This is a genomic window from Stenotrophomonas sp. TWI1149, assembly GCF_039673155.1.
GTDB classification, from domain to species: Bacteria; Pseudomonadota; Gammaproteobacteria; order Xanthomonadales; family Xanthomonadaceae; genus Stenotrophomonas; species Stenotrophomonas maltophilia_AA.
The window spans coordinates 57672-155454 of sequence record NZ_JBDJLB010000013.1; the positions used below are offsets into that span (position 1 = coordinate 57672).

The 97783-nt window shown below is 68.3% G+C and carries 94 protein-coding genes, 1 other RNA gene, 1 pseudogene and 2 riboswitches (1 of these 98 running past the window's edge); of the genes and pseudogenes, 57 read left to right on the forward strand and 39 right to left on the reverse strand.

Annotated elements, in window-relative coordinates:
- The 8 genes from ABE424_RS15115 to thiL form a co-directional block, all read left to right on the forward strand.
- Positions 1–7, forward strand: partial view of a hypothetical protein gene (locus ABE424_RS15115; protein WP_346491364.1) — the final stretch only. Its footprint begins 437 nt before the window's first position; only the last 7 of its 444 coding nucleotides appear in the window; the start codon falls outside the window, past its left edge; the stop codon is at positions 5–7.
- Positions 8–115: 108 nt separating this feature from the next.
- Positions 116–637 carry a transcriptional regulator NrdR gene (gene nrdR / locus ABE424_RS15120; protein ID WP_019182518.1) on the forward strand — a complete coding sequence of 174 codons (522 nt, stop codon included), beginning with the start codon at positions 116–118 and terminating at the stop codon, positions 635–637.
- A gap of 69 nt (positions 638–706) precedes the next feature.
- Positions 707–1789 carry a bifunctional diaminohydroxyphosphoribosylaminopyrimidine deaminase/5-amino-6-(5-phosphoribosylamino)uracil reductase RibD gene (gene ribD, locus ABE424_RS15125; protein WP_346491363.1) on the forward strand — a complete coding sequence of 361 codons (1083 nt, stop codon included), beginning with the start codon at positions 707–709 and terminating at the stop codon, positions 1787–1789.
- Between the two features lie 188 nt (positions 1790–1977).
- A riboswitch (FMN riboswitch) is annotated at positions 1978–2122 on the forward strand.
- Between the two features lie 75 nt (positions 2123–2197).
- Entirely contained in the window at positions 2198–2800 is a 603-nt protein-coding gene (locus tag ABE424_RS15130) for a riboflavin synthase (RefSeq protein WP_346491362.1), read from the forward strand.
- Positions 2797–3912: a 3,4-dihydroxy-2-butanone-4-phosphate synthase gene (gene ribB / locus ABE424_RS15135; protein ID WP_346491361.1), complete on the forward strand. Its 1116-nt coding sequence runs from the start codon at positions 2797–2799 to the stop codon at positions 3910–3912. Before ABE424_RS15130 ends, ribB begins: the two co-directional genes overlap by 4 nt.
- A gap of 133 nt (positions 3913–4045) precedes the next feature.
- Positions 4046–4513 (forward strand): 6,7-dimethyl-8-ribityllumazine synthase, encoded by a 468-nt coding sequence (gene ribH, locus ABE424_RS15140; protein ID WP_019182514.1) that lies wholly within the window; start codon positions 4046–4048, stop codon positions 4511–4513.
- Positions 4510–4989: a transcription antitermination factor NusB gene (nusB, locus tag ABE424_RS15145; RefSeq protein ID WP_176990411.1), complete on the forward strand. Its 480-nt coding sequence runs from the start codon at positions 4510–4512 to the stop codon at positions 4987–4989. The genes ribH and nusB overlap by 4 nt, the downstream gene beginning before the upstream one ends.
- A gap of 8 nt (positions 4990–4997) precedes the next feature.
- Entirely contained in the window at positions 4998–5972 is a 975-nt protein-coding gene (gene thiL / locus ABE424_RS15150) for a thiamine-phosphate kinase (RefSeq protein ID WP_346491360.1), read from the forward strand.
- 6 nt (positions 5973–5978) lie between these two features.
- On the opposite strand, the gene ABE424_RS15155 is transcribed toward thiL, so the two are convergent.
- From ABE424_RS15155 to ABE424_RS15170, 4 genes are read right to left on the reverse strand one after another with little or no spacing between them, the layout of a single operon-like run.
- Positions 5979–7364: an FAD-linked oxidase C-terminal domain-containing protein gene (locus tag ABE424_RS15155; protein WP_346491359.1), complete on the reverse strand. Its 1386-nt coding sequence runs from the start codon at positions 7362–7364 to the stop codon at positions 5979–5981.
- Between the two features lie 2 nt (positions 7365–7366).
- On the reverse strand, positions 7367–7903 hold the full coding sequence (locus ABE424_RS15160) for a metal-dependent hydrolase (RefSeq protein ID WP_346491358.1): 537 nt from the start codon (positions 7901–7903) through the stop codon (positions 7367–7369).
- Positions 7903–8271 carry a YraN family protein gene (locus tag ABE424_RS15165; protein ID WP_176990454.1) on the reverse strand — a complete coding sequence of 123 codons (369 nt, stop codon included), beginning with the start codon at positions 8269–8271 and terminating at the stop codon, positions 7903–7905. Before ABE424_RS15165 ends, ABE424_RS15160 begins: the two co-directional genes overlap by 1 nt.
- A gap of 5 nt (positions 8272–8276) precedes the next feature.
- On the reverse strand, positions 8277–9998 hold the full coding sequence (locus tag ABE424_RS15170) for a penicillin-binding protein activator (protein WP_346491357.1): 1722 nt from the start codon (positions 9996–9998) through the stop codon (positions 8277–8279).
- Positions 9999–10077: 79 nt separating this feature from the next.
- On the opposite strand from ABE424_RS15170, the gene rsmI reads away from it, so the two are divergent.
- Positions 10078–10899, forward strand: a complete 822-nt coding sequence (gene rsmI, locus ABE424_RS15175; RefSeq protein ID WP_121042690.1) for a 16S rRNA (cytidine(1402)-2'-O)-methyltransferase — start codon at positions 10078–10080, stop codon at positions 10897–10899.
- Positions 10900–11192: 293 nt separating this feature from the next.
- Here rsmI and rnpB read toward each other — a convergent pair.
- Both rnpB and ABE424_RS15185 read right to left on the reverse strand, forming a co-directional pair.
- Positions 11193–11543, reverse strand: an RNA gene (gene rnpB, locus ABE424_RS15180) — RNase P RNA component class A.
- A 26-nt stretch (positions 11544–11569) separates the two neighbouring features.
- Positions 11570–12346, reverse strand: a complete 777-nt coding sequence (locus ABE424_RS15185; protein ID WP_346491389.1) for an NRDE family protein — start codon at positions 12344–12346, stop codon at positions 11570–11572.
- Positions 12347–12670: 324 nt separating this feature from the next.
- Between ABE424_RS15185 and mraZ the strand changes: the two genes are divergently transcribed.
- The 15 genes from mraZ (at position 12671) to lpxC (ending at position 29629) form a co-directional block, all read left to right on the forward strand.
- The gene (gene mraZ / locus ABE424_RS15190) at positions 12671–13117 is read left to right on the forward strand and encodes a division/cell wall cluster transcriptional repressor MraZ (protein WP_176990404.1); all 447 of its coding nucleotides are present in this window, start codon (positions 12671–12673) and stop codon (positions 13115–13117) included.
- 14 nt (positions 13118–13131) lie between these two features.
- Positions 13132–14100: a 16S rRNA (cytosine(1402)-N(4))-methyltransferase RsmH gene (gene rsmH / locus ABE424_RS15195; protein WP_346491356.1), complete on the forward strand. Its 969-nt coding sequence runs from the start codon at positions 13132–13134 to the stop codon at positions 14098–14100.
- Entirely contained in the window at positions 14097–14360 is a 264-nt protein-coding gene (ftsL, locus tag ABE424_RS15200; RefSeq protein WP_123728341.1) for a cell division protein FtsL, read from the forward strand. Before rsmH ends, ftsL begins: the two co-directional genes overlap by 4 nt.
- Complete coding sequence (locus ABE424_RS15205) at positions 14357–16201, forward strand: penicillin-binding transpeptidase domain-containing protein (RefSeq protein ID WP_346478299.1); 1845 nt, start codon at positions 14357–14359, stop codon at positions 16199–16201. The genes ftsL and ABE424_RS15205 overlap by 4 nt, the downstream gene beginning before the upstream one ends.
- Positions 16198–17679, forward strand: a complete 1482-nt coding sequence (locus ABE424_RS15210) for a UDP-N-acetylmuramoyl-L-alanyl-D-glutamate--2,6-diaminopimelate ligase (protein WP_346491355.1) — start codon at positions 16198–16200, stop codon at positions 17677–17679. Before ABE424_RS15205 ends, ABE424_RS15210 begins: the two co-directional genes overlap by 4 nt.
- Positions 17676–19070 carry a UDP-N-acetylmuramoyl-tripeptide--D-alanyl-D-alanine ligase gene (murF, locus tag ABE424_RS15215; RefSeq protein ID WP_346491354.1) on the forward strand — a complete coding sequence of 465 codons (1395 nt, stop codon included), beginning with the start codon at positions 17676–17678 and terminating at the stop codon, positions 19068–19070. Before ABE424_RS15210 ends, murF begins: the two co-directional genes overlap by 4 nt.
- Complete coding sequence (gene mraY, locus ABE424_RS15220; protein WP_088433957.1) at positions 19060–20145, forward strand: phospho-N-acetylmuramoyl-pentapeptide-transferase; 1086 nt, start codon at positions 19060–19062, stop codon at positions 20143–20145. Before murF ends, mraY begins: the two co-directional genes overlap by 11 nt.
- Positions 20145–21473, forward strand: a complete 1329-nt coding sequence (gene ftsW, locus ABE424_RS15225; RefSeq protein WP_346491353.1) for a putative lipid II flippase FtsW — start codon at positions 20145–20147, stop codon at positions 21471–21473. The genes mraY and ftsW overlap by 1 nt, the downstream gene beginning before the upstream one ends.
- Positions 21470–22564, forward strand: a complete 1095-nt coding sequence (gene murG, locus ABE424_RS15230) for an undecaprenyldiphospho-muramoylpentapeptide beta-N-acetylglucosaminyltransferase (RefSeq protein ID WP_346491352.1) — start codon at positions 21470–21472, stop codon at positions 22562–22564. Before ftsW ends, murG begins: the two co-directional genes overlap by 4 nt.
- Positions 22565–22601: 37 nt before the next feature.
- Complete coding sequence (gene murC, locus ABE424_RS15235) at positions 22602–24038, forward strand: UDP-N-acetylmuramate--L-alanine ligase (protein ID WP_176990397.1); 1437 nt, start codon at positions 22602–22604, stop codon at positions 24036–24038.
- On the forward strand, positions 24035–25018 hold the full coding sequence (locus ABE424_RS15240) for a D-alanine--D-alanine ligase (RefSeq protein WP_346491351.1): 984 nt from the start codon (positions 24035–24037) through the stop codon (positions 25016–25018). The genes murC and ABE424_RS15240 overlap by 4 nt, the downstream gene beginning before the upstream one ends.
- Positions 25015–25767, forward strand: coding sequence for a cell division protein FtsQ/DivIB (locus ABE424_RS15245; RefSeq protein WP_293984920.1), 753 nt, complete (start codon positions 25015–25017; stop codon positions 25765–25767). The genes ABE424_RS15240 and ABE424_RS15245 overlap by 4 nt, the downstream gene beginning before the upstream one ends.
- Complete coding sequence (ftsA, locus tag ABE424_RS15250; protein WP_017355446.1) at positions 25764–26999, forward strand: cell division protein FtsA; 1236 nt, start codon at positions 25764–25766, stop codon at positions 26997–26999. Before ABE424_RS15245 ends, ftsA begins: the two co-directional genes overlap by 4 nt.
- 269 nt (positions 27000–27268) lie before the next feature.
- The gene (gene ftsZ, locus ABE424_RS15255) at positions 27269–28501 is read left to right on the forward strand and encodes a cell division protein FtsZ (RefSeq protein ID WP_176990394.1); all 1233 of its coding nucleotides are present in this window, start codon (positions 27269–27271) and stop codon (positions 28499–28501) included.
- A 216-nt stretch (positions 28502–28717) separates the two neighbouring features.
- Complete coding sequence (gene lpxC, locus ABE424_RS15260) at positions 28718–29629, forward strand: UDP-3-O-acyl-N-acetylglucosamine deacetylase (RefSeq protein WP_176990393.1); 912 nt, start codon at positions 28718–28720, stop codon at positions 29627–29629.
- A gap of 297 nt (positions 29630–29926) precedes the next feature.
- On the opposite strand, the gene ABE424_RS15265 is transcribed toward lpxC, so the two are convergent.
- Positions 29927–30367, reverse strand: a complete 441-nt coding sequence (locus tag ABE424_RS15265) for a DUF721 domain-containing protein (protein ID WP_026069663.1) — start codon at positions 30365–30367, stop codon at positions 29927–29929.
- A gap of 12 nt (positions 30368–30379) precedes the next feature.
- Here ABE424_RS15265 and ABE424_RS15270 point away from each other — a divergent pair, with 12 nt between their 5' ends.
- From ABE424_RS15270 to ABE424_RS15280, 3 genes are all read left to right on the forward strand, one after another.
- Positions 30380–31330, forward strand: a complete 951-nt coding sequence (locus tag ABE424_RS15270; RefSeq protein WP_019182479.1) for a M23 family metallopeptidase — start codon at positions 30380–30382, stop codon at positions 31328–31330.
- A 168-nt stretch (positions 31331–31498) separates the two neighbouring features.
- On the forward strand, positions 31499–34231 hold the full coding sequence (gene secA / locus ABE424_RS15275) for a preprotein translocase subunit SecA (RefSeq protein ID WP_346491350.1): 2733 nt from the start codon (positions 31499–31501) through the stop codon (positions 34229–34231).
- A gap of 503 nt (positions 34232–34734) precedes the next feature.
- Positions 34735–35694, forward strand: coding sequence for a Nudix family hydrolase (locus tag ABE424_RS15280; RefSeq protein WP_346478291.1), 960 nt, complete (start codon positions 34735–34737; stop codon positions 35692–35694).
- On the opposite strand, the gene ABE424_RS15285 is transcribed toward ABE424_RS15280, so the two are convergent.
- Both ABE424_RS15285 and metF read right to left on the reverse strand, forming a co-directional pair.
- Positions 35684–36250 carry a hypothetical protein gene (locus tag ABE424_RS15285; protein WP_346491349.1) on the reverse strand — a complete coding sequence of 189 codons (567 nt, stop codon included), beginning with the start codon at positions 36248–36250 and terminating at the stop codon, positions 35684–35686. The two genes, ABE424_RS15280 and ABE424_RS15285, sit on opposite strands and share 11 nt — an antisense overlap.
- A 50-nt stretch (positions 36251–36300) precedes the next feature.
- Positions 36301–37128 (reverse strand): methylenetetrahydrofolate reductase [NAD(P)H], encoded by an 828-nt coding sequence (gene metF, locus ABE424_RS15290; protein WP_346491348.1) that lies wholly within the window; start codon positions 37126–37128, stop codon positions 36301–36303.
- A 125-nt stretch (positions 37129–37253) separates the two neighbouring features.
- Between metF and ABE424_RS15295 the strand changes: the two genes are divergently transcribed.
- The 5 genes from ABE424_RS15295 to ABE424_RS15315 all read left to right on the forward strand — a co-directional run bounded on the left by ABE424_RS15295 (position 37254) and on the right by ABE424_RS15315 (position 41626).
- Complete coding sequence (locus tag ABE424_RS15295) at positions 37254–38144, forward strand: TIGR01777 family oxidoreductase (protein WP_346491347.1); 891 nt, start codon at positions 37254–37256, stop codon at positions 38142–38144.
- 121 nt (positions 38145–38265) lie between these two features.
- Positions 38266–39186: an alpha/beta hydrolase gene (locus ABE424_RS15300; RefSeq protein ID WP_346491346.1), complete on the forward strand. Its 921-nt coding sequence runs from the start codon at positions 38266–38268 to the stop codon at positions 39184–39186.
- 20 nt (positions 39187–39206) lie between these two features.
- Positions 39207–40277: a histidine kinase gene (locus ABE424_RS15305; RefSeq protein WP_346491345.1), complete on the forward strand. Its 1071-nt coding sequence runs from the start codon at positions 39207–39209 to the stop codon at positions 40275–40277.
- Positions 40274–41014, forward strand: a complete 741-nt coding sequence (locus tag ABE424_RS15310) for a LytTR family DNA-binding domain-containing protein (RefSeq protein ID WP_346478286.1) — start codon at positions 40274–40276, stop codon at positions 41012–41014. The genes ABE424_RS15305 and ABE424_RS15310 overlap by 4 nt, the downstream gene beginning before the upstream one ends.
- A gap of 54 nt (positions 41015–41068) precedes the next feature.
- On the forward strand, positions 41069–41626 hold the full coding sequence (locus tag ABE424_RS15315) for a DUF3228 family protein (protein ID WP_176990384.1): 558 nt from the start codon (positions 41069–41071) through the stop codon (positions 41624–41626).
- A gap of 188 nt (positions 41627–41814) precedes the next feature.
- Here ABE424_RS15315 and ABE424_RS15320 read toward each other — a convergent pair whose 3' ends face one another.
- The 3 genes from ABE424_RS15320 to ahcY all read right to left on the reverse strand — a co-directional run bounded on the left by ABE424_RS15320 (position 41815) and on the right by ahcY (position 44471).
- Entirely contained in the window at positions 41815–42330 is a 516-nt protein-coding gene (locus ABE424_RS15320; protein ID WP_346491344.1) for a hypothetical protein, read from the reverse strand.
- A complete protein-coding gene (ybaK, locus tag ABE424_RS15325; protein ID WP_346491343.1) occupies positions 42330–42803 on the reverse strand; it encodes a Cys-tRNA(Pro) deacylase in 474 nt (157 codons plus the stop codon). The genes ABE424_RS15320 and ybaK overlap by 1 nt, the downstream gene beginning before the upstream one ends.
- Positions 42804–43025: 222 nt before the next feature.
- The gene (ahcY, locus tag ABE424_RS15330) at positions 43026–44471 is read right to left on the reverse strand and encodes an adenosylhomocysteinase (protein WP_176990380.1); all 1446 of its coding nucleotides are present in this window, start codon (positions 44469–44471) and stop codon (positions 43026–43028) included.
- 35 nt (positions 44472–44506) lie between these two features.
- Positions 44507–44596, reverse strand: a riboswitch (S-adenosyl-L-homocysteine riboswitch).
- Positions 44597–44722: 126 nt separating this feature from the next.
- On the opposite strand from ahcY, the gene ABE424_RS15335 reads away from it, so the two are divergent.
- Complete coding sequence (locus ABE424_RS15335) at positions 44723–47254, forward strand: prolyl oligopeptidase family serine peptidase (protein ID WP_346491342.1); 2532 nt, start codon at positions 44723–44725, stop codon at positions 47252–47254.
- A 249-nt stretch (positions 47255–47503) separates the two neighbouring features.
- Positions 47504–50215 carry a phosphoenolpyruvate carboxylase gene (gene ppc / locus ABE424_RS15340; RefSeq protein WP_346491341.1) on the forward strand — a complete coding sequence of 904 codons (2712 nt, stop codon included), beginning with the start codon at positions 47504–47506 and terminating at the stop codon, positions 50213–50215.
- Between the two features lie 28 nt (positions 50216–50243).
- Here ppc and ABE424_RS15345 read toward each other — a convergent pair whose 3' ends face one another.
- Both ABE424_RS15345 and metK read right to left on the reverse strand, forming a co-directional pair.
- Positions 50244–50753 (reverse strand): acyl-CoA thioesterase, encoded by a 510-nt coding sequence (locus ABE424_RS15345; RefSeq protein ID WP_346491340.1) that lies wholly within the window; start codon positions 50751–50753, stop codon positions 50244–50246.
- A 148-nt stretch (positions 50754–50901) separates the two neighbouring features.
- On the reverse strand, positions 50902–52113 hold the full coding sequence (metK, locus tag ABE424_RS15350) for a methionine adenosyltransferase (protein WP_019182462.1): 1212 nt from the start codon (positions 52111–52113) through the stop codon (positions 50902–50904).
- A 345-nt stretch (positions 52114–52458) separates the two neighbouring features.
- Here metK and ABE424_RS15355 point away from each other — a divergent pair, with 345 nt between their 5' ends.
- From ABE424_RS15355 to ABE424_RS15365, 3 genes are read left to right on the forward strand one after another with little or no spacing between them, the layout of a single operon-like run.
- The gene (locus tag ABE424_RS15355; RefSeq protein WP_346491339.1) at positions 52459–53301 is read left to right on the forward strand and encodes a UDP-2,3-diacylglucosamine diphosphatase; all 843 of its coding nucleotides are present in this window, start codon (positions 52459–52461) and stop codon (positions 53299–53301) included.
- A 48-nt stretch (positions 53302–53349) separates the two neighbouring features.
- Positions 53350–54426, forward strand: a complete 1077-nt coding sequence (locus ABE424_RS15360) for a metal-dependent hydrolase (protein WP_346491338.1) — start codon at positions 53350–53352, stop codon at positions 54424–54426.
- The gene (locus tag ABE424_RS15365; RefSeq protein WP_346491337.1) at positions 54423–54863 is read left to right on the forward strand and encodes a hypothetical protein; all 441 of its coding nucleotides are present in this window, start codon (positions 54423–54425) and stop codon (positions 54861–54863) included. The genes ABE424_RS15360 and ABE424_RS15365 overlap by 4 nt, the downstream gene beginning before the upstream one ends.
- Positions 54864–54876: 13 nt before the next feature.
- Here the strand turns inward: ABE424_RS15365 and ABE424_RS15370 are convergent, their stop codons facing one another.
- From ABE424_RS15370 to ABE424_RS15395, 6 genes are all read right to left on the reverse strand, one after another.
- Positions 54877–55704 (reverse strand): methyltransferase domain-containing protein, encoded by an 828-nt coding sequence (locus tag ABE424_RS15370; protein ID WP_346491336.1) that lies wholly within the window; start codon positions 55702–55704, stop codon positions 54877–54879.
- Positions 55705–55714: 10 nt separating this feature from the next.
- Entirely contained in the window at positions 55715–56707 is a 993-nt protein-coding gene (dusB, locus tag ABE424_RS15375) for a tRNA dihydrouridine synthase DusB (protein ID WP_179460784.1), read from the reverse strand.
- Between the two features lie 209 nt (positions 56708–56916).
- Complete coding sequence (locus ABE424_RS15380) at positions 56917–57663, reverse strand: SagB/ThcOx family dehydrogenase (protein WP_346491335.1); 747 nt, start codon at positions 57661–57663, stop codon at positions 56917–56919.
- Between the two features lie 14 nt (positions 57664–57677).
- Entirely contained in the window at positions 57678–59015 is a 1338-nt protein-coding gene (locus ABE424_RS15385; protein ID WP_346491334.1) for a YcaO-like family protein, read from the reverse strand.
- Complete coding sequence (locus tag ABE424_RS15390) at positions 59012–59602, reverse strand: hypothetical protein (RefSeq protein ID WP_346491333.1); 591 nt, start codon at positions 59600–59602, stop codon at positions 59012–59014. Before ABE424_RS15390 ends, ABE424_RS15385 begins: the two co-directional genes overlap by 4 nt.
- A 51-nt stretch (positions 59603–59653) precedes the next feature.
- Positions 59654–60433: a hypothetical protein gene (locus ABE424_RS15395; protein ID WP_346491332.1), complete on the reverse strand. Its 780-nt coding sequence runs from the start codon at positions 60431–60433 to the stop codon at positions 59654–59656.
- A 154-nt stretch (positions 60434–60587) separates the two neighbouring features.
- On the opposite strand from ABE424_RS15395, the gene ABE424_RS15400 reads away from it, so the two are divergent.
- Positions 60588–61244 carry a phosphatase PAP2 family protein gene (locus tag ABE424_RS15400; RefSeq protein WP_346501970.1) on the forward strand — a complete coding sequence of 219 codons (657 nt, stop codon included), beginning with the start codon at positions 60588–60590 and terminating at the stop codon, positions 61242–61244.
- A gap of 340 nt (positions 61245–61584) precedes the next feature.
- Here the strand turns inward: ABE424_RS15400 and ABE424_RS15405 are convergent, their stop codons facing one another.
- Together ABE424_RS15405 and ABE424_RS15410 are read right to left on the reverse strand one after the other, a co-directional pair.
- A complete protein-coding gene (locus tag ABE424_RS15405) occupies positions 61585–62550 on the reverse strand; it encodes a ribokinase (protein ID WP_346491330.1) in 966 nt (321 codons plus the stop codon).
- A 26-nt stretch (positions 62551–62576) separates the two neighbouring features.
- Positions 62577–63875 carry a nucleoside transporter C-terminal domain-containing protein gene (locus tag ABE424_RS15410; RefSeq protein ID WP_176990364.1) on the reverse strand — a complete coding sequence of 433 codons (1299 nt, stop codon included), beginning with the start codon at positions 63873–63875 and terminating at the stop codon, positions 62577–62579.
- Between the two features lie 248 nt (positions 63876–64123).
- Here ABE424_RS15410 and ABE424_RS15415 point away from each other — a divergent pair, with 248 nt between their 5' ends.
- From ABE424_RS15415 to ABE424_RS15430, 4 genes are all read left to right on the forward strand, one after another.
- Positions 64124–65092, forward strand: a complete 969-nt coding sequence (locus ABE424_RS15415) for an aldo/keto reductase (protein WP_346491329.1) — start codon at positions 64124–64126, stop codon at positions 65090–65092.
- 276 nt (positions 65093–65368) lie between these two features.
- On the forward strand, positions 65369–65566 hold the full coding sequence (locus tag ABE424_RS15420; protein WP_019182448.1) for a hemin uptake protein HemP: 198 nt from the start codon (positions 65369–65371) through the stop codon (positions 65564–65566).
- 100 nt (positions 65567–65666) lie between these two features.
- On the forward strand, positions 65667–66257 hold the full coding sequence (locus ABE424_RS15425) for a Hemin transport protein (RefSeq protein ID WP_346491328.1): 591 nt from the start codon (positions 65667–65669) through the stop codon (positions 66255–66257).
- Complete coding sequence (locus ABE424_RS15430; RefSeq protein ID WP_346491327.1) at positions 66257–67198, forward strand: DUF6607 family protein; 942 nt, start codon at positions 66257–66259, stop codon at positions 67196–67198. The genes ABE424_RS15425 and ABE424_RS15430 overlap by 1 nt, the downstream gene beginning before the upstream one ends.
- A gap of 239 nt (positions 67199–67437) precedes the next feature.
- On the opposite strand, the gene ABE424_RS15435 is transcribed toward ABE424_RS15430, so the two are convergent.
- Both ABE424_RS15435 and ABE424_RS15440 read right to left on the reverse strand, forming a co-directional pair.
- Positions 67438–69924: an FtsX-like permease family protein gene (locus tag ABE424_RS15435; RefSeq protein ID WP_346491326.1), complete on the reverse strand. Its 2487-nt coding sequence runs from the start codon at positions 69922–69924 to the stop codon at positions 67438–67440.
- Positions 69921–70523 (reverse strand): ATP-binding cassette domain-containing protein, encoded by a 603-nt coding sequence (locus tag ABE424_RS15440; protein ID WP_179460794.1) that lies wholly within the window; start codon positions 70521–70523, stop codon positions 69921–69923. Before ABE424_RS15440 ends, ABE424_RS15435 begins: the two co-directional genes overlap by 4 nt.
- Before the next feature lie 120 nt (positions 70524–70643).
- On the opposite strand from ABE424_RS15440, the gene ABE424_RS15445 reads away from it, so the two are divergent.
- From ABE424_RS15445 to ABE424_RS15455, 3 genes are all read left to right on the forward strand, one after another.
- Positions 70644–71294, forward strand: a complete 651-nt coding sequence (locus tag ABE424_RS15445) for an arylesterase (protein ID WP_346491325.1) — start codon at positions 70644–70646, stop codon at positions 71292–71294.
- A 77-nt stretch (positions 71295–71371) separates the two neighbouring features.
- Complete coding sequence (locus ABE424_RS15450) at positions 71372–72085, forward strand: response regulator transcription factor (RefSeq protein WP_019182442.1); 714 nt, start codon at positions 71372–71374, stop codon at positions 72083–72085.
- A 168-nt stretch (positions 72086–72253) separates the two neighbouring features.
- Positions 72254–73525 carry a HAMP domain-containing sensor histidine kinase gene (locus ABE424_RS15455; RefSeq protein ID WP_346478267.1) on the forward strand — a complete coding sequence of 424 codons (1272 nt, stop codon included), beginning with the start codon at positions 72254–72256 and terminating at the stop codon, positions 73523–73525.
- A 7-nt stretch (positions 73526–73532) separates the two neighbouring features.
- Here ABE424_RS15455 and ABE424_RS15460 read toward each other — a convergent pair whose 3' ends face one another.
- On the reverse strand, positions 73533–74240 hold the full coding sequence (locus tag ABE424_RS15460; RefSeq protein ID WP_346491324.1) for an SGNH/GDSL hydrolase family protein: 708 nt from the start codon (positions 74238–74240) through the stop codon (positions 73533–73535).
- A 232-nt stretch (positions 74241–74472) separates the two neighbouring features.
- On the opposite strand from ABE424_RS15460, the gene ABE424_RS15465 reads away from it, so the two are divergent.
- The 8 genes from ABE424_RS15465 (at position 74473) to ABE424_RS15500 (ending at position 80091) form a co-directional block, all read left to right on the forward strand.
- A complete protein-coding gene (locus tag ABE424_RS15465; RefSeq protein WP_179460797.1) occupies positions 74473–74853 on the forward strand; it encodes a diacylglycerol kinase in 381 nt (126 codons plus the stop codon).
- A gap of 54 nt (positions 74854–74907) precedes the next feature.
- Entirely contained in the window at positions 74908–75657 is a 750-nt protein-coding gene (locus ABE424_RS15470) for a TerC family protein (RefSeq protein ID WP_123728386.1), read from the forward strand.
- Between the two features lie 113 nt (positions 75658–75770).
- Positions 75771–76433 carry a LemA family protein gene (locus ABE424_RS15475; protein WP_346491323.1) on the forward strand — a complete coding sequence of 221 codons (663 nt, stop codon included), beginning with the start codon at positions 75771–75773 and terminating at the stop codon, positions 76431–76433.
- Positions 76434–76437: 4 nt separating this feature from the next.
- Complete coding sequence (locus ABE424_RS15480; protein WP_346491322.1) at positions 76438–77334, forward strand: TPM domain-containing protein; 897 nt, start codon at positions 76438–76440, stop codon at positions 77332–77334.
- Positions 77334–77822, forward strand: coding sequence for a TPM domain-containing protein (locus tag ABE424_RS15485; protein WP_346491321.1), 489 nt, complete (start codon positions 77334–77336; stop codon positions 77820–77822). Before ABE424_RS15480 ends, ABE424_RS15485 begins: the two co-directional genes overlap by 1 nt.
- Before the next feature lie 84 nt (positions 77823–77906).
- Positions 77907–78797: a prolipoprotein diacylglyceryl transferase gene (gene lgt, locus ABE424_RS15490; protein WP_346491320.1), complete on the forward strand. Its 891-nt coding sequence runs from the start codon at positions 77907–77909 to the stop codon at positions 78795–78797.
- A complete protein-coding gene (locus tag ABE424_RS15495; RefSeq protein ID WP_346491319.1) occupies positions 78794–79588 on the forward strand; it encodes a thymidylate synthase in 795 nt (264 codons plus the stop codon). The genes lgt and ABE424_RS15495 overlap by 4 nt, the downstream gene beginning before the upstream one ends.
- Before the next feature lie 11 nt (positions 79589–79599).
- Positions 79600–80091, forward strand: coding sequence for a dihydrofolate reductase (locus ABE424_RS15500; protein ID WP_346491388.1), 492 nt, complete (start codon positions 79600–79602; stop codon positions 80089–80091).
- Positions 80092–80134: 43 nt separating this feature from the next.
- Here the strand turns inward: ABE424_RS15500 and ABE424_RS15505 are convergent, their stop codons facing one another.
- From ABE424_RS15505 to ABE424_RS15545, 9 genes are all read right to left on the reverse strand, one after another.
- Positions 80135–81181, reverse strand: coding sequence for a symmetrical bis(5'-nucleosyl)-tetraphosphatase (locus tag ABE424_RS15505; RefSeq protein WP_346491318.1), 1047 nt, complete (start codon positions 81179–81181; stop codon positions 80135–80137).
- 13 nt (positions 81182–81194) lie between these two features.
- Positions 81195–81578 carry a Co2+/Mg2+ efflux protein ApaG gene (gene apaG / locus ABE424_RS15510; protein WP_176990348.1) on the reverse strand — a complete coding sequence of 128 codons (384 nt, stop codon included), beginning with the start codon at positions 81576–81578 and terminating at the stop codon, positions 81195–81197.
- 122 nt (positions 81579–81700) lie between these two features.
- Complete coding sequence (gene rsmA / locus ABE424_RS15515; RefSeq protein ID WP_346491317.1) at positions 81701–82537, reverse strand: 16S rRNA (adenine(1518)-N(6)/adenine(1519)-N(6))-dimethyltransferase RsmA; 837 nt, start codon at positions 82535–82537, stop codon at positions 81701–81703.
- Entirely contained in the window at positions 82534–83514 is a 981-nt protein-coding gene (pdxA, locus tag ABE424_RS15520) for a 4-hydroxythreonine-4-phosphate dehydrogenase PdxA (protein ID WP_346491316.1), read from the reverse strand. Before pdxA ends, rsmA begins: the two co-directional genes overlap by 4 nt.
- A gap of 3 nt (positions 83515–83517) precedes the next feature.
- The gene (locus ABE424_RS15525; RefSeq protein ID WP_346491315.1) at positions 83518–84867 is read right to left on the reverse strand and encodes a peptidylprolyl isomerase; all 1350 of its coding nucleotides are present in this window, start codon (positions 84865–84867) and stop codon (positions 83518–83520) included.
- Positions 84864–87317: an LPS-assembly protein LptD gene (lptD, locus tag ABE424_RS15530; protein ID WP_319211211.1), complete on the reverse strand. Its 2454-nt coding sequence runs from the start codon at positions 87315–87317 to the stop codon at positions 84864–84866. The genes ABE424_RS15525 and lptD overlap by 4 nt, the downstream gene beginning before the upstream one ends.
- A 116-nt stretch (positions 87318–87433) precedes the next feature.
- Positions 87434–88345, reverse strand: coding sequence for a histone deacetylase family protein (locus tag ABE424_RS15535; RefSeq protein WP_346478257.1), 912 nt, complete (start codon positions 88343–88345; stop codon positions 87434–87436).
- Positions 88346–88379: 34 nt separating this feature from the next.
- On the reverse strand, positions 88380–88934 hold the full coding sequence (locus tag ABE424_RS15540; protein WP_346490038.1) for a cob(I)yrinic acid a,c-diamide adenosyltransferase: 555 nt from the start codon (positions 88932–88934) through the stop codon (positions 88380–88382).
- Between the two features lie 18 nt (positions 88935–88952).
- Positions 88953–89537, reverse strand: coding sequence for a hypothetical protein (locus tag ABE424_RS15545; RefSeq protein ID WP_346491314.1), 585 nt, complete (start codon positions 89535–89537; stop codon positions 88953–88955).
- A gap of 94 nt (positions 89538–89631) precedes the next feature.
- Between ABE424_RS15545 and ubiH the strand changes: the two genes are divergently transcribed.
- Entirely contained in the window at positions 89632–90837 is a 1206-nt protein-coding gene (gene ubiH, locus ABE424_RS15550) for a 2-octaprenyl-6-methoxyphenyl hydroxylase (RefSeq protein ID WP_179460811.1), read from the forward strand.
- The gene (locus ABE424_RS15555) at positions 90834–92009 is read left to right on the forward strand and encodes a UbiH/UbiF family hydroxylase (RefSeq protein WP_346491313.1); all 1176 of its coding nucleotides are present in this window, start codon (positions 90834–90836) and stop codon (positions 92007–92009) included. Before ubiH ends, ABE424_RS15555 begins: the two co-directional genes overlap by 4 nt.
- A gap of 9 nt (positions 92010–92018) precedes the next feature.
- Here ABE424_RS15555 and ABE424_RS15560 read toward each other — a convergent pair whose 3' ends face one another.
- The 4 genes from ABE424_RS15560 to ABE424_RS15575 all read right to left on the reverse strand — a co-directional run bounded on the left by ABE424_RS15560 (position 92019) and on the right by ABE424_RS15575 (position 96115).
- Positions 92019–92414, reverse strand: coding sequence for an EF-hand domain-containing protein (locus tag ABE424_RS15560; RefSeq protein ID WP_346491312.1), 396 nt, complete (start codon positions 92412–92414; stop codon positions 92019–92021).
- Positions 92415–92532: 118 nt separating this feature from the next.
- Complete coding sequence (gene rlmM / locus ABE424_RS15565; RefSeq protein ID WP_346491311.1) at positions 92533–93579, reverse strand: 23S rRNA (cytidine(2498)-2'-O)-methyltransferase RlmM; 1047 nt, start codon at positions 93577–93579, stop codon at positions 92533–92535.
- Positions 93580–93603: 24 nt separating this feature from the next.
- Positions 93604–94164 carry a nucleoside deaminase gene (locus ABE424_RS15570; RefSeq protein WP_179460815.1) on the reverse strand — a complete coding sequence of 187 codons (561 nt, stop codon included), beginning with the start codon at positions 94162–94164 and terminating at the stop codon, positions 93604–93606.
- A gap of 202 nt (positions 94165–94366) precedes the next feature.
- Positions 94367–96115 (reverse strand): glutamine--tRNA ligase/YqeY domain fusion protein, encoded by a 1749-nt coding sequence (locus ABE424_RS15575; protein ID WP_346491310.1) that lies wholly within the window; start codon positions 96113–96115, stop codon positions 94367–94369.
- Between the two features lie 271 nt (positions 96116–96386).
- On the opposite strand from ABE424_RS15575, the gene ABE424_RS15580 reads away from it, so the two are divergent.
- Positions 96387–96653 (forward strand): DUF2007 domain-containing protein, encoded by a 267-nt coding sequence (locus ABE424_RS15580; RefSeq protein ID WP_176990334.1) that lies wholly within the window; start codon positions 96387–96389, stop codon positions 96651–96653.
- Between the two features lie 30 nt (positions 96654–96683).
- Positions 96684–97337, forward strand: a complete 654-nt coding sequence (gene msrA / locus ABE424_RS15585; protein WP_346491387.1) for a peptide-methionine (S)-S-oxide reductase MsrA — start codon at positions 96684–96686, stop codon at positions 97335–97337.
- A 304-nt stretch (positions 97338–97641) separates the two neighbouring features.
- Here the strand turns inward: msrA and ABE424_RS15590 are convergent.
- Positions 97642–97783 (reverse strand): annotated as a pseudogene (locus ABE424_RS15590) (transaldolase); the annotation flags it as partial.

The window sequence follows — 97783 nt, forward strand, 5'->3', positions numbered from 1 at the left end:
CCGCTAGGCAGGGCTGGCCTCTTCCCCTGTCCATTTGCTGTAGCCGGTCCCTCTCAGGTACCGTTGCGACGCTGCCGTGACCACGGCATGACGTTTTCCTGATGCAAGGCGTTCCATGTATTGTCCGTTCTGCCAGCATGCCGACACCCGTGTGATCGATTCGCGCGTCTCTGAAGACGGCGCGACGATCCGGCGTCGTCGCGAGTGCGAGGCCTGCAACGAGCGCTTCAGTACCCTGGAAACCATCGAGTTGAAACTGCCGGCCATCGTGAAAAGCGACGGCAGCCGCGAGGCCTTCGATGCCCGCAAGGTGCGCAGTGGTTTCGATCGCGCGCTGCAGAAGCGGCCGGTCCCCGAAGACAAGATCGAACTGGCGGTGCGCGCGGTGATGCAGCAGGCGCGTATCTGCGGCGAACGTGAAATCCCCTCGATCAAGGTCGGCGAGTTCGTGATGAACGAACTGCGCAAGCTCGATCACGTGGGCTACGTGCGTTTCGCCTCGGTGTACCGCAGCTTCGAGGACGTGGCCGATTTCCGCGAGGAGATCGAGAAGCTCGAGCGCGAACTGCCCTCCAGCACCGAACAGCTGCAGCTGCTCGGCGACGTGATCGCGCTGACCAAGAAAAAGAAAGGCTGAGCCGCGCCGCATCACGGCCACCACGGCTGGGCTACCATCGCGGCTGCCTGCCGCCGGACGCCCACCGCCATGACTGACTTCACCGCCCTCGACCACCAGCACATGGCGCATGCGCTGCGCCTGGCCGAGCGCGCCGCGTATACCGCGCGGCCAAATCCGATGGTCGGCTGCGTGATCGCACGCGATGAGGTCGTGGTGGGTGAGGGCTGGCACCAGCGCACCGGCGGCCCGCACGCCGAAGTGTTCGCGCTGCGCCAGGCCGGCGAACAGGCGCGCGGCGCCACCGCCTACGTCACCCTGGAGCCGTGCGCGCACCATGGCCGTACCTCGCCGTGCGCGCTGGCCTTGATCGAGGCGGGCGTGAGCCGGGTGGTCGCGGCGATGCGCGATCCGTTCCCGAAGGTCGACGGCGGTGGTTTCGTGCTGCTGCGCGAGGCCGGCATCGAGGTGGCCGAAGGGCTGATGGCCGCGCAGGCGCGCGAACTCAACCAGGGCTTCCTCTCCCGCATCGAACGCGGCCGTCCCTGGGTGCGGGTGAAGCTCGCCGCCAGCCTGGATGGGCGCACGGCGATGGCCGATGGCCGCTCTAAATGGATCACCGGTGCGGCCGCCCGCGAGGACGTCCAGCACTGGCGCGCGCGGGCCGGCGCGATCTTGACCGGTGCCGCCACGGTGCTGGCCGACGACCCGATGTTGACTGTCAGGCTGACCGATACCGAGGTGCTGCCGCCGCTGCGCGTCGTGCTCGATGCACGGCTGCGCTCGCTGGACTGCGCACGCGTGCGCGAGGGCGGGGCGCCGACCTTGTATCTGCATGACGCCGCGGTCCGTCCGCCGGCGATTGCCGACGCCGAATTCGCCAGCGTGCCCAGCCATGACGGGCGACTGGATCTGGGTGCGGTGCTGGCCCTGCTCGCCGAACGCGGCATCAATGACGTGCATACCGAAGCCGGCGCGACGCTGGCGGGTGCGTTGCTGGCCGGCGGCTGGGTCGACGAACTGCTGCTCTACCAGGCCCCGACGCTGCTCGGCGAGCATGGCCTGCCGCTGCTGTCGGGCCTGGGCATCCACGCGATGGACGATCAGCGCCGGATGCGCGTGGTGGATCAGCGCCAGGTGGGCGGCGACCTGCGGTTGCGGCTGCGCCCATAAAAAACGGGTCCCTTGCGGGACCCGTTCGATCATGGCGCGGCGCGGACGCCGCGGCCCGATCAGTAACCGACGCAGACACCCCTCTCTCCAAGGGCGCAGCGCGCAGTTGGTGAGCTTAACACTTATTTAACTTAAAGCCCCCAGTCAGGGTGCCCTGTTACACTAGCCGGGCCGGTTCGCCGGTACACAAACGTCTTCAGGGCGGGGTGCGATTCCCCACCGGCGGTAGGTGCGCAAGCACGAGCCCGCGAGCGCTTCCCGTTCCCCGGGAAGGTCAGCAGATCCGGTCCGATGCCGGAGCCGACGGTATAGTCCGGATGAAAGAAGACGGTGCGGCCGGGCCTTGCGCTCGGCGTGCACCTATATGCCTTGCGGCGTTTTTCGCTCACTTTCCGCGGAGAACGTTCCTTGTTTACTGGAATCATCGAAGGCGTCGGCCGTCTGGCCGCACGCGACACCCTTGGCGGCGATGTCCGCTTTACCTTTGACGTAGGCACCCTGCCGTTCGATAACGTGCAGATGGGCGAGAGCATCGCCATCAACGGGGTCTGCCTCACCGTCATCGCGCACGACGCCACCCGCTTCCAGGCCGACGCCTCGACCGAGACGCTGGGCCTGACCACGCTGGGCCAGCTGGCCGTCGGCGCCGTCATCAATCTCGAACGCGCGATGCGCCCGACCGATCGCCTCGGCGGTCATCTGGTCAGCGGCCATGTCGATGGCCTCGGCCAGGTGCTGTCGGTGCATGACGATGCGCGTGCCCAGCGCTGGCGCTTTGCTGCGCCGGCCGCGCTGCTGCGCTACATCGCCAAGAAGGGCTCGATCTGCGTGGACGGGGTCAGCCTGACCGTCAACGAAGTGGACGAGCAGGGCTTCGAGGTCGCGCTGATCCCGCACACCGTGGCCAACACCGCCTTCGCCGCGACGGCCGTCGGCAGTGCGGTCAATCTCGAGATCGATCTGGTCGCCCGTTACGTCGAACGTTTGTTGGGTGCAGGAGCACGCGCATGAATTTCGCCCCCATCCCCGAGATCCTCGAGGACATCCGCCTCGGCCGCATGGTCGTCATCGTCGATGACGAAGACCGCGAGAACGAAGGCGACCTGATCATGGCCGCCGAGCTGGTCAAGCCCTCGGACATCAACTTCATGGTCACCCATGGCCGGGGCCTGGTATGCCTGCCGCTGACCCGCGAGCGCGCCGCCGACCTGGGCCTGGCCCCGATGGTCCAGGCCAATACCGCGCAGTTCCAGACCAACTTCACGGTCAGCATCGAGGCCGCCGAAGGGGTCACCACCGGCATCTCGGCCTACGACCGTGCGCACACCATCCGCACCGCGGTGAAGCCGGACGCCAAGCCGGCCGACCTGCACCAGCCGGGCCACATCTTCCCGCTGATCGCCCAGCCGGGCGGCGTGCTGACCCGCGCCGGGCATACCGAGGCCGGCGTCGATCTGGCCCTGCTGGCAGGCCTGGAGCCGGCCGGTGTGCTGGTGGAGATCCTGAACCCGGATGGCAGCATGGCGCGCCGCCCGGAGCTGGAGGTGTTCGCCCGCGAGCACGGCCTGAAGATGGGCTCGATCGCCGACCTGATCGCCTACCGCCTGGCCACCGAGAAGACCGTCGAGCGCGTCGACGAGCGCGAGATCGAGACCGAGTTCGGGCCGTTCACGCTGGTCACCTACCGCGACCGGATCGCCCACGACCTGCACTTCGCCCTGGTCCGCGGTACGCCGGACAGCGAGCCGACCCTGGTCCGCGTGCAGGTCGAAAACCCGCTGGCCGACCTGCTGCACTGGCGCCGCGACGATTTCGGCGTGGCCTCCACCGACGCCCTGCGCGCCATTGCCGCCGCCGAGCGCGGCGTGATGGTGGTGCTGTCCGCGCCGCGCGACACCAACAGCCTGCTGGCCCGCCTGCGCCAGCAGCCGGCGCCGGTCACCCCCGGCAAGGACAAGGACGTGAGCCAGTGGCGCCGCAACGGCGCGGGGGCGCAGATCCTGTCCGACCTGGGCCTGGGCAAGCTGCGGGTGCTGGGTACGCCGCGCCGCCAGATCGGCCTGGCCGGCTATGGCCTGGAAGTGGTCGAGACCGTGGGGAACACGTCACCGCATGCGCGCTGACGCCCCGCCGCTTCGCGGCAGCCCCCTGACTCAGGGGGCTGTTGCACCCGAGCCGTGCCGTAACGCGCGGCGACCCGGCTACACGCGCCCATGCGCTAGAATATTCACCTATTAAATGGACCCCACGCCGAACATGAGCCATTACGAAGGCGACCTCCGTACTCCGGAAAAGGCCCGTTTCGCCATCCTCGCCAGCCGCTGGAACGCCCGCATCACCGACGTGCTGGTGGCCGGCGCGCGGCAGAGCCTGGCCGGCAACGGGATCGACGAGTCCGCCATCGACGTGATCCGCGTGCCCGGCGCATGGGAACTGCCGCTGGTCGCCGCGCGTCTGGCGGCGGCCCATCAGCATGCCGCGATCATCACCCTGGGCTGCGTGATCCGGGGCGATACGCGCCATTACGAACACGTGGCCGACCGCTGCGCCGAGGGCCTGATGCGCGTGCAACTGGACTTCGGCGTGCCGGTGCTCAATGGCGTGCTGGCGGTGGAGCGGGTCGAGGATGCCGAAGCCCGCGCGGGCGGCAGCCACGGCAACAAGGGTGAGGAAGCCGCACTGACGGCGTTGGAAATGGTCAATCTTCTGGAGCAGCTGCCATGAACAAGTCAAACCAGGGCAAGCCTGCTGGAAAGCCCGTCCGCCGCGATGGCGTCGACCCGGTGCTGCGTTCGCGCGCCCGTCGTCGTGCGCTGCAGGCGATCTATGCGTGGCAGATCTCGGGCGGCAACGCGCAGAGCGTGATCGCCCAGTTCGCCCACGAGCAGGCCCGCGAAGTGGCCGATCTGGCCTACTTCGAAGCGCTGGTCCACGGCGTGCTCGACAACCGCAAGGATCTCGACGCGGCGCTGGATCCGTACCTGGACCGTGGCATCGAAGAAGTGGATGCGATCGAGCGCGCCGCGCTGCGCGTGGCCGCCTATGAAATGCGCTTCCGCCTGGACGTGCCGTACCGCGTCGTGATCAATGAAGCGATCGAATCGGCCAAGCGTTTCGGTTCCGAGCATGGCCACACCTACGTCAATGGTGTGCTGGACCGCGCCTCCGTCGAGTGGCGCAAGGTCGAATCGGGTCACTGATCCGCCGCATGTCGCTTGCCGAATTTGCTCTGATCGACCGCATCCGTGCGCGCACCACCGCGCGGGCCGATGTCGTGCTCGGCATCGGCGATGACGCGGCGCTGCTGCAGCCGCGTGCGGGTGAGCAGCTGGTGGTCACCGTCGATACGCTCAACAGCGGCGTGCATTTCCCGGCGGAAACCCCGGCCTACGACGTCGGCTGGAAAACCCTGGCGGTGAACCTGTCCGATCTCGCCGCGATGGGCGCCCGCCCGGCGTGGTGCACGTTGGCGCTGTCCCTGCCGGATGCCGACGCGGACTGGATCGAGGCATTCGCCGATGGCTTCTTCGCGCTTGCCGACGAACACGACATCGTGTTGATCGGGGGCGACACCACGCGGGGGCCGTTGTCGCTGTCGGTCACCGCGATGGGCCAGGTCGCGCCCGGCCAGGCGCTGCGCCGCGATCGCGCGCAGGTGGGGGACGACATCTGGGTCAGCGGCAGCCTGGGCGATGCGGCCGGCGCTCTGCGCCTGTGGCAGCAGAACCGGTTGAAGGTGGCGGTCGCCACCCTGCTCGGCGATGACGAAACCTTGCGCCAGCGCCTGCTGCGTCCGACCCCGCGGGTCACGCTCGGCCTGCGCCTGCGTGCGTACGCGCATGCGGCCGTGGACATCTCCGATGGCCTGCTCGCCGATCTGGGCCACATCGCCGCACATAGCGAGGTGCGCGCCGAGGTCGATGCGGATGCATTGCCGATCTCACCGGCGCTGCGCGCGCTGCTGGGACGCGATGGCGCCCGCGACTGCGCGCTGCGCGGTGGCGATGATTACGAACTGTGCTTCACCGTCGCGCCGTCGCAGCGCGAGGGAATCGAGGCCTTGTCGGCGTCGTTGGGCCTGCCGCTGACCCGGATCGGGCGGATCGTGGAAGGGCAGGGCGTGCACTGCGCCGATGCGGACGCCACCGATGGTGGCTACGAGCATTTCGCCGCACGCGGTTAGAACGGCTTACACCGGCGGCAGCACTTTCCCGGGGTTGAGAATCCCCGCCGGATCCAGCGCGGCCTTGATCGCGCGCATCGCCGCCAGCGTGGCCGGGGTGAACGCCTGCGCCATGAAATCGCGTTTGGCCAGGCCGATGCCGTGTTCGCCGGAGAGCGTGCCGCCCAGCGCGAGGGTCAACGCGAACACGCGCGGCAGCGCCGCATGCGCGCGTGCGTTTTCACCGGCATCGTCCGGGTGGTAGAGGATGTTGACGTGCAGGTTGCCGTTGCCGGCATGGCCGAAGGTGACGATCGGCAGGTCGAACTCCGCCGACAGCGCCTGCACCCCGGCAACCAGCGCGGGAATGCGCGAAACCGGCACCACCACGTCTTCGTTGATCTTGCCCGGGGCGATGCTGCGCAGCGCCGGTGACAGGGCCTTGCGCGCGGCCCACAGGGTTTCACGCGCGCTGCCTTCCATCGCCACGTCCAGCGCGATCAGACCGTCGCCTTCGGCGGCCGCGGCCAGGGCCTGCAGCAGGTAGGGCAGGGTGTCGTGGTCGCCGTCGGCCTCCACCAGCAGCATCGCGCCGGCCTCGGGCACCTCGGCCCCATTGCGTCGCAGCAGCTCAAGGCTGCGCGCATCCATGAATTCCAGGCGGGTGGGCACCACCGGCTGCGCCATCAGGCGCGACACCGCCTGCGCGGCGGCATCCGCATCGCGGTAGAGCACGCGCAGCCCGGCCTGCGTCACCGGCAGCGGGGTCAGCTTCAAGGTGGCTTCCACGATCAGCGCCAGCGTGCCTTCGCTGCCGACCAGCAGGTGGGTCAGGTCGTAACCGGTGGCGTCCTTCGTGTACGGGCCGCCGCAGGTGATCAGTTCGCCGGCGCCGGTGACCGCGACCAGGCCGAGCACGTTGTCGCGGCTGGTGCCGTACTTCACCGCGCGCGGTCCCCCCGCATTGCAGGCGAGGTTGCCACCGATGCTGCAGATCTCCGCACTGGAGGGATCCGGTGGCCAGAACAGGCCGTGCGGCATCAGCGCCTGCTGCAGGTCGCCGTTGAGCACGCCGGGTTCGACGATCGCGCAGCGGTCGCCGGGCTGGATGGCGAGAATCCGGTTCATGCGCGCGAACGAGAGCACGATGCTGCCTTCGATCGGCACCGCGGCGCCGGTGGTGCCGGTGCCCGCGCCACGCGCGACCAGCGCGATGCGGTGCTCGCGGCAGGCGCGGACCAGGGCGACCACCTGCTCGCGATCGCGCGGGAACGCCACGCCGGCAGGACGCATATGCCGCCAGGAGTTGTCCTGCGCATGTGCCTCGAGTGCGTGGTCATCGGTGCGCCAGCCGTCCTCGCCCAGCAGGGCATGCAGGGTGGCAGCGAACGCGGCGGGCAGGGCAGGGGTCATCATCAGGTCCGGGAATAGACGGGCGCACGTTGAATCGCCCGCCAGCCGATCACGGCCAGGGTCAGGGGCAGCCAGACCCAACGCAGTTCGGAAAGGACGGTCGCCATGCCGCGCGCGCTGAAGAACTGCGGCGCGAAGGGCGAGACGCGGATCGGTCGCCACGGGGCGAAGAAACGTTCGCCGCTCCACGGCCACCACAGCGCGACGCCGAGACCGCCGGAGGTCAGTGCATCCAGCAGTGGGTGAGACAGCGCGCAGATACCGACGAACGCGGCCGCCTGCACCGCCGTGGCGCGCAGGCGGCGGTGCAGCAGCGCGGCGAGCAATGCCATCAGCGCGGCGAACAGCATCGAATGACTGGCGCCCCGATGGCCGAAGCTGTCGGCGTAGGGAATGTGCAGCCCGAAGGCGAGTACGTCGGCATCCGGCAGCATGGCCGCGACGACGCCGGCGGCCAGCAATGGCGTGGCGATGCGGCCGCGATCGGCGGCGCACCACAGCGCCAGCGGAATGGCGGCGTGGGTGAAGATGGAGGGCATCAGCAGTCCTCCAGCCGGAACGCGTCGCGCAGCCAGTTCAGCTGCGGCGGATCGCCACTGCCTTCGACCACGTCGAAGCGGCAGGGCTGCTCGGCCAGCCAGGGATGCGACTGCAGGAACAGCTGCGCGGCGAGCACCAGCTTGCGTCGCTTGCGCCGGTCCACCGAGGCCGCGCCGCCACCGAAGCGGTCGTTGGCGCGGTAGCGCACTTCGACGAACACGACGACGTCGCCGTCGCGCATGATCAGGTCGATCTCACCGCCGCGATAGCGCGCGTTGGTGGTGACCGGGCGCAGCCCGGCATCGCGGAGATGGGCCTGGGCGGCGGCTTCCACCGCCGCGCCACGCACCGCGCGCCCGGTCGGCACGTGCTTCAGTTGCTGGTGGCGATCGGCATCGGCCGGCCGCCGCTGAAGGTCGACCACGCCGGCACCCGCAGCACGTTGCCGTTGCTGTCCAGGAACAGGGTGCCGGTGGCGCCGGCCAGGCCGCCTTCAGTCGCGACCTTGTCCAGGTAGGCACTGATCTTCCAGGCATCGAAGCCGAACGCGAACAGGCGGCCGGACGCACCGCGCGCCGAAGGCAGGATCTGGCCGGCGGTGGAGGCGGCCGGCAGGCCGGGGACGCCGCGCACGTTCCAGGCTTCGTTCGGATAGACGATGCCGTCCAGCGCCATGTCCTCCTCGGGCTTGCCGGTACCGACGGTCAGCTGCGAGGTACCGACGCGGGTCGCACCACCGGCACCGGCCAGCGCCAGCTGCGGGGTCAGCGCACGCGCCTGCGGGGCCTTGACCGCCAGCAGCACGCCATCGATGGCGCCGGCGCCACGCACCTGCGCACCGATGTCGCCGACCGTGTCGCTCACGCCGATCGTGGCCACCACCTGGCCACCGCGCTGCGCAAAGCGCTCGCGGAAGGCGGCGGCGGCACGGCGGCCGTTGTCGTCGTTGCTGTGGATCACCAGCACCTTGCTGCGCTCGCGGCCGCGCAGGTACTCGGCGGCGATGATGCCGTCGTCTTCCGGGGCCAGCGAGAAACCGGCGCTGCCAGCCGGCGGGGTGTCCTTGCCGCGGTTCAGGGCGAGCACCGGCACCGGCAGCTCGCGGCGGCCGAACACGGCATCCACTTCGTCGCGGCCGAGCGGGCCGACGATGAAATCGGCACCGGCGGTCACCGCCTTGTCGTAGGCGGCCACGGCACCGGCGGCGGTGCCGGCGGTATCGATGAACTGGATGTCCGGGCGGCGGCGGGTCTCACCGTAGTAACCGCTGAGCAGGCCATCCCGGACCGGCTGCGCGGCAGTGGCCAGGCGGCCGCTGAGCGGCAGCAGCACGGCCATCTTCACCGGCGGCCGGTAGCCATCGCTCATCGCCGGCGGGCGCTTGCTGGTATCGAACTGCGAGGCGCCTTCGCGATCGAACGGACGCGGCAGCGGCAGGCCGCGGGCGATCAGCGCACGGCCGGCGAAGTTGTACAGCGGCTCGTTGGCCGGCAAGGCCGCGGTGCGGGCGCGCAGGGTGGCATCGTCCAGCGTGCCGAGCAGGCCGGCGATGGCCTGCTGGTTGTCAGCGCGCGCCTTGCCGGTCAGCGCGGCGTGGGCACGGGCGCGCTCGAGCGCGGCACCGAGGTTGTCGCCGGTGGCCTGCAATGCGTTGGCGCGGGCCAGCTGCCAGCGCGTACGCAGCGCGGGCGTCACTGCTTCGGACGGTTCTTTCAGCGCGGCCAGCGCTTGTGCCGGTTGCTTGTCGGCCAGGGCCAGTTCGGCGGTGGTCAGCTGGTAACGCTGCAGGCTGGCGCCGCTGAGCTGGCGCGCGGTGACCTGGGCCAGCAGGGTGCGGGCGCGGGCGGCATCGCCGGCTTCGTGCCAGGCGAACGCGGCATCGGCCAGGGCGGCGCTGCGGGCACTGCCGCGCAGGGTGTTGGCCAGCGCTTCCAGCTGGACCGCCGCATCGCGCGGCTTGCCCTGCTCGATCAGCGCCAGGGCCTGGCTCTGGGCCGGTGATTCCGGCGCACTGGTGAAGCTGGTCGTGGCGCAGCCGGCAAGCAGCATCAGCGACAACGAAAGGGCGGAGATCCGTACGACGGGCTTGTTCATGATCAGGTCCATTCGATGGGGGCAGCGGCCGTGGCCGGGGAACGGTACGATTCTACCCTTGACCACGGAAGAGCCGCTGATGAGTGCTGTCCCCACGCTGTATGTCGTTGCCACCCCGATCGGCAACCTCGCCGATCTGACCCCGCGCGCGCAGGACGTGCTGCGTTCGGTGGCCGCGATCTGCGCCGAGGACACCCGCCGCTCCGGCCAGCTGCTGGCCCACTTCGGCATCCAGCAGCCGCTGGTGGCGCTGCATGACCACAATGAAGAAGCGTTGTCGCAGCGGATCGTGGCGCGCCTGCTGGCCGGCGAATCGTTGGCGCTGGTCAGTGATGCCGGCACGCCGCTGGTCAGCGATCCGGGCTATCGCCTGGTCCGCGCCGCGCGCGAAGCCGGGATCAAGGTCAGCCCGATTCCCGGCGCCTGCGCCGCGATCGCCGCGCTCAGCGTGGCCGGCCTGCCCAGCGACCGCTTCACCTTCGAAGGCTTCCTGCCGGCCAAGGCCTCCGGCCGCCGCGAGCGCCTGCATGCGCTGGCCGGTGAAACCCGCACCCTGGTGTTCTACGAATCCTCGCACCGGATCACCGAATCGCTGGCGGACATGGTCGCCGCGTTCGGGCCCGAGCGCCCGGCGGTGCTGGCGCGCGAGCTGACCAAGCTGTTCGAGACCGTGCTGGACGGTGACCTGGCCTCGCTGCTGCAGCAGGTCGAGGCGGACGACAACCAGCGCAAGGGCGAGTTCGTGGTGATGGTGCAGGGCGCGGCCGACGATGAGGAGGCCCAGCTGGTCCAGGGACGGCGCCTGTACGCCAAGCTGAGCGAGCACCTGCCGCCCTCGACCGCAGCCAAGCTGGCGGCGGAAATCACCGGTGCCCCCAGAAAAGCCCTGTACGGCGGTTGATCGCCCCACGTGGGCGGGTAGAGCCACCCCACGGGTGGCTGCACGTGGTGCCAAAGAAGGTAGAGCCACCCCATGGGTGGCTGCACGCGATGCCAGAACGTAAGGCAGCCACCCATGGGGTGGCTCTACCGCGCGTGCAGATTGAATGCCGCCCTACGCCAACCGTCTGGAGGCACAGCCCCCTTTAGTAAAGGGGGCGCGGCGACAGCCGCGGGGAATTGGACGCTGGTGGCGCCCGGGGCCCACGGTTTGCATCGCAAACCGTGGGGCTTCTTCGCGGCATCGCGAAGAAAGGGCGGAGCCGGCCGATAAGCCGGGTTTTGTCGTGGACAGTCATTCTTCTAGGCGCTGCGTCACCGCAGCGCTCAAGCAACCTACCCGGACCCGACGCGGGCCACGCCATTAGGTCCCTATTTGGTCTTGCTCCAGGTGGGGTTTGCCGTGCCGGTCTGTTACCAGACTCGCGGTGCGCTCTTACCGCACCATTTCACCCTTACCGGCTTCCCGAAGGAAACGTAGGCGGTATCTTTCTGTTGCACTTTCCGTCGGCTCGCGCCGCCCAGGCGTTACCTGGCACCTTGCCCTGTGGAGCCCGGACTTTCCTCGGCATCCGCAAGGGATGACGCGACTGTCTGGCCGACTCCGCCGCGCGCATTGTCCCACATTCACGTCACCTCGGCGCAGACAGCCGTGTGGTCGTCAGCCGGGTCTCGCCGATGCAGTCACCCTCCGCATCGAATCGCCGCTCGGCGATGAAGCCCTGGCCGTCGGCGTCCAGCGCGATGATCGTGCTGGCGCGGGTGCCGTACTCGGGGCTGCGGATGAAGGCGGACGACAGCCAGCGCTCGCGGTCCAGGCCGATCCCCGTATCCGGCAGCGCGCTGTCGTCGGCGCGGGTCTCATCGCGCAGGGCGTCCCACAGCGGGCTCAGGTCGTCGCTGGCCAGGTCCACCCATGCGCGCAGGGCGGCGTTCAATGTCACGGTTTTCGGCCACGGCGCATCCAGCGGGCCATTGGATATGCCGTGGATGCCCGGGGCCAGCGATTGCCGGTGCAGCGGGTGGTTGCCGAGGAACTGGCAGCTGCCGCGGTCGGCCAGCAGCAGATTGAAGGGAGCGAACTCGACCGCGCGCCGGGCCAGCTGGTCGGCGAACAGGGCGGCAGGCGCGTCGTCGCGCAGGTAGTCGGCCACCAGCGCGCCGCGGGACGGGCCGGTCTGCCGGGCGAGGGGGTCACGCACGTTGGTCACCACCGCCATGCGCCCTTCCGCGCCGATCCCGGCCCAGGTGCCGCCCGAGCGCAGGTCGCGACCGGCGGCGATGCCGTCCTCCGGTGGGGCCCAGTGGTGCAGGGCGGCGGTAGGCCTCGCGTGGAATTCATCGCGGTTGCCGGCCATCACCAGCTGCCAGCGGAGGTGCGTTTTCCAGGCAAGGGCGAGCAGACACATGCCTCCCAGTGTGCCGGTTCTGCGCAGCACCGAGGCGATGGCGACCGGGCCCGGACTGAATACGGGCCGATGTTTCACGCGGTCTCCACAGGCCTGAACTTCGGCGAAATCTCAAAAAATGAGACGAAACAGCAACTTGTGGATAAGCCTTGAACAAGTCTCTAAACATTGATGCAAGCCCTTGATGTTCAAAGTGATTTCCCCTTCGCAAAGTTGTTGACAACCCAATCGGCACTGCTAAGGTGGGCATCAGAGGGGAAACCGGGTTTTTTGTGGTTTTTCGTGGTTCAATGTTTCACCGGGCGAAGGAAAGGTGAAAACGTCGTGTTTCAAGGCGAGACGGCCATCACTGTTGACGACAAAGGGCGCATGGCGGTTCCGACCGCGCATCGCGACCTTGTCGCGCGTGTGAGCAACAACCGTCTGGTCCTGACCTACAACCCGTTCGAGTCCGGCTGTCTGTGGCTGTACGCCGAACAGGAATGGGAACGCGTCCGTGACGACGTCATGTCCAAGCCCAACACACAGCGCGTCGTGCGTCTGCTGCAACAGAAGCTGGTCGGTTCGGCCGCGCATCTGGAGCTGGACGCCAACGGCCGCATCAGTATTCCCGCCAGCCACCGTGGTGCCGTTGGCATTGAAAAGAAGGCGGTGCTGCTCGGTATGGGCGACAAATTCGAATTGTGGAGCGAGCAGGCTCATCGCGCGTTGATCCAGCAGACGTTGTCTGACGAGGATCTCGGCGATGGGTTGCTCGACCTGAAGTTGTGAGCCGGGGTGCCCGGATGCGCGGAGCAGCGCAGACCGGTCACCTTCCGGTGTCGCAGTCGCCGGCGGGCCACCTGCCGGTCCTGTACACGCAGGTCCTGGATGGCCTGAGGGTGATCGAAAACGGAGTGTATCTCGATGGCACGTTTGGTCGTGGCGGTCACGCCCGCGGCGTGCTCGAGCAACTCGGTCCTGGAGGCCGGCTGCTGGTCATGGACAAGGATCCCGAGGCGATTGCGGTAGCCGAGCGTGATTTCGCGCCGGACCCGCGCGTCTCGATCTTCCGTGGCAGCTTCGCCGACCTGCTGCACTGGGACGCCACCGCCGAGGGCCTGGATGGCGTGCTGTTCGACTTGGGCGTGTCCTCGCCCCAGCTGGATGTCGCCGAGCGCGGTTTCAGCTTCGGCAAGGACGGCCCGCTGGACATGCGCATGGATCCGGACAGCGGCGAAAGCGCGGCGCAGTGGCTCAATCGCGTTGAAGAGCGCGAGCTGATGGACGTGCTGTGGACCTACGGCGAAGAGCGCCAGGGCCGCCGCATCGCCAAGGCCATCGTCGCCCGCCGCGACAAGCAACCCTTCACCCGCACCGCCGAGCTGGCCGAGTTGATCGCCTCGGTGATGCCGCGTGGCAAGGACAAGATCCACCCGGCCACGCGCAGCTTCCAGGCGATCCGCATCCATATCAACCGCGAACTGGCCGACCTTGAGGCGGGCCTGGACGCGGCGATGGCGCGGCTCAAGCCCGGTGGCCGGCTGGCGGTGATCAGCTTCCATTCGCTGGAAGACCGCATCGTCAAACAGTTCATGAACCGCCACGCCAAAGCCCCGCCGAGCAATCGCCGGCTGCCCGAGCTGGCCGCGTTCGTGCCGACGCTGGACCTGCACGGTGGCGCCATCAAGGCAGAAGACGATGAGCTGGCGGTCAATCCGCGCTCGCGCAGCGCCGTGCTGCGCGTCGCCGAGAAGCGCGGGGTGGCCGGATGAGCCGCCTGCTGTTGATCGTGCTGCTGGCCTGCACCATCGCTTCGGCGATCGGCGTGGTGTTCATGCGCCATCGCCACCGCCAGACCTTCGTGGAGTTGTCGCGGGTCGAGCGTGCGCGCGATGAGATCAACATCGAGTTCGGTCGCCTGCAGCTCGAGCAGGCCACCCTGGCCGAGGCGACCCGGGTCGACCGCGTCGCGCGCGAGCGCCTGGGCATGAAGTTCCCCGAAGCCGCCGATGTCGTGGTGATCCGGCCATGAACAAGTCCGGCCGCAACCGTGCGCGCAACAGCTTCAACCTCCGCCAGCGCCTGAAGTGGGTGGGGCTGGCGCTCGGCCTGTGTTCGGTCTCGCTGGTCGGCCGCGCCGCCTACGTGCAGATCATCAACAGCGAGTTCTACCAGCGCCAGGGCGAAGCCCGTTACCTGCGCGAACTGCCGATCAACACCTCGCGCGGCATGATCACCGATCGCAATGGCGAGCCGGTGGCGGTGTCCACTCCGGTCGCCTCGATCTGGGTCAACCCGCAGGAACTGCTGCGCTCGCCGGACCGCATCCCCGAGCTGGCCACCGCGCTGGGCATGCCGCTGGACGAGCTGACCTCCAAGCTCTCGCAGAAGGCGGACAAGGAATTCATGTACCTGCGCCGCCGGATCAATCCGGACGACGCGGAAAAAGTGGTCGCGCTGAAGATTCCGGGCGTGGCCTCGCAGCGCGAGTTCCGCCGCTTCTACCCGCAGGGTGAGGCGATGGCGCACGTGCTCGGCTTCACCAACATCGACGACCGCGGCCAGGAAGGGCTGGAGCTGGCCTTCGACGAATGGCTGCGCGGCAAGGCCGGCGCCAAGCGCGTGATCCGCAACCGCAAGGGCGACACGGTGGAGAGCGATCTGCTGCGCGCCGCCGAGCCGGGCAAGGACCTCACCCTCAGCATCGACCGCCGCATCCAGTTCCTGGCCTTCAAGGAGCTGCGCAACGCGCTGATCGAGAACAAGGCCGCGGGTGGCTCGATGGTGATCATGGACGTCGCCACCGGCGAGATCCTGGCCATGGTCAACCTGCCGACCTACAACCCCAATGCCGTGGGCGGCGCGGCACCGGACACCCGTCGCAACCGCGCGGTGACCGACCTGGTCGAGCCGGGTTCGACGATGAAGCCGCTGACCATCGCCTCGGCGCTGCAGTCCGGCGTGGTCACCAAGGACACCACGGTGGACACCAACCCGGGCTACATGGCGCTTGGCCGCTACACCATCAAGGACGTGCCGCGGAACAATGGCGTGCTCAACGTCACCGGCGTGATCACCCGCAGTTCGAACATCGGCGCGGCCAAGATCGCGGCCAAGATGCCGGACCAGGTCTTCTACGACCACATCCACAGCTTCGGCTATGGCGTCGCCCCGCACAGCGGCTTCCCCGGCGAATCGGCCGGCGTGCTGCCGCGCCCGGCGCGCTGGAGTGGTCCGTCCAAGACCACCATGTCCTACGGCTACGGCCTGAATGTCAGCCCGCTGCAGATCGCGACCGCCTATTCGGCGCTGGGCAACGGCGGCAAGCTGATCGCGCCGACCTTCGTCAAGGGCCAGCGCAACGAAGGCAAGCAGATCATCGACGAGAACATCGCCAAGGATGTGGTGGCGATGATGGAAACCGTGGTCACCCAGGGCGGCGCCAAGCAGGCGGCGGTGCTGGGTTACCACGTGGCCGGCAAGACCGGTACCGCCCGCAAGGCGGGGCCGGGCGGGTACGAGCGCGGGCATTACAACGCGCTGTTCGCCGGCGTGGTGCCGGCCACCAATCCGCGCTTCGCCACGGTGATCGTGATCAACGACCCGCAGGGCGGCAAGTACTACGGCGGCCTGGTGTCCGCGCCGGTGTTCCACAACGTCATGGAGGGCGCGCTGCGCCTGATGGACGTGCCGCCGGATGACATCGAGTCGTGGCTGGCCGCGCAGCAGTCCGGAAAGCTGGGGCATACCGCCTCGTCGTTGCCGACGCCGCCACCGGAAACGGTGATCGCGCCCGACGCCGCCGCAGAATTCGATGCCGCGCTGCCCAGCGCGCACGCCACAGTGCCGCCCGCGCAGGGAGGCACGCAATGAGCCAGATGATGTTGCTGTCGCAGTTGCTTCCCGATGTGGCGCTGAGCCACGACCCGACCATCACCGGCCTGGTGCTGGACAGCCGCGCGGTGCGCCCGGGCAATGCCTTCGTGGCGATCGCCGGTTTCGGCGCGCACGGGCTGGGCTTTGTCGACCAGGCCCGCGCCAATGGCGCCGGGGCGATCCTGTTCGACCCGCCGGCCCCGGCCGAGCTGCCTGCGCCGGTCGATGCGATTGCCGTGCCGGGCCTGCGCCACCGCATGGGGGCGATGGCCGACCAGTTCCATGGCCATCCCTCGCGCGCGATGACGATGGTCGGCGTGACCGGCACCAACGGCAAGACCTCCACCGTGCAGCTGCTGGCCCAGGCCTGGCACCTGCTCGGCACCCGCAGTGGCAGCATCGGCACGCTGGGCGTCGGTCTTTATGGCGATGTCGTGCCGACCGGTTTCACCACGCCGCTGGTGCTGCAGATGCATGACGTTCTGGCCCAGCTGCGCGATGGCGGAGCCCAGGCCGTGGCGATGGAAGTCAGTTCGCACGCGCTCGACCAGGGCCGCGTGGATGCCGTCCATTACGACGTGGCGGTGTTCACCAATCTCACCCGCGACCATCTGGACTATCACGGCGACATGGCGCAGTACGGCGCGGCCAAGGCCAAGCTGTTCCACCGCGACGGACTCAAGGCCGCCGTGGTCAATCTGGATGACAGCTTCGGCAGCGAACTGCTGCGCACCGTCGGCGACAGCGTGCGCCCGATCGGCGTGAGCTCGCGCGGTGCCGCGCAGGCCACTCTGCGCGCTGATTCGCTCACCCTGGACGGCCGCGGCATCGCCTTCGACCTGATGGTCGACGGCCAGCGGCATCCGGTGCAGTCGCCGCTGCTGGGGCGTTTCAATGTCGACAACCTGCTGGCGGTCGCCGGTGCGCTGCATGCGCTGGACCACGCCCCGGCCGCGATCGCCGCGCTGCTCTCGCAGCTGCAGCCGATCGCCGGCCGCATGAACCGCCTGGGCGGTGAGGGCGGCCTGCCCACCGTCGTGGTCGATTACGCCCACACCCCGGATGCGCTGGAACAGGCCTTGACCAGCGTGCAGGGCCATCTGGCCGGGCGGCTGGTCTGCGTGTTCGGCTGCGGCGGCGAACGCGATACCGGCAAGCGTCCCCAGATGGCCGCCATCGCGGAACGGCATGCCGACGTGGTCATCGTCACCGACGACAACCCGCGCGGCGAAGACGGCGACGTGATCGTGGCCGACATCCTCAAGGGATTTGATGCACCCGCTGCCGTCACCGTGCAGCGCGACCGCGCCGCCGCGATCGCCACCGCGATCGGCCAGGCCGGCGCGGGCGACATCGTGTTGATCGCCGGCAAGGGCCACGAGCCCTACCAGGAGATCCACGGGGTCAAGCACGCCTTCGATGACACCGAAGTGGCCGGCCGTGTGCTGGCCGCGCGCGCGGGGGTGAACGAATGAAGCGCACCCCGCTGTCGCTGATCGCCCACTGGGCCGGTGGCGAGATCCATGGCGAAGACACCGCCATCGATGCCATCAGCAATGACACCCGCACGCTCGCCCCGGGCAGCCTGTACGTGGCCCTGCGTGGCGAGCGCTTCGATGGCCATGACTTCGCGGCCGACGCGTTGGCGCGCGGTGCCTCGGCGATGCTGGTCGAGCGCCTGCTGGATGTGGCGCTGCCGCAGATCGTGGTCGCCGACAGCGAGCATGCCCTGGGGCGCATCGCCGCCGGCATGCAGCGCGACCGCGACACCGCGGTGTTCGCGATCACCGGCAGCAACGGCAAGACCAGCGTCAAGAGCCTGCTGCTGGCGATCCTGGAACAGGTCGCGCATGACGACCGCAAGGTGGTCTACGCCAACCCGGGCAACCGCAACAACGAGATCGGCCTGCCGCTGGCCGTGCTCGATGCGCCCGAAGACGCCGATTTCGCCGTCTACGAGATGGGCGCCGGCAAGCCGGGCGACATCGCCTACCTGACCGAGATCGTGCGCCCGCACTACGCGCTGGTGAACAACATCGCCCCGGCGCATCTGGAGCGCATGGGCAGCCTGCAGGGCGTGGCCACCACCAAGGGCGCGATCTATGCGGCGCTGCCCTCCGATGGCGTGGCCGTGATCAATGCCGATGACGCCTTCGGGATCTGGTTCGAACAGCACATCGTCGGCCAGCCACCGCGCTGCCGCGTGCTGCGTTACGGCCTGGACCACAGCGCCGATGTCAGCGCGCGTGCGATCCGTCCGGCCGCGCAGGGCAGCCAGTTCGTGCTGTCCACGCCGCAGGGCGATGCAGAGATCACGCTGGGCCTGCCGGGCCGGCACAACATCAGCAATGCGCTGGCCGCCGCCTCGCTGGCGCTGGCCGCGGGCATCACGCTGGCGCAGATCGCCGCCGGGCTGGCCCGCGCCGAGCCGGTCCCGGGCCGCCAGATCGCGCACCAGCTGCCGAGCGGTGCGGTGCTGGTCGATGATAGTTACAACGCCAACCCGGGCTCGCTGGCGGCCGCCATCGATGCCCTGGCCGGCGCGAAGGAAGAAGGCTGGCTGGTGCTGGGCGACATGCGCGAACTCGGCCCGGACGGCGAGGCGCTGCATGCCCAGGCCGGCCGCCGTGCCCGCGAGGTCGGCCTGAAGCGGCTGTACACGCTCGGCCCGCTGAGCGCCGCCGCGTCGACCGCCTTCGGTGAAGGCGGCCAGCATTTCCAGAGCCACCAGGCCCTGGCCGCCGCGCTCGCCAGCGAACTGCATGCCGGCGTGCGCTGCCTGGTCAAGGGCTCGCGTGGCAGCGCCATGGACACGATCGTCAAAGCGCTGCTCGCGCAAGGAGAGGAAACCCCCAATGTTGCTTGAACTGGCCCGATGGCTGCAGCAGTTGGAGAGCCTGTTCGGGCTGTTCGGCTACCTGACCCTGCGCGGCATCCTCGCGGCGCTGACCGCCCTGTTCCTGTCGCTGTGGCTTGGCCCGGCGATGATCCGCAAGCTCGCCCAGTTCAAGGGTGGCCAGCCGATCCGTACGGATGGTCCGCAGACCCATTTCGCCAAGGCCGGCACGCCGACCATGGGCGGCTCGCTGATCCTGCTGACGATCACGCTGTCGGTGCTGCTGTGGGCCGACCTGCGCAACCGTTACGTCTGGCTGGTGCTGGCCGTGATGCTCTGCTTCGGCGCGATCGGCTGGTACGACGACTGGATCAAGATCGTCCGCCGCGACCCGAACGGCCTGAAGTCGCGCTGGAAGTACCTGCTGCAGTCGATCTTCGGCCTGGCCGCGGGTCTGTTCCTGTTCTACACCGCCGATGTCCCGGCGGCGATGACGTTCTACATCCCGATGTTCAAGTCGATCGCGCTGCCGCTGGCCGGCATCAGCTTCGTGGCCATCGCGTATTTCTGGATCGTCGGCTTCTCCAACGCAGTCAACCTGACCGACGGCCTGGACGGGCTGGCGATCATGCCGACCGTGCTGGTCGCGTGCGCACTGGGCGTGTTCGCCTATGCCTCGGGCAACGTGGTGTTCTCCAGCTACCTGCAGATCCCGCAGATCCCGGGTGCCGGTGAGCTGGTCATCATCTGCGCGGCGATCGCCGGTGCGGGCCTGGGCTTCCTGTGGTTCAACACCTATCCGGCCATGGTTTTCATGGGCGACATCGGCGCGCTGGCGCTGGGTGCGGTGCTGGGCACCATCGCGGTGATCACCCGCCAGGAACTGGTGCTGGTGGTCATGGGCGGCGTGTTCGTGATCGAGACCCTGTCGGTGATGATCCAGGTCGCCTCGTTCAAGCTGACCGGCAAGCGCGTGTTCCGCATGGCGCCGATCCACCACCACTTCGAACTGAAGGGCTGGCCGGAGCCGCGCGTGATCGTGCGTTTCTGGATCATCTCGGTCGTGCTGGTCCTGATCGGCCTGGCCACGTTGAAGGTCCGCTGATGAACGACCTGTCGCGCCAAGCCACCCGCCTGGAAGCCATCGGAGGCCACTTCGACAAGTGGCTGCTGGGCGCGATCATCACGCTCACCGGGCTGGGCGTGGTGATGGTCGCGTCGAGCTCGATCGCGCTGATGAGCAGTCCGTTCTACTACCTCAACCGCCACCTGATCTTCCTGGCGGTGGGTATCGGCCTGGCGATCATCGCCATGCGCACCGAGCTCAAGAGCATCGAGCAGTACAACCAGATCCTGCTGCTGGGCTGCTTCGCGCTGCTGGTGGTGGTGTTCATCCCCGGCCTGGGCAGCAGCGTCAACGGTGCCCGCCGCTGGATCAACCTCGGCATCTCCAAGTTCCAGACCGTCGAAGCGGTCAAGGTGCTGTACATCGTGTGGCTGTCCAGCTATCTCGTCCGCTTCCGCGACGAGGTCAACGCCACCTGGCCGGCGATGCTCAAGCCGCTCGGCGTGGCCGGCGCGCTGGTCGTGCTGCTGCTGCTGCAGCCGGACTTCGGCTCCTCCACCCTGCTGCTGGCGATCACCGCCGGCATGCTGGTGCTGGGTGGGGTCAACATGCCGCGCATGTCCATGCCGGTGATCATCGGCATGGTCGGCATGAGCGCGCTGGCGATCATCGAACCGTACCGCATGCGCCGCATCACCTCCTTCCTGGACCCGTGGGCCGATCAGCAGGGTGACGGCTACCAGCTGTCCAATGCGCTGATGGCCGTGGGCCGTGGCGAGTGGACCGGCGTGGGCCTGGGCAACTCGGTGCAGAAGCTCTATTACCTGCCCGAAGCGCATACCGACTTCATCTTCTCGGTGACCGCCGAGGAGCTGGGTTTCCTCGGCACCTGCCTGATCATCTCGCTGTATGCGCTGCTGGTCGGCCGCACCTTCTGGCTGGGCATGCGCTGCGTGGAAATGAAGCGCCACTTCTCCGGCTACATCGCCTTCGGCATCGGCCTGTGGATCAGCATGCAGAGCTTCGTCTCGATCGGGGTCAACCTCGGCATCCTGCCGACCAAGGGCCTGACCCTGCCGCTGATCTCCTCCGGCGGCTCGAGCGTGCTGATGACCTGCGTGGCGATGGGCCTGCTGCTGCGCGTGTCCTATGAACTGGACCGCGCCGAGCGCCGCCAGGCCGTGCGCATGGGCGCCGACCAGGAGGGCCCGCTGCCGGGCGACGTGCCCAAGGCCGACAGCGCCAGCGCGATTGCGGCGGCGATGCAGGACAGCGCCGCGCGCGATGCCGCACCGCGTGACAGCGCACCCCGTGGCACCAGCCGCATGCAGCAGCGCATCGAACCGACGCTCGGGAGGATGGGATGAGCACGCCTCGCCTCGATCCGTCCCAGCGCCCGGTCATGATCATGGCCGGCGGCACCGGTGGGCACATCTTCCCCGGCCTGGCCGTGGCCAAGGTGCTGCGCGAACGCGGCGTGCCGGTCACCTGGCTCGGTGCCGATGGCGCGATGGAAACGCGCCTGGTGCCGCAGCAGGGCATCCACATCGATACGCTGGCCATCGGTGGCCTGCGCGGCAAGGGCAGGCTGTCCCTGCTCGGCGCGCCGTTCCGCCTGCTGCGCGCGGTCCGCGCGGCCGGCTTCCTCATCCGTGATCGCCAGCCGCGTGCCGTGATTGCGTTCGGTGGTTACGCCTCCGGCCCCGGCGGCATCGCCGCGCACCTGCACGGCCTGCCGCTGCTGGTGCACGAACAGAACCGCGCCCCGGGCCTGACCAACCGCGTGCTGTCGCGTGTCGCGCGTCGCGTGTTGGCCGGCTTCCCGGGCAGCTTCGCGAAGCGGGAGGAGGCGGTCGGCAATCCGGTCCGCGCCGAGATCGCCGCGATCACCCCGCCCGAGCTGCGCCTGGCCAACCGGCAGGGCCCGTTGCGCCTGCTGGTGCTCGGTGGCAGCCAGGGGGCACGCGTGCTCAACAACGCGGTGCCCAAGGCACTGGCCGCGCTGGGCACCGGCATGCCGGTGCAGGTACGCCACCAGAGCGGCGAGAAGCTGCACGCCGAAGCGCTGCAGGCGTATGCCGATGCCGGCGTGCAGGCCAGCGTGGAACCGTTCATTGCCGATATGGCCGAGGCATTCGCCTGGGCCGATCTGGTCGTCTGCCGCTCCGGCGCCTCCACCCTGGCCGAGCTGTGCGCGGTTGGCGTGGGCAGCGTGCTGGTCCCGTTCGCGGCGGCCGTCGACGATCACCAGACCCGCAATGCGGAGTATCTGGTCGAGCGCGGCGCTGCCGTATTGCTGAAGCAGGATGAAACGCTGGCGACACAGCTGGAAGGCGTGTTGCGCGAACTGTCCGAACATTCCGCCCGACGCATGCAGATGGCCAACGCCGCGCGTGCCCTGGCCAAGGTCGATGCCGCTGAGCGCATCGCCGACATCATTCTCGAGGAATCCAAATGAACACCGCTACGCGCGCCAGCCTGGCGCGAGGCCGCGCATGATCCGCCGCCTCCACGACACCAACGACCTGGTACGCGCGTTCCCTCGCGTGCACTTCGTCGGCATCGGCGGCACCGGCATGAGCGGCATCGCCGAAGTGATGCTGACGCTGGGCTATGAAGTGTCCGGTTCGGACAACGCCGACAACGCCGCGACCCGCCGCCTGGCCGGCCTGGGCGCGCGCGTGATGCGCGGGCACTCGGCGGCCAACGTGCTCGGCACCGACTGCGTGGTCGTCTCCAGCGCGATCCGCGATGACAATCCGGAACTGATGGAAGCGCGCAGCCAGCGCATTCCGATCATGCCGCGCGCGGCGATGCTGGCCGAACTGATGCGCTTCCGCCGCGGCATCGCGGTGGCCGGTACGCATGGCAAGACCACCACCACCAGCCTCACCGCCGCGGTGTTGAGCGAAGGCGGGCTGGACCCGACCTTCGTGATCGGCGGCCAGCTGCTCGCCGCCGGTGCCAACGCCAAGCTCGGCGGTGGCCAGTGGCTGGTGGCGGAAGCCGACGAAAGCGATGGCAGCTTCCTGCGCCTGAACCCGCTGGTGTCGGTGATCACCAACATCGATTCGGACCACCTGGAAAACTACGGCAACGATTTCGCCCGGGTCCAGGCCGCGTTCGCCGAATTCCTGCAGCGCCTGCCGTTCTACGGGCTGGCGGTGCTGTGCATCGACGATCCGGAAGTGGCCGCATTGGCCGCGCAGACGCCGCGCCATGTCATGAGCTATGGCATGAGCAGCAACGCCGATGTGCGTGCCGAAGACGTGGTCCAGGACGGCCCGCGCATGCATTTCACCCTGCGCCTGCCGGAAGGCAGCAGCCACCCGGTGACGCTGGCCCTGCCGGGCGCGCACAACGTGCTCAATGCCCTGGCCGCCGCGGCCGTGGGCTGGCAGCTCGGCGTGGCGCCGGAAGCGATCGCGCGTGCGCTGGAAAGTTTCGCCGGCATCGGCCGCCGCTTCAATGACCTGGGCATCGTCACCACGCACACCGGCGCCAAGGTCCGCGTGATCGACGACTACGGCCACCATCCGCGTGAGCTGGCCGCCGTGTTCGCCGCCGCCCGTGGTGGCTGGCCAAGCCAGCGCCTGGTCGTGGCGTTCCAGCCGCACCGTTACAGCCGTACCCGCGATCAGTTCGATGCCTTCGCCGCGGTGCTGTCCGAAGTGGACGCGCTGGTGCTGAGCGAGGTCTACCCGGCCGGCGAAGCACCGATCCCGGGCGCCGATTCGCGTTCGCTGGCCCGCGCCATCCGCGCGCGCGGCCGCAGCGAGCCGGTCGTGGTCGGCAATGCCGCCGAACTGGCGCACGTGCTCCCCGACGTGCTGCAGGACGGTGACCTGCTGCTGATGATGGGGGCGGGTGACATCGGCTACATCGCCCAGCAGATCGCCGGCGAAGGCTTCCAGGAGACCCCGGCGGCATGAACGCGCTGATCTTCCCGCCGCTGCGCATCACCGACCCGGCCCTGTTCGGCCGCGTCGCCGTGCTGCTGGGCGGCACCTCCAGCGAGCGCAATGTCTCGCTGGATTCCGGCCGCAACGTGATCGAAGCGCTGCGCGCGCGCGGCGTCGATGCGATCGCGGTCGACGGCATCCCGGCCCTGGCGCTCGCGCTGGTCGAGAAGCGCTTCGACCGCGTGTTCAACATTCTCCACGGCCACAACGGCGGTGGCGAGGACGGCATAGTGCAGGGCTTGATGGAAGCCTTCGGCGTGCCGTACACCGGCTCGGACGTGCTCGGCTCGGCGCTGAGCATGGACAAGATCCGCACCAAGCAGGTGTGGTTGTCGCACGGCCTGCCGACCCCGCGCTTCATCGCGCTGGACCAGGCCGCCGATGTCCACGCCGCCGCCGCCGAACTCGGCCTGCCGGTGGTGGTGAAGCCGGCCAACGAAGGGTCCAGCGTCGGTATCAGCCGGGTCACCGAAGACGCCGGGCTGGATGAGGCGGTCGCGCTGGCCGTGCGTTACGACGGCCAGCTGCTGATGGAGCAGATGGTGGTCGGCGACGAGCTGACCGTGGCGATCCTGGGCGACCAGGCGCTGCCGTCGATCCGCATCGTGCCCAAGGGCCAGTGGTACGACTACAACGCCAAGTACATCGCCGAGGACACCCAGTACCTGTGCCCGGGCCTGGACGGCGAAGACGAAATCGAGATCCGCCGCATCGCACTGGCCGCGTTCCGCGCCGCCGGCTGCCGTGGCTGGGGCCGGGTGGACGTGATGCGCGACCGCGGCACGGGCCGCTTCTACCTGCTGGAAGTGAACACCGCGCCGGGCATGACCAGCCATTCGCTGGTGCCCAAGTCGGCGAGCCAGGCCGGGATCGGCTTTGAAGAGCTGGTCTGGCGCGTGCTCGAGCAGACCCTGCCGGGTCACGCAGCGCAGGAGAACAGCCACGCATGAACGCGGTGCTGCGCATCTTCGTCTGGTTGCTGGCCCTGTCGGTCGTGGCACTGCCCGTGGTGGCGGTGCTCAACGGCTGGGTCGGTGCCGAGCGGTGGCCGTTGGCCAAGCTGCGCGTGCACGGTGAGTTCAAGCGGGTGCCTGCCGAGCAGCTGCAGCAGGTCGTGCTGCCGTATGCGAAGTCCGGTTTCTTCGCGGTCAAGCTGCAGGATGCGCAGGACGCGATCGAAACCCTGCCGTGGGTCGAAAGCGCGCAAGTCCGCAAGCAGTGGCCCGACGTGCTGGAAATCACGCTGGTCGAGCACAAGCCGTTCGCGCGCTGGGGCAATGACCGCCTGCTCTCCGAACAGGGCAAGCTGTTCGCCACGCCGAAGAAGCTGCAGGACCTGGAGCTGCCCGACCTCGATGGTCCGGACAGCCAGACCGAAGAAGTGGTGGCGCTCTACAACGACGCGCGTGCGCTGTTCGCGCCGGCCGGGGTGGACGTCAAGCGGGTCACCATGGACGCACGCGGCAGCTGGTCGCTGGTGTTGAGCAACGGCACCGAAGTGGTCGTCGGCCGCGACGATGCCCGTTCGCGCCTGCAGCGCTTCGTGCGCGTGCTGCCGCAGCTGGCCAACCAGGCGGCGCCGATCGAGCGCGCCGACCTCCGATACACCAATGGTTTCACGCTGAGCTGGGGTACCCCGGCTCCGGCCGCACCGGCCGCGCCGGCCAATGTGGCGCACAGGACGCAGGACAGGACATGAATCGCAAGGGTGACAAATCACTGATCGTCGGTCTGGATATCGGCACCTCCAAGGTGGTGGCGCTGGTCGGCGAGTATTCGCCGGGCAATCCGATCGAGGTCATCGGCATCGGCTCGCACGAATCGCGCGGTCTCAAGCGCGGCGTGGTGGTCGATATCGAATCGACCGTGCAGTCCATCCAGCGTGCGGTCGAAGAAGCCGAGCTGATGGCCGGCTGCGAGATCCGCTCGGTGTATGCCTCGATCTCCGGCAACCACGTGCAGTGCAAGAACTCGCCCGGCATCGTGCCGATCCGCGACGGCGAAGTGACCTGGGGCGACCTGGATCGCGTGCTGGACGCGGCCAAGGCGGTGGCGATCCCGGCCGACCAGAAGATCCTGCATGCGATCCCGCGCGAGTACGTGCTGGACGATTCGCAGGAAGGCATCCGCAATCCGGTCGGCATGACCGGCGTGCGCCTGGAAGTGCACGCCCACCTGGTGGTGTGCGCACAGTCGGCCGCGGCCAACATCTCCAAGTGCGTGCAGCGCTGCGGCCTGCAGGTCGATGACCTGGTGCTGTCCTCGCTGGCCTCCAGCGTGGCCGTGCTGACCGCCGACGAGCGCGAGCTCGGCGTGGTGCTGGTCGACATGGGCGCCGGCACCACCGACCTGGCCGTGTTCGTGCAGGGCGCGATCTGCCACACCGCGTCGTTGCCGATCGCCGGCGACCACGTCACCAACGACATCGCGCACATGCTGCGCACGCCGACCCCGGAAGCCGAGCAGATCAAGGTGCGCTATGCCTGCGCCCTGGCCCAGCTGGCCACCGCCGAAGAAAGCATCCAGGTGCCCAGCGTCGGCGATCGTCCGCCGCGCCGGATGCCGCGTCACGCACTCGCCCAGGCGGTGCAGGGCCGTTACGAGGAAATCTTCGAGATGGTGCAGGCCGAACTGCGCCGCTCCGGCTTCGAGGAACTGGTGCGTGCCGGCATGGTGCTCACCGGTGGCGCCTCGAAGATGGAAGGCGTGGTCGAACTGGCCGAGGAAATGCTGCAGATGCCGGTGCGCGTGGGCATCCCGCAGCACGTCACCGGGCTGGGCGAAGTGGTCGGCAACCCGGTGCACGCCACCGGCGTCGGCCTGCTGCTGATGGGCAGCCAGATCGAACACCCGCGTCGTCCGTCGCTGCCCACCGGCCGCGCCGGCAGCATGTTCAAGAAACTCAAAACCTGGTTCCGCGGCGAATTCTGAGCGCGGCCCGCAACACGCAGTACACATGCAATAAGCGATAAGCAGTTCCCGAAAAATCCACACCGTCCACGCAAGACCGCAACACGACGTACAGAGCAAGCGCGTTACCCGGCCACCTGGCCGACCATTGAAGCAGGCACCACCGTCGCGGTTGGCTCTATCCAGCCCGGCATATCAACTACAACTCGCCGGCACGATGGGTGGGGAGGACAGGAGAAGGATTCTCCGAAGCCCCCGTCCCGCGTAAACGGCAACACGAGGACACGGACATGGCGCATTTCGAACTGATTGAAAAGATGGCACCCAATGCGGTGATCAAGGTGATCGGCGTGGGCGGCGGCGGCGGCAACGCCGTGGCGCACATGGTCAGCACCAGTGTGGACGGCGTGGAATTCATCACCGCCAACACCGACTCGCAGGCCATCAAGAACTGCGGTGCCAAGCTGCAGCTGCAGCTGGGTACCAACGTTACCAAGGGCCTGGGCGCAGGCGCGAACCCGGAAGTCGGCCGCCAGGCCGCGCTGGAAGACCGTGAGCGCATCATGGACGCCCTGCAGGGTGCGGACATGGTGTTCATCACCGCCGGCATGGGCGGCGGCACCGGTACCGGTGCAGCCCCGGTCGTGGCGCAGCTGGCCAAGGAGATGGGCATCCTGACCGTCGCCGTGGTCACCAAGCCGTTCCCGTTCGAAGGCCGTCGCCGCATGCAGGTCGCGCTGAAGGGCATCGAAGAGCTGAGCCAGCATTGCGATTCGCTGATCACCATCCCGAACGAAAAGCTGATCACTGTGCTGGGCCGCAACGCCACCATGATCCAGGCCTTCCGTGCCGCCAACGACGTCCTCCAGGGCGCCGTGCAGGGCATCGCCGACCTGATCGTGCGTCCGGGCCTGATCAACGTCGACTTCGCCGACGTCCGCACCGTCATGTCCGAAATGGGCCTGGCGATGATGGGCACCGGCACCGCGCGTGGCGATGACCGCGCCCAGGCCGCGGCCGAAGCCGCCATCCAGAACCCGCTGCTGGACGATGTGAACCTGGCCGGTGCCAACGGCATCCTGGTCAACATCACCGCCGGCGCCGACTTCACGATGGCCGAGTTCGACGAGATCGGCCGCACCATCGACGGCTTCGCCTCCGAAGATGCCACCGTGGTCGTGGGTACCGTGCTGGATCCGGACATGCAGGACGAAGTCCGCGTGACCGTGGTCGCCACCGGCCTGAACCGTGCCGTGACCGCCAAGACCCAGCGTCCGGGCGAGCGCGCACCGATCAAGCTGGTCCGCAACGCCACCACCGGCCAGCCGGAGTTCGGCGAGTTCGACAACGGCGGCGATGCGGTCTCCAAGGCCGTGGGCGGGATGGGCATGGGCATGGGCCTGCGTCGTCCCAGCGCCGACACCGTGGCGCCGACCGCCCCGAGCGCGTCGGGTCCGGCCGCTGCTGAACTGCCCAACGATTACCTGGACATCCCGGCGTTCCTGCGCCGCCAGGCGGACTGAGCCACGCATGCCGGGGCCTTGTCCTCCCCGGTAAGCGCCTCCATGTCCCATGCTGCCGGGCCAGGATCGGCCCGGCAGTCTGACCGCCGTCGTGCATCACGCACGTCCGGGCAGTGCTGTCGACGCACCACGGTTCACGGAAGGGACAGCGGTAGTGCGTGTTATTCTTGTTTGTCACAGCCGCGCTGACCGCGCGCTTTCTGGTCCTGCCCCCCGATGATTCCGCAACGCACCCTCAAGAACACGATCCGCGCCACCGGCGTTGGCCTTCACAGCGGTGACAAGGTCTACATGACCCTGCGCCCGGCCCCGGTCAACCATGGCATCGTGTTCCGTCGCGTCGATCTGGACCCGGTGGTGGAAGTGCCCGCACGCGCGGACCTGGTCACCGAAGTCACGCTGTGCACCGGCCTGACCTATCACGAGGCCAAGATCCAGACCGTCGAACACCTGATGTCGGCCCTGGCCGGCCTGGGTGTGGACAACATCATCGTGGAGCTGTCCTCGGCCGAGTTGCCGATCATGGACGGTTCCTCCGGCCCGTTCGTGTTCCTGCTGCAGTCGGCGGGCATCGCCGAACAGGACGCGCCGAAACGTTTCCTGCGCATTCTCAAGACGGTGGAAGTCACCGATGGCGACAAGGTCGCCCGCTTCGAGCCGTACGAAGGCTACAAGCTCGGTTTCACCATCCAGTTCAACCACCCGATGATCCCGGCCAAGCAGTCGCGGGCGGAAATCGAGTTCTCGACCCTGGCCTACACCAAGGAAATCTCGCGCGCCCGGACCTTCGGCTTCATGCGGGATCTGGAATACATGCGCGAGCGCAACCTGGGCCTGGGCGGTTCGATGGACAACGCCATCGTGCTGGACGAGTTCCGGGTGCTCAACGACGACGGCCTGCGCTACGCCGATGAGTTCGTGCGCCACAAGATCCTCGACGCGATCGGTGATCTGTACCTGGCCGGCGGCCAGGTGCTGGGTGCCTACGAAGGCTTCAAATCGGGCCATGCGCTCAACAACAAGCTGGTGCGTGCCCTGCTGGCCGATGCCAGCGCCTGGGAGTGGGTCAGCTACGAGTCTCCGGCTGCTGCGGCGCCGGTGGTCTACGGCCTGCCGGCGTACGCCTGAGCCGCGGTTTCGCTTTAACTCATTGATTTTAAACACAACAAAACGGCGCCCAGGGCGCCGTTTCTGTTTCCAGCGGTCACGGCGGGCTGAAACCGGCGTGATCTTGACGTCAATGAACCGTAGGGGTGCACAGCGCACAGATTTGTGAACCACATCAAGGTTCTTGCTAGATTTAACGTTAATTTAATAAAACACTAACGACTGGCGGCGGTTCGGCCGCTACAGTGCAGACCGGCTCCCAGCCAAAGTTCACGTGATCGTGACGCGGCCGGGAAGGGGCAGGATGCCCCGATGGCTTCACGATTTGGAGGAATCCACATCGCGCAGACAAGCCAACGCGTCGCGTAGCCCTTTGTGCGTGGCGGCTGAAACAGCGTGGGGGCCATTCCTGTTGTCGATCGCTGGGGAGCGTGGGGGAGGGGCAGATGCTGTTTTGACGGTCACCTTGGTGACCTTCAGCCCGATGGACCGGGCCGCGTCGATCAACTGTGCTTCGGCAAGCCGGACCTTGGCGTGCCACACGGGAGATTCGACGAGAAAAACGAGGTGCTCGCCGTTTACATTCGCCAGCCGGCAACGGGTGGCCAGTGCAGGCGGCAAATGGGGGCGCAATTGACGGTCCAGCGCGTCGAGCCACAGGGCACGACGCAGCGGGTTACCGGCTTTGTCCGCCATGACCGCATCCAGCGCCGGCTTCGGCGTGGATGGGGAACGGGCACTGGATTTCGGCTCAGACATGAAAACTCACTGATGGCATTCAAAAAGATCGTAATCAAAACGCGTGAAGGACAGGCCAAGACGCCGCTGGCGCGTTTGCGTTTCTACTTCGAAGATTCCCCCCGTGCCCTGCTGGGCAGTGTGCTGGGGGTGGGCTGCCTGATCGGCTTCGGTGCCGGTATCGGTGGCAGCATGTTCAACGATTCCCGGCTCCACGCCAAGGTCGCACAGCAGGAACGCGAACTGGCGCAGGCCCAGAAGGACGCTCAGACCCAGGTCAACGCGCTGGCTGCGCGGATGGGCGAGCTGCAGGCGCAGGCCACCCGTCTCAATGCCCTGGGCGAACGACTCACCCAGATGGGCAAACTGGAGGACGGCGAATTCGACTTCAACGAGACCCCCGGCCTCGGTGAAGGCGAGCCCGGGCCGACCCAGGACATCCCGGTCAGCGCGGTCAACGCCGACTTACAGGTGCTGGAGCAGCGCTTCGCTGCTTCAGGCCGCCAGCTGTCGGTGATGGAATCGCTGATGTTCGACCACCAGCTCGAACAGAACGCGGTGCCCTCGCGCATGCCGATCCGCAATACCTACATCACCTCCAACTTCGGCACCCGCAGCGATCCGTTCGGTCGCGGTGCGGCCACCCACAAGGGCATGGATTTCCACGCCAAGGTCGGTGACCCGGTGATGTCGGTGGCCGACGGCGTGGTCAGCTTCGCCGGCGTGAAGGGCGGCTACGGCAACGTGGTCGATGTGGACCACGGCAACGGCTATGTGACCCGCTATGCGCACAATTCGCGCCTGGTGGTGAAGCCGGGCGACCTGGTCCGGGCCGGCCAGGAAGTGGCCAAGGCCGGTTCCACGGGCCGTTCCACCGGTGCCCACGTGCACTTCGAGGTCTGGGAACGCGGCCAGGTGGTCAATCCGCGCAAGTTCCTCGGTGATGGCGGCAACACCCCGGTCGGCCGCGTTTCGCGGGGCTGATCACGGTAACGAACTTGAACGGGGGTGCTTGAAACGCCGGACCCCCGTCCCAAGCTACAATGGGTGTTGCCATAGACAGGGCGCAGTGCGCCCTGTTTCGTTTGCGGCGTGCGCATCCCCCGGGGAGAGCGCCGCCGTTGGGGCGTCTCATTCCAACCGGTTCCTTCAATGATCAACAGCCTGCTTACCCGCGTCTTCGGCAGTCGTAATGAACGACAGCTGCGCCAGCTCAACCGCATCGTCGCCAAGATCAATGCGTTGGAGCCGGAAATCGAAAAGCTCTCCGACGAGCAGCTCAAGGCCAAGACCCCGGAGTTCAAGCAGCGCATCGCTGACGGTGAGGCCCTGGACAAGGTGCTGCCCGAAGCGTTCGCGGTCTGCCGTGAAGCCAGCCGCCGCGTGCTGGGCATGCGCCATTACGACGTCCAGCTGATCGGCGGCATGGTCCTGCACCTGGGCAAGATCGCCGAAATGCGCACCGGTGAAGGCAAGACCCTGGTCGCCACGCTGCCGGTGTACCTCAATGCGCTGGAAGGCAAGGGCGTCCACGTGGTCACCGTGAACGACTACCTGGCCCGCCGTGACTCGGCGCAGATGGGCAAGCTCTACAACTGGCTGGGCATGAGCGTGGGCGTGGTCTACCCGGGCATGCCGCACAGTGACAAGCGCGAGGCCTATGCCAGCGACATCACCTACGGCACCAACAACGAATTCGGCTTCGATTACCTGCGCGACAACATGGCGCTGTCCCGTGCGGACCGCCACCAGCGCGGCCTGCACTACGCGATCGTCGATGAAGTCGACTCGATCCTGATCGATGAAGCCCGTACCCCGCTGATCATTTCCGGCCCGGCCGATGATTCCCCGGAGCTGTACATCCGCGTCAACCGCATCGTCCCGAACCTGATCAAGCAGGAGGCCGAGGAAGGCGAGGGCGATTTCTGGGTCGACGAGAAGGGCAAGCAGGTCCATCTGTCCGAAGCAGGCATGGAGCATGCCGAGGCGCTGCTGGTCGAAGCCGGCATCCTCAATGCCGAGACCGAAGGCCTGTACGCCGCGCAGAACCTGACCGTGGTGCATCACCTCAATGCCGCACTGCGCGCGCATGCCATCTACCAGCGCGACGTGGATTACATCGTGCGCGATGGCGAAGTGGTGATCGTCGATGAATTCACCGGCCGTACCCTGGCCGGCCGTCGCTGGTCCGATGGCCTGCACCAGGCGGTGGAAGCGAAGGAAGGCGTGCCGGTCCAGCGCGAAAACCAGACCCTGGCGAGCATCACCTTCCAGAACCTGTTCCGCATGTACAAGAAGCTGTCCGGCATGACCGGTACGGCCGATACGGAAGCCTACGAATTCCAGAGCATCTACAACCTGGAAGTGGTGGTGATCCCGACCAACCGCCCGACCATCCGCAAGGACGGTTCGGACCAGGTGTTCCTCAACCGCAACGGCAAGTTCAACGCGGTGCTGGCCGATATCCAGGCCTGCAACGAGCGTGGCCAGCCGGTGCTGGTGGGCACGACCTCGATCGAGACCTCGGAGATGCTGTCCGAGCATCTGCGCAAGGCCGGCGTGCACCACGAAGTGCTCAACGCCAAGCAGCATGACCGCGAAGCGACCATCATCGCCAACGCCGGCATGCCGGGCGCGGTGACCATCGCGACCAACATGGCCGGCCGTGGTACCGACATCGTGCTGGGTGGTTCGCTGGAAGCGCAGCTGCATGAGCTGGGCGAAGACGCGACGCCGGAACAGCGTGCCCAGGTCAAGGCCGAGTGGCAGGTCCGCCATGATGCCGTCAAGGCCGCCGGTGGCCTGCACATCGTCGGCACCGAGCGCCATGAATCGCGTCGTATCGACAACCAGCTGCGTGGCCGTTCGGGCCGCCAGGGCGATCCGGGTTCGTCCCGCTTCTACCTGTCGCTGGAAGACAACCTGATGCGCATCTTCGCCTCGGACTGGGTCCAGAAGGCGATGCGCATGATGGGCATGAAGGAAGACGACGTCATCGAGGATCGCCTGGTCAGCCGGCAGATCGAGAAGGCGCAGCGCAAGGTCGAAGCGCACAACTTCGACATCCGCAAGAACCTGCTGGACTTCGACGACGTCAACAACGATCAGCGCAAGGTGATCTACAGCCAGCGCGATGAGCTGCTGGATGCGGAGTCGGTGAAGGACAACGTGGATGGCATCCGCGGCGACGTGATCTTCGACGTGGTGGCGCGTTTCGTGCCGCCGAACTCGATCGATGAGCAGTGGGACCTGCAGGGTCTGGAAGCGACGCTGGCATCGGACTTCGGCATCGACATGTCGCTGACCGAACTGGTCAAGGCGCACGAGGAGCTGGATGCCGAGGGCATCGCCGAGAAGGTGCAGGCCAAGGTCGACGAGCACTTCGCCGCGAAGGAAGCCGGCGTGGGCGACGAGACCATGCGTGCGCTGGAGAAGCACGTGATGCTGACCGTGCTGGACCAGAGCTGGAAGGAGCACCTGGCGCGCATGGATTACCTGCGCCAGGGCATCTACCTGCGCGGTTATGCGCAGAAGCAGCCGAAGCAGGAATACAAGAAGGAAGCGTTCGAGCTGTTCTCGGAGATGCTGGAGAACGTGAAGCGCGAAGTGGTGACGTTGCTGGCGCGCGTGCGCATCCGCAGCGAAGAGGAAGTGGCGGCGCTGGAACAGGCCGAGCGCCAGCAGGCAGAGGCGCGTCTGCTGCAGTCGCAGTTCCAGCACCAGGACGCCGGCAGCTACAGTGCGGACGAAGAGGCGGCACAGGTGGAGGCGGCGCAGAATGGCGTGCCGCAGGTCACCCGCGACGAGCCGAAGGTCGGCCGCAACGATCCGTGCCCGTGCGGCAGCGGCAAGAAGTACAAGCACTGCCATGGTCAGCTGAGCTGATCGGCTGATTGGACGTGCCGAAGAAGCCCCGCCTTGTGCGGGGCTTTTTTTTGGTTCTTCTGCCCTCTGCAGGGAAGGCATGTGGGGCGTTCTGACCTTCTCCAGGGGCGGCGGTCGATGGGTCGGGCGCTGGGGCGCGATGCCGTTGTCGGCGACGCCCCCGGTGCCGGCCTGCGGCCGTCCCCTCCTCCTTGATTTCGCCCACAACGGCATCGCGCCCCACGTATCGAGACTACTGGCGCCCAACAGCAAGGTCCGCTTTTCCGCACTCCTACCGCGCGCGAGCCCCGTAGCGGCCGGCAGGCTCCTGGGCAAAATCAAGGAGGAGGCCGTCGCCGCCAGGCGGCGGCCGGGGGACATTTGCCGAGGGGCCTGCCGGTCGCTGCGGGGCCCTCACGCTCGCGGCAGCCGCCAGCGGAGACACCATCACGATCTACATCGCGCCTGGACGACCAACCGGCGGGGCATTGCGTCACGTGCCCCGGTTTGGGCATCCTCCGGGTATGTCATCTCCCCTTCGTTCGATCCATGTCGTGGCCGGCGTCATCACCGACGCCCGCGGCCGCATCCTGCTCAACCGTCGGACCGAGAACCGCGATATGGCCGGCCTGTGGGAGTTCCCGGGTGGCAAGCGGGAGCCCGGCGAGACCTCGGAGGAGGCGCTGGTGCGGGAGCTGCGCGAGGAGCTGGGGATCGAGGCCGAGGTCGGTGAGTGGATCATGGATGTGCCACAGATCTATCCGGACAAGCGGCTCCGGCTGGAGGTGCGCCGGATCCAGGGCTGGAAGGGCTCGCCGCGTGGCCGGGAGGGCCAGGCGATCACCTGGGTGGCGCCGGACAAGCTGCACCGGTATTCGATGCCGCCGGCAGACCTGCCAGTGGTCGCGGCGTTGCGGCAGCCGGACCGCTACCTGATCACGCCGGAGCCGGAGGGCGAGGAGGACAGCGTCCACCAGGCCTGGCTGGGGCGCCTGGCGCAGGCCCTGGAGAGCGGAGTGCGCCGGGTACAGCTGCGCACGCCGTCCAGCCCGGCGCGGGTGGCGCTGGCCGAGCGCGTGATCCAGCAGCATGGAGCGCGCACCCAGTGGCTGCTGAACCGGGACATCGACCTGGCCGGGCGGCTGGGGGTCGGGGTGCATCTGGGCAGTGAGCAGCTGCTCGCGCTGGATGAGCGGCCGCTGCCGGCGGGTCAGCTGGTGGCGGCGTCCTGCCACGATCTGGCGCAGCTGCAGGCAGCGCAGCGGCTGGGCTGTGATTTCGCGGTGCTGGGGCCGGTGCAGGCGACGGCCAGCCACCCGGACGCCACGCCGCTGGGCTGGGAGGCCTTCGAGGCGCTGCGCGAGCAGGTGTCGTTGCCGCTGTACGCGCTGGGCGGAATGGCCCCCGGCGATATCGGCGAGGCGCGCCGGCATGGCGCACAGGGCATCGCGGCGATCCGGTCGCTGTGGCCGGCTACAGCGTGATCCAGAAGCAGCCGTACTGACGGCGCAGGCCGAATACCGTGCGGGCCGGGGTGGCCGCGCTGCCGAGCGTCTGTTCGAGCCGCAGCCCGACCGGCCGCGGTCGTGCCGGTGCCTCCGTCGTGCCCACGGCGACGAGCCCGGGGTCGAGCGGCACCGGGGCGGCATCCGGGTAGACCGGGGCGATGTCGACCAAGGGGCGCTGCACCACGGATTCCAGGCGGCCGATGATGTGGTTCGCGGTGGCGTTGGATACGTTGCTCCAGAGGTAGATCGAGGACAGCCGGTTGACGTCCTGGGCGCTGATCGCGTCGCGGATCTGCCCGGTCAGTTCACTGAGCCGGCGCGCGCAGCCCGCGCGGTAGATGCCGGTGTTGCCCACGCTCGCGGTGCGCGGGGGCATACGGGAGGTGGCACCCAGTGCATCGCAGCGGCGGTCGGTGAAGACGGTATCGCCCTGCGCGGTGGTGCAGCGGTTCACGCGCTGCGCTGCCTGCGCCAGCGCAGGCGGCGAGGGCAGGGACAGCGCACACAGCAGGAGCCACACGAGCGGTTTCATCGCAGCAGCGTAGCGGCGCACGCGTTATCTGCAAGCGATGCGTCGCAGGCTCAGCTGCGCAGAAGTTTCAGCACCTGGGTGGTCGGCTTGGCCAGGTTGAGGGTGTAGAAGTGCAGGCCGGGCGCGCCGCCGGCGACCAGCCGTTCGCACAGGCTGGCCACCACCTCGGCACCGAATGCGCGCACCGATTCGGCATCATCGCCATAGGCCTGCATGCGCTTGCCGATCCAGCGCGGGATTTCCGCGCCGCACTGCTCGGAGAAGCGCCGCAGCTGGCTGAAATTGGAGATCGGCATGATGCCCGGCACGATCGGCACGGCGACGCCCAGCTTGCGCACTGCATCGACGAAGTGGAAGTAGGCGTCGGCGTTGAAGAAGTACTGGGTGATCGCCGCATCGGCGCCGGCGTCGATCTTGGTCTTGAAGTGCTTCAGGTCCAGCAGCGCGTCGTTGGCCTGCGGGTGGGTCTCCGGATACGCGCCCACTTCGATCCGGAACGCATCGCCGTGCTCGGCACGGATGAAGCTGATCAGTTCGGAGGCATAGCGCAGGTCGCCGGGGTGGCCCATGCCGGAAGGCAGGTCACCGCGCAGGGCGACGATGCGGCGGCAACCAATCGCGCGGTACAGCTTGAGCAGTTCGCGGATCTCCTCGCGGCTGCCACCGACACAGGACAGGTGCGGAGCCGCGTCGAAGCCATGGTGCTGCTTGAGGTGACGGACGGTCTCGGAGGTGTAGCTGAGCGTCGAGCCGCCGGCACCGAACGTACAGGACACATATTCCGGCGCGAACACCTTGAGCCTGGCCGCGGTCCGGTCCAGCTGGGCACGCTGCTCGTCGGTCTTGGGCGGATAGAACTCGAAGCTGATGGCAGTCATGGGCGGGGCGCGTCGGCGGGTGTGGGTGAATCATATCTCTTCATCGCGATGAATGTGAAGTGCGTGGCATGTCGTCTGCACATGGCGCCGGGTACAGTGACCGTGAACTTCAACGGAGCACGACCATGCAGATTCTCGTCACCGGTGGCACCGGGTTCATCGGACGCCGCCTGTGCACGCGCCTGCTGGCCGACGGCCACGAACCGATCGTCCTGACCCGCCGCCCCGGCCATGACCCGCGGCCGGGCGTACGCAGCGTTGCGGCGCTGGCGGAGGTCGGCCCCGTCCAGGCCGTGGTCAATCTGGCGGGCGAGCCATTGATGGACGGCCGCTGGACCGATGCACGCAAGCAGGCGCTGCGCGATTCCCGGATCGGCACGACGCAGGCGCTGCTGGCCTGGATGGCCGCGCTGCCCGAACGGCCGGAGGTGCTGGTCTCCGGCTCGGCGATTGGTTGGTACGGCCCCCGCGACAGTGCGCCGCTGGATGAGACGGCCTCCCCCGGCCACGATTTCGCGGCGATGCTGTGCCGGCAATGGGAGGCCGAGGCGCTCAAGGCCGAGGACCTCGGCGTGCGCACCTGCGTGCTGCGGACCGGGATCGTGCTCGAACGAGAGGGCGGCGCGCTGCTGAAGATGCTGCCACCGTTCCGGATGGGGCTCGGCGGGCCGATGGGCGATGGCCGGCAGTGGATGAGCTGGATCCATCGAGAAGACCTGGTCGGGATGATCCTGTGGCTGCTGACCCGCGATCAGGCGCGCGGCGCCTACAACGGCACGGCGCCCGGCACGGTCACCAACCGGACCTTCGCCACCACGCTGGGCGAGGTGCTGCATCGTCCCGCGCGGTTGACCACGCCGGCTTTCGCGCTGAAGCTGGGCTTCGGTGAAATGGCCGGGTTGCTGCTGACCGGACAGAACGTACAGCCGGCGCACGCCTTGGCCGAGGGCTTTGCGTTCCAGTATCCGACGCTGCCGGAGGCGCTGCAGGCGATCGTGGGCGCGCCGGAACGCTGAGGCGCGGATGTTCATCCGCCTCACGCGACCGCTCATCGCCTGTCCACGGCCGCTGCTCATGTAATTACCCCCGCCGCCTCGACCCGCGCCAGTCTCCCTGCTCACCCCGCAGGAGCCTGCCATGTCGACCGTCCGCCACCACCGTATCCACTCCCTCGCGCCGTTGGCCGCGCTTGCCCTCACCGCATGGGCCACGCTGGTCAGCCCGGCCCACGCGGCGACCGAGCGCTTTCAGGATCTGCAGGTCGAGGTGATCGGTAGTGGCCGGCCGCTGCTGATGATCCCGGGCCTGAACAGCGGCGCCGAGGTCTGGCGCGAGACCTGCGTCGCGCTGCAGCCGCAGGTGCAATGCCATCTGATCCAACTGCCGGGCTTTGCCGGTGCGCCTGCCGTGGCCAGCGATGATTTCCTGAGCGGCATGCGTGACCGCCTGCTGGCCTACAGCGCGGACCGCAAGCTCGATCATCCGGCCGTGATCGGCCACAGCCTCGGGGGGGTGCTGGCGCTGCAGATGGCGATCGCGGCGCCCCGGAAGATCGGGCCACTGGTGATCGTCGATGCCCTGCCGTACTTCGGCGCGGTCCAGAATCCGGCGGCAACGCCGGCCACGCTCAAGCCGATCGCCGAGCAGATGCGGGCCGACATGCTCGCTGCCGACGCCACGCAGTACGCGGCGCAGACCGATGCCGCGGTCGCCAACATGGCGCACGCCCCCGGGCAGGTCGCGACCTTGAAGCAATGGGGACGCGACAGTGACCGCGCCGCCACCGCCAACGCGATGTATTCGATGACGATGACCGACCTGCGCCAGCCGATCGCCGGCATCACCACGCCGGTGCTGGTGCTGGGCGCGTGGGCGGCCTTTCAGCCGTTCGGTGCGACCGAAGCCAGCACGCGGCAGGTGTTTGCGACCCAGTACGCCGCGCTGCCCGGCGTGCGGATCGAGATGAGCCGCGCCGGCTACCACTTCCTGATGTGGGATGATCCGCGCTGGCTGCAGGCGCAGATCCGGGGCTTCCTTGATCTGCCTGCAGCGCCCTGACCGGTAGCAGCGTGGAGACGATGAGCGAGAAGCGGACAGCACGCGATACCGGTTTCTGGTGGCGCAACAGCGCGTTCTGGTTGGTCTACCTTGGCGTGAGCCTGCTGCTCGGGTTCACCTATGGAGGGCACTGGTCCGGCATCGTCCTGATCTCTGTGATGGTGTCGCTTTCCCTGTGGGCGGGCAGCGCGTTCATCCGCGGCTGGGCGCTGCGGCATGACTGGTTGCAGCGCGATCTCCTTGGATTGACGTGGCGGCTGCTGCTCGCGGTGGTGATCGTGGCGGCGGCTACCCAGTTGCTCACCGCCACCGCGCTGTTGCCCGCGCTGGCCTGGGACTGGGTACAGCTGCCGGGACAGCGTGCGAACTATCGCCCGGCCGCGGTCTTCGGTTACTGGTTCAATACCGCCATCGTGCTGGGCGTGTGGTGCGCGCTGTGGACCGGCCGCCGCGCGCTGCAGCGTGCGCGGCACAGCGAGATGGCGCAGCTGCGCGCCGAAGCGCAGCGGGCGACGCTGGAGCACCAGGCGCTGCGTGCGCGGCTCAATCCCCACTTCGTGTTCAATGCCCTCAACAACCTGCGCGCGCTGATCAACGAAGATCCGGCACGGGCACGCGACATGGTCACCCATCTATCCAGCACGCTGCGCCACGCCCTGGTGCATACCGACGGCGGCTGGGTCACCCTGGCCGAGGAGTGGCGCGTGGTGCAGGACTACCTGGCGGTGGAGGCGATCCACTACGAAGACCGCCTGCGGGTGCACACCGACATCGATCCGGCGGCGCTGTCCGCGCGGCTGCCCCCGATGGCGCTGCAGCTGCTGGTGGAGAACGCGATCAAACACGGCATCGCGGTCCATCCCGGCGGTGGCGAGCTGCATCTCCGCGCGTACCTCGAGGGCGGCCGGCTGCGGGTGGAGGTGGACAATCCCGCCGCGCACGACGCCGGCAGCGAAGGCCACGGCATCGGGCTGGCCTACCTGCGCGCGCAGCTTGGCATCGATGCGGTGCCATCGTCCTCCGGCCGGGGCAGGTTCCTGCTGGAGCATCAGGGCGAGCGCATGCTGGCCCGGTTGGAGGTGCAGCAATGAGTGCTTCACTGCGCGTGTTGATCGTGGACGATGCGCGGCTGGCGCGCCGCGAGCTGCGCACCCTGCTGGCGGCGATCCCGTGGGTGGAGTGTGTCGGCGAGGCCGACGACGTGCCCGCGGCACGCGAGGCGATCCTGCGCGAGCAGCCCGACCTGGTCCTGCTCGATGTGCAGATGCCCTCGGGCGAAGGCTTCGACGTGCTCGACGGACTGGAGACGGTGCCGATGGTGGTGTTCGTCACGGCCTACGACCAGTACGCGGTGCGCGCCTTCGAAACCAACGCGCTCGACTACCTGGTCAAGCCGGTGGAGGCAGGCCGCCTGCAGGCGGCGCTGGAGCGCGGTCGGGAGCGCCTCCCGGCGCCGGCCGCCCCCGCTGCGACGGACAGTGTTCGCGATGCGCTGGGCGCCGACGATCAGGTGTTCCTGCGCGACGGCGAGCGCTGCTGGTTCGTCGCACTGGGCGAAATCCGCAAGGTCGTGGTCGACGGCAACTACGCGCGGCTGTGGTTCCGCGACCAGAACGCGGTGCTGGCACGCAGCCTCAGTACGTTGGAAGCGCGGCTGTCGCCGGCGCTGTTCTTCCGCGCCAACCGCAACACCCTGGTCAACCTGCGTCGCGTGCGGGCGATCGAGCCATCCCTGGGCGATGGCTACGACCTGACCCTGGATGACGGCAGCCAGGTCGAGGTCTCGCGGCGGCAGGCGCGCGAGCTGCGTGAGCGGCTGGCGCTGTAGGGCGCGTGCCGCACGCGTTACCCTGTGCGGGATTTCCATCGCCTGACCGTGCCCATGTCCATCGTCCTCACTGCGTTCGCCCGTCCCCGCCTGTTCCCGCGTGTCCCGCGCGGCAACACCATCCAGGACTGCAGCGCCGAGCAGTTCGAACAGCACCTCAACACGCATGCGCCGTTCAAGGTGCTCGATGGCTATGCGCCGTTCTGCAAGCTGCATGTGTATGAGAACTGGACCTCCACGCGCTGCCTGACCGTGCCGATCACCGAGGCCAACCGCCACCAGCTGCGCAGCGGGTATGAAGCGCGCAACCGCGAGGAACTGCCGGTGCTGGTGCGCTGGTTCGAGGGCGTGGAATCGCCGCGCGCGAACTACCTGGTCGTCATCCTGTACAGCGCCGGGCAGTTGGCCAAGGAAGGCTCGCCCATCGACGCGGACTGGGGCATCGTCGGCTGCATCTACACCGCCGAACCGGAAGAAGTGCCGATGGCGCCGATCACCATGATGCGCAATGCGCTGGGCGTGGAAGAGGGCGGCTCGGGCGTGCCGCTGGATCGCGAGGCGTATCAGCGCGCGGTGACGTTCTGGGACCGCAACGCCAACTGGCGTCCCTAACGCACGCCTCCCCTGTAGAGCCACCCCATGGGTGGCTGCACGCGGACCCGGGCGAGACGCAGCCACGCATGGCGTGGCTCTACAGGTGTATGAAGCGTCCGCCTGGATGCCCATGCGCCGGAGCATCGCGGCGAATGCGGCCACGTCCTCCGGCGGAGACGCCGGGGCGATATGCAGCGGCGATGAAATCACGCATGCGTTGGGGTTCCCTCCACGGTGGGAAGCGCCAGTTTCCACTCCCACCAAGGGTAGTGATACTCGCGGTCGGTGGCCAGCCAGTGCGTTGCACAGTCCACGCAGGTGACGGCATGCGCCTCACCCCAGCCATCCTCGGCTTCGCCTATGGCATCGATGACCACGTGCCCGCGCGTGGCCTCGCGACGCGGATCGAAGAACGGGTAGTGTGGGTAAAGCACACACAGGCAACCGGCCCGTTCCCGCCAGAAGCGCAGCCGGCGCAGGGCGAACTGCAGGTGGTGGTTATTGGCGAACAGGGCGCCACCCAGCGCGATGTGCGCGGTGGCGCGCTCGATCCGTTCGACCCACGGCGAAAGCGCGTCCAACTCGGCCGGATCACGGAGCTGGGCGATGGCGCAGGCTGCGCTGTAGATGCGGTCAGGCTCGGACGACAGCAGTGCCTGCAGGTGCTGCGCGCCAGGTCCCTCGGTGGGGGCGACTGAGTCCCGGTTGAAAGGCCAGCGCATCACCGGGCCTTGCCGATGGCGGCATAGCATCCGCCGGTGAGCTGCAGCAGATCGGCCGGTGCCAGCGCCACCTCCAGCCCACGCCTACCCGCACTGACATGCACCGTCGGCAAGGCCTGAGCGCTGGCATCAAGAAAGGTGCGGTGCTTCTTCTTCTGCCCCAGTGGGCTGATGCCCCCGACCAGGTAACCGGTCGCGCGCTGCGCCGCCTCGGCGTTGGCCATCCCGCACTTCCGGCAGCCGGCCGCGGCGGCGAGTGCCTTGAGGTCCAGGGTGCCGCTCACCGGTACGATCGCCACCAGAAGCTCATGCGTCTCGGTGCTTGCCAGCAGCGTCTTGAACACCTGCGCCGGATCCAGCCCAAGCTGCTGCACTGCCTCGCCACCGTAGGATTCGGCGGCGGCGTCATGGTGATAGGCCAGCACGCTGTGCGCGATGCCGGACTTCTTCAATAGATTGATGGCGGGGGTCATGGCGGCATCGTAGCGTGGGGTCCGGCATGTCGGCTTGACCCAGGCTATCGGAACAGCCGTACCGACCAGCGGTCGGTACCTACCGTGTTCTGCGCGCCGACGAACGGTCAATGTCCGCCACCTGGTAGGTCACGACCGTTGGTCGTGACGGCGTTCAACCCAACAAAAACGGGCGCCTTTCGGCGCCCGTCTGTTTTCAACGCAACTGGACCGGCATGCCGATCAGTAGCGGTAATGCTCCGGCTTGAACGGACCATCCACCGGCACGCCGATGTAATCGGCCTGTTCCTGGCTCAGGGTGGTCAGTTTCACGCCGATCTTTTCCAGGTGCAGACGCGCGACTTCTTCGTCCAGCTTCTTCGGCAGCAGGTACACCTTCTTCTCGTAGCTGTCCTTGTTCGCCCACAGGTCGATCTGCGCGAGCGTCTGGTTGGCGAACGAGTTGGACATCACGAAGCTCGGGTGGCCGGTGGCGCAGCCCAGGTTGACCAGGCGGCCTTCGGCCAGCAGGAAGATCGCGTTGCCGTTCGGGAAGACGTACTTGTCCACCTGCGGCTTGATGTTGACGTGCTGCACGCCCGGGAAGCCGACCAGCGCATCGACCTGGATCTCGTTGTCGAAGTGGCCGATGTTGCAGACGATGGCCTGGTCCTTCATCGCGCTCAGGTGCTCGATGCGGATGATGTCCTTGTTGCCGGTGGTGGTGACGTACAGGTCGGCACGGCCCAGGGTGGATTCGATCGTGTTGACTTCGAAGCCTTCCATCGCGGCCTGCAGGGCACAGATCGGATCGATCTCGGTGACCACGACGCGCGCGCCGTAAGCACGCAGCGAAGCGGCGCAGCCCTTGCCCACGTCACCGTAGCCGCAGACCACGGCGACCTTGCCGGCCAGCATCACGTCCATCGCGCGCTTCAGGCCATCGGCCAGCGACTCGCGGCAGCCGTACAGGTTGTCGAACTTGCTCTTGGTGACCGAGTCGTTGACGTTGATCGCCGGGATCAGCAGGGTGCCGGCCTGGGCCAGCTGGTACAGGCGGTGCACGCCGGTGGTGGTCTCTTCGGAGACGCCCTTCCAGTCCTTGACCACGCGGCCCCAGTAACCCGGGCGCTCCTTGGCCACGCGCTTGAGCAGGTTCTTGATGACCTGTTCTTCGTGCGAGGCGGCCTTTTCATCGACCCAGGTGCTGCCGTTTTCAAGCTCGTAGCCCTTGTGGATCAGCAGGGTCACGTCGCCGCCATCGTCCACCACCAGTTCCGGACCGGTCAGGGTGCCGTCGGGCAGGGTGAAGGTCAGCGCGTCCAGGGTGCAGTCCCAGTATTCCTCCAGCGACTCGCCCTTCCAGGCGAACACGGGAGTACCGGACGCGGCGATCGCCGCAGCGGCGTGGTCCTGGGTCGAGAAGATGTTGCACGAGGCCCAGCGCACGTCGGCGCCGATGTCCTTCAGGGTCTCGATCAGCACCGCGGTCTGGATGGTCATGTGCAGCGAGCCGGTCACGCGCACGCCCTTCAGCGGCAGGGTGGCAGCGTGCTTGCGGCGGATCGACATCAGGCCCGGCATTTCATGCTCGGCGATGTCCAGCTCCTTGCGGCCCCAATCGGCCAGGGAGATATCGGCAATCTTGTAATCGCCTTCGGTGGAGAAGGTCTTGGCAACAGCGTTCATTCAAAGCTCCGGTGTAATGACGAGTTGATACTCGTGTTCGCCGGGCGCCGTTGGAACCAATCCTGGCCACCGAGCCTGGCCGCCCCCGGACAAGGTCCGGAACGGTCGCAGCGCCCCTCGGTGGAGGGTCGCCCATTATATCGCGGCCCGCTGCATTGGCATGAATCGGTCCCTGCCCCCAACCATCGGCAGGGGGGCGATCGGCGCCCGGCTGTTAAGGTCGGGGGTTTGTATCAGCATAGGGACGGAACATGACACGCAACCATGGTCGACGCGCACCGCAATGGCGCCATACCTTGATCCTCGGCCTGGCCCTGCTGGCGGTGCCGCCGCTGGCGCTGTCCGCCGCCCCGGCCGCCAGGACCGCCGCGCAGGCCGTGGCCGCCAAGGGCGATCAGGGCGGCTACCAGCTGCCGTCGCCGGCCCTGCAGGCCGTGGTCGATGCGCTGCGTGCCCCGACCCTGAGCCTGTCCCCGCGCCGTGACCTGGCCGCGCTGCTGCAGACCCCGCCGCTGCCGTCGATCAACGACGTCGCCCAGCCCGAACTGAAGCTGGCCGGCCTGCGCATCAACCCGGCCACGCATTCGGCCAGCCGCTTCAGCTTCGCCGACAAGCTGTGGCTGATGAGCGTGGCCGACGGCAAGGAGCGTCAGATCACCGGACTGCCGCAGCCGTTGTCGATCGCCACCTTCGCCTGGTCGCCGGACCAGAAGTACATCGCCTTCAACCAGGTGCACGCCGCCACCGGGACCAATGAGCTGTGGATCGTCGATGTCGATGCCGGCTCGGCGCGCCGTCTGGTAGGTGATCTGAACACGGTGATGGGCGATGGCTACAGCTGGCAGCCCGACAGCCGCGGCCTGCTGGTGATGCAGCAGCTCAAGGGCCAGGGTCCGGCGCCGGCCGCCGGCGGCATTCCGACCGGCCCGGCGATCCAGCAGACCGAGGCCGACGCCGGTGTCCGCACGATCCGCACCTACCAGGACATGCTCAAGAACGAGGCGGACGCGCGCCTGTTCGATTACTACGCCAGCGCGCAGCCGGCCAAGGTCGCGCTCAACGGCGTGACTACGCCGCTGTCCACCGGTGGGGTCTACTGGGATGTCACCCTTTCCCCGGATGGCCGCTACCTGCTGAGCGAGCGCGTCGTGCGCCCGTACTCCTACCTGGTGCCGGCGACTGCGTTCGCGCGTCGCATCGAAGTGCTGTCCGCGCTGGACGGCAAGCTCGAACACACCGTGGCCAACCTGCCGTTGAAGGAAGGCCTGCCGACCGGCAACGACGCGGTGGCTACCGGCGTGCGCCGGATCGACTGGCGCGCCGATGCGCCGGCGACCCTGGTCTGGGCCGAAGCGCAGGACGGCGGCGACCCGAACCGCGAGGCCAAGGTGCGCGATGCGGTGCTGATGCAGGCCGCCCCCTTCGACACGCCGCCGGTCACGCTGGCGCAGCTGGGCAGCCGCTATGCGGGCATCCAGTGGGGCCGTGGCGATCTGGCCCTGCTCAACGAATCGTGGTGGAAGAACCGCGAGGTCAAGCAGTGGCGGATCGCACCGGACCAGCCGGAGAAGGCGGCCGAGCTGCTGTCGGCGCGGTCCTCGCAGGACCGCTACAACGACCCGGGCCGCCCGGGCCTGGTGCGCGACGTCAATGGTCGCTCGCGTCTGCAGGTCAGTGCCGATGGCCGCAGCATCTTCCTGTACGGGCTGGGTGCCTCGCCGGAAGGCGACCGTCCGTTCGTGGACCGTTTCGATCTGGACAGCAAGCAGACCACGCGCCTGTTCCACTCGCAGGCCCCGTCCTATGCCGCGCCGGTGGCACTGCTCGACCAGGAAGGCACCTCGCTGCTGCTGACCCGTGAATCGCCCGATGAGCCGGCCAACTTCTACGTGCAGTCGCTGGCCGATGCCACCGCGGCACCGACGGAGTTGACCCATTTCCAGCACCCGCTGCCGCAGCTGCGTGGGGTGAGCAAGGAGCAGATCCGCTACAAGCGCAACGACGGCGTCGACCTGACCGCCACGCTGATGCTGCCGCCGGGCTACAACGCGAAGAAGGACGGTCCACTGCCGTTGCTGATGTGGGCCTACCCGGGCGAGTTCAAGACGGCGGAAGCCGCCAGCCAGGTCACTGATTCGCCGTACCGCTTCAACGCGATCAGCTACTGGGGCCCGCAGGCGTTCCTGGCCAAGGGTTACGCGGTGCTGGTCAGCCCGTCGATGCCGATCATCGGCGAGGGCGACAAGGAACCGAACGACACCTACCTGCCGCAGCTGATCGCCAATGCCGAGGCGGCCGTGAACGAAGTGGTGCGGCGTGGCGTGACCGATCGTGAGCACATCGCGATCGGCGGCCATTCCTATGGGGCGTTCATGACCGCCAACCTGCTCGCGCACACCCGCCTGTTCAAGGCCGGCATCGCCCGCAGCGGCGCGTACAACCGCACGCTGACCCCGTTCGGCTTCCAGGCCGAAGAGCGCAACTACTGGCAGGCGCAGGACGTCTACCAGAAGATGTCGCCGTTCAACTACGCCGACAGGATCAAGGACCCGATCCTCTTCATCCACGGCGTGGACGACAACAACTCCGGCACGTTCCCGATCCAGAGCGAGCGCATGTTCGCCGCGGTGAAGGGGCTGGGCGGCACCTCGCGGCTGGTGATGCTCCCGAACGAATCGCATGCCTACCGCGCGCGCGAATCGATCATGACCATGCTGGCGGAAAGCGAGCGTTGGCTGGAGCAGACCGTCGGCGAGGGCAAGCCGGTCAAGAAGAAGCGCTGACCACACCCGGCCGGTCCCGCCGCGGCGGGACCGGCTACGAGCCGATGCAGATCATGATCGTGGATGCCGACCGGTTGGCCGGCACGGAAAATGACGGGTAGGTACCGGCCGTTGGCCGGTACCAGAAATGATCGGCACCTGCCGGCCAGCGGCCGGCACTACCAGATGTAACTATTTGCGCGACGCAGCAACGACCCCAATGTGGGGTAGGCTTGAGCGGATTCCGTTCCCGAGGCCAGTGCGTCGCAGATGAACGAGTACCGTAGCAGCATCGTTTTTGCCACTCCCGATATTCCCCTGCGTGACGATGTACGCCGACTCGGCGCACTGGTCGGCGACCTGCTCGCCGAGCAGGTCTCCACGCAGTTTTTCGATGATGTGGAACAGGTGCGTACGCGCGCCATTGCCCGCCGCGAAAGCGACGCCCCCCTGTCCGATCTCAACGATGCACTGACCGGCCTGCCGCCGGCGCGCGCCGAAGCGATGGTGCGTGCGTTCAGTACCTATTTCCAGGTGGTGAACATCGCCGAGCGCGTGCACCGCATCCGCCGCCGACGCGAGTACCAGCGCGCCGGTACTGCTACGCCGCAGCCGGATGGCCTGCAGGATGCACTGGTCAACCTCAAGGCGCAGGGCGTGACCCTGGCCGAACTGGCCGAGTGGCTGCCGCGCATCGACATCGAGCCGGTGTTCACCGCGCATCCGACCGAAGCGGTCCGCCGCGCGCTGCTGGAAAAAGAGCAGTTGATGGTGGCCAGCCTGGTCGACAACCTCGACGGCCAGCGCACGCCGGGTGAAGCCGCCGCCGATGCCGCGCGCTTCCGCATGGCGCTGACCGCCTCCTGGCAGACCACCGATTCTTCGCCGGTGCGCCCGACCGTGGAAGACGAGCGCGAACACGTCGGCTTCTATCTGGTGCAGGTGCTGTACCGGGTGATCCCGGTGCTGTACGAATCGCTGCAGCAGGCGCTGCTGGATACGTATGGCGAAGAACTGCCGCTCCCACGCCTGCTGCGCTTCGGCACGTGGGTGGGCGGCGACATGGACGGCAATCCGAACGTGGATGCCGGCACCATCCGCAACACGCTCGATGCGCAGCGCCAGGCCGTGCTCGGCCGCTACCAGAAAGACCTGCTGCAGCTGGCCAGCCTGCTCAGCCAGTCCACCGAACGGGTAGCGGTCAGCGATGAACTCCAGGCCCGCGTCGACCATTACAAGGCATTGCTGCCCAAGGTGACCTCGCGGCCGCGGCATGCCGACATGCCCTATCGCCTGCTCAACGACCGCATGCGTGCGCGCGTGCAGGCGACGATGGAGGATGCGGACGGTGCGTATGCATCGCCACAGGAACTGACCGACGACATCGAGCTGATCCTGCGCAGCCTGCACGACAACAAGGGCGACCACGCCGGCGGCTTCGCGGTGCGCCGCCTGCTGTGGCGGGTACGCACCTTCGGTTTCCACCTGGCGCGGTTGGATGTGCGCCAGGAATCCAGCGTGCATGGCCGCGCGCTGGCCAGCGTGCTGGATGGGCAGGACGCCTGGGACGCCGCCGATGCGGTTACCCGCGCGGCACGCCTGGCCCCGTTCGCCAGTGGCGAGCAGGCACTGCCGGCGAGCAGCGAAGAGGGCGGACAACGCTTGGATGCGGTGTTCGCGGCATTGGCCGATGCACGCCACCGGCACGGTGCCGACGCGCTGGGCAGCTACATCATCTCGATGGCGCATGACCGCAGCGATGTGCTCGCCGTGCTCGCGCTGGCGCGCCGCGGTGGCCTGGTGGATGACGCCGGCGCGGTGCCGCTCGACATCGCCCCGCTGTTCGAAACGGTGGACGATCTCAAGCGCGGCACCGAGACCCTGCGTGATCTGCTCGCCGATCCGGTCTACCGCACGCACCTGGCCTCGCGCGGCGATGTGCAGATGGTGATGCTCGGCTATTCGGACAGTGGCAAGGATGGCGGTATCGCGGCCTCGCGCTGGGGCCTGCAGCGCGCCCAGGTGGAACTGCTGGACGTCGCCGCCGAGAACGACATCCGGCTGACCTTCTTCCACGGCCGTGGCGGCTCGATCAGCCGTGGTGGCGGCAAGACCACGCATGCCGTGGATGCCTCGCCGCGCGGCAGCATCGATGGCCGCCTGCGCGTGACCGAACAGGGCGAAGTGATCCACCGCAAGTACGGCATCCGCGCGTTGGCGCTGCGTTCGCTGGAGCAGTCCACCGGTGCGGTGCTGCGCTCCAGCCTGCGCCCGCGCGCAGCAGAGCCGCGCGAGGACCAGTGGCGCCCGGTGATGGACCTGATCGCCCAGAAGAGTGCGGATGCATACCGCGCCTTCGTCGGCCAGAAAGACTTCATGCAGTACTTCCGCCTGGCCACGCCGATCGACGTGATCGAGCGGATGACCCTGGGCTCACGCCCCTCGCGCCGTCTGGGCGAGGATGCCGCGCTGACCAACCTGCGCGCGATTCCGTGGGTGTTCGCCTGGAGCCAGGCGCGTGCGGTGATCCCGGGCTGGTATGGCGTCGGCAGTGGCCTGCAGGCGGCGATCGACGCTGGCCACGAAGACATCCTGAAAGAGATGGCGCGCGACTGGCCGTTCTTCAGCACCTTCCTGGACGACATCGCGATGGTGCTGTCCAAGGGCGACCTGACCATCGCCGAGCAGTTCTCGCAGCTGTCCGGCGCGTTGCATGGCCGCTTCTTCCCGCAGATCCGGGGTGAACTCGAGCTCACCTCGCAGTGGATCCTCGCGCTGACCGGGCAGGACGAGCTGCTCCAGCACGACCAGCGCCTGGCGCTGTCGATCCGGCTGCGCAACCCCTACATCGATCCGATCAGCGTGCTGCAGGTGGACCTGCTGCGGCGCTGGCGCGACAGCGGGGGCGAAGACGATGACGTGCTGCGTGCGCTGGTGGCCTGCGTGAATGGTGTCTCGCAGGGCGTACAGAACACCGGGTAACCCATGACCGGTAGGCCATGACGGTTGGTCATGGCGCATCGCCCGGCGCAGGCGGATTGGACGCCAGCAGCTCCAGGTGGCGCTGCTCCATCTCCTCGCGCAGCTGGCGGCGGATCAACGCGGCGGCGTGCCGGCGGCGTTCGTCGCTGGTGTCCAGTTGCAGTGCCGGTACCGGCGTGGGCTTGCCGTCCTCGTCCACCGCGACCATGGTGAAGAAGCAGCTGTTGGCATGGCGCACGCTGCGCTTGAGGATGTCCTCGGCCACCACCTTGACCCCGATCTCCATCGAGGAGGTGCCGGTGTAGTTCACCGAGGCCAGGAAGGTGACCAGCTCGCCGACCGCGATCGGCTGGCGGAACATCACCTGGTCCACCGAGAGGGTGACCACGTAGCTGCCGGCATAGCGGCTGGCACAGGCGTAGGCGACCTGGTCGAGCAGGCGCAGCACCGCACCGCCGTGTACCTTGCCGGAGAAATTGGCCATGTCCGGCGACATCAGCACGGTCATGGACAGCTGGTTGGATTTGAATTCGGGCATGCGCCGATTGTAGCGGCCGATCGGAGGCCCGGTAGTGCCGGCCGCTGGCCGGCAACCAGGCAGATCCTGCCGGACGTCACGAGGTTGCCGGCCAGCGGCCGGCAGGACCGCAAAAGAGAAGGGCCGCTTGCGCGGCCCTTCGTGTTTCTTACTTCAGCTTCGCATCCGCGCGCAGGGCGGCGGCGCGATCGGTCTTCTCCCAGGAGAAGGCGGTCGCGTTGACCTGTTCGCCAGCACCGTTGGTGTAGCTGAACTCCTTGGCCTTGCGGCCGAAGTGGCCGTAGGCCGCGGTCTGCTGGTACATCGGGTGGATCAGGTCCAGCATCTGGATGATGCCGTACGGGCGCAGGTCGAAATGCTTGCGGATCAGCTTTTCGATCTTGTCATCGCTGATCTTGCCGGTGCCGAAGGTGGTGACCGAGATCGAGGTCGGCTCGGCCACGCCGATGGCGTAGGAGACCTGCACTTCGCAACGGTCGGCCAGGCCGGCGGCCACGACATTCTTGGCGACATAACGGGCCGCGTAGGCGGCCGAACGGTCGACCTTGGACGGATCCTTGCCTGAGAACGCACCACCACCGTGACGGGCCCAGCCGCCGTAGGTGTCGACGATGATCTTGCGGCCGGTCAGGCCACAGTCGCCCACCGGGCCGCCGATCTCGAACTTGCCGGTCGGGTTGATGTGGAACTTGGTGCCCTTGTGCAGCCACTTGGCCGGCAGCACCGGCTTGATGATCTCTTCGCGGACGGCCTCGATGAGGTCCTTCTGCTTCACGCCCGGGGCGTGCTGGGTCGACAGCACCACCGCGTCGATGGCCGAGACGGCGCCGTTTTCATAGCGCAGAGTGACCTGGCTCTTGGCATCCGGACGCAGCCAGGACAGCGGCGAGTTCTTCTTCTTGCGGATCTTGGCCTGCTGCTCGACCAGGCGGTGCGACAGGTGGATCGCGGCCGGCATGTAGCTGTCGGTCTCGTTGGTGGCATAGCCGAACATCAGGCCCTGGTCGCCAGCGCCCATTTCTTCGGGCTTCTTGCGGTCCACGCCCTGGGCGATGTGCGGCGACTGCTTGCCGATCAGGTTCAGCACGCCGCAGGTCGCGCCGTCGAAACCGACGTCGGAGCTGTCGTAGCCGATGTCCAGGATCACCTTGCGGGTCAAGGCTTCCAGGTCGATCCAGGCGCTGGTGGTGATTTCACCGGCGACGATCGCCACGCCAGTCTTGACCATGGTTTCGCAGGCCACGCGCGCACGCTTGTCCTGGGTCAGGATCGCGTCCAGCACCGCATCGGAGATCTGGTCGGCAATCTTGTCCGGATGGCCTTCGGAGACCGATTCGGAGGTGAACAGGTAGCTGGACATCAGGCGTAATATCCTTTGATTCGGATGGAAAGATGGGCGCGAATGATACACGGCAAGTCGCGCGCTTGCATTGTGCGCCAGCGCGGGTTGCCCGTGGTTAAGCCCGTGTGCCCGTCGCAGGGCCCGGTGTGACGGGATTGAGGGCCAGCGTCACCGCCCAGTGTTCCACCAGCGTGACAGTGGGCAGCAGCGGTCCGCCGCCCGGACCTCCGGGGCCCAAGGGCCGCGCAGTCGGCGCACAAGCCGCGGCCGATCGTCATCCCGCTGTCGTTGAACCGCCATCGGCTTGTCGTGCGTCTGGCGCAGGCTTCGGCGCATCCGGCCGCCGGGCATGAGGAGTACGCCATGCAGGATTTCGAGCAGCGCGACGTGCGGGAGGCCGCCAAGCGGCCCGTGACGACCCTGGCGCCCCATCGGCGGGCCGTCTTCCTTTCCGACGTGCACCTGGGCTCACGCCACTGCCACGCCGCCGAACTGGCCCGGTTCCTGGCCGACCTGCGCTGCGAGCGCCTCTATCTGGTGGGCGACATCATCGACCTGTGGTGGATGGCACACCGCCGGGCCAGTTGGCGGCCGGCCCACAGCGACGTGATCCAGGCCCTGCACGCGCTGCAGCGGGCGGGCACCGAGATCATCTACATCCCCGGCAACCACGATGCCTCGCTGCGCAAGGTCTGCGGGTTGATGCTGCCGGCCATGCAGGTGCGGCGGCGGGCGATCCACGTGACCGCCGACGGGCGGCGCCTGCTGGTCGTGCATGGCGACGACTACGACGGCATCACCCACTTCGGCGGCCTGCAGGAAAAGTTCGGCGACTGGCTGTACTACCGCATCCTCACCGGCAACCACCTGCTCAATGCGGCGCGGCGGCGCCTCGGCCAGCGCTACTGGTCCCTGTCCGAATTCCTGAAGAAACGCAGCGGCGCGGCCGAGCGCTACATCGAGCGCTTCGTCCAGGCCGGGCTGGACGACGTGCGCCGGCGCGGCCTGGATGGCATCGTCTGCGGGCACATCCACCGCGCGGCGCTGGTGGAGCGCGACGGGCTGATCTATGCCAACGACGGCGACTGGGTCGAAAGCCTGACCGTGCTCGCCGAGGATCCGGACGGCACCCTGCGGCTGCTGGATCACACCGGGCGGACCCTGGTGGCGCTGCCCGGCAAGCCCGCCTGGGCCAGAGCCGCCTGAGCACGACGGCCCCGGCGCACGCACGCTCGCGGCTGCTAGCATCGGCCGATGGACTCCTTTACCCAGATCGTACTCGGCGGCGCAGTGGCCGCCGCCATCGCCCCGTCCGGCCATCGCCGCGCTGCTCTGTTGGCCGGTGCCGCACTCGGCACCCTGCCGGACCTGGACGCGCTGGTGCTGGCCTTCACTGCGGCCGATCCGGTGGCGCTGATGGTCGAGCACCGCAGCTACAGCCACTCGCTGCTGGTGCTGCCGTGGGTGGCCGCGCTGATCTGGTGGCTGTTCAAGCGCTTTGGTCACGGCCGCGTGGCGCAGGCGCCGGGCCGCTGGTTCTGGGCGATCCTGCTGGCGCTGATCACCCATCCGCTGCTGGATGCCTTCACCGTCTACGGTACCCAGCTGTGGTGGCCGTTCACCCCGCACCCGACGATGTGGGCCAGCGTCTTCATCATCGACCCGCTGTACACGGTATGGCTGCTGCTCGCCTGCGCGGTGGCGTGGTTCGCGCGGGCGCGGCCGTTGGCGCAGAAGGCGCTGGTGGCCGGCCTGGTGCTCAGCAGTGGCTACCTGGGCTGGTCGCTGCTGGCCAAGCACACCGTCGATCGTGAGGCGGATCGTGCGCTGGCCGCGATGGGGCTGGGCGATGCCCCGCGCTTCTCGGTGGCGATGCCGTTCAACACGCTGCTCTGGCAGGTCGTCGCGATGACGCCCAACGGCTATGTGATCGGCGAGCGCTCGCTGATCGCCGACCGTGGCCCGATGACCTTCGAGGGCCATCCCTCCAACGTGCAGGCCCTGCGCCAGGCGGCCACGCTGCCGGCCGTGCAACGACTGAACTGGTTCAACCGCGGCTTCATGCGTGCGCAGGTGGTCGATGGCGAGCTGCGGCTCAGCGACCTGCGCATGGGCCTGGAGCCGGACTACACCTTCACCTTCGCGGTGGCGCGGGTCGACGGCGAAGGCTGGGCGGCGATCACACCGCGACAGCTGCGTCCGGCGTATGAAGGGGAGCAGGGCAGGGCGATGGTGAAACGCCGGTTCGCGGCGATGTGGCAACGCATCTGGCACGCACCGACGAACGCCGAGGTCATCGCACCCAAGGCAGGATGGACGGAGGCACCGTGACCGAGCGGTTCGACATGGAAATCAATGGCACGCGCTACACCCGGCTGGCCGATGTGCCGCCGGAGTATCGCGCCCTGTTGCTGGAGCTCACCCCGGGCCGGTCCGCCGAGCAGCCGGCGGTGCCGTTGCGCGAGATCATGCGCAAGGCCAAGGCGCAGCCGGACCGCGAACGCCAGCAGCAGGTGCTGCTGGACGAGCTGCGCAAGGTCGATCCCGAGCGCGCGCGACGCATGCAGAACAAGATCACCGAGCGCAGCCAGCGGCCGGCCACCGGTACGCTGGAAGTGGGCACCACGCCGACCGCGCGTCCGCGCGAAGGCGCCCGCAACACCGCCGGTGGCAGCACGGTGGCCCCGGGGGACCGGGGCGGACTCGGTATCTGGTTGCTGCTGGCCGCCGCGGTCGTGGTGACCGTGATCGCCTGGGCGACGCGGTAGGTCCGCGACGCGATCAGTACACGGTCGCGCGGGCCTGCACGAAGGAGAAGAAGAACACCGCGTTCGGGTCGTTCTGGACCAGGCTGAACTCGCGGCGCATGCCCTCCACCGTCTCCTGGTCGACCAGCCCGGCCTCCAGCAGGGGATCGGCGGCCGACAACAGCAGCTGCTCCCAGAACGCGATCATGGTCTTGCGACGCGCCGGTTCGCGGTTGTCCAGGTGGATGGTCTTGATCTCGGTGTGCACATCGCGGAAGCCGCCGGCCAGCAGCAGGTTGCCGAGCTTGGCGCCGACGAACGGATCGCCCCCGTGGTCGTACTGGAAATCATTGAAGGCCATCCAGTAGCGCCAGATGTGCGGCGAATACGGATCGAGCAGGAACGAGGCGTTCATCACTTCGGTGACATACACCGGCGAGCCGGGCACCAGCACGCGGCGCACTTCGTTGAGCACCCGCGCCGGTGACGGCACGTGCTCCAGCACCCAGCACAGGAACGCCGCGTCGAATTCGCGGGCGCCGAACGGCAGGTTGCCGGCATCGGCCTGCAGCAGCGTGTAGCGCTCGCGGCACCACGGCGTCTTGGCCAGGTTGGTGGCGGCGGTGGCGAGCTGCGTCTCGCTCAGGTCCACGCCGGTGACATGCAGCTCCGGGAAGCGCCGCAGCAGGATGTCCGTCTGCGCCCCGACGCCGCTGCCGACTTCCAGCAGACGCTGCGCGCCGCTGTAATCGATGCCGCTGAAGATGCTCGATTCGAACAGACGCGACTGGGTGACCAGACGGTGCTGCTCGGTATCGGAGAAGCCGTGGAGGTAGGTCGGTGCAGTGATCGGCGGGGTCATGGCGGAATGCTCAGGCAGCGGACGACAACGGCTCGCCGGCAGCGAGGGCATCGAAATAGTCGGTGGTCAGGGCGACCTGGCTGGCGGCGTCCTCGGCGCGGTTGACCACCGCACGGAAGGCGGCGTTCTCCGGCCGGTCCTTGGCGTACCAGCCCAGGTGCTTGCGCGCGATGCGCACGCCCTGCTGCTCGCCGTAGAAATCGTGCAGTGCGTGCAGGTGCCCCAGCAGCAGGTCGCGTACCTCGGCGATCGAGGGCGGCGCCAGCAGCGCGCCGGTGGCCAGGTAGTGCGCCACCTCGCGGAAGATCCACGGGCGCCCCTGGGCGGCACGCCCGATCATCACCGCGTCCACGCCGGTCTGCTTCAGCACCTGCGCGGCTTTCTGCGGTGAATCGATGTCGCCATTGGCGATCACCGGAATGCGCAGCGCGGCCTTGATCGCGGCGATGGTCTCGTATTCGGCGGTGCCGGTGTAGTGCTGGTCGCGGGTACGGCCATGCACGGCCAGCGCGGCGATGCCGCTGTCTTCGGCGATGCGCGCGATCAGCGGGCCATTGCGGTGATCGCAATCCCAGCCGGTGCGGATCTTCAGCGTGACCGGCACGTCCACCGCGTTGACCACGGCGGTGAGGATGCGCGCGACGAGGTCTTCATCGCGCATCAGGGCCGAGCCGGCCCAGGCGTTGCAGACCTTCTTGGCCGGGCAGCCCATGTTGATGTCGATGATCTGCGCGCCGTGGTCCACGTTGTAGCGCGCCGCCTCGGCCAGCTGCTGCGGCTCGGTACCGGCGATCTGCACGCTGATCGGGTCCGGCTCGCCGGCATGGTCCATGCGGTGGAGCGATTTGCGGGTGTTCCAGAAGCGCGGATCGGAGATGGTCATCTCCGAGGCGGCCAGACCCGCGCCCAGCCGTTTGCACAGCAGGCGGAAGGGCTTGTCGGTGACACCGGCCATCGGCGCCAGCACCACGTTGGGCTGGATGTTGTAGGGGCCAATCTGCATGTGCGCATTGTAGTGCCGGCCGCTGGCCGGCAACCACGCAAACACCGACGCGCGTTCAGGCCGATCCGGAAGGGCCTGATGCGCTCCGGTCATGAGCATATGCTTGACGATTGCTTCCACCGCCCCCAGCGGCGGCTGATGCTGGCCGGTTACCGGTCGCGGTTACCGGTCGCGGTTACGCGCGAAAACGCACCGAGCACCGGTCGCGCTCAGGGCGCCGGACCACAGGCATAGGTCAGCACGGCCAGATGCCGCTGCGGGTCGAGCCCGAGCAGGGCCAGCACGGCGGCGTCCTCGAACGAGCCGATCGCGCAGCCGGCGGCATGCATCGCCGCCACTTCCTGCCCCAGTGCGCCCAGCCAGACCCCGGCCTCGATCAACATGAAGCGGCCACCGCGCTCGCCGTACTTGGCCAGCGTGCCGGCCGGTTCGGCGATCAGGAACAGCACCGCCGCCGGCCGCTCCGGCCAGTCCACGCCGAGCAGCCTGGACAACGCCGGCCATGCCGGGCAGGGCCCCACCGGCACCAGCGCATGCCCGATCGGGTCGTACCAATGGATGCCCGGTTCTGCGGCGATCGCATCGTCGGTGCCGTACAGCGCGGCATACGCCTGGATCGGGTATTTGGCCCCGCCGGACGGCAGGCGACGCGTGTCACTGTCGCCGGTCCGGGCCCGCAGCGGGGCCAGCACGCGCCCCAGTTCCTGCGCGCCCCAGCGTGCGTCACCGAAACGACGGCCACTGTGGCGCTGCGCCAGGGCATCGCCGGGGTGTACCGGGTCCGGCAGGGCGACGCCGGCCGCTGCATGCAAGGGCCGCGGCGGCGACCAGGCGCGTGCGGCATCCTCGGCGATGCGCGCGCGCATCACTTCAGCGCGCGCGGGATTGAGCTCGCCGTTGTGCCAGAACAGATGGAACAGCGGGGCATCCTGCCAGGGGGAAGGCGGTGACGGCATGCGGTCCTCGGGGATCAGCCCAATGGATGCGGGAAGGGATTCGGAAACGCGCCGCTGTGCGGCACGCCGGGATACCGCCAGGCCACGTCCTGGCAACGGCCGCCGAGGAACGGCGCACGCTCGTCGGCATGCAGGCCGCTGAGCTGCGGCGACAGCACCCGCATCACCCGCAGGCCGGCCGCGGCCACATCGGCGGTGGTCAGCTCGCGGTAGTACAGCGCGATGCCGGCACGGCCCAGCCGGCGCCGCAGCAGATCGAGCTCGGCGATGGCGCGCGGTGCAGCGGGACGCATCACCTCGCCCGGTGGCTGCAGCTGCAACGTGCTGTCGCCCGCCTCCCGCAGCAGCGCCAGCTGCGGCCACAGGTCCGGGCGCAGGGTGTAGAAGGCGGCATGTTCGTCGAAGCTGCGCAGTGCCGCCGGTTCACGCGGAAGCCGCGCGCTTTCGCGGCCACACAGATGCGCGGCGAAGGTCAGCGCCTGCTGCCATTCCAGCAGCGCCTTGTGCAGCGCCTCACCCGGATCGGCGCGGCAGGCGATGCCGAGGACGTGCCGGGCGCGGCCTTCGAACGGGATGCCGCCCGCGACCGCGACCACCGGGTGCGGGTTCCAGTGCTGGGTCAGGTCGAAGGCCTGCAGTTCGCCCCCGCGCGCGTCCACGAATGCCTGCCATTGGGCGGGCAGCGCGATTCTCCGGCCGGCCACGCCGTTGAGCCAGGTCACCGCCAGCGCATCGCGCTCCAGCAGCTCCTGGGCCGCGCGCAGCAGCGCCAGCCAGGCGCCCTCGCGGCCATCCCGCCAGGCCGCCAGGCCACTGGACGTCGACGGCAATCGCGCCTGGCCGCTGCGCGGCCCCAGTCCGACCAGTTCCTGCGGCACCCAAGCCACCCGGTTGTCATCCAGCGCATGCACCGCTGCGAACAGATCGTCGTCGCGTTCGGGCATCGGCCATGGAAAACCCGGCGTTGCACGTTGGCCGGCCGAGAACAGCGCGAAGGCCGATTCGTCCAGGCGTTGTGCGGGCGTCAGCGCATCGCGGCGCCGCACTTCCAGGCTCGCCTGCGCCGCCGCCAGTCGCTCCAGGGCTTCGGCGACCGCGCCATCGGCGGCCGCATCGGCCTCCAGCGCGACCGCGCCTGAGACGCCCTGCCAGGGATTGGCCGGATCGGCCGGGGTGGCGGCATTGTGTACGCGCCGTCCCTCGAACAAGGGGCCGGTGGCATCGCAGGGGTTGGCCTCGATCGGCTGGGCCGGGCGCACCAGACCGCAGCGCGGACGCGCCGCGCCATGCAGCAGGTGCGACGACAACGTGGGCGTGTCCACCGCCGCCGCCTGCACGGCGGCGCGGCTCATTTCAACACGCTCAGCCAGAGCATCATCTCGAGCGCGCCGACCGCGAACAGGCCCAGCAGCAGCCCGATGGCGATGCCGATGCCGCGCCCGAGCGAACGCCCCGCGCGTTCGTAGACGAGGGCATAGATGCCGAGATACAGCCCGACGGCGACGAACAGCCCGAAGATCGGGTTGGAGGTGCTCATGAAAATGCCGCCGCCGATCGCGGCCAGCGGCAAGGCGAACAGCCCCAGCAGCACCCGGCTCGTGCGACTCAGACCGGCCGCCGGCGCTGTGGGCGTGGCTGACGCTGATGCCGTCTCCGGACGGTCCGGATTCGCAGTGAGCGACGGCTCGGGCAGCGGGGGAGGCTGCGGGGCGTGAGCACCGGTGCCGGTATCGACGGGAACTGCCGTGGCGTGCGCTTCGCTGCTGTTGGCGGCGGGCGCAACGGGGTCCAGCCTGCCGAGCACCACCGCGGACAGCACCGAGGTGCCGAGCAGGGTGACGACGCAGGAACTGCAGGTGGTCGAGGTCGAGCCGCCGCCTGCGGCGGCAAGGTCCTGGCGCGAAGCACTGGCATCGAACTGGGTCGGCAGGCGATACATGGGGTCACTCCCTTGACCGAGGCGGAAACGCCCGGCGCGGGAGGCACATTATCACGGGCGCGCGGCGTCCCAAGGCAGCGGCAGCGGTGCCGGCAGCGCTGCCTCCCCGCCCTGGCAGGCGGGGCACCACGGCAGCCTCAGCACCCGGTCGCGCTCCCCGTGCAGGCGATGCAGATCGAGCCAGACGCTGCGTTCGAGATAGCCCAGCAACAGCTGGGGCTGATCCAGCAAGGGGGCGACCAGCGCCGCGATCCGTGCCGGCTGCGCGGCGACGGCGGGCAGCGCCGGCACCACGGCGTCGCCCCAGCGGCGCAGCACCCGGTTGCCCAGGCAATACACGCAGGCGCTCTGGCCCGGCACCACATACGGCCCGAGCGCGAGCGTGTGGTGATAGCCGAGGTCGAGCAGCAGATGCGGCTGTGTCGGCATGCGTGCGCGGTAACGGGTGAGGGCCTGTTCCCAGCCGAGCCCATGCCGGACCAGGACCAGCAGATCGGCGTCCGCGACGGCATCCACGCGCTGCAGATCCGCGCTCGCGTGCTGGTCGAAGGCGTCGGCCAATACGGGCAGGGGTTCGCCGAGCCAATCGAGTGCATAGCGGCGCACGCTGCGCACCGCCTGCAGCGGCACCAGTACGCCGAGGCGTATCAACTGGCGGACCGCCGGGCCGCAGTCGGGATCGTCCTCGATCATCGCCAGCGTGTCGTCCTGCCAGTGGCCGAGGATTCGTTCGACGACCGTCGGCGTATCCGCCTCATCGACCACGTAGAGCTCGTCGGCGCCACCGGAGACCAGCAGCAGCGGGCGCTGCGCATGGGTCTGCGAGAACACGGCCCAGGCCGGATTGCGCGTCCAGCGCAGTGCGTCCGCGTGTGGGCCTGCGTGTTGCTGACTGCCTGCTGCTGCCACTGCGTACAGTCCCTGTATCCGCGAAAGCGCAAGGATAGCGGCAAACAGGCGTGCCACGTTCTGCTAGGGTGCGCGCGTGCCCCTACCGCCCCATGCCAACCCTTCGGTCTCCCAGCCGCCCTGGCGCGAGGCCATGCTGTGGATGCTGCTGCTCGGCGCGATGTTCATCCACGGCTACAGCTGGACCAACCACTGGGCCGCCAGCCAGGCGCAGACGTACAGCCTGCACGGTCGCTGGGACGAGGTGATGCCGTTCTGGGCCTGGACGATCTGGCCGTACCTGGCGCTGAACCTGCTGTACCCGCTGACGTTCTTCCTCTGCCCGACCCGATCCGCCCTGCGCCGCCATGCGCTGGCCATCGCGCTGGTGCAGGCCGCCTGCATGCTCGCCTTCGTGTGCTGGCCGACCGGCAACGTGCGTGTTTTGCCGCAGCCGGATGGCGTGAGCGGGCTGTTGTTCGCACAGCTGCGCGCGTTCGAGGCGCCGTTCAACATGGCGCCGTCGCTGCATGCCGCGGTATTGGTGGTGGTCTGGCAGGCATGGCGGCAGTGGCTGCAGGCCGACGCGAGGGCACTGCGCTGGCTGTGGCACGGCGCCTGTGGGCTGATCCTGCTCTCGACGCTCACCACCTGGCAGCACGATCTGCTGGACGTGCTTGCCGGACTCCTGGTCGGCGCGCTGGCGCTGTGGATCACGCGCTGCATGCCGACGTCGCTGGGGCCTGACGGCTGATCCATCCTCGAAGGCGAGTGCAGGCGCGGCGGCCAGTGGGTCGCGCCCCACGTCTGCAGGCCACCGGCGGTGCATGGAGAGCACCGGTTTTCCTTTTGCATACCGCGAGCCGGAGCTCCGTAGCGGCCGGTAGGCCCCTGGGCAAAATCAAGGAGGAGGCCGTCGCCGCAAGGCGGCGGCCGGGGGACATTTGCCGAGGGGCCTACCGGTCGCTACGGGGCCCTCACGGTCGCGGCAGACCCCAGCGGAGACACGCCCAGATAGACGGTGAGACGCTGGGAGAAGAACAAAAAAAAGGCCAGCGCGAGCGCTGGCCTCTCGGTATCCACACTGGTGACGCTTACTTGCTTTCGGCGTCTGCCGGGGTGAAGTGCGGCATCGCCGCGGCGGCGCCTTCCTTCTCGGTCGAACGGCCCGCGAACTGATTGGCGAAACGCACATGGCGGGCAAACGCCGCCTCCGGGTCCTGGGCGATCGAAGCGACCAGGGCGCCGTTGAACGCATCGCCCGCACCGGTGGTGTCCAGCACCTGCACCTGCTCGGCGCCCACGCGGTAGTACGGCTGGGTGTCGCCACGCAGGTTCTCTTCGGCGTGCGAAACGAACACCCCGACCGAACCCAGCGTCACCACCACGGTGCCGTTGCCGACCAGCTTGCGGCACAGCGCATGCAGGCTGGCGCCATCCAGCGCGGCGACGTCGTTGGCCTCCACGCGCTCGCCGACATGACGGCCGAGCAGGGCGGCGAACTCGGTCTCGTTCGGGGTCAGCACGTCGGCCAGCTTGAGCAGGCCGATGCTGGACGGCGCATCGGCGGGGGCCACGTTGAGCACGGTGGTGGCACCGGCCTCACGCGCGATCGCCAGGGCGGCCTCGATGGTTTCCACCGGCGATTCCAGCTGTGCCAGCACCACCTTGGCGCCGGCCAGCAGCGCGCGCTGCTGTTCGACGAAGTCCAGGCTCAGCGCCGCGTTGGCACCCGGGCCGATCACGATGGTGTTGCGGCCACGACTGTCGACATAGATGCCGCCGGTGCCGGTCGGCTCGCTGCTGGCCTCGGCGGTCAGCGCGAAGCCGTCCTGCTCGGCGAGCCCACGGGCCATCGCACCGCCGGCGTCATCGCCCAGCGCGCACAGGAACGTGGTCGGCGCGCCGGCACGGCGGGCGGCCACGGCCTGGTTGAAGCCCTTGCCGCCGGGACCGGTGCTGTAGCGGCCGGCAATGGTCGCACCCGGGGCCGGGAGCGACTCACAACGCCAGACATGATCCACATTGAAGGAACCGATTACGACGACACTGCTACTCATAAAGACTGTTTCTCAAGGAACGGATATCAGCTGAAATGCGTCAGCACGCCGGCGATGGTCGCCGTCATGAAGGTGGCAATGGTACCGCCGAGCACTGCACGCAGGCCGAACTTGGCCAGATCGTGGCGACGCTCCGGCGCCAGGCCACCAATACCACCGATCTGGATCGCGATGGAGCTGAAGTTGGCAAAGCCGCACAGCGCATAGGTCGCGATCAGGCGGCCCTCGTCGGAAAGCACCATCCCCGGCACCTGGCCGTTGACGATCTTGGACAGCTCCGAGTAGGCCACGAACTCATTGATCACGACCTTCTGGCCGATCAGCGAACCCACGGTGGTGGCATCGGCCCACGGCGTACCGATCACCCAGGCGATCGGGGCCAGCAGGTAGCCGAACAGGGTCGACAGGTCGGTCGGGCGGCCGATGATCGCGGCCAGGCCGGTCACGTCGCCCAGCCAGGTCAGCGGGGCGTTCAGCAGTGCGATCAACGCGATGAAGGCCAGCAGCATCGCACCGATGTTCAGCGCCAGCTTGAGGCCGTCGCCGGCACCGGCCGCGGCGGCGTCGATGATGTTGCTGGAGGTCTTCTCCACTTCCATCTTGACCGTGCCGCGGGTAAGCGGGGTGCCGGTTTCGGGCACGAGCAGCTTGGCCACCACCAGGGTCGCCGGGGCGGCCATGATGCTCGCCGCCAGCAGATGCTTGGCGTAGAACGCCTGCTGCACCGGGTCGTTGCCGCCGAGCATGCCCACGTAGGCTGCCAGCACGCCGCCGGCGATGTGCGCCATGCCGCCGATCATCATGGTGATCAGCTCGGACTGGGTCATCTTGGCGATGTACGGGCGGACCGTCAGCGGCGCCTCGGTCTGGCCGATGAAAACGCTGGCGCAGACGCTGGTGGTTTCCGCACCGGACACGCGCATGATCTTGGTGATCGCCCAGGCCATGCCGCGCACGATCATCTGCATCACGTTGAGGTGGTACATGACCCCCATCAGCGCCGAGAAGAAGATGATGGTCGGCAGCACCTGGAAGGCGAAGATGAAACCGAACTGGCTGGTGTCCATCAGGCTGCCGAAGATGAAGCCGGAGCCCTCGTTGACGAAGCTCAGGATCTTGACGAAGCCCTTGCCCAGCGCGTCGAACACATCACGGCCACCCGGGACCAGCAGCACCACCGCCGCGAAGGCGATCTGCAGTGCGATACCGGTGACGACCAGGCGCCAGTCGACAGCCCGCTTGTTGTTCGAGAACAACCAGGCAATGCCGATCAGCACTGCCAACCCGAACAGGCCGAAGCCAATCCTGCCCAAACCTTCGACCATGAGACTTCCCTTGGGGTGCCGCGAAAAACGGGAAGCCTAGAGCAGCGGCAAGGGCGGGGCAAGGAAAAGCAGCGTCCGCGAGCCGATCGGTCGTGATCGGGCCTGTATCGGCAAGGGATGGCCCGGTTTCCGCGAGGCGTGTCATGGGCCATGAGATCAGGGCGTGCGGCCTGCGCGCGCTGCGCGCCACCCTCTACACTTACCGGTATCGATCCGGCCCGGTCGCGGGCCCGCAGCAGGAGAACCACATGCTCTATCGCCGTCTTGGCTCCACCGGCCTGAAGCTCTCGGCCCTGTCCTTCGGGGCCTGGGTGACCTTCGGCGATCAGATCGGCCGCGACGAAGCCCGCAAACTGATCGCCACCGCCTGGGATGCCGGGGTCAACTTCTTCGACAACGCCGAGGGCTATGCCCGCGGCCGCGCCGAGCAGGTGATGGGGGATGTGATCGCCGACCTGCGCCTGCCACGCGACGGCTTCTGCGTTTCCAGCAAGGTGTTCTTCGGTGCCGTCGACGACCCGCGCCCGACCCAGCACGGCCTGTCGCGCAAGCACGTGACCGACGCCTGCCACGCCGCGCTCAAGCGCCTGCGGGTGGAATACCTGGATCTTTATTACTGCCATCGCCCGGATCCGGACACCCCGATCGCCGAGACCGTGCAGGCGATGGATACCCTGATCCGCCAGGGCAAGGTGCTGTACTGGGGCACCTCGGAGTGGTCGGCCGCGCAGATCCAGGAGGCGGTGGACATCGCCCGCGCGCGCAACCTGCATGCGCCTTCGATGGAGCAGCCGCAGTACAACCTGCTGCACCGTGAGCGGGTCGAGCGCGAGTACGCCCCGCTGTACGCGGAGGCCGGCCTGGGCACCACGATCTGGTCGCCGCTGGCCTCCGGCCTGCTGACCGGCAAGTACAACGCGGGGATCGACCCGCAGTCCCGGCTGGGCCAGGAACAGCTGGGCTGGTTGAGGACGCAGGTGCTCGGCGACGGCAGCGACCGCATGGAACGGGTGCGCCGCTATACCGCACTGGCCGCGCAGCTCGGTGTTTCCCCGGCGCAGCTGGCGATCGCCTGGTGCCTGCGCAACCCCAATGTGTCCAGCGTGATCCTCGGCGCCAGCCGGGTCAGCCAGCTGGAAGAAAACCTGGGGGCGCTGGCCCTGCTCGAACAGCTGGATGAGAGCGTGTGGCAGCAGGTGGATGCGGTGTTTGGTTGATCGGTCGGTTTGGATGCGGGGAGCCGGCCAGCGGCCGGCACTACCGGTCCGGGTGCGGCAGGACATCGAGGTAGCCGGCATGTGGGGAGGGTAGTGCCGGCCGCTGGCCGGCTCCCCAGCCAGCTGAAACGGCAAGCTTCCCCTCCAGTTTGATTGACAAAGCCTATTGATACCTGACGTTCGATCATTAATGCCATCTATCAAAGTGAGAATGGTTGTTGATTGTCAACTGAGAATCATTATCATTTGACTCGCCCCTCGCAACGAGTCCAGACGATGAACACTCAAGCTGCTGTACTGCTGCGCCCCGAAACGCTGACCCTCCGCGACCGTCCGGTCCGCGTCGTCCCGCCGGAAGAAGTGATCGACAGCGAAGCCCTGCTCAAGGGACGTCGCGAAATCCTGATCCAGCACGGCGACCGGTTCTATCGCCTGCGCCATACCAGCAACGACAAGCTCATTCTGACCAAGTAATGCCGGCCCGCTCTCTCCCCCTCGACACTCCGCCGTCGACTCCGGTCTCCGGCGTGGGTCGAGGGTCTCCCCCTCAACCGCCGAGTGCAGGTAGATCGCCATGAGCCGCGCCCTCTCCGTCGGCCGCCCACCGGGCCGCCATCCCATCGCCGGTCTACCCTCGGCCACGCAGCTGGCCTCGCTGGGTACCGTGCTGTGCCTGTACCGTCCCGACAGCAGTGAACTCGGTGGCTGGAAACACGCCGTCTCCGCGCATGCCTGCCAGGGCATGGACAGCGAAGGCATCCGCGAAAGCCTGTGCTTCGTCGATGCCCGCGGACGCTGCTGCTGGCGCCTGTATCTGCTGCCGGACAGCGACTTCCTCGCCTGGGACCGCCTGGTCTCCGCGTTCCCCGCACGGCCCGAACCGGTCAACGACGGGGGTGTCGCCGAACGTCTGTGGCGCCGCCTCGCGGTGCGCCTGGGCAACGACGCCTGGCGCATGTGCGCGCTGCGCCTGCAGGTGGGGGAAGGCCGCGAACTCGCCGCCAGCCTGGCCTCGTTGTCGTCCCTGGGCGCCACCACCGCGCGCCGGATCGGCAACGTGGAAGGCGCCGAAGGCGAGCTGTGGGTCGATGACTGCTGCTGCGCCACCGCCGCCCGCCGCGGCGGACCGTGGACCGCCGATGGCATGCCGGTGATCCAGCTGTAATGACGCACTCGCTCGCCCTCGCAGGGCTGCTGCTCGCGCTCACCGCCAGTGCGCATGCCGTGCCGGCCGACCCTGCGCGCGACCACGCCAGCATCCTGGCGATGCAGGGCGAATACGCGGTCGACTTCGCCTTCGACGAAACCGTCCTGCTCGCCCCTGGCTACGAACGCGCGCCGGCCGTGCGCACCGGCGGCAACGAAGTGGTGATCGTGGTCGAAGACACTCCGACGCGGGTGGTGCTGCAGCACCTGCTGGTCGAACCCAAGAGTGGCCACGTCACCAAGCACTGGCGCCAGGACTGGGTGTACCAGGCACCGCACCGGTTCGAGTTCAGCGCAGACCAGACCTGGCAGGTGCGCCCGATTCCCGCAGCGCTCACCCGCGGCGCCTGGACCCAATGCGTCTATGAAGTCAGTGACGCACCGCGCTACTGCGGCACCGGCCGATGGACCTACGACAACGGCATCACCGCGTGGACCAGCGACCTCAGCTGGCGCCCCCTGCCGCGCCGCGAATACACCCGCCGCAGCGACTACAACGCGCTCGCGGTGATCAACCGGCACACGCGCACCCCGAACGGTTGGACCCACGAGCAGTTCAACACCAAGATCCTGCGGCGCCCCGACGGAACGCAGACACCGATCGCGCGTGAGTTCGGCTTCAACGATTACAACAAGACCACCGAGGTGGACTTCAAGCCTGCCTACGATTACTGGATGACCACCGCGGGTTACTGGGCGAAGGTGCGCCAGCGCTGGGACGGCTTCCTCGGGCAGGCACCGGGCGTGCACCTGAAAACCACACCCGACGGCATGGCCATGATCATCCCGCTGTTCACCCAGGCCCAGGACATCCAGGACGGCAAGACCGTGGCGGACACCGAGATCGACGCCGTCTTCCAGCAGTGGGTGGAAAAAGCACCGACAGAACGCGCGCGCTGACACAGCCGTAATCGATGGCGCTCGACCCTCCGCCCAAAGCCATCCATCGGGAAGGATGGCGGGTAGCCCTGCCCAGGACCGTCAGGGCGCCAGGGATGGCGCCCACGAGCCCCCAGGGATGGGTTCACGGCGCGTCCTGGGCAGGGCTGCCCGCCAGCCTTCAGGCCATGAACGCCAAGACGCCGTCGCTTTCGCTTTGACGCCGTCGCTTTCGCTTTCAGTGCAACGGCGCCCCAAACTCACGCCTCCCGAAGCGCCAACGCCGGCGGCGTATGCAGGATCCGCCGCGTGCCCCACCAGCCGGCCAGCATGCTCAACCCAACCCCCAGCGCGCCGCCCACCAGCAACGGAACCCACGGCGGGCTCAGCGTCAACTCGAACACCTGCCGTGCCACAACGCTGCCCAGCAGCGCCGCCGTGCCCACGGCCAACAACGCCGACAACAGGCCGAGCGCACCAAACTCCACCAGCACCGCACCGCGCAGCTGACGGCGCGTCGCCCCCAGCGTACGCAGCACCGCACTGTCGTAGCGCCGCTCGCCGGCCGTGGCCTGCAACGCCGCCAGCAACACCAGCAGACCAGCCAACAGGCTGAAGCCCATCACCAGCTGCACCGCCTGCGTCACCCGGTTGATCACTTCGCGCACCCGCTCCAGGATGCCATCGATATCCAGCAGCGAAATGTTCGGGTACTCCCGCGTCAGCCCGGCCAGTGCCGGCGCCTGCGCGCGCGGCAGATGGAACGCGGTGATCAGGTTGTAGGGCGCATCGGCCACCGCGCCTTCGTTGAGCAGCAGGAAGAAATTGACCCGGAACGAATCCCAGTCCGCCTTGCGGATGCTGGTGACCGTGAAGCTGCGCTCCTGGTCGCCCATCTGCAGCGTCACCGTATCGCCCAGCTTCATCCCGTAGCGCTCGGCCCAGCCCTGCTCGATCGAGGCCTCGGCGGCCGTGCTTCCAGCCTTCCAGAACGTTCCGCTGAGCAGCGTATTGGCCGGCGGGAAATCGTGCCGCCACGAGAAGTTGACCGGCCGGTTGGCATCGTCATCCTCGTTGCTGTTGTCCTCGCGCGCCTGCCGCTGCGGCGGCCGGTCGTTGACCGCCAGCAGGCGGCCGGTACTGAACGGCTCGATGCCCGGCGCGACCACCCCGAGCCCACCCAACGTGGCCAGCACCGCATCGCGCTGCTCGGGCTGGATGTTCATCAGGAAGTAGTTCGGCGTATCGGTGGGCAGACGGTCGCGCCACTGCGCCAGCAGCCCCGGGCCGATCACCGACAGCAACAACAATGCACACAGCGACAGCGACAGGCCGACCAGCTGCATCACCGCGAGTCCGCGTCGGCGCGTCAACGAGGCCAGGCCCAGCTTCCAGCGCCCGCGCAGGCGCGGCTGCAGCCCACGCAGCAGCCACAGCAGCAGCGCGCCGAGCGCACCGGCGAGGGCCGCCAGCGCCGCCAGCCCACCCAGCACCCACGTCGCCAGTTTCACATCGCCGGTGGCCTGCACGGTCAGTGCCACGGTCGCGGCCAGCGCGGCGGCATAGACCAGCATGGAACTCGGCGGCAGCGCGGCGAAGCTGCGGTTGAGCACGCGCATCGGCGGCACGCTGCGCAGGCGCAGCAGCGGCGGCAGGCCGAAGCCCAGCAGCAGCACCAGTCCGATGCCCGCTCCACTCAGCGCCGGTGTGGCCTGTGGCAGCGGCAGGCGGTTCGGAATCAACCCGCCCAGTGCCTGCACCAGCCCGGCCTGTGCGGCCATGCCCAGGCCGATGCCGACCAGGCAGGCCGGCACCGCCAGCATCACCAGCTGCAGCGCCATCGCCGAAAGGATGTCGCGCTGGCGCGCGCCCAGGCAGCGCAGGATCGCGACCTGGTCGATGCGTCGCATCGCGAAGCGGTTGGCCGCCAGTGCGGTGGCGACACCGGCCAGCAACACCGCCAGCAATGCGGCCAGCGAGAGGAAGCGCCCGGCCAGATCGAACGCGCCGCGTATACCGCGCTGGGCGTCGGCGATGCCGACGACCCGGTAGCCCTTGGCCTGCGGTGTGAGCCATTCGCGGAAGGCCTCGATCTGCGCCGGGTCACCCGCGAACATCATGCGATAGGACGCGCGGCTGCCCGGCCCGAGCAGGCCGGCGCGATCGACATCGATGCGGTTCACCAGCAGCGGCGGCGACAGCTGCATCAGCTCACCGGAGGTGTCAGGCTCGGCCTGCAGCACCCGGGTCACGGTCAGCGCGCCCGCACCGAACTCCAGCGCATCGCCCACCTGCAGGCCAAGCGCCTGCATCAGTCGTGGATCGGCATACGCTTCGCCCGGCGGCGGCGTTCCCGCGGTTTCACTGGCGCTGTCGTGCAGGGTGCGGCTGACCCGCAGTTCGCCACGCAGCGGATAGCCGTCGGCGACCGCCTTGATGTTGGCCATCTGGCTGTCATCGCCGTGGAACAGCACGCTGGGGAAACTGACCATGCGCGTCGTGGCCAGCCCGCGCTCGCGCGCTGCATCGGCGAAGGTCTGCGGAACATCCTCGCGTCCGCTCAGGCCGAGGTCGCCGCCGAGCATTTCCGCCGCGCTGCTGGTCAATGCCAGCGTGACCCGGTTGACCAGGGTCCCGACCGCGGTCATCACCGCCACGCCCAGCACCAGCGCGGCGAATACGGTCAGCAGGTCGCCGGCGAGGAACTCGCGGCGCAGCGCACGCGCCGCGTGGCGCACGACGTTCATGCGCCCGCGCCGGCAACGGTGTCGGCCAGGCGGCCACCGTCGAGCTGGTAGATGCGCTCGCAGCGCTGGGCCAGGCGCAGGTCGTGGGTGACCAGCACCAGGGTGGTATCGCTGGTGGCGTTGAGCGCGAACAGCAGGTCGCTGATCTGCTGCCCGGTGGCCTGGTCCAGGCTGCCGGTCGGCTCATCGGCGAACAGGATGCGCGGCCGCGCCACGAACGCGCGGGCCAGCGCCACACGCTGCTGCTCGCCGCCGGAGAGCTGGCGCGGGTAATGGCGTGCACGGTGGCCCAGGCCGACCTGCTCCAGCACCTCGCGCACGCGCGCGGCATCCTCGCGGCCGGCAAGTTCCAGCGGCAGCGCGATGTTCTCTTCGGCGGTCAAGGCCGGCAGCAGGTGGAAGCTCTGGAAGACGAAGCCGACCTCGCGGGCGCGCAGCTGCGCGCGGGCTTCCTCATCGAGCGTGTTGAGCTCGGCACCGGCCAGCGCGATCGTGCCGTGGCTGGGCAGGTCCAATCCAGCGAGCAGGCCGAGCAGGGTGGTCTTGCCCGAACCTGAAGCGCCGACGATCGCCACGCTCTCGCCTTCATGGACGGTCATGTCAATGTTGTCCAGTATGTGGACTTCACCCTCCGGGCCACGTGCGGACTTGCCCACGTTGTGGGCGGCGATGGCGACGGGCGCGCTGCGGGGGGACAGGCTGTCGATGAGGATTCTCCAATGAACCAAGCAAACGGAAGGGGCCGCGCGGCCTCGATGGGCTGGCTGCTGGCATGGTTGCTGCTGATGCCGATGCTGGCCTGTGCCAAAGGTCCGGACACCCGTGCAGCGGTGCTGGTGGTCGGCGACAGCCTCAGTGCCGCCCACAATATCCCGGCCGCGTCGGGCTGGGTAAACCTGCTTCAGCAGCGGGTCAAACAACAGATCACGCCCCCGCCGGCGATCATCAATGCCAGCATCAGCGGCGAGACCACCGCCGGCGCGCTGACCCGCCTGCCCGGGCTGCTGGAGAAGCACCGCCCCTCGGTGGTGGTGATCGAACTGGGCGGCAACGATGCCCTGCGCGGGCTGTCCCCGACGCAACTGCGCGGCAACCTGGAAAAGATGATCGTTGACAGCCAGAAGGCCGGGGCCAAGGTGCTGCTGCTGGGCATCGACGTGCCACCCAACTACGGCCCGGCCTACCGCCAGCGCCTGCGCCAGACCTACGCGGAGCTGGCCAAGGCGTACAAGGTGCCGCTGCTGCCGTTCCTGCTGGAAGGCGTGGCGTTGAAGCCGAACCTGATGCAGGCCGACGGGTTGCACCCCACCGCGGCTGCGCAGCCGCAGGTGCTGGAGAACGTCTGGCCGCTGCTCAAACCCCTGCTGTGATCGATGTGCGGTGAACTTCACGCCGCGTCCACCGGCGATGCGGCATGTTTCACAAAGCTGAAGAAAGAGGGAATCCCATGCGTCAGACAAAGGAGACCTCCGGCCTGGTGCTGGTGGTCGAAGACAACCGTAATATTTCCGAGATGATCGGCGAGTACCTGGAAGGGCGCGGCTTCGAAGTCGACTACGCCCAGGATGGGCTGGACGGTTATCGTCTGGCGGCCGAGAACAGCTACGACGTGGTCGTGCTGGACCTGATGCTGCCGCGTCTGGACGGCATCGAAGTCTGTCGCCGGCTGCGCAACGACGCCCGCAAGTCGACGCCGGTGCTGATGCTGACCGCGCGCGACACGCTGGACGACAAGCTCACCGGCCTGGGGTTCGGCGCCGATGACTACCTGACCAAGCCGTTTGCGATCCAGGAACTGGAAGCCCGCCTGCGCGCGCTGATCCGCCGCGAGCGTCGCCAGGTCGGCTCGGAAGTGCTCAAGGTCGCCGACCTCGTGCTCGATCCGGTCAGCATGCGCGCCACCCGTGCCGGGACCGAACTGCAGCTCTCGCCGATCGGCCTGCGCCTGCTGACGATCCTCATGCGCGAATCGCCGCGCGTGGTGACCCGCCAGGAAATCGAACGCGAGATCTGGGGCAATGGCCTGCCCGACTCGGACACCCTGCGCAGCCATCTGTACAACCTGCGCAAGATCATCGACAAGCCGTTCGACCGCCCGCTGCTGCACACCGTGCAGAGTGCCGGTTACCGTATTGCCGATATCGCCCAGCCGATGAGCTGATGGGCGGTCGATCGCCGCTCGGCCGCCTGCGGGCGGCATGAGCGATCCGATCCTCCGGGACCCTCTGGAGCATGACGGCCCGGCGTTTGCCGGGCCGTTGTCATGGTTTGCACGATGGACTCACGGCAAGCTTTCCTATAATCGCCGCGAACCGCCCTGGACCCCGTAATGCCGCACGGTCTGCCGCGCAAGATCCGTATCGTCTTCATCCTCCAAGCCGTGCTCGCCAGCCTGGGCATCCTGCTGGGCGCCTGGCTGGTATCGCTGGTGATCAAGCACAGCCTGGTCAGCAGCGCACTGAAGGAAGAGGCCGGCTACTACTGGCAACTGCACGAGGCCTCGCCGGTGCAGCCGCCGCCAAATACCCAGAACATCCGCGGCTACCTGCTCGAGACAGGTCAGTCGCCGCTGAGCCTGCCGGCCAACCTGCGCACGCTCACGCCCGGCTTCCATGAGCTCAAGGACGACGACCAGCTGGTGCTGGTCGATGCGCGCCCGGAAGGCCGCCTGTACCTGGTTTTCCTGCGCTCGCGCGCGGAGATGCTGGCGTTCTGGTTCGGCATCGTGCCGGTGCTGCTGACGCTGTTGGCCGTCTATGGCGCCTCGTGGATCACCTACCGCGCGTCCAAGCGCCTGGTGTCGCCGGTCAACTGGCTGGCCCGGCGCGTCTCGCGCTGGGATCCGGGGCACCCGGAAGCAGCCGACCTGGCCCCGGCCAAGCTGCCGGCGGACATGCAGGGCGAGACCCGCCAGCTCGCGGCCGCGCTGCACTCGCTGGCGACCAAGGTCACCGCGCATGTCGCGCGCGAGCGCAACTTCACCCGCGATGCCAGCCACGAGCTGCGCACGCCGCTCACCGTGATCCGCGTGGCCAGCGACATGGCGCTGGGCGACCAGGACATGACGCCGCGGCTGCGTCGCGGCCTGCAGCGCATCCAGCGCGCCGGACGCGACATGGAGGCGGTGATCGATGCCTTCCTGATCCTCGCCCGCGAGGCCGATGTCGAGCCGCAGGTCGAGCTGTTCGACGTCAACGAGATCGTCCGCTACGAGGTGGACAACGCCCGCGAGCTGATCGCCGGGCGGCCCGTGGAAATCCATCTGCACAGCAGCGGCCCGGTGATGCTGCACGCACCGCCGCGGGTGCTGCAGGTGGTGGTCAGCAACCTGCTGCGCAATGCCTGCAGCTATACCGACGAAGGCCGCATCGACGTCGACGTCGAGGCCGACCGCGTGGTCGTGCGCGATACGGGGATCGGCATGTCCGCCGAGGCGCTGGGCCGTGCCTTCGAGCCGTTCTATCGCGCCGAGCCCAGCCGCCCGCAGGGCACCGGGCTGGGGCTGTCGATCGTGCGCCGGCTGTGCGACCGCTTCGGCTGGAAAATCGGGCTGGCCAGCGAGCCCGGGCAGGGCACGCAGGCCACGATCCACTACCGCTGAGCCGCGCTCAGTCGCACTGCACCTTGGGCGCCAGCGCGGTGCGCCAGATCGCATAGCCTTCCGGCGTCATGTGCAGCATGTCCTCGCGGAACAGCGCGGCACGCGGCTGGCCGTCGGCACCGAGCATCGGCGTGTAGACATCGGTGTAGCCGGTGTTGGGCAGGGTGGCCAGCGCCTTCCTGATCAGCCCGTTGGCCTCCACCACCGCCGGCAGCAGCTGCGCGCGCGAGGGGCTGGGCTTGATCGAGATGATCTCCACCGTGGTCTTCGGCAGGTCGCGGTGCACGCGGTTGACGAAGGCCACCACGTCGTCGCGGACCTGGGCCGGGCTGCGGCCGCTGTTGAGGTCGTTGTCGCCGGCGTAGAAGAACACCTTGCACGGCGCATACGGGATCACGATGCGGTCGGCATACCAGGTGCTGTCACGCACTTCCGAACCGCCGAAGCCGCGGTTGAACACCGGCTGGCCCGGGAAATCGGCGGCCAGGCTCTCCCACATCCGGATCGACGAGCTGCCGATGAACTCGATGCCGCCGCGCGGCGGCGGATTGGCCGCGTCCTGTGCCGCGAACTGCGCCATGTCGCCGGCCCAGGCCACGTTGGAGACCTGGGTCGGCACCTGCGGCGCGGCAGGGGCCGGCGTGCGCGCCAGCGCGGGCAGGGCGGCGCCCAGGGCAAGGGCGAGCAGAAGGGGGCGGGCACGGCGGTGCAGCATGGACGACTCCTGTGGTGGGGCACCCGAAGGCGCCCGGACGGGTAGGTGTTCATCATAGAAGCTGCCGCCGGGTCGCGCTTTACCACGGACGGGCGTTGGCCGCCTTCGACAATGCCCCGACCGGCTTATGGCAAAATGAGGGATTGCCTGCCCCATTCAGCGATGCCCATGACCGTCTGCCGTGTGCTGTTCCTGCCGTTCCGGCCCGCGTTGTCGACCGGGGTACCTGCCCATGGCGGATGAAATCGGGCACCTGCCGCGCGGCCCCCGGCGCATCTTCAAGGCGGCGGTCTGGTCCTGGCAGGGGCTGCGTGCGGCCTGGCTGCACGAGTCCTCGTTCCGGCTGGAGGTGTACCTGCTGATCGTGCTCGCCCCGTTGGCGCTCTGGCTCGGCCAGACCCCGGTGGAGCGCGCGCTGATGATCGGTTCGTTGCTGCTGGTGCTGGCCATGGAACTGGCCAACTCGGCGATCGAGGCGGTGATCGAACGCTACGGCGCCGAGTTCCACGAGCTCGCCGGGCGCGCCAAGGACATGGGTTCGGCCGCCGTGTTCGTGCTGATGATGAACGTACTGGTGTGCTGGACCCTGATCCTGCTGCCGCAGATTTTCTGACCTAAAACTTCTGGCGCGTCACCCGCGTCATCCCCCCTGTAAGGATGGAAGTCCATGTTTCTTGAGTTGTTGTCCGACCCCAATGTCTGGTTGACCCTGCTGACCCTGAGCGCACTGGAAATCGTGCTGGGCATCGACAACCTGGTGTTCATCTCGATCGCGGTGAGCAAGCTGCCCGAAGCGCGTCGTCCGTTCGCGCGCAAGCTCGGCATCGCCGTGGCCTGCATCACCCGCATCCTGCTGCTGGTGTCGCTGGCGTACCTGGCGCACATGCAGGCCAACCTGTTCACGGTGGCCGGCATGGGCATCTCGATCCGCGACCTGGTGCTGATCGTCGGTGGCCTGTTCCTGATCATCAAGGGCGGCATGGAAATCCGCGAGCTGATCACCGGCGGCGAGGATGAGGATCCGACCACCACCAAGGCGTCGGCCGTGTTCGGCATGGTCATCGCGCAGATCGCCATCATCGACATCGTGTTCTCGCTGGACTCGGTCATCACCGCGGTCGGCATCGCCGAACATGTGCCGGTGATGGTCGCCGCGATCCTGCTCTCGGTCGCCGTCATGCTGCTGGCCGCCAATCCGCTGGGCCGCTTCATCGACGCCAACCCGACCGTGAAGATGCTGGCGCTGGCCTTCATCCTGCTGATCGGCGCGGTACTGATCCTGGATGGCCTGGACGTCCATGTGCCCAAGCCCTACATCTACGCCGCGATGGGCTTCTCGGTGCTGGTGGAGTGGCTGAACCTGCTGATGCGCCGTCGCGCCGTGGCCCACCACGTGCCGGGTGCCGGCAACTGGTAGGTGCCGACCGTTGGTCGGCACTCCCTGGGTGCCGACCCACCGCCGTTACCACATCTGCTTTACCCGAGACGTGGCATGCTCCGGATCCCGTTCATCGAGATCCGGAGCCGGCCATGCGATCGTTCTCCCGTTTGTTGTGCCTGGCCGTGCTGGCCTCCCTGTTGTCCGGTTGTGGCTACAACGCCATCCAGCAGAAGGATGAGCAGGTCAAGGCCGGTTGGGCCGAGGTGCTCAACCAGTACAAGCGCCGCGCCGATCTGATCCCCAACCTGGTGCAGACCGTGGAAGGCTATGCCAACCAGGAACGCCAGGTCCTGACCGATGTCACCAACGCCCGTGCGCGTGTGGGACAGGTCAACGTCAACGCCGACGACGCCGACTCCCTCAAGCAGTTCCAGCAGGCCCAGGGCGAGCTGAGCGGTGCGCTGTCACGCCTGCTGGTGGTCACCGAGAACTACCCGAACCTGAAGTCCGACCAAGGCTTCCGCGATCTGCAGGCGCAGCTGGAAGGCACCGAGAACCGCATCACCGTGGCGCGCGGCCGCTATATCCAGATGGTGCAGGACTACAACACCTACATCCGCCAGTTCCCGCAGGTGATCACCGCCAAGCTCTTCGGCTATGCGACCAAGCCGAACTTCACGGTGGAGAACGAAGCGCAGATCTCGCAGCCGCCGGCGGTCAAGTTCGGCTCGCAGGCCCCGGCGCCGGCCCAGGCCCCGGCGCCCGCACCGCAGCCGCCCGCGCCGCAGCCGCAGCCGCAGCCGGCGAACTGAGCCCGTGACCAAGCGCCTGCTGCGCTGGCTCCTGCTGCTCTGCCTGGCGCTGGCGTTGCCGGCCTGGGCGCAGCGCCAGGCCGCGATCCCGCCGATGTCCTCGCCGGTGGTGGACACCACCGGCACCCTGGACGCGGCGCAGATCCAGGCGCTGGAGGCGCAGGCGCTGGCCCTGCAGCAGCGCAAGGGCAGCCAGCTGCAGATCCTGATGGTGCCGAGCACCGCGCCGGAAACCATCGAGCAGTACACCCAGCGCGTGTTCGAGCAGTGGTCCATCGGCCGCAAGGGCGTGGATGACGGCGTGCTGCTGGTGGTGGCCAAGGACGATCGCCGGGTCCGCATCGAGCCGGGCTACGGCCTGGAAGGCGCGATCCCGGATGCGATCGCCAACCGGGTGATCCAGGAGTACCTGGCCCCGCGGTTCCGCAGCAACGACTACGCCGGTGGCCTCACCGATGCCAGCGCTGCGCTGGTCAAACTGATCGACGGCGAGGCGCTGCCTGCGCCGGTCAGCACACATCGCGCCCAGGACGCCCCTGCGGGTGGCAACTGGACGATGGCGCTGGGCATCGGCCTGTTCGCCGGTCTGTTCCTGCGCGGCATCCTCGGCTGGCTGCCGCGCCCCCTGCGCGCGCTGGCGAGCGGTGCCGGGGCCGGGGTGGCCGCGTTCCTGTTCACCTCCCTGGTGGTCGCCAGTGGCGCGGCCGCCGTGGTGGGCCTGCTGGTCGGCCTGACGTCGGCCGGTCGCGGCGGCGTGTTCGCGCGCAGTGGCGGCTGGGGTGGGGGAGGCTGGGGCGGTGGCGGGTTCGGTGGCGGCGGGGGTGGCTTCGGCGGCGGTGGAGGCGGCTGGGGCGGGGGTGGTGGACGTTCGGGAGGCGGTGGCGCCTCGGGAGGCTGGTGATGCGCTGGCTCCGGCACGTGTTCTCCCCATCGGTGCGGCGCGCCTTCCCACCCGCACATCTGCAGGCGATCACCGAGGCGATCACGGCGGGCGAGCGCCGTCACGGTGGCCAGGTGATGTTCGCGGTGGAAGCGGATCTGCCGCTGGCCGCGTTGTGGCAGGGCATCAGCGCACAGCAGCGCGCCGGGCAGGCCTTCGCCCAGCTGCGGACCTGGGATACCGAACACAACAACGGCGTCCTGATCTACCTGCTGCTGGCCGACCATGCGATCGAGCTGGTCGCCGATCGCGGCCTGCGCGGGCGGATCGATGAGGCGCAGTGGCGGGCCATCTGCGCGCACATGCAGCAGCGGCTGCGCGAGGGGGCCCTGCAGGAGGCCGTGCTGCTGGCGATCGAAGAGGTCTCGGACCTGCTGGCCGGGCACTATCCGCCCGTTCCGGGGTCACAGGATGACGGCCTGCCGGACACGCCGCAGATTCTGGGCTGAAGCCCGGCAATCGCGCGATCGGGGCGGCCGCGAGGCCGCTCCCGGGCGGCGCTAGAATATCCGCATCCCTGCAAGGCGCCCTTCATGATCTATTTCCACGATATCGACCCCATCGCCATCTCGCTCGGGCCGATCAAGGTGCACTGGTACGGCATCATGTACCTGCTCGGCTTCACTGCCGCCTGGTGGCTGGGGCGCAAGCGGATCGCGGCCGGGCGCCTGCCCGGGGTCGATGCCAACGGCTTCTCCGACCTGCTGTTCTACGCGATGCTCGGCGTCGTCGTCGGTGGGCGCATGGGCTACATGCTGTTCTACGCGACCTCGGAATTCCTGCACAACCCGCTGCTGCTGTTCAAGGTCTGGGACGGCGGCATGAGCTTCCATGGCGGCCTGCTCGGCGTGCTGTTCGCCTCGTGGTGGTGGTCGCGCAAGCATCGCCTGCATCTGTTCGACACCCTCGATTTCATGTCGCCGCTGGTACCGCTGGGCCTGGGCTTCGGCCGCATCGGCAACTTCATCGGCGCCGAGTTGTGGGGCAAGTACACCGATGGCAGCTGGGGCGTCGTGTTCCCGAGCGGCCTGCCGGCCCCGTTGAACGGGCTGGACCTGGCCACCCTCAAGGCCGAGTTCGCCACCGGCGCGCTCAACCAGTACGCCCGCCATCCCTCGCAGTTGTATGAAGCGCTGCTGGAAGGCCTGGTGATGTTCGTGGTGCTGTGGGCGGTGTCGGCCAAGCCGCGCCATCGCTACGTGATCGCCGGCCTGTTCGCGCTGATGTACGGCATCTTCCGCTTCGCGGTGGAGTTCGTGCGCATGCCGGACAACGGCGTCTACCTCGCCTTCGACTGGTTCACCCGTGGCCAGCTGCTCAGCCTGCCGCTGGTGGCCTTCGGCCTGGTGCTGCTGGCGCTGTCGCGTCGCGCACCGGTGCTGCAGCCGGTGCTGCCGGTCGCTACCGCAGGCGCCAAGGCATGAAGGCCTACCTGGACCTGCTCGCGCATGTGCTGGAGCACGGCACGGAAAAGTCGGATCGCACCGGCACCGGCACGCGCAGCGTGTTCGGCTGGCAGATGCGCTTCAACCTCAACGACGGCTTTCCGCTGGTCACCACCAAGAAGCTGCACCTGCGCTCGATCATCCACGAGCTGCTGTGGTTCCTGAAGGGCGATACCAACATCGGGTACCTCAAGGACAACCAGGTGCGGATCTGGGACGAGTGGGCCGATGCCAACGGCGACCTCGGCCCGATCTACGGCAAGCAGTGGCGCAGCTGGGCTACCGCCGATGGCGGCGCGATCGACCAGATGCAGTGGCTGGTGGACGAGATCAAGCGCAACCCCGATTCGCGCCGGCTGGTGGTCAGCGCCTGGAACGTGGGTGAGCTGTCGCAGATGGCCCTGATGCCGTGCCACAACCTGTTCCAGTTCTACGTGGTGGACGGCAAGCTCAGCTGCCAGCTGTACCAGCGCAGCGGCGACATCTTCCTGGGCGTGCCGTTCAACATCGCCAGCTACGCGCTGCTCACCCACATGGTGGCGCAGGCGACCGGGCTGGGCGTCGGCGATTTCGTGCATACCCTCGGCGATGCGCACCTGTACGCGAACCACTTCGAGCAGGCGCGCGAACAGCTCGCGCGTGAACCGCGCGCGCTGCCGAAACTCTGGTTGAACCCCGAGGTGACCGATCTGTTCGGTTTCCAGTTCGATGACATCCGCATTGACGGCTACGACCCGCACCCGGCGATCAAGGCCCCGGTGGCGGTGTGAGCGGCACGCCCCTGAAGCTTTCGCTGATCGCCGCGCTCGACAGCGACCACGGCATCGGCCGCGACAACGACCTGCCATGGACGCTGCCCGATGATCTCAAGCGCTTCAAGGCGCTGACCGTCGGCAAGCCGATCCTGATGGGGCGCAGGACCGCGCAGTCGCTCGGGCGTGCCCTGCCCGGCCGGTTGAACCTGGTGCTGACCCGCAGCGGGCAGGTGCCGTTCGAAGGCATGAAGGCGGTGGCCTCGATCGAGCAGGCGCTGCAGGCAGCGGAGGACACCGACGCGGAAGAACTGTGCGTGATCGGCGGCGGCGAAATCTATCGCCTGGTGATGGCCCAGGCCACCGATCTGCACCTGACCTGGGTGCACACGACCGTGCCGGCCGATACCCACTTCCCGCCGGTCGATCCGGCGCTGTGGGTGGAAGTGGCGCGCGAACACCACGCGGCCGACGAGCGGCACGCGTACGCGTTCGATTTCGTGGATTACCGCCGCGCCTGAGCGGGCGGTGCCGGCAGGCCGGTCATGCTGACCGGCCTGCGGATCAGTCTGCGTCGCTGGTGACGTCGCTGCGCTGCGGCTGCGGCTGCGATTGCGTCTGCGGCGGGTCATTCTGTGCGGGCTTGGCAGCGCTGCCCTGCTGGCGGCCCTGGCCACCCCGGCCACGATCACGGCCCTGGCCTTGACCCTGACGCGGTGGACGCCCGCTCGGCGGCGCACCCTCGGCGGCCGGCCGGCGTGCCGGCGGACGCGGCGCGGAGACCGGCTTGGGCACATCGCGGCCCGGTACCTGCACCACGCGCAGCTCTTCGGTATCCAGCTGCAACGCGGTGAGCTTGCCACCCCATACGGCGCCGGTATCGATCGCGTGCACGCCCTGGGTGATGGTCAGGCCCAGCGCGGACCAGTGCCCGCAGACGATCTTCAGATCGCGCTCGGCGCGGCCCGGCACTTCGAACCAGGGATACAGCCCCTGTTCCTGGGTGCCCGGCGTGCCCTTGTCCTCGATCCCGATCCGGCCCCGCGGCGTGCAGTAACGCATGCGCGTGAACAGGTTGATGATCGCGCGCGAGCGGTCGTAGCCGGCCAGGCCGGGTGACCAGCTCGGCTTGTCGCCGTACATGTTGCGGAACAGCTTGCGGTAGCCGCTGCCGTGCAGCTGCTGCTCGACCTCGCGGGCGTGCTTCTCGGCCAGCTGGGTGGTCCACTTCGGGGCCAGCCCGGCGTGGATCATCATCCAGCCCAGCTCACGGTCCACGTGGGCCAGCTTCTGCAGGCGCAGCCACTCCAGCAGCTCGTCGCGGTCCTCGGCCTGCACGATCCGCAGCAGGTCCGGGTTGACCTTGCGCTGCTCTTCCTCGGTGCGGGCACCGACGGCAAGCAGGGACAGGTCATGGTTGCCCAGAACGATCACGCTGCTCTCGCGCAGCGAATGGACCAGACGCAGGGTTTCCAGCGATTGCCCGCCCCGGTTGACCAGGTCGCCGCAGAACCAGAGTTTGTCGACCGCGGGGTCGAACTTGATTTTTTCCAGCAACCGCTGGGTGACGTCGTAGCAGCCCTGCAGGTCGCCGATGGCCCAGACACTCATGCGTGCGCCTCCATCAGTGCAGTGTGCGCGGAACGGTCAGGACGAACGGCGCGATGGCGGCGGCGAACTCGGTGCCGTCGTCGGCCACCATGTCGTAGTGCCCCTGCATCGTGCCGTGCTCGGTCTCCAGCATGACACCGGAGGTGTAACGGAAGTCTTCACCGGGGCGCAGCCGCGGCTGCTCGCCGATCACTCCATCCCCGTCGACATGCTCGATGCGGCCGTTGGCATCGGTGATCCGCCAGTGGCGGGCCACCAGCCGTGCCGCGACGCGGCCCCGGTTGAGGATGCGGATCGTATAGGCGAACGCATAGCGGCCGTCCTCCGGGGTGGACTGGTCATCGAGGAAGCGGGGGGCGACCTCGACGGAGATCGCGTAGTTTGCAGCGTCGTTCATGCAGGCAGTTTAGTGAATGTTGTGCACGATGAGATGAGTGCCGCCCGGCCGGGTGGCGCTCCCGTCATGAAGGTCGGGCGGTTCCACGTGCGCGCGGCCGGTCAGGGCCGCCGGCGGCGCGCTCACTCTTGCGGAGCGGCATCACCGTCGGCGCAGGGTACGTTCGCCAGCGCGATGAACTGCGCCACGTCCAGCTGCTCGGCGCGCGCATCGCTGCGCACGCCGGCGGCTTCGAACTGCTCGGGCGTGCACACGTTCTGCAGCGCGTTGCGCAGGGTCTTGCGGCGCTGCCCGAAGGCGGCCTTGACCACGTGGGCGAAGCGCTTGCGGTCCAGGATGCCGACCGTGGCCGGATCGCGCGGGACCAGCCGCACCACGGCCGAATCGACCTTCGGCGGCGGCCGGAACGCACCCGGCGGCACCACGAACAGCGAGGTCACCTTGCAGAAGGCCTGCAGCATCACGCTCAGCCGGCCGTAGACCTTGCTGCCCGGATCGGCGGCCATGCGGTCGACCACTTCCTTCTGCAGCATGAAGTGCATGTCGGTGATCACCGCCGCGTGGTCCAGCGCATGGAACAGGATCGGCGAGGAGATGTTGTAGGGGAGATTGCCGACCAGGCGGATCGGGCTGCCCGCGGCCAGTTCGGTGAAATCCACCTGCAGCACGTCGCGGTGGATGATGGTCATCTCGCCCAGCGGTTCGGCGGCGGCGGCCAGCGGCCCGACCAGATCCCGGTCGAACTCGATCACGGTCAGCTTCGGGTGGCGGCGCAGCAGCGGCAGGGTGATGGCGCCCTGGCCCGGGCCGATCTCGACCAGGCGGTCGCCGTCCTTCGGGCTGACCGCCAGGACGATCTTGTCGATGTAGCTGCGGTCGGCGAGGAAGTGCTGGCCGAGCTGCTTCTTGGCGGGGCCGGAGAAACCGGGCGCGCCGGAGGAGGAATACGAAGAAGTCATGGCACCAGTGTACGTTGGCGCGCCAGCCGGGCACACAGCGCGGTGGCAGCGAGGAGGCTGGAGGGGTCGGCGATGCCGCGGCCGGCCAGATCCAGGGCGGTGCCGTGGTCGACCGCGACGCGCGGGTAGGGCAGGCCCAGGGTGATGTTCACGGCCTGCTCGAAGCCGCTGTACTTGAGCACCGGCAGGCCCTGGTCGTGGTACATCGCCAGCACCGTGTCGAAACCGGCCAGCTTGGCCGGCAGGAACGCGGTATCGGCCGGCAACGGCCCGACCAGGTCCATGCCCCGGGCGCGCAGGCGCTCCAGCAGCGGGATGATCAGGTCGAGCTCTTCGCGGCCGAGATGGCCGTCTTCGCCGGCGTGCGGGTTGAGGCCGAGCACGGCGATACGCGGCGAAGCGAGGCCGAAATCGCGCTGCAGGGCGTCGTGGAGGATCTGCAGGGTCAGCGCCAGGCCATCGGCGGTGATCGCATCGGCCACCGACCGCAGCGGCAGGTGGGTGGTCGCCAGGGCGACCCGCACGATCGCGTTGGCCAGCATCATCACCACCGGGGTGCGGGCCTGGTCGGCCAGCAGTTCGGTGGTGCCGCTGTAGGCGATGCCGCCTTCGTTGATGACCGCCTTGTGCACCGGGCCGGTGACCACCCCGGCCAGTTCACCGGACAGGCAGGCCTGGCCGGCCTGGCGCAGCGCGCCGATCACCGCGCCGGCATTGGCCGGGTCCGGGGTGCCGAAGCGCGAGGGGGCGGCATTGCGCACCGGGCGCAACGGCAGATCGCCCGGCTGGCGGGCGATGGCGTCTTCAGGCAGGAGCTGCAGGGGCAGCGACAGCGCGGCGGCGGCAGACTGCAGCGTGTCCGGGTCGGCGAACGCCAGCAGCCGGCAATCGGTGCGCGGCTGCTGGATCAGTCGAAGGCAGAGCTCCGGGCCGATCCCCGCCGGCTCGCCCGGTACCAGCGCGAGCTGCGGGAGCATGGATCAGGACTGCGGCGGGGTGGCGGCCGCGGCGCCGCCCGGGGCGTAGCCGCGCATGTCCACGTAGGCTTCGCCACGCAGTTCCTGCAGGAAGCGGTTGTATTCTTCTTCCAGCTTGCGGCGGCCGATCGTTTCACGGATCTGGGCGCGCTGGTTGTCGGTGGTGGCATCGGTCTGGCGCGTGGCGACGCGCTGGACGATGTGCCAGCCGGCATCGGTGCGGAACGGCTGGCTCACGCCGCCGTCGGCGACGCCTTCAACCTGCTTGCCGAAGTCCGGGCCGAACGCGTCGGCCGGGAACCAGCCCAGATCGCCGCCCTGGCCCTTGCTGTTGTTGTCCTCCGAGGACTCCTTGGCGACCGCGTCGAACTCGGCGCCGCCGGCGATGCGGGCGCGCAGGGTGTCGATCTTGGCCTTGGCCGCGGCATTGTCCTGCTGGTCGGTGATGCGGACCAGGATATGACGGGCGTGGTACTCGGTGATGGTGTGACCACCGCCGGCGGCGGCGCTGGCATCACGCACTTCCACCAGCTTCAACAGCTGGAAGCCACTCGGGCCACGCAGCGGACCGACCACGTCGCCGGACTTCATGTCTTTCATCATCTGCGCGAACGCGTTCGGGATTTCGTCCAGCGAACGCCAGCCGAGGTCGCCGCCTTCCAGCGCGTTCGGGCTGTCCGAATAACGGACGGCGGCCGCGTTGAAGTCGATCTCGCCTTTGTCCAGCAGTGCCTTGACGCCATCGGCCTTCTTCTGGCCGGTAGTGATCTGCTCGGCGGTGGCGCCTTCGGGCAGGCCGATCAGGATATGGGCCAGGTGGTACTGGGTACCGATCGCCGCCTGCTGCTTGAGCGCGCCATCCACTTCACCCTCGCTGACGCTGATCCGGCTCTGCGCGAAGCTCTGGCGCAGGCGCTGGACGGTGATCTCGTCGCGCACCGAATTGCGGAAATCATTGAAATCCAGGCCATCGCTGGCCAGGCGCTGGCGCAGGGCGTCCAGCGTGGAGCCGTTCTGCTGGGCGATGGCGTTGATCGCCTGGTTCAGTTCCTGGTCGCTGACCTTGATGCCGCTGCTCTCGGCGCGCGCCACCTGCAGCTTGACCAGGACCAGACGCTCGAGCACCTGGCGGCTCAGCACGTCATCGGGCGGCAGCTGGTTTTCACGACCGGCGTACTGGGCCTTGATGTTCTGGACGGCGCGGTCCAGTTCGCTCTGCAGCACGACGTCCTCATCGACGATCGCCGCGATGCGGTCCAGCGGCTGACTCTGCTGGGCCAGCACCTGCAACGGGGCCGTCGCGGAGGAGACCGCCAGCAGGGAGGCGAGGAGTACGGGAAGGGTCTTGGTCATGGGATCTGATTCGGATCGTAGTCGTCGCGGGCTGCACCGGTGTTGCTGGGCGGCACCAGATAGAGGTCGTCTCGGTAGTACCCGAGAATAGCACGGCGCAAGGTGCGGTCCGTGTTCTGGCCGATGGAGCTCAGGCCCTTGAGCACGAACTCGATCTGGAAGGAGTTGTTGAGTTCACCCTCGCGGTTGCGCACGTAGCGGCGGGCGATCGCGCGGACGGCGAGGCAGCAGCTGTCCCACTGCACGCCGCCGATGATTTCCAGCGGGGCGCGGTCCTGGATGGAGTAGTAGTAGCGGCCGACCAGGCTCCAGCGCTCGTTGAGCGGGTAGAGGAAGGACAGGTCGGCCTGCTCCAGCAGGGTCCGGTCGCGGCGGGTCGCCGTGGTCGACGCCTGCGGGTTCAGACGGCTGCGGTAGGTCAGGTTGACGATGCCGTCGTTGGACATCAGGTAGCGCGCACGCACGCTGGCCAGGTCCTCGCGCTTGTACTTGGGGTCCCACTGATAGGTGGCGCCCAGCGTCCAGCGGTCGTTGATCATGTAGTTCGTATCGGCGATCCAGGCCGACTTGCCCTGCTCGACCGGGGTTTCGCCGCTGTTGAGCGTGACCCGGGAATCATCGAAGTACAGGATCTGGCCGATGCTGCCCGAGAAGCGTTCCTTGCCCGTGTCCTGGTCGATGAAGCGGGTGCTCAACGCCAGGGTCAGCTGGTTCGCATCGTTCTGGCGGTCGGCGCCGGAGTAGCGCGAATCGCGGAACAGCTGGCCCCAGCTGAAGGTGAAGTCACGCGTATCGAAGACCGGCAGGTCGCTCTGGTCGCGGTAGGGCGTACGCAGGTAGAACAGGCGCGGTTCCAGCGTGTGCAGGAAGCGGGTGTCGCCGATGGTGGTCTCGCGGTCGAAGAACAGCCCGGCGTCGATGGTGCCGATCGGCAGGCTGCGGCTCGGCGAAGTGTTGCCGCGCAGCTGGTCCGGGGTGGCGGTGGCCGGGTCGATGCCGGCCGCGATCAGGTTCTGCCGGCGGATGTCGTCGGCCAGCCCGCGCTCCAGGTCGTACCCGGTGTAGCGGTAGGCCAGGGTCGGGGTGACGTACCACGCCGCGCCACTGAAGGGCATGGACACATACGGTTTGATGTCCAGGCGGGAGCCGCCGTCCATCTGACGCGATACGCCGGTACGTTCGTATTCCTGGTCCGCGCCGAACTTCTCATGCACATCCAGATGCGTGAAGTTCACCGCTTCGGCATACACGCCGGTTTCCAGCCAGGGCAGCAGCGGCTTGTCCCAGTTGACGAACAGGCGCGGCTGGCGCGCGTACGGCAGGGCCGCTTCGGTCAGGGTGTAGTCGGTGAGCTGCCAGTAGTCGGCCATCAGGCCGCCGGTCCAGTTCTCGCCGGTGCCGTAGATGCCGATCTGGCTCTGCAGGTTGGAGGTGGTCACCCCGAGCAGCCGATTGGAGAAATCCTCCAGATAGCGCTCATCGCTGACCCAGGCCAGGCTGGCGCGGGCCTGCCAGTTGGCGTTGATGTTGTGGTACCCGCTGAACTCCACGCGGCCGCGATCCTTGTCGCGCAGCTTGTCATTGGGCAGGTAGGCGGTCAGCAGCTCGCCGCGGCCACCGTCGTAGAGATAGCGGAATTCGTTGTCGAGCATGAAACCGCGCTTGCTCATGTAGCGCGGCATCAGGGTGTCGTCGAAGTTCGGCGCCAGGTTCAGATAGATCGGCTGGGTATAGTCGAAGCCGTTGCGGCCGGACAGGCCGATCTGCGGGTACAGCAGGCCGGTCTGACGGCGATCATCGATCGGGAACTTGAAGTACGGCGCCCACAGCACCGGCACCTTGCCGATACGCAGCACGGCGTTGCGCGCGGTACCGAAGCCGGCGTCGTTGTCGACCTCGATCTGCGGCGCCGACAGCTTCCACACCGGCTGCGAGGGGTCGCAGGTGGTGTAGGTGGAGCGGTGCATCTGGCCGACCGCACCCTGCAGGTCGATCGACTCGGCACCGCCGTTGCCACGGCGGGACACCAGCTGGTACTGGATGTCGCTGATCTTGTGGGTGTCGCTTTCCTGGTTGCCTTCGGCGCGACGGGCCTTCATCCGGATCGAGGAGTCCTGGTAGCGGACGTTGCCCTCGGCGATGTAGTTGCCGCTTTCGGTATCGAAGCTCAGGTTGTCGGTGCCCAGGAACTGGTCGCCGCGCTTGAGCGCGACATTGCCCTGGTAGTTGGGCACCACGGAGGTCCCGGTCAGTTGGTCGCCTTCGATGTCCGTCGGCTGCTGGTCACGCGTCGCGGCCGCGGCTTTGTCGGCCTTGGGCGCATCGTCGAACACGGGCAGCACGTCGGTCACCGGGCACAGGCCCCAGTTCACCGGCTTGTCGTCGGCCAGGGCCGGCAGGCAGATGGCGATACTGAGGGGGAGGGGCAGCAGGCGGAGGGCTCGGCGCACGCGGTATCGGATTCGGGCGAAAACGGATCGTAGCTTGCCCCATCCCTTGCATAGGGGCAATGAAGGTCCCGCCCACGCAGGGGCCCGGGTTCATTCGTCGGCCCGGTCCGCGCGGATCAGCGCAGCTGGCCGACGTGGGCCACGCTGCATTCCGCAAGGGCCTGCAGGTCGTATCCGCCCTCCAGCATCGACACGATCCGGCCGGCCCCGTGGCGGCGGGCCAGCCCGCGCAACTCGGTGGTGATCCAGGCGAAATCCTCGGTTTCCAGCATCAGATCGGCCTGCGGATCGCGCATGTGCGCATCGAAACCGGCCGAGATCAGCAGCAGCTGGGGTCGGAAATCGTCGATGGCCGGCAGCATCTCGTCGGCCCAGGTGTTGCGGAAACGGAAGCCGCCACTGCCCGGCGGCAGCAGGATGTTCATCAGGTTGCCGGCCCCGCGGTCGCGGCGCAGGCCCGAGTTGGGGAACAGCCCGGCCTGGTGGGTGCTGTAGTAGGCCACGCCGGGATCGGCGATGAAGATGTCCTGGGTGCCGTTGCCGTGGTGGACATCGAAATCGACGATGGCGATCCGCTCCAGCCCATAGCGGTCGCGCGCGTAGGCGGCGGCGATGGCGATGTTGTTGAACAGGCAGAAGCCCATCGCGGTGCTGGCGCTGGCGTGGTGGCCGGGCGGGCGCACCGCGCAGAAGGCCACCGGGTCCTCGCCCAGCATCACCGCATCGACCGCCGCCACGCCGGCACCGGCCGCGTGCAGGGCCGCGCTGGCCGAGCCGGGCGAGGTCATGGTGTCCATGTCGATCAGGCGCAGCGGCTCGGTCTGGGGCTTGAGCACCAGGTCGATCAGTTCGCTGTCGTGGACCCGCGCCAGCTCACCGAGCTTGGCCGGCGGAGCCTCGCGCCAGTCCAGCTGGTCCGGATAGGCCGCCTTCAGCGCATCGAGCACCCCCTGCAGACGGGCCGGGCATTCGGGATGGCCGCGGCCGGGATCGTGTTGCAGACAGGCGGGGTGGGTGAAAACCAGCATGCGGGCAGGATATCCGGTGGGGCGGCAGGGCCGCTCAGGCGTGGCGGCGCTCGTGGCGCCAGAGCACCTCGCCGTGGCCATCCGCCCGGGCCAGTACGCGCGCGAGCACGAACAGCAGGTCGGACAGGCGGTTGAGGTAGTGCAGTGCTTCCGGGCGGACGGTCTCCCGGCGCGCCAGCGTGACCGTCTCGCGCTCGGCGCGGCGCACGATGGTGCGGGCCAGGTGGCAGCGCGCGGCGGCCTCGCCCCCGGCCGGCAGGATGAATTCCTTCAGCACCGGCAGGTCGGCGTTGTAGTGGTCCAGCTGCCGTTCCAGCGCCTCGATGTCGGCGGCGTGGATGGCGGCATGGCCGGGAATGCACAGCTCGCCGCCCAGATCGAACAACTGGTGCTGGATCACCGTCAGCAGGGCGCGGACATCCTCCGGCAGCGGCACCGCCAGCAGCACGCCGAGCGCCGAGTTGGCCTCGTCGACCGTGCCGTAGGCGGCCACCCGGGCGTCGTCCTTGGCCACGCGGCTGCCATCGCCGAGGCCGGTGCTGCCATCGTCACCGGTGCGTGTATAGATGCGGGACAGGCGATTGCCCACGAACGAGGCCGGCCGCGCTCAGCGCAGCACGTCGCGGCGCGCCTGCAGCAGCTTGCCGACCTGTTCGGTCGCCAACTGCAGCGCGGCCGCCAGGCCGACGTAGACCGCCGCGGTGCGCAGGTAGGGCAGGAACCAGTCGCTGTAGTTCTTCGCCCAGCCGTCGAGGGTCGGGGCGGCCACGTTGTCGCTGGTCCAGTAGAAACCGCCCTGGGCGAACAGATGGCAGACCGTCACCGCCGCGACCAGCAGCAGCGCGCCCTTGCCCAGCGCGGCCCAGGTGGCACCGTGGTAGCCGCGGCGCAGCAGCAGGCCGCCGCTCCACATCGCGAAATAGGCCGGCAGCAGCATCCAGTAGCCCGGCGAGACGCAGTAGTGCTGCCAGAAATCCAGGCCGCTGCGGCGGATCACGAGCCAGTCGACCAGCACCGCCAGCGCCATCAGCAGCGGGAAGGCCCAGCGGGTCCACGCGCGCAGGTAGAAGCCGCCGATGAAGAACACCGCCCAGGATGCATCCGGAATCGCCGCGAAATGGTTGACCCGCGTGGCCGCCATCAACAGCACGAGCACGGACAGGACGAAGGCGCGTTGGGCAGTGGAGGTCATGGCGGTGACGGGTGGGGGCAGGCATTCATTCTAGCGCCTGCTGCGGCAGCCCGCCGCACGCCGCCGGAACGGGCGAACCCTTATCATGGCGGGCATGAGTGAACGACATGATGTAGTGATCGTAGGCGGCGGGCTGGTCGGTGCCAGCCTGGCCATCGCCCTGGACCGCGCCGGCCGCGATGTCGGCCTGGTCGAGGCTTCGCCGCTGGGCGCGCTGCCGGCGGTGTTCGACCAGCGCAACCTCAGTTTCGCCGCCGCGACCGTCAACGCGCTGACCGCGCTCGGCGTGATGCAGACGCTGGCCGGTGCGCCGGGCGCGATCACCCGCATCCATGTCAGCCGCGCCGGCGATTTCGGCCGGGTGCAGATGGAGGCGGCGCAATACCAGCGTCCGTGGTTCGGACAGGTCGTGGTCGCCCGCGATTTCGGCCAGGCGCTGGAGGCGCGGCTGGAGACGCTCACCCGGCTGACCCGTTATCGTCCGGCGCGCTTCGTGCGCCTGGGCAGCACGGTGGACGGTTACCGTCAGGTCTTCATCGCCGATGACAGCGGCGAGCGCTGTCTGCTGGCACGTCTGGTGGTCGGCGCCGACGGGACCCGCAGTGGCGTGCGCGAGGCACTCGGCATCGGTGTGGATGAACATGATTTCGAGCAGACGCTGTTCGTGTCGCGGGTCCGCGCCGCGCGTGCGCCGGATGGCACTGCGTACGAGCGCTTCACCGACACCGGGCCGACCGCGCTGCTGCCGCGTGGCGACCGTCATTTCGGCGCGGTGCATGGGGTTGCCCGTGACCAGGCCGAGGCCGTGATGGCGCTGGACGATGCCGCCTGGGTGAACCGCCTGCAGGGCGCCATCGGCTGGCGCGCCGGCCGCCTGCTGGAGAGTGGCCCGCGCAGCGCCTATCCCTTGATCCAGGTGCTGTCGCGCGCGCTGGTCGGCGAACGCACCGTGCTGCTCGGCAATGCCGCGCAGACCATTCACCCGCTGGGCGCACAGGGCTTCAACCTGGGCCTGCGCGATGCATTGACGCTGGCCGAACTGGTGGCCGGGGCCGACGATGCCGGCAGCGATGCGCTGCTGCAGGAACACGTGGCCCGGCGCCTGGAAGACCGCGAGCAGACCATCGCGTTCTCCGGCGGGCTGGCGCGCCTGACCAGCAATCCGGCACCGCTGATGCGCCCGCTGCGTTCGCTCGGCCTGTTGGCGGCGCAGGCCACGCCGATGCAGTCGATGCTGGTCGGGGGCGCGATGGGTTTCCGCGGCCAGGTGCCGGCGCTGTGCCGCGGAGCCGGCCTGTGAGCCGGCGCCCGCAGGACGTGGTGGTGGTCGGTGGTGGCGTGGTCGGCGCGGCCTGCGCACTGGCGCTGGCCGATGCCGGGCTGTCGGTGACGCTGGTCGAAGGCCGCGAGCCGGCGGCCTGGCAGCCGCAGCAGCCGGACCTGCGCGTGTACGCGTTCGCGCCGGACAACGCGCAGTTGCTGGCCACGCTCGGCGTGTGGCCGGCGGTGACGGCCGCGCGCGCCTGTGCCTACCGCCGCATGCGGGTCTGGGATGCGGCCGGCGGCGATGAACTGCGCTTCGATGCCGACAGCCTCGGCCGCGAACAACTGGGCTGGATCGTCGAGAACGATCTGCTGGTGGACCGCCTGTGGGCGGCGCTGCCTGCGGCCGGCGTGCAGCTGTGCTGCCCGGCGCGGGTCGAGGCGCTGGAGCAGGACGCCGACGGGGTGCGCCTGCGCCTGGACGACGGCCGTCGCCTCGACGCATCGCTGGCGATCGCCGCCGACGGTGCCGAATCCACCCTGCGCCGCCTGGCCGGGCTGGAGGTGACCCGCCGGGAGTACGGCCAGCGTGGCGTGGTGGCGTATGTCGATACCGAAAAGAACAACGAAGCCACCGCGTGGCAGCGCTTCCTGGTGAGCGGGCCGCTGGCGGTGCTGCCGATCAGCGCGCAGCGCAGTTCGATCGTGTGGACGCTGCCCGATGCCGACGCCGAGCGCGTGCTGGCACTGGATGACGCGGCATTCGGGCGCGAACTCACCAACGCCTTTGCCGGCCGCCTGGGCGCGATGACGCTGGCCTCCAGGCGGGCGGCCTTCCCGCTGCGCCGGCAGCTGGCCACGGGTTACGTGGCCGGCCGCGTGCTCGCACTCGGTGATGCAGCGCACGTGGTGCATCCGTTGGCCGGGCAGGGCGTCAATCTCGGCCTGCGTGATGTTGCTGCGTTGCGGGCGCTGGTGCTGGCTGCGCAGCAGCGCCGCCAGGACTGGATGTCGCCGCACCGGCTGCAGCGCTGGGCACGCGAACGCCGCAGTGAGAACACCGTCGCTGCGTACAGCTTCGATGCGATCAACACGGTGTTCTCCAATGATGAGATGCACCTGACCCTGGCGCGCGGTCGCGCGCTGGGCTGCGCCGGCAAGCTGCCGCCGCTGGTGTCGATGTTCTGGAAGCGCGCGGCGGGGGTGTGACCCGCGCGCTCAGTCGATCAGCCAGCCGGCCAGGTCGGCGCGGTCCAGTTTGCCGCGCCGCTTCACGTCCAGCGCGTTGAATTCATTGGCCAGGGTCGGGTTGGCCTGCGCCTCGGCGCGGCTGATGAAGCCATCGCCGTCGACATCCAACGCCGCGAATGCGATGCGGTACTGGCCGACCACGCTCACCGGCTGCACCGAGCGCACCGTCACCGCCGCCTCCCCGGCCGGGGCGGCGAGTGTCACCTGATGGGTGACCTCGCCCTGCGACAGCGGCTGCGCGCGCACGCTCACCGGCACCTCGCGCAACGGTTCGCTGACCGCCGGTGACGGGGTGCGGACCTGGGCGAGGGCGAGCGTGGGCAGCAGCGTCAGCAGCAGGATGAGGCTTGATCGGCGTCGCATGGAAACTCCGTTCTTGACGTGGGGAGGGGGCGCCGGGCGACCGGCGCGTGCTTCGATCATTGCCGCGCGTTGCGCGGCCAGCCGGGCATGGCCCGGCCCTGCCATTGGTGCGCGTGGATCAGCGCAGCGGCGAGGCCAGCACCGTGATCTCTTCGCGGTCGTGGTACAGCTGCTTGGCGCGCAGATGCAGCGGCTTGCCCGCCTGCTCCTGGAACAGCTCCAGGCACATGCGGGTTTCGTCCCAGCGCTTTTTCATCGGCAGCTTGAGATTGAAGATCGCGTGCCTGCACCAGCCTTCGCGGAACCAGGTGGCCATGCGTTCGGCCACGCGGCGCGGTTGTTCGACCATGTCGCAGACCATCCAGTCCAGCGGCGTCTCCGGCTGCCAATGGAAACCATCGGCGCGCAGATGTTCGACCAGGCCGGTCTCCAGCACGTGCTCGCGCAGCGGGCCGTTGTCCACGCTGATCACCCTGACGTGCTGGCGGGTGAGCACCCAGGTCCAGCCTCCCGGGGCGGCGCCCAGATCGGCCGCGCGCATGCCCGGCTTGACCAGCAGCTCGCGCTCTTCCGGCGTCATCAGCGTGAGCAGGGCTTCGTCCAGCTTCAGCGCCGAGCGCGAAGGCGCATCGGGCAGCAGTTTCAGGCGCGGGATGCCCAGCGGCCAGGGCGCGCTGTCGCGGGTATCGGCCACGCACACAAAGGCATGGCGACCATCGACGAACACGATGTGCAGGCGCGGCAGGCCGGTGTTCGGCTTGTCGGTCAGCAGGCCGGCCTTGCGCAGCGCCGGGCGCAGCGCATTGCCGAATGCGCGGGCCAGGCCGGCCAGCGGCTTGCCTTCGTCCGAATCGGGATGCTCGACCCACATGTCGCCGAAGCGCTGCTGGCCCTGCAGGGCGGCGATGATCGGGGTGATGCGGTCGGCGGCATCGAGCTGCGGCAGCTCGGCCAGCACCTGCAGTTTCTGCCGGGCGAAGATCAGCGAACGCCAGGACAACGCCTTGGACAGCGCCGCGCCTTCCTCGGTGACGAACACCACGTAGCCGTCATTGCGCTGGGTGCGCGCATAGCCGGCGACGTTGGCATAGGCCGCGCGCTCGGACAGCTCGGCGGCCAGTTCCGGCTCAAACCCCTGGCGGCACAGGCACAGCAGGCCGCTCATCGCTTTGCGCCTGAAGCGCGGGAATCAGTAATGTGCACCGTTGGTTTCTCCATACTGGCGCAGGACCGCGCGCGCTGCATCGCGCTCGATGTCGCGCACGACCTCGATGCCACGCTTGTTGAGTTCGCCGATCCAGTCCGCCGGCAGGGGGCCTTCATCGAACGGGGTGAGTTCTTCCACATCCTGGGCGCTGGCACCGATCAGCAGGCGATCGATGCCGGCCCAGACGGTCGCGCCGTAGCACTGGCAGCACGGCTGCGAGGAGGTCGCCAGGGTGATCGGCGACAGCACATCGTTCAGGCGCGGCGTCTGCAGGCGCTGCTGGGCCAGCATGTAGGCCATGTTCTCGGCATGCGCCAGCGAGGTCGTATGCGGGACCACGCGGTTCACGCCCGCGGCGATCACACGATGATCCGGCCCAAACACCACGGCGCCGAATGGGCCGCCGGTCTGCGCCTCGACATTCAGGCGCGACAGCTCGATCGCCAGCGCGACCTTGTCGGCGTCCTCGGGATAGACACGGCCCAGATCAATCTGGTCGTGGATCCAGGCGGGCAGGGTGAGATGGACTTGCGCGTACAGCATCGGGACATGGACCTCGTGGAAGATGGAGCAGCGGCAGTGTATCGGGCCGTGCGTAGGGATGCCGTGCCCGCGCTGAACGCGGCCACGCGGGCGCCGGCGCAGGGCTGCGCCGATCGCAGGAGTGCTGGAGCGCAGGCCCTGCCGTGGCAGGGCCGCGCTGGAATGACACGATGGCCGGTGCCAGGCACCGGCCGGGTGCAGCTTACGCCGACCAGGTATCGCGCAGGGTCACGCTGCGGTTGAACACCGGCGTGGCCGCGGAGTGGTCGCGGCGATCGGCGACGAAGTAGCCCGTGCGCTCGAACTGGAACGACTGCTCGGGCGTGGCGCTGGCCGCGGCCGGTTCGACATAACCGGTGACGGTGCGGCGCGAGTCCGCATTGAGGTAATCGCGGTAGGTCTTGCCGTCGGACTCGTCGTCCGGGTTCGGCACCGAGAACAGGCGGTCGTACAGACGGATCTCGGCCGGCACCGCGTGCACGGCGCTGACCCAGTGGATGGTGCCCTTGACCTTGCGGTTGGCGCCTTCCATGCCCGGGCGCGATTCCGGATCCAGCCAGCCGCGCAGCTCGGTGATGGTGCCGTCGGCGTCCTTGATCACCTCATCGCAGCGGATGATGCCGGCGCCGCGCAGGCGCACTTCGCCACCCGGCACCAGGCGCTTCCAGCCCTTGGGCGGGACCTCGGCGAAATCCTCGCGCTCGATCCACAGCTCACGTGCGAACGGCACCTCGCGGGTCCCGAACGCCTCATCCTTGGGATGGTTGGCGAAGGTCAGGGTTTCTGAGTGGCCCTCCGGCAGATTGGTCAGCACCAGCTTGACCGGATCGACCACCGCCATGCGGCGTGCGGCGGCACTGTCCAGGTCTTCGCGCAGCGCGCCTTCGAGCACGCTGAAATCGATCAGCGAGTTCTGCTTGCTGATGCCCACGCGCTCGGCGAACAGGCGCATCGCCGCCGGGGTATAGCCACGACGACGCAGGCCCTGCAGGGTCGGCATGCGCGGGTCTTCCCAGCCGTCCACCAGCTGCTCGGTGACCAGTGCCATCAGCTTGCGCTTGCTCATCACCGTGTAGTTGATGTTCAAGCGCGAGAATTCGATCTGGCGCGGCTTGGCGGCTTCACGCGGCAGGCCGCGATCGACCAGCGGCTGGGTCAGCGCATCGTCGTGGGCGAAATCGACGTTGTCCACGCACCAGTCGTACAGCGGGCGGTGGTCTTCGAACTCCAGCGTGCAGAGCGAGTGGGTGATGCCCTCGATGGAATCGCCGAGTGCATGCGCGAAGTCGTACATCGGGTAGATCGGCCACGCACTGCCGGTGTTCTGGTGTTCGACGTGCTTGATCCGGTACAGCGCCGGGTCGCGCAGGTTGATGTTGCCGCTGGCCATGTCGATCTTGGCGCGCACGGTGCGCGCACCATCCGGGAATTCGCCCGCGCGCATGCGGCGGAACAGATCCAGGTTCTCTTCGACGCTGCGCTCGCGGAACGGCGACGGACGGCCCGGCTCGGTCAGGGTGCCGCGGTAGGCGCGCACTTCTTCGGCGGACAGGTCGCACACGTATGCCTTGCCATCGCTGATCAGCTTCTGCGCGGCCAGGTAATAGGCATCGAAATAGTCCGAGGCATGGCGCAGCTCGTTCCACTCGAAGCCCAGCCAGCGCACGTCATCCTGGATCGCGGCCACGTACTCCGGATCTTCCTTGGCCGGGTTGGTGTCGTCGAAGCGCAGGTTGCACACCCCGTTGAACTCGCCGGCGATGCCGAAGTTCAGGCAGATCGACTTGGCGTGGCCGATGTGCAGGTAGCCGTTGGGCTCCGGCGGGAAGCGCGTCTTGATCGCGGCATGCTTGCCGGCCGCCAGGTCCTCGCGGACGATCTGACGGATGAAATCCCGTTTTTCCTGGGCTTCCGGAAGGGCGTCGGTGGGGGCGGCGGTAGACTCGGACATGATGCGCGGTCGCAGTTAAAAGGCAGAAAGACCACCAGTTTAGCCTGTCGGGGGACGCGCCACCGCATTCGCGCTGTCGCCCCACGTTTTGCTGCGCAAACCGCGGGCCCCATCTCACCATCACCCAGACCCCCGCGCCTTCGGCGCCGCCCCCTGACTCAGGGGGCTCCCCTCCAGATGCATTCGGTAGTGCCTGGATGATGACAGCCGCGGGTCGGCACGCCTGCAGCCCCCGGGCGTATGCTGGCCCCATGCCCTCCGGAGCCCGCCCATGCACGTGATCTACCAGGCCGACAATCTGTTCGATGCCCATCTGGTCAAACACGCCCTGGAGGACGCCGGCATCCCTGCGTTCGTCTTCGGGGAATCGCTGCTGGGCGGGATGGGCGAGCTCCCGCTGTTCGGCGTCCTGCGCGTCTGCGTCCCCGATCTGGCCCGTCCCGAAGCGGAAGACATCGTCGCCCAACTGGACTTGGGCACGGCCCCGGACGACCCCATATTCGACGGAGACGAAAGCGCCGGCCTGTTGCCGGCCTAGGAGAACGCCATGTTGGGTATTGGAAACGGTCTGTTGGGCATCGGCGCCTTCAAGCAGCGCCTGCCGCGCCCGGAAGAAGCGTTGCCGGGCCGCGACCAGCCCCTGCCGCTGCTGCACAACCAGCATTACGTCAACAGCCATCCCCTCAAGGACAGCTTCACCGGCCTGGCGCGCATCCGCTTCGCCATGGGCTGCTTCTGGGGTGCCGAGCGCAAATTCTGGACCATCCCGGGCGTCTACTCGACCTCGGTCGGCTACGCCGGCGGCGTCACCCCGAACCCCACCTACGAAGAAGTCTGCTCCGGCCTCACCGGACACACCGAAATCGTCGAGGTCGTCTACGACCCCGCCGTCGTCCCGCTCGAGCGCCTGCTCCAGGTCTTCTGGGAAAGCCACGACCCCACCCAGGGCATGCGCCAGGGCAACGACACCGGCACCCAGTACCGCTCCGCGATCCACGCCACCACCCAGGCCCAGCTCGACGCTGCCCTGGCCAGCCGAGACGCCTACCAGCAGCGCCTCAACGACAGCGGCTACGGCCCGATCACCACCGACATCGCCTTCCCCGCGCCCGAGTACTACTACGCCGAGGATTACCACCAGCAGTACCTCGCCAAGAACCCCAACGGCTACTGCGGCATCGGCGGCACCGGCGTCAGCTGCCCCATCGGCGTGGACGCCTGATACCCCGGAGCCGACCAACGGTCGGCTCTACCAGGTCCAGCAGACAGCCCTAGGCTCGCCGCTCTACTGCTCTCCCCAACGCACCAGCCATGTGTCGACGGCGCGGTGTGGGTGGGTTTGCAGGACCGTCGGAGCGGCATGGATGCCGCTCACGAGCCCCCAGGGATGGGTTTACGGCGCGTCCAGCAAACCCACCCACACCGCGCCAACCCCAACGAAAGTGAGCGGTTGCGGTTGCCGTAAGCGCCAAAAACAAAAGGCCCCGCAGAACGGGGCCTTTTGTCGCACAGCCAACCGCCAGCGCTTACAGCCGCTCGCGGATCGTCTGGCGCAATGCCTCCAGATCCTTGGCGAACGCATCGATGCCGCTCGCCAGCTTCTCCGTCGCCATCGGGTCGGCTGCCAGATCCGCCGCAAACCGCGCGCCATCGATCGGCGTCACCTGG

Excerpts from the sequence above, each read along its gene's own strand:
- ABE424_RS15370 (WP_346491336.1), bottom strand. The coding sequence starts at position 55,704 with ATGACCCCGCCGATCACTGCACCGACCTACCTCCACGGCTTCTCCGAT.
- ABE424_RS15570 (WP_179460815.1), bottom strand. The coding sequence starts at position 94,164 with ATGCTGTACGCGCAAGTCCATCTCACCCTGCCCGCCTGGATCCACGAC.
- ABE424_RS15450 (WP_019182442.1), top strand. The coding sequence starts at position 71,372 with ATGCGTCAGACAAAGGAGACCTCCGGCCTGGTGCTGGTGGTCGAAGAC.
- lgt (WP_346491320.1), top strand. The coding sequence starts at position 77,907 with ATGATCTATTTCCACGATATCGACCCCATCGCCATCTCGCTCGGGCCG.
- ABE424_RS15465 (WP_179460797.1), top strand. The coding sequence starts at position 74,473 with ATGGCGGATGAAATCGGGCACCTGCCGCGCGGCCCCCGGCGCATCTTC.
- mraY (WP_088433957.1), top strand. The coding sequence starts at position 19,060 with ATGTTGCTTGAACTGGCCCGATGGCTGCAGCAGTTGGAGAGCCTGTTC.
- metF (WP_346491348.1), bottom strand. The coding sequence starts at position 37,128 with ATGACTGCCATCAGCTTCGAGTTCTATCCGCCCAAGACCGACGAGCAG.
- ABE424_RS15560 (WP_346491312.1), bottom strand. The coding sequence starts at position 92,414 with ATGCGACGCCGATCAAGCCTCATCCTGCTGCTGACGCTGCTGCCCACG.
- ABE424_RS15295 (WP_346491347.1), top strand. The coding sequence starts at position 37,254 with ATGCAGATTCTCGTCACCGGTGGCACCGGGTTCATCGGACGCCGCCTG.
- ftsW (WP_346491353.1), top strand. The coding sequence starts at position 20,145 with ATGAACGACCTGTCGCGCCAAGCCACCCGCCTGGAAGCCATCGGAGGC.
- ABE424_RS15280 (WP_346478291.1), top strand. The coding sequence starts at position 34,735 with ATGTCATCTCCCCTTCGTTCGATCCATGTCGTGGCCGGCGTCATCACC.
- ABE424_RS15445 (WP_346491325.1), top strand. The coding sequence starts at position 70,644 with ATGAACCAAGCAAACGGAAGGGGCCGCGCGGCCTCGATGGGCTGGCTG.
- ABE424_RS15460 (WP_346491324.1), bottom strand. The coding sequence starts at position 74,240 with ATGCTGCACCGCCGTGCCCGCCCCCTTCTGCTCGCCCTTGCCCTGGGC.
- ftsA (WP_017355446.1), top strand. The coding sequence starts at position 25,764 with ATGAATCGCAAGGGTGACAAATCACTGATCGTCGGTCTGGATATCGGC.
- ABE424_RS15475 (WP_346491323.1), top strand. The coding sequence starts at position 75,771 with ATGCGATCGTTCTCCCGTTTGTTGTGCCTGGCCGTGCTGGCCTCCCTG.
- ybaK (WP_346491343.1), bottom strand. The coding sequence starts at position 42,803 with ATGACCCCCGCCATCAATCTATTGAAGAAGTCCGGCATCGCGCACAGC.
- ABE424_RS15545 (WP_346491314.1), bottom strand. The coding sequence starts at position 89,537 with ATGACCTCCACTGCCCAACGCGCCTTCGTCCTGTCCGTGCTCGTGCTG.
- ribB (WP_346491361.1), top strand. The coding sequence starts at position 2,797 with ATGAATTTCGCCCCCATCCCCGAGATCCTCGAGGACATCCGCCTCGGC.
- ubiH (WP_179460811.1), top strand. The coding sequence starts at position 89,632 with ATGAGTGAACGACATGATGTAGTGATCGTAGGCGGCGGGCTGGTCGGT.
- ABE424_RS15245 (WP_293984920.1), top strand. The coding sequence starts at position 25,015 with ATGAACGCGGTGCTGCGCATCTTCGTCTGGTTGCTGGCCCTGTCGGTC.
- ABE424_RS15380 (WP_346491335.1), bottom strand. The coding sequence starts at position 57,663 with ATGCCGTCACCGCCTTCCCCCTGGCAGGATGCCCCGCTGTTCCATCTG.
- ABE424_RS15185 (WP_346491389.1), bottom strand. The coding sequence starts at position 12,346 with ATGTGTCTGCTCGCCCTTGCCTGGAAAACGCACCTCCGCTGGCAGCTG.
- ABE424_RS15210 (WP_346491355.1), top strand. The coding sequence starts at position 16,198 with ATGAGCCAGATGATGTTGCTGTCGCAGTTGCTTCCCGATGTGGCGCTG.
- ABE424_RS15310 (WP_346478286.1), top strand. The coding sequence starts at position 40,274 with ATGAGTGCTTCACTGCGCGTGTTGATCGTGGACGATGCGCGGCTGGCG.
- ABE424_RS15455 (WP_346478267.1), top strand. The coding sequence starts at position 72,254 with ATGCCGCACGGTCTGCCGCGCAAGATCCGTATCGTCTTCATCCTCCAA.
- ABE424_RS15495 (WP_346491319.1), top strand. The coding sequence starts at position 78,794 with ATGAAGGCCTACCTGGACCTGCTCGCGCATGTGCTGGAGCACGGCACG.
- ABE424_RS15240 (WP_346491351.1), top strand. The coding sequence starts at position 24,035 with ATGAACGCGCTGATCTTCCCGCCGCTGCGCATCACCGACCCGGCCCTG.
- ABE424_RS15205 (WP_346478299.1), top strand. The coding sequence starts at position 14,357 with ATGAACAAGTCCGGCCGCAACCGTGCGCGCAACAGCTTCAACCTCCGC.
- ABE424_RS15435 (WP_346491326.1), bottom strand. The coding sequence starts at position 69,924 with ATGAACGTCGTGCGCCACGCGGCGCGTGCGCTGCGCCGCGAGTTCCTC.
- ABE424_RS15485 (WP_346491321.1), top strand. The coding sequence starts at position 77,334 with ATGCGCTGGCTCCGGCACGTGTTCTCCCCATCGGTGCGGCGCGCCTTC.
- ABE424_RS15405 (WP_346491330.1), bottom strand. The coding sequence starts at position 62,550 with ATGAGTAGCAGTGTCGTCGTAATCGGTTCCTTCAATGTGGATCATGTC.
- ABE424_RS15575 (WP_346491310.1), bottom strand. The coding sequence starts at position 96,115 with ATGTCCGAGTCTACCGCCGCCCCCACCGACGCCCTTCCGGAAGCCCAG.
- ABE424_RS15320 (WP_346491344.1), bottom strand. The coding sequence starts at position 42,330 with ATGCGCTGGCCTTTCAACCGGGACTCAGTCGCCCCCACCGAGGGACCT.
- nrdR (WP_019182518.1), top strand. The coding sequence starts at position 116 with ATGTATTGTCCGTTCTGCCAGCATGCCGACACCCGTGTGATCGATTCG.
- pdxA (WP_346491316.1), bottom strand. The coding sequence starts at position 83,514 with ATGCTCCCGCAGCTCGCGCTGGTACCGGGCGAGCCGGCGGGGATCGGC.
- ftsZ (WP_176990394.1), top strand. The coding sequence starts at position 27,269 with ATGGCGCATTTCGAACTGATTGAAAAGATGGCACCCAATGCGGTGATC.
- ABE424_RS15525 (WP_346491315.1), bottom strand. The coding sequence starts at position 84,867 with ATGACCAAGACCCTTCCCGTACTCCTCGCCTCCCTGCTGGCGGTCTCC.
- ahcY (WP_176990380.1), bottom strand. The coding sequence starts at position 44,471 with ATGAACGCTGTTGCCAAGACCTTCTCCACCGAAGGCGATTACAAGATT.
- ftsL (WP_123728341.1), top strand. The coding sequence starts at position 14,097 with ATGAGCCGCCTGCTGTTGATCGTGCTGCTGGCCTGCACCATCGCTTCG.
- murF (WP_346491354.1), top strand. The coding sequence starts at position 17,676 with ATGAAGCGCACCCCGCTGTCGCTGATCGCCCACTGGGCCGGTGGCGAG.
- ABE424_RS15360 (WP_346491338.1), top strand. The coding sequence starts at position 53,350 with ATGGACTCCTTTACCCAGATCGTACTCGGCGGCGCAGTGGCCGCCGCC.
- ABE424_RS15470 (WP_123728386.1), top strand. The coding sequence starts at position 74,908 with ATGTTTCTTGAGTTGTTGTCCGACCCCAATGTCTGGTTGACCCTGCTG.
- rsmI (WP_121042690.1), top strand. The coding sequence starts at position 10,078 with ATGAGTGCTGTCCCCACGCTGTATGTCGTTGCCACCCCGATCGGCAAC.
- ABE424_RS15390 (WP_346491333.1), bottom strand. The coding sequence starts at position 59,602 with ATGTATCGCCTGCCGACCCAGTTCGATGCCAGTGCTTCGCGCCAGGAC.
- ABE424_RS15155 (WP_346491359.1), bottom strand. The coding sequence starts at position 7,364 with ATGACCCCTGCCCTGCCCGCCGCGTTCGCTGCCACCCTGCATGCCCTG.
- ABE424_RS15425 (WP_346491328.1), top strand. The coding sequence starts at position 65,667 with ATGAGCCGCGCCCTCTCCGTCGGCCGCCCACCGGGCCGCCATCCCATC.
- ABE424_RS15305 (WP_346491345.1), top strand. The coding sequence starts at position 39,207 with ATGAGCGAGAAGCGGACAGCACGCGATACCGGTTTCTGGTGGCGCAAC.
- ppc (WP_346491341.1), top strand. The coding sequence starts at position 47,504 with ATGAACGAGTACCGTAGCAGCATCGTTTTTGCCACTCCCGATATTCCC.
- ABE424_RS15355 (WP_346491339.1), top strand. The coding sequence starts at position 52,459 with ATGCAGGATTTCGAGCAGCGCGACGTGCGGGAGGCCGCCAAGCGGCCC.
- ABE424_RS15335 (WP_346491342.1), top strand. The coding sequence starts at position 44,723 with ATGACACGCAACCATGGTCGACGCGCACCGCAATGGCGCCATACCTTG.
- apaG (WP_176990348.1), bottom strand. The coding sequence starts at position 81,578 with ATGAACGACGCTGCAAACTACGCGATCTCCGTCGAGGTCGCCCCCCGC.
- ABE424_RS15265 (WP_026069663.1), bottom strand. The coding sequence starts at position 30,367 with ATGTCTGAGCCGAAATCCAGTGCCCGTTCCCCATCCACGCCGAAGCCG.
- rsmH (WP_346491356.1), top strand. The coding sequence starts at position 13,132 with ATGCGCGGAGCAGCGCAGACCGGTCACCTTCCGGTGTCGCAGTCGCCG.
- ABE424_RS15385 (WP_346491334.1), bottom strand. The coding sequence starts at position 59,015 with ATGAGCCGCGCCGCCGTGCAGGCGGCGGCGGTGGACACGCCCACGTTG.
- dusB (WP_179460784.1), bottom strand. The coding sequence starts at position 56,707 with ATGCAGATTGGCCCCTACAACATCCAGCCCAACGTGGTGCTGGCGCCG.
- ribD (WP_346491363.1), top strand. The coding sequence starts at position 707 with ATGACTGACTTCACCGCCCTCGACCACCAGCACATGGCGCATGCGCTG.
- ABE424_RS15345 (WP_346491340.1), bottom strand. The coding sequence starts at position 50,753 with ATGCCCGAATTCAAATCCAACCAGCTGTCCATGACCGTGCTGATGTCG.
- murC (WP_176990397.1), top strand. The coding sequence starts at position 22,602 with ATGATCCGCCGCCTCCACGACACCAACGACCTGGTACGCGCGTTCCCT.
- ABE424_RS15505 (WP_346491318.1), bottom strand. The coding sequence starts at position 81,181 with ATGAGTGTCTGGGCCATCGGCGACCTGCAGGGCTGCTACGACGTCACC.
- ABE424_RS15285 (WP_346491349.1), bottom strand. The coding sequence starts at position 36,250 with ATGAAACCGCTCGTGTGGCTCCTGCTGTGTGCGCTGTCCCTGCCCTCG.
- secA (WP_346491350.1), top strand. The coding sequence starts at position 31,499 with ATGATCAACAGCCTGCTTACCCGCGTCTTCGGCAGTCGTAATGAACGA.
- ABE424_RS15160 (WP_346491358.1), bottom strand. The coding sequence starts at position 7,903 with ATGCCCTCCATCTTCACCCACGCCGCCATTCCGCTGGCGCTGTGGTGC.
- ABE424_RS15315 (WP_176990384.1), top strand. The coding sequence starts at position 41,069 with ATGTCCATCGTCCTCACTGCGTTCGCCCGTCCCCGCCTGTTCCCGCGT.
- ABE424_RS15300 (WP_346491346.1), top strand. The coding sequence starts at position 38,266 with ATGTCGACCGTCCGCCACCACCGTATCCACTCCCTCGCGCCGTTGGCC.
- thiL (WP_346491360.1), top strand. The coding sequence starts at position 4,998 with ATGTCGCTTGCCGAATTTGCTCTGATCGACCGCATCCGTGCGCGCACC.
- metK (WP_019182462.1), bottom strand. The coding sequence starts at position 52,113 with ATGTCCAGCTACCTGTTCACCTCCGAATCGGTCTCCGAAGGCCATCCG.
- nusB (WP_176990411.1), top strand. The coding sequence starts at position 4,510 with ATGAACAAGTCAAACCAGGGCAAGCCTGCTGGAAAGCCCGTCCGCCGC.
- ABE424_RS15270 (WP_019182479.1), top strand. The coding sequence starts at position 30,380 with ATGGCATTCAAAAAGATCGTAATCAAAACGCGTGAAGGACAGGCCAAG.
- ABE424_RS15580 (WP_176990334.1), top strand. The coding sequence starts at position 96,387 with ATGCACGTGATCTACCAGGCCGACAATCTGTTCGATGCCCATCTGGTC.
- ABE424_RS15415 (WP_346491329.1), top strand. The coding sequence starts at position 64,124 with ATGCTCTATCGCCGTCTTGGCTCCACCGGCCTGAAGCTCTCGGCCCTG.
- ribH (WP_019182514.1), top strand. The coding sequence starts at position 4,046 with ATGAGCCATTACGAAGGCGACCTCCGTACTCCGGAAAAGGCCCGTTTC.
- ABE424_RS15430 (WP_346491327.1), top strand. The coding sequence starts at position 66,257 with ATGACGCACTCGCTCGCCCTCGCAGGGCTGCTGCTCGCGCTCACCGCC.
- ABE424_RS15170 (WP_346491357.1), bottom strand. The coding sequence starts at position 9,998 with ATGAACAAGCCCGTCGTACGGATCTCCGCCCTTTCGTTGTCGCTGATG.
- ABE424_RS15410 (WP_176990364.1), bottom strand. The coding sequence starts at position 63,875 with ATGGTCGAAGGTTTGGGCAGGATTGGCTTCGGCCTGTTCGGGTTGGCA.
- ABE424_RS15420 (WP_019182448.1), top strand. The coding sequence starts at position 65,369 with ATGAACACTCAAGCTGCTGTACTGCTGCGCCCCGAAACGCTGACCCTC.
- rlmM (WP_346491311.1), bottom strand. The coding sequence starts at position 93,579 with ATGAGCGGCCTGCTGTGCCTGTGCCGCCAGGGGTTTGAGCCGGAACTG.
- lpxC (WP_176990393.1), top strand. The coding sequence starts at position 28,718 with ATGATTCCGCAACGCACCCTCAAGAACACGATCCGCGCCACCGGCGTT.
- ABE424_RS15440 (WP_179460794.1), bottom strand. The coding sequence starts at position 70,523 with ATGACCGTCCATGAAGGCGAGAGCGTGGCGATCGTCGGCGCTTCAGGT.
- murG (WP_346491352.1), top strand. The coding sequence starts at position 21,470 with ATGAGCACGCCTCGCCTCGATCCGTCCCAGCGCCCGGTCATGATCATG.
- rsmA (WP_346491317.1), bottom strand. The coding sequence starts at position 82,537 with ATGACTTCTTCGTATTCCTCCTCCGGCGCGCCCGGTTTCTCCGGCCCC.
- ABE424_RS15535 (WP_346478257.1), bottom strand. The coding sequence starts at position 88,345 with ATGCTGGTTTTCACCCACCCCGCCTGTCTGCAACACGATCCCGGCCGC.